The organism is Nonomuraea sp. NPDC050643 (genome assembly GCF_040654715.1).
Lineage (GTDB): Bacteria > Actinomycetota > Actinomycetes > Streptosporangiales > Streptosporangiaceae > Nonomuraea.
The window spans coordinates 60334-175676 of record NZ_JBFAIM010000015.1; the positions used below are offsets into that span (position 1 = coordinate 60334).

The 115343-nt window shown below is 69.1% G+C and carries 105 protein-coding genes and 2 pseudogenes (1 of these 107 running past the window's edge); 69 read left to right on the forward strand and 38 right to left on the reverse strand.

From position 1 onward, the window contains the following. Positions 1-49 precede the first annotated feature (49 nt). From AB0I15_RS21485 to AB0I15_RS21505, 5 genes are read left to right on the forward strand one after another with little or no spacing between them, the layout of a single operon-like run. Complete coding sequence (locus AB0I15_RS21485; RefSeq protein ID WP_358098029.1) at positions 50-3265, forward strand: amino acid adenylation domain-containing protein; 3216 nt, start codon at positions 50-52, stop codon at positions 3263-3265. Continuing rightward, positions 3265-6615, forward strand: coding sequence for an amino acid adenylation domain-containing protein (locus tag AB0I15_RS21490; RefSeq protein WP_358098032.1), 3351 nt, complete (start codon positions 3265-3267; stop codon positions 6613-6615). Before AB0I15_RS21485 ends, AB0I15_RS21490 begins: the two co-directional genes overlap by 1 nt. Positions 6616-6624: 9 nt before the next feature. After that, positions 6625-7842 (forward strand): cytochrome P450, encoded by a 1218-nt coding sequence (locus AB0I15_RS21495; protein WP_358098035.1) that lies wholly within the window; start codon positions 6625-6627, stop codon positions 7840-7842. A gap of 32 nt (positions 7843-7874) precedes the next feature. After that, positions 7875-8753: an SAM-dependent methyltransferase gene (locus AB0I15_RS21500; RefSeq protein WP_358098038.1), complete on the forward strand. Its 879-nt coding sequence runs from the start codon at positions 7875-7877 to the stop codon at positions 8751-8753. 8 nt (positions 8754-8761) lie between these two features. Continuing rightward, positions 8762-9799, forward strand: a complete 1038-nt coding sequence (locus tag AB0I15_RS21505; protein ID WP_358098041.1) for an alpha/beta fold hydrolase — start codon at positions 8762-8764, stop codon at positions 9797-9799. Between the two features lie 18 nt (positions 9800-9817). Here the strand turns inward: AB0I15_RS21505 and AB0I15_RS21510 are convergent, their stop codons facing one another. The 4 genes from AB0I15_RS21510 to AB0I15_RS21525 form a co-directional block, all read right to left on the reverse strand. After that, complete coding sequence (locus tag AB0I15_RS21510; RefSeq protein ID WP_358098044.1) at positions 9818-10180, reverse strand: acyl carrier protein; 363 nt, start codon at positions 10178-10180, stop codon at positions 9818-9820. A gap of 52 nt (positions 10181-10232) precedes the next feature. Next, on the reverse strand, positions 10233-12008 hold the full coding sequence (locus AB0I15_RS21515; RefSeq protein WP_358098045.1) for a condensation domain-containing protein: 1776 nt from the start codon (positions 12006-12008) through the stop codon (positions 10233-10235). Continuing rightward, positions 11995-12582, reverse strand: coding sequence for a DUF1062 domain-containing protein (locus AB0I15_RS21520; protein WP_358098048.1), 588 nt, complete (start codon positions 12580-12582; stop codon positions 11995-11997). Before AB0I15_RS21520 ends, AB0I15_RS21515 begins: the two co-directional genes overlap by 14 nt. A gap of 339 nt (positions 12583-12921) precedes the next feature. Continuing rightward, positions 12922-13086, reverse strand: a complete 165-nt coding sequence (locus tag AB0I15_RS21525) for a hypothetical protein (RefSeq protein WP_358098051.1) — start codon at positions 13084-13086, stop codon at positions 12922-12924. 72 nt (positions 13087-13158) lie between these two features. On the opposite strand from AB0I15_RS21525, the gene AB0I15_RS21530 reads away from it, so the two are divergent. After that, a complete protein-coding gene (locus tag AB0I15_RS21530) occupies positions 13159-14442 on the forward strand; it encodes an MFS transporter (RefSeq protein ID WP_358098054.1) in 1284 nt (427 codons plus the stop codon). Between the two features lie 83 nt (positions 14443-14525). Here the strand turns inward: AB0I15_RS21530 and AB0I15_RS21535 are convergent, their stop codons facing one another. The 4 genes and pseudogenes from AB0I15_RS21535 to AB0I15_RS21550 form a co-directional block, all read right to left on the reverse strand. After that, positions 14526-15857 (reverse strand): condensation domain-containing protein, encoded by a 1332-nt coding sequence (locus AB0I15_RS21535; protein WP_358098057.1) that lies wholly within the window; start codon positions 15855-15857, stop codon positions 14526-14528. A gap of 350 nt (positions 15858-16207) precedes the next feature. After that, positions 16208-16702 carry a hypothetical protein gene (locus AB0I15_RS21540; protein WP_358098435.1) on the reverse strand — a complete coding sequence of 165 codons (495 nt, stop codon included), beginning with the start codon at positions 16700-16702 and terminating at the stop codon, positions 16208-16210. A gap of 36 nt (positions 16703-16738) precedes the next feature. Then, a pseudogene (locus AB0I15_RS21545) lies at positions 16739-16825 on the reverse strand (IS5/IS1182 family transposase); the annotation flags it as partial. A gap of 86 nt (positions 16826-16911) precedes the next feature. Further along, positions 16912-17076 carry a hypothetical protein gene (locus AB0I15_RS21550; RefSeq protein ID WP_358098059.1) on the reverse strand — a complete coding sequence of 55 codons (165 nt, stop codon included), beginning with the start codon at positions 17074-17076 and terminating at the stop codon, positions 16912-16914. Here AB0I15_RS21550 and AB0I15_RS21555 point away from each other — a divergent pair. The 3 genes and pseudogenes from AB0I15_RS21555 to AB0I15_RS21565 all read left to right on the forward strand — a co-directional run. After that, positions 17066-17319 (forward strand): annotated as a pseudogene (locus tag AB0I15_RS21555) (transposase); the annotation flags it as partial. The gene AB0I15_RS21550 and the pseudogene AB0I15_RS21555 overlap by 11 nt on opposite strands. Positions 17320-17618: 299 nt before the next feature. Continuing rightward, positions 17619-17930: a PadR family transcriptional regulator gene (locus tag AB0I15_RS21560; RefSeq protein WP_358098062.1), complete on the forward strand. Its 312-nt coding sequence runs from the start codon at positions 17619-17621 to the stop codon at positions 17928-17930. Then, the gene (locus tag AB0I15_RS21565) at positions 17927-18955 is read left to right on the forward strand and encodes a hypothetical protein (protein ID WP_358098064.1); all 1029 of its coding nucleotides are present in this window, start codon (positions 17927-17929) and stop codon (positions 18953-18955) included. Before AB0I15_RS21560 ends, AB0I15_RS21565 begins: the two co-directional genes overlap by 4 nt. 121 nt (positions 18956-19076) lie before the next feature. Here the strand turns inward: AB0I15_RS21565 and AB0I15_RS21570 are convergent, their stop codons facing one another. After that, positions 19077-20435, reverse strand: coding sequence for an MFS transporter (locus tag AB0I15_RS21570; protein ID WP_358098066.1), 1359 nt, complete (start codon positions 20433-20435; stop codon positions 19077-19079). Positions 20436-20885: 450 nt separating this feature from the next. After that, positions 20886-21569, reverse strand: coding sequence for a helix-turn-helix domain-containing protein (locus tag AB0I15_RS21575; RefSeq protein ID WP_358098068.1), 684 nt, complete (start codon positions 21567-21569; stop codon positions 20886-20888). A 146-nt stretch (positions 21570-21715) separates the two neighbouring features. On the opposite strand from AB0I15_RS21575, the gene AB0I15_RS21580 reads away from it, so the two are divergent. The 6 genes from AB0I15_RS21580 to AB0I15_RS21605 all read left to right on the forward strand — a co-directional run bounded on the left by AB0I15_RS21580 (position 21716) and on the right by AB0I15_RS21605 (position 27707). Then, complete coding sequence (locus AB0I15_RS21580) at positions 21716-22924, forward strand: cytochrome P450 (protein ID WP_358098070.1); 1209 nt, start codon at positions 21716-21718, stop codon at positions 22922-22924. Continuing rightward, positions 22921-23874 carry an ATP-binding cassette domain-containing protein gene (locus tag AB0I15_RS21585; protein ID WP_358098071.1) on the forward strand — a complete coding sequence of 318 codons (954 nt, stop codon included), beginning with the start codon at positions 22921-22923 and terminating at the stop codon, positions 23872-23874. Before AB0I15_RS21580 ends, AB0I15_RS21585 begins: the two co-directional genes overlap by 4 nt. Beyond that, complete coding sequence (locus tag AB0I15_RS21590; protein ID WP_358098072.1) at positions 23871-24629, forward strand: ABC transporter permease; 759 nt, start codon at positions 23871-23873, stop codon at positions 24627-24629. Before AB0I15_RS21585 ends, AB0I15_RS21590 begins: the two co-directional genes overlap by 4 nt. 334 nt (positions 24630-24963) lie before the next feature. After that, positions 24964-26100: a sensor histidine kinase gene (locus AB0I15_RS21595; protein ID WP_358098074.1), complete on the forward strand. Its 1137-nt coding sequence runs from the start codon at positions 24964-24966 to the stop codon at positions 26098-26100. Further along, positions 26097-26690 (forward strand): response regulator transcription factor, encoded by a 594-nt coding sequence (locus AB0I15_RS21600; RefSeq protein ID WP_358098076.1) that lies wholly within the window; start codon positions 26097-26099, stop codon positions 26688-26690. Before AB0I15_RS21595 ends, AB0I15_RS21600 begins: the two co-directional genes overlap by 4 nt. Before the next feature lie 48 nt (positions 26691-26738). After that, on the forward strand, positions 26739-27707 hold the full coding sequence (locus AB0I15_RS21605) for a hypothetical protein (RefSeq protein ID WP_358098078.1): 969 nt from the start codon (positions 26739-26741) through the stop codon (positions 27705-27707). Positions 27708-27849: 142 nt separating this feature from the next. Here the strand turns inward: AB0I15_RS21605 and pstS are convergent, their stop codons facing one another. The 5 genes from pstS to AB0I15_RS21630 all read right to left on the reverse strand — a co-directional run bounded on the left by pstS (position 27850) and on the right by AB0I15_RS21630 (position 32835). Continuing rightward, a complete protein-coding gene (gene pstS / locus AB0I15_RS21610) occupies positions 27850-28929 on the reverse strand; it encodes a phosphate ABC transporter substrate-binding protein PstS (RefSeq protein ID WP_358098080.1) in 1080 nt (359 codons plus the stop codon). A gap of 213 nt (positions 28930-29142) precedes the next feature. Then, positions 29143-29349 (reverse strand): hypothetical protein, encoded by a 207-nt coding sequence (locus AB0I15_RS21615; protein WP_358098082.1) that lies wholly within the window; start codon positions 29347-29349, stop codon positions 29143-29145. A 740-nt stretch (positions 29350-30089) separates the two neighbouring features. Beyond that, positions 30090-30608, reverse strand: a complete 519-nt coding sequence (locus AB0I15_RS21620; RefSeq protein ID WP_358098084.1) for a hypothetical protein — start codon at positions 30606-30608, stop codon at positions 30090-30092. A 136-nt stretch (positions 30609-30744) separates the two neighbouring features. Beyond that, a complete protein-coding gene (locus AB0I15_RS21625) occupies positions 30745-31635 on the reverse strand; it encodes a helix-turn-helix domain-containing protein (RefSeq protein WP_358098086.1) in 891 nt (296 codons plus the stop codon). A 159-nt stretch (positions 31636-31794) separates the two neighbouring features. After that, positions 31795-32835 (reverse strand): NAD(P)-dependent alcohol dehydrogenase, encoded by a 1041-nt coding sequence (locus AB0I15_RS21630; RefSeq protein WP_358098089.1) that lies wholly within the window; start codon positions 32833-32835, stop codon positions 31795-31797. A 315-nt stretch (positions 32836-33150) separates the two neighbouring features. On the opposite strand from AB0I15_RS21630, the gene AB0I15_RS21635 reads away from it, so the two are divergent. From AB0I15_RS21635 to AB0I15_RS21695, 13 genes are all read left to right on the forward strand, one after another. Beyond that, a complete protein-coding gene (locus tag AB0I15_RS21635) occupies positions 33151-34020 on the forward strand; it encodes a branched-chain amino acid ABC transporter permease (protein ID WP_358098091.1) in 870 nt (289 codons plus the stop codon). Between the two features lie 11 nt (positions 34021-34031). Next, positions 34032-36587: an ATP-binding cassette domain-containing protein gene (locus AB0I15_RS21640; protein WP_358098094.1), complete on the forward strand. Its 2556-nt coding sequence runs from the start codon at positions 34032-34034 to the stop codon at positions 36585-36587. Further along, positions 36587-37717, forward strand: a complete 1131-nt coding sequence (locus AB0I15_RS21645) for an acyl-CoA dehydrogenase family protein (RefSeq protein ID WP_358098097.1) — start codon at positions 36587-36589, stop codon at positions 37715-37717. The genes AB0I15_RS21640 and AB0I15_RS21645 overlap by 1 nt, the downstream gene beginning before the upstream one ends. Positions 37718-37790: 73 nt before the next feature. Beyond that, positions 37791-38579 carry an enoyl-CoA hydratase/isomerase family protein gene (locus AB0I15_RS21650; RefSeq protein WP_358098100.1) on the forward strand — a complete coding sequence of 263 codons (789 nt, stop codon included), beginning with the start codon at positions 37791-37793 and terminating at the stop codon, positions 38577-38579. 3 nt (positions 38580-38582) lie between these two features. Beyond that, positions 38583-38951, forward strand: coding sequence for an OB-fold domain-containing protein (locus AB0I15_RS21655; protein WP_358098103.1), 369 nt, complete (start codon positions 38583-38585; stop codon positions 38949-38951). Beyond that, on the forward strand, positions 38948-40093 hold the full coding sequence (locus AB0I15_RS21660; protein ID WP_358098106.1) for a thiolase family protein: 1146 nt from the start codon (positions 38948-38950) through the stop codon (positions 40091-40093). Before AB0I15_RS21655 ends, AB0I15_RS21660 begins: the two co-directional genes overlap by 4 nt. A gap of 8 nt (positions 40094-40101) precedes the next feature. Then, the gene (locus tag AB0I15_RS21665) at positions 40102-41304 is read left to right on the forward strand and encodes an acyl-CoA dehydrogenase family protein (RefSeq protein ID WP_358098109.1); all 1203 of its coding nucleotides are present in this window, start codon (positions 40102-40104) and stop codon (positions 41302-41304) included. After that, a complete protein-coding gene (locus AB0I15_RS21670; protein WP_358098112.1) occupies positions 41301-42272 on the forward strand; it encodes a phosphotransferase family protein in 972 nt (323 codons plus the stop codon). Before AB0I15_RS21665 ends, AB0I15_RS21670 begins: the two co-directional genes overlap by 4 nt. Next, positions 42273-43490 (forward strand): acyl-CoA dehydrogenase family protein, encoded by a 1218-nt coding sequence (locus AB0I15_RS21675; protein WP_358098115.1) that lies wholly within the window; start codon positions 42273-42275, stop codon positions 43488-43490. It abuts the gene before it with no gap. Continuing rightward, positions 43487-44257 carry an SDR family oxidoreductase gene (locus AB0I15_RS21680; RefSeq protein ID WP_358098118.1) on the forward strand — a complete coding sequence of 257 codons (771 nt, stop codon included), beginning with the start codon at positions 43487-43489 and terminating at the stop codon, positions 44255-44257. Before AB0I15_RS21675 ends, AB0I15_RS21680 begins: the two co-directional genes overlap by 4 nt. After that, positions 44254-45012, forward strand: a complete 759-nt coding sequence (locus tag AB0I15_RS21685; RefSeq protein ID WP_358098121.1) for an SDR family oxidoreductase — start codon at positions 44254-44256, stop codon at positions 45010-45012. The genes AB0I15_RS21680 and AB0I15_RS21685 overlap by 4 nt, the downstream gene beginning before the upstream one ends. Continuing rightward, positions 45009-45812, forward strand: a complete 804-nt coding sequence (locus tag AB0I15_RS21690) for an enoyl-CoA hydratase/isomerase family protein (protein WP_358098124.1) — start codon at positions 45009-45011, stop codon at positions 45810-45812. The genes AB0I15_RS21685 and AB0I15_RS21690 overlap by 4 nt, the downstream gene beginning before the upstream one ends. A 12-nt stretch (positions 45813-45824) precedes the next feature. Beyond that, positions 45825-46973: an acetyl-CoA C-acetyltransferase gene (locus AB0I15_RS21695; protein WP_358098127.1), complete on the forward strand. Its 1149-nt coding sequence runs from the start codon at positions 45825-45827 to the stop codon at positions 46971-46973. 31 nt (positions 46974-47004) lie between these two features. Here the strand turns inward: AB0I15_RS21695 and AB0I15_RS21700 are convergent, their stop codons facing one another. Then, entirely contained in the window at positions 47005-47700 is a 696-nt protein-coding gene (locus tag AB0I15_RS21700) for an alpha/beta fold hydrolase (protein WP_358098130.1), read from the reverse strand. Positions 47701-48058: 358 nt separating this feature from the next. On the opposite strand from AB0I15_RS21700, the gene AB0I15_RS21705 reads away from it, so the two are divergent. From AB0I15_RS21705 to AB0I15_RS21735, 7 genes are all read left to right on the forward strand, one after another. Further along, positions 48059-49699, forward strand: coding sequence for a CocE/NonD family hydrolase (locus AB0I15_RS21705; protein WP_358098133.1), 1641 nt, complete (start codon positions 48059-48061; stop codon positions 49697-49699). A gap of 197 nt (positions 49700-49896) precedes the next feature. Continuing rightward, entirely contained in the window at positions 49897-50523 is a 627-nt protein-coding gene (locus AB0I15_RS21710; RefSeq protein ID WP_358098136.1) for a TetR family transcriptional regulator, read from the forward strand. A gap of 157 nt (positions 50524-50680) precedes the next feature. Further along, positions 50681-51865 (forward strand): ABC transporter substrate-binding protein, encoded by a 1185-nt coding sequence (locus tag AB0I15_RS21715; protein ID WP_358098138.1) that lies wholly within the window; start codon positions 50681-50683, stop codon positions 51863-51865. A 45-nt stretch (positions 51866-51910) separates the two neighbouring features. Next, positions 51911-52273, forward strand: a complete 363-nt coding sequence (locus AB0I15_RS21720) for a nuclear transport factor 2 family protein (protein WP_358098141.1) — start codon at positions 51911-51913, stop codon at positions 52271-52273. Between the two features lie 12 nt (positions 52274-52285). Further along, entirely contained in the window at positions 52286-52606 is a 321-nt protein-coding gene (locus tag AB0I15_RS21725) for an EthD family reductase (RefSeq protein WP_358098144.1), read from the forward strand. A gap of 44 nt (positions 52607-52650) precedes the next feature. Continuing rightward, the gene (locus AB0I15_RS21730; RefSeq protein WP_358098147.1) at positions 52651-54159 is read left to right on the forward strand and encodes a class I adenylate-forming enzyme family protein; all 1509 of its coding nucleotides are present in this window, start codon (positions 52651-52653) and stop codon (positions 54157-54159) included. Continuing rightward, complete coding sequence (locus tag AB0I15_RS21735) at positions 54156-55196, forward strand: MBL fold metallo-hydrolase (protein ID WP_358098150.1); 1041 nt, start codon at positions 54156-54158, stop codon at positions 55194-55196. The genes AB0I15_RS21730 and AB0I15_RS21735 overlap by 4 nt, the downstream gene beginning before the upstream one ends. A 33-nt stretch (positions 55197-55229) precedes the next feature. Here the strand turns inward: AB0I15_RS21735 and AB0I15_RS21740 are convergent, their stop codons facing one another. The 5 genes from AB0I15_RS21740 to AB0I15_RS21760 all read right to left on the reverse strand — a co-directional run bounded on the left by AB0I15_RS21740 (position 55230) and on the right by AB0I15_RS21760 (position 59439). Continuing rightward, positions 55230-55988, reverse strand: coding sequence for an SDR family NAD(P)-dependent oxidoreductase (locus AB0I15_RS21740; RefSeq protein ID WP_358098153.1), 759 nt, complete (start codon positions 55986-55988; stop codon positions 55230-55232). A gap of 112 nt (positions 55989-56100) precedes the next feature. Next, positions 56101-56898 (reverse strand): SDR family NAD(P)-dependent oxidoreductase, encoded by a 798-nt coding sequence (locus AB0I15_RS21745; protein ID WP_358098156.1) that lies wholly within the window; start codon positions 56896-56898, stop codon positions 56101-56103. Positions 56899-56937: 39 nt separating this feature from the next. Further along, positions 56938-57321, reverse strand: a complete 384-nt coding sequence (locus AB0I15_RS21750; protein ID WP_358098158.1) for a hypothetical protein — start codon at positions 57319-57321, stop codon at positions 56938-56940. 69 nt (positions 57322-57390) lie between these two features. After that, positions 57391-58743 (reverse strand): FAD-binding protein, encoded by a 1353-nt coding sequence (locus AB0I15_RS21755; RefSeq protein WP_358098160.1) that lies wholly within the window; start codon positions 58741-58743, stop codon positions 57391-57393. A 126-nt stretch (positions 58744-58869) separates the two neighbouring features. After that, on the reverse strand, positions 58870-59439 hold the full coding sequence (locus AB0I15_RS21760; protein WP_358098162.1) for a TetR/AcrR family transcriptional regulator: 570 nt from the start codon (positions 59437-59439) through the stop codon (positions 58870-58872). A 106-nt stretch (positions 59440-59545) separates the two neighbouring features. On the opposite strand from AB0I15_RS21760, the gene AB0I15_RS21765 reads away from it, so the two are divergent. Together AB0I15_RS21765 and AB0I15_RS21770 are read left to right on the forward strand one after the other, a co-directional pair. Continuing rightward, positions 59546-60739: an acyl-CoA dehydrogenase family protein gene (locus AB0I15_RS21765; protein ID WP_358098165.1), complete on the forward strand. Its 1194-nt coding sequence runs from the start codon at positions 59546-59548 to the stop codon at positions 60737-60739. Beyond that, positions 60736-61782, forward strand: coding sequence for a phosphotransferase family protein (locus tag AB0I15_RS21770; RefSeq protein ID WP_358098168.1), 1047 nt, complete (start codon positions 60736-60738; stop codon positions 61780-61782). Before AB0I15_RS21765 ends, AB0I15_RS21770 begins: the two co-directional genes overlap by 4 nt. Positions 61783-61814: 32 nt before the next feature. On the opposite strand, the gene AB0I15_RS21775 is transcribed toward AB0I15_RS21770, so the two are convergent. After that, positions 61815-62483 (reverse strand): GntR family transcriptional regulator, encoded by a 669-nt coding sequence (locus AB0I15_RS21775; protein ID WP_358098171.1) that lies wholly within the window; start codon positions 62481-62483, stop codon positions 61815-61817. A 122-nt stretch (positions 62484-62605) separates the two neighbouring features. On the opposite strand from AB0I15_RS21775, the gene AB0I15_RS21780 reads away from it, so the two are divergent. From AB0I15_RS21780 to AB0I15_RS21805, 6 genes are all read left to right on the forward strand, one after another. Then, a complete protein-coding gene (locus AB0I15_RS21780; protein WP_358098173.1) occupies positions 62606-63661 on the forward strand; it encodes a sugar ABC transporter substrate-binding protein in 1056 nt (351 codons plus the stop codon). A gap of 26 nt (positions 63662-63687) precedes the next feature. Further along, positions 63688-64773, forward strand: coding sequence for a mandelate racemase/muconate lactonizing enzyme family protein (locus AB0I15_RS21785; RefSeq protein WP_358098176.1), 1086 nt, complete (start codon positions 63688-63690; stop codon positions 64771-64773). Continuing rightward, a complete protein-coding gene (locus AB0I15_RS21790) occupies positions 64770-65834 on the forward strand; it encodes an ABC transporter permease (protein ID WP_358098179.1) in 1065 nt (354 codons plus the stop codon). The genes AB0I15_RS21785 and AB0I15_RS21790 overlap by 4 nt, the downstream gene beginning before the upstream one ends. Then, positions 65831-66829 carry an ABC transporter permease gene (locus AB0I15_RS21795; protein ID WP_358098182.1) on the forward strand — a complete coding sequence of 333 codons (999 nt, stop codon included), beginning with the start codon at positions 65831-65833 and terminating at the stop codon, positions 66827-66829. The genes AB0I15_RS21790 and AB0I15_RS21795 overlap by 4 nt, the downstream gene beginning before the upstream one ends. Continuing rightward, a complete protein-coding gene (locus AB0I15_RS21800; protein ID WP_358098185.1) occupies positions 66829-68355 on the forward strand; it encodes a sugar ABC transporter ATP-binding protein in 1527 nt (508 codons plus the stop codon). The genes AB0I15_RS21795 and AB0I15_RS21800 overlap by 1 nt, the downstream gene beginning before the upstream one ends. A gap of 284 nt (positions 68356-68639) precedes the next feature. After that, positions 68640-69914: a serine hydrolase domain-containing protein gene (locus AB0I15_RS21805; protein ID WP_358098188.1), complete on the forward strand. Its 1275-nt coding sequence runs from the start codon at positions 68640-68642 to the stop codon at positions 69912-69914. Positions 69915-70431: 517 nt separating this feature from the next. Here AB0I15_RS21805 and AB0I15_RS21810 read toward each other — a convergent pair. Then, positions 70432-70725: a hypothetical protein gene (locus AB0I15_RS21810; RefSeq protein WP_358098191.1), complete on the reverse strand. Its 294-nt coding sequence runs from the start codon at positions 70723-70725 to the stop codon at positions 70432-70434. Between the two features lie 553 nt (positions 70726-71278). Here AB0I15_RS21810 and AB0I15_RS21815 point away from each other — a divergent pair. After that, the gene (locus AB0I15_RS21815; RefSeq protein ID WP_358098193.1) at positions 71279-71512 is read left to right on the forward strand and encodes a hypothetical protein; all 234 of its coding nucleotides are present in this window, start codon (positions 71279-71281) and stop codon (positions 71510-71512) included. Between the two features lie 485 nt (positions 71513-71997). Here AB0I15_RS21815 and AB0I15_RS21820 read toward each other — a convergent pair whose 3' ends face one another. Together AB0I15_RS21820 and AB0I15_RS21825 are read right to left on the reverse strand one after the other, a co-directional pair. Continuing rightward, positions 71998-72492, reverse strand: a complete 495-nt coding sequence (locus AB0I15_RS21820; RefSeq protein WP_358098196.1) for a hypothetical protein — start codon at positions 72490-72492, stop codon at positions 71998-72000. Between the two features lie 367 nt (positions 72493-72859). After that, positions 72860-73162 (reverse strand): hypothetical protein, encoded by a 303-nt coding sequence (locus tag AB0I15_RS21825; protein WP_358098198.1) that lies wholly within the window; start codon positions 73160-73162, stop codon positions 72860-72862. A 268-nt stretch (positions 73163-73430) separates the two neighbouring features. On the opposite strand from AB0I15_RS21825, the gene AB0I15_RS21830 reads away from it, so the two are divergent. After that, on the forward strand, positions 73431-74753 hold the full coding sequence (locus tag AB0I15_RS21830) for a hypothetical protein (protein ID WP_358098201.1): 1323 nt from the start codon (positions 73431-73433) through the stop codon (positions 74751-74753). 169 nt (positions 74754-74922) lie between these two features. Beyond that, positions 74923-76170 (forward strand): hypothetical protein, encoded by a 1248-nt coding sequence (locus AB0I15_RS21835; RefSeq protein ID WP_358098203.1) that lies wholly within the window; start codon positions 74923-74925, stop codon positions 76168-76170. 530 nt (positions 76171-76700) lie between these two features. On the opposite strand, the gene AB0I15_RS21840 is transcribed toward AB0I15_RS21835, so the two are convergent. After that, positions 76701-77324, reverse strand: a complete 624-nt coding sequence (locus AB0I15_RS21840) for a LysE family translocator (RefSeq protein WP_358098205.1) — start codon at positions 77322-77324, stop codon at positions 76701-76703. Positions 77325-77433: 109 nt separating this feature from the next. Between AB0I15_RS21840 and AB0I15_RS21845 the strand changes: the two genes are divergently transcribed. After that, positions 77434-78408 (forward strand): LysR family transcriptional regulator, encoded by a 975-nt coding sequence (locus tag AB0I15_RS21845; RefSeq protein ID WP_358098207.1) that lies wholly within the window; start codon positions 77434-77436, stop codon positions 78406-78408. Positions 78409-78669: 261 nt separating this feature from the next. Then, positions 78670-80826: a hypothetical protein gene (locus AB0I15_RS21850; RefSeq protein ID WP_358098209.1), complete on the forward strand. Its 2157-nt coding sequence runs from the start codon at positions 78670-78672 to the stop codon at positions 80824-80826. Positions 80827-81079: 253 nt separating this feature from the next. Here AB0I15_RS21850 and AB0I15_RS21855 read toward each other — a convergent pair whose 3' ends face one another. After that, positions 81080-82027 carry an NAD(P)-dependent alcohol dehydrogenase gene (locus tag AB0I15_RS21855; protein ID WP_358098211.1) on the reverse strand — a complete coding sequence of 316 codons (948 nt, stop codon included), beginning with the start codon at positions 82025-82027 and terminating at the stop codon, positions 81080-81082. A 291-nt stretch (positions 82028-82318) separates the two neighbouring features. Continuing rightward, positions 82319-82810: a helix-turn-helix domain-containing protein gene (locus AB0I15_RS21860; protein WP_358098214.1), complete on the reverse strand. Its 492-nt coding sequence runs from the start codon at positions 82808-82810 to the stop codon at positions 82319-82321. A gap of 187 nt (positions 82811-82997) precedes the next feature. On the opposite strand from AB0I15_RS21860, the gene AB0I15_RS21865 reads away from it, so the two are divergent. Both AB0I15_RS21865 and AB0I15_RS21870 read left to right on the forward strand, forming a co-directional pair. Then, on the forward strand, positions 82998-83552 hold the full coding sequence (locus AB0I15_RS21865) for a DUF302 domain-containing protein (RefSeq protein ID WP_358098217.1): 555 nt from the start codon (positions 82998-83000) through the stop codon (positions 83550-83552). Between the two features lie 107 nt (positions 83553-83659). Beyond that, positions 83660-84259 carry a hypothetical protein gene (locus tag AB0I15_RS21870; protein ID WP_358098220.1) on the forward strand — a complete coding sequence of 200 codons (600 nt, stop codon included), beginning with the start codon at positions 83660-83662 and terminating at the stop codon, positions 84257-84259. Here AB0I15_RS21870 and AB0I15_RS21875 read toward each other — a convergent pair. Next, a complete protein-coding gene (locus tag AB0I15_RS21875; RefSeq protein WP_358098223.1) occupies positions 84237-84770 on the reverse strand; it encodes a helix-turn-helix domain-containing protein in 534 nt (177 codons plus the stop codon). The genes AB0I15_RS21870 and AB0I15_RS21875 overlap by 23 nt on opposite strands. A gap of 103 nt (positions 84771-84873) precedes the next feature. Between AB0I15_RS21875 and AB0I15_RS21880 the strand changes: the two genes are divergently transcribed. From AB0I15_RS21880 to AB0I15_RS21890, 3 genes are read left to right on the forward strand one after another with little or no spacing between them, the layout of a single operon-like run. Beyond that, entirely contained in the window at positions 84874-85173 is a 300-nt protein-coding gene (locus AB0I15_RS21880; protein WP_358098227.1) for a putative quinol monooxygenase, read from the forward strand. Between the two features lie 36 nt (positions 85174-85209). Beyond that, complete coding sequence (locus AB0I15_RS21885) at positions 85210-85548, forward strand: SDR family NAD(P)-dependent oxidoreductase (protein ID WP_358098230.1); 339 nt, start codon at positions 85210-85212, stop codon at positions 85546-85548. After that, the gene (locus tag AB0I15_RS21890) at positions 85442-85732 is read left to right on the forward strand and encodes a DUF6355 family natural product biosynthesis protein (RefSeq protein WP_358098232.1); all 291 of its coding nucleotides are present in this window, start codon (positions 85442-85444) and stop codon (positions 85730-85732) included. Before AB0I15_RS21885 ends, AB0I15_RS21890 begins: the two co-directional genes overlap by 107 nt. A 64-nt stretch (positions 85733-85796) precedes the next feature. Here the strand turns inward: AB0I15_RS21890 and AB0I15_RS21895 are convergent, their stop codons facing one another. Then, entirely contained in the window at positions 85797-87425 is a 1629-nt protein-coding gene (locus AB0I15_RS21895) for an FAD-dependent monooxygenase (protein WP_358098235.1), read from the reverse strand. A gap of 17 nt (positions 87426-87442) precedes the next feature. Next, on the reverse strand, positions 87443-88693 hold the full coding sequence (locus tag AB0I15_RS21900) for an FAD-dependent oxidoreductase (RefSeq protein ID WP_358098237.1): 1251 nt from the start codon (positions 88691-88693) through the stop codon (positions 87443-87445). Positions 88694-88790: 97 nt separating this feature from the next. Between AB0I15_RS21900 and AB0I15_RS21905 the strand changes: the two genes are divergently transcribed. Beyond that, complete coding sequence (locus AB0I15_RS21905) at positions 88791-89399, forward strand: TetR/AcrR family transcriptional regulator (protein ID WP_358098239.1); 609 nt, start codon at positions 88791-88793, stop codon at positions 89397-89399. Positions 89400-89503: 104 nt separating this feature from the next. Here the strand turns inward: AB0I15_RS21905 and AB0I15_RS21910 are convergent, their stop codons facing one another. Then, a complete protein-coding gene (locus AB0I15_RS21910) occupies positions 89504-92380 on the reverse strand; it encodes a tetratricopeptide repeat protein (protein ID WP_358098241.1) in 2877 nt (958 codons plus the stop codon). Positions 92381-92476: 96 nt separating this feature from the next. Here AB0I15_RS21910 and AB0I15_RS21915 point away from each other — a divergent pair, with 96 nt between their 5' ends. Then, the gene (locus tag AB0I15_RS21915) at positions 92477-93682 is read left to right on the forward strand and encodes a hypothetical protein (protein ID WP_358098244.1); all 1206 of its coding nucleotides are present in this window, start codon (positions 92477-92479) and stop codon (positions 93680-93682) included. Here AB0I15_RS21915 and AB0I15_RS21920 read toward each other — a convergent pair. Beyond that, complete coding sequence (locus tag AB0I15_RS21920; protein WP_358098247.1) at positions 93675-94145, reverse strand: hypothetical protein; 471 nt, start codon at positions 94143-94145, stop codon at positions 93675-93677. The genes AB0I15_RS21915 and AB0I15_RS21920 overlap by 8 nt on opposite strands. A 248-nt stretch (positions 94146-94393) precedes the next feature. On the opposite strand from AB0I15_RS21920, the gene AB0I15_RS21925 reads away from it, so the two are divergent. Genes AB0I15_RS21925 through AB0I15_RS21935 form a run of 3 tightly spaced genes read left to right on the forward strand, consistent with a single transcriptional unit; the run spans position 94394 to position 97291 of the window. Beyond that, positions 94394-95065 (forward strand): fumarylacetoacetate hydrolase family protein, encoded by a 672-nt coding sequence (locus tag AB0I15_RS21925; RefSeq protein ID WP_358098250.1) that lies wholly within the window; start codon positions 94394-94396, stop codon positions 95063-95065. A 43-nt stretch (positions 95066-95108) separates the two neighbouring features. Continuing rightward, positions 95109-96581 (forward strand): aldehyde dehydrogenase, encoded by a 1473-nt coding sequence (locus AB0I15_RS21930; RefSeq protein WP_358098253.1) that lies wholly within the window; start codon positions 95109-95111, stop codon positions 96579-96581. Next, entirely contained in the window at positions 96578-97291 is a 714-nt protein-coding gene (locus AB0I15_RS21935; RefSeq protein WP_358098255.1) for a gamma-glutamyl-gamma-aminobutyrate hydrolase family protein, read from the forward strand. The genes AB0I15_RS21930 and AB0I15_RS21935 overlap by 4 nt, the downstream gene beginning before the upstream one ends. Here the strand turns inward: AB0I15_RS21935 and AB0I15_RS21940 are convergent, their stop codons facing one another. After that, positions 97292-97876 carry a MarR family transcriptional regulator gene (locus AB0I15_RS21940; RefSeq protein ID WP_358098258.1) on the reverse strand — a complete coding sequence of 195 codons (585 nt, stop codon included), beginning with the start codon at positions 97874-97876 and terminating at the stop codon, positions 97292-97294. It lies immediately after the preceding gene. A gap of 195 nt (positions 97877-98071) precedes the next feature. Here AB0I15_RS21940 and AB0I15_RS21945 point away from each other — a divergent pair, with 195 nt between their 5' ends. Continuing rightward, positions 98072-98776, forward strand: coding sequence for a type 1 glutamine amidotransferase domain-containing protein (locus AB0I15_RS21945; RefSeq protein WP_358098261.1), 705 nt, complete (start codon positions 98072-98074; stop codon positions 98774-98776). On the opposite strand, the gene AB0I15_RS21950 is transcribed toward AB0I15_RS21945, so the two are convergent. Beyond that, positions 98773-99765, reverse strand: coding sequence for a phosphoglycerate dehydrogenase (locus tag AB0I15_RS21950; RefSeq protein WP_358098264.1), 993 nt, complete (start codon positions 99763-99765; stop codon positions 98773-98775). The genes AB0I15_RS21945 and AB0I15_RS21950 overlap by 4 nt on opposite strands. Before the next feature lie 214 nt (positions 99766-99979). Next, positions 99980-100879 (reverse strand): LysR family transcriptional regulator, encoded by a 900-nt coding sequence (locus AB0I15_RS21955; protein WP_358098267.1) that lies wholly within the window; start codon positions 100877-100879, stop codon positions 99980-99982. Between the two features lie 687 nt (positions 100880-101566). On the opposite strand from AB0I15_RS21955, the gene AB0I15_RS21960 reads away from it, so the two are divergent. The 10 genes from AB0I15_RS21960 (at position 101567) to AB0I15_RS22005 (ending at position 113408) form a co-directional block, all read left to right on the forward strand. Next, on the forward strand, positions 101567-102868 hold the full coding sequence (locus AB0I15_RS21960) for a citrate:proton symporter (protein ID WP_358098270.1): 1302 nt from the start codon (positions 101567-101569) through the stop codon (positions 102866-102868). A gap of 48 nt (positions 102869-102916) precedes the next feature. After that, a complete protein-coding gene (locus tag AB0I15_RS21965) occupies positions 102917-103771 on the forward strand; it encodes a fumarylacetoacetate hydrolase family protein (RefSeq protein ID WP_358098273.1) in 855 nt (284 codons plus the stop codon). A gap of 49 nt (positions 103772-103820) precedes the next feature. Continuing rightward, positions 103821-105212: an FAD-linked oxidase C-terminal domain-containing protein gene (locus tag AB0I15_RS21970; protein WP_358098276.1), complete on the forward strand. Its 1392-nt coding sequence runs from the start codon at positions 103821-103823 to the stop codon at positions 105210-105212. Next, positions 105209-106768: an acetolactate synthase large subunit gene (locus tag AB0I15_RS21975; protein ID WP_358098279.1), complete on the forward strand. Its 1560-nt coding sequence runs from the start codon at positions 105209-105211 to the stop codon at positions 106766-106768. Before AB0I15_RS21970 ends, AB0I15_RS21975 begins: the two co-directional genes overlap by 4 nt. A gap of 55 nt (positions 106769-106823) precedes the next feature. After that, a complete protein-coding gene (locus AB0I15_RS21980) occupies positions 106824-108020 on the forward strand; it encodes a carboxymuconolactone decarboxylase family protein (protein WP_358098282.1) in 1197 nt (398 codons plus the stop codon). Continuing rightward, complete coding sequence (locus AB0I15_RS21985; protein WP_358098285.1) at positions 108013-109728, forward strand: IlvD/Edd family dehydratase; 1716 nt, start codon at positions 108013-108015, stop codon at positions 109726-109728. The genes AB0I15_RS21980 and AB0I15_RS21985 overlap by 8 nt, the downstream gene beginning before the upstream one ends. A 143-nt stretch (positions 109729-109871) precedes the next feature. Further along, on the forward strand, positions 109872-111164 hold the full coding sequence (locus AB0I15_RS21990; protein ID WP_358098288.1) for an acyclic terpene utilization AtuA family protein: 1293 nt from the start codon (positions 109872-109874) through the stop codon (positions 111162-111164). Then, a complete protein-coding gene (locus tag AB0I15_RS21995) occupies positions 111157-111465 on the forward strand; it encodes a DUF4387 domain-containing protein (protein WP_358098291.1) in 309 nt (102 codons plus the stop codon). Before AB0I15_RS21990 ends, AB0I15_RS21995 begins: the two co-directional genes overlap by 8 nt. A 30-nt stretch (positions 111466-111495) precedes the next feature. Beyond that, positions 111496-112668, forward strand: coding sequence for an alpha-hydroxy-acid oxidizing protein (locus AB0I15_RS22000; protein WP_358098294.1), 1173 nt, complete (start codon positions 111496-111498; stop codon positions 112666-112668). After that, the gene (locus AB0I15_RS22005; RefSeq protein WP_358098297.1) at positions 112665-113408 is read left to right on the forward strand and encodes an SDR family oxidoreductase; all 744 of its coding nucleotides are present in this window, start codon (positions 112665-112667) and stop codon (positions 113406-113408) included. Before AB0I15_RS22000 ends, AB0I15_RS22005 begins: the two co-directional genes overlap by 4 nt. 157 nt (positions 113409-113565) lie before the next feature. Here the strand turns inward: AB0I15_RS22005 and AB0I15_RS22010 are convergent, their stop codons facing one another. Together AB0I15_RS22010 and AB0I15_RS22015 are read right to left on the reverse strand one after the other, a co-directional pair. Continuing rightward, positions 113566-114252 (reverse strand): response regulator transcription factor, encoded by a 687-nt coding sequence (locus AB0I15_RS22010; RefSeq protein ID WP_358098300.1) that lies wholly within the window; start codon positions 114250-114252, stop codon positions 113566-113568. Further along, positions 114249-115343, reverse strand: partial view of a histidine kinase gene (locus tag AB0I15_RS22015; protein ID WP_358098302.1) — the 3' portion only. It continues 150 nt past the right edge of the window; the window shows 1095 of its 1245 coding nt (coding positions 151-1245); its start codon lies beyond the right edge, outside the window; the stop codon is at positions 114249-114251. The genes AB0I15_RS22010 and AB0I15_RS22015 overlap by 4 nt, the downstream gene beginning before the upstream one ends.

A 115343-nucleotide genomic window follows, 5' to 3' on the forward strand; every position in this document is an offset into this window, starting at 1 on the left:
CAGGCTGTCGCAGCGGCTGCGCGCGGCGATCGGGGCCGAGGTGCCGGTGATGACCGTCTTCGACCACCCGATCCTGCGCGATCTCGCCGACGCGCTGACCGCCGAGGCTGGCACCCTGGACGGCACGATCATGCCGGTCGGGGAACGCCCGTTCTACCGCGCTTCCGCGTCCGAGGAGCGGATGTTCTTCCTCTGGGCCATGGAGCCGCAGGGCTGCCTGTACAACCTGCCGATGGCGCTCGTGGTCGATGACCTGCTCGACCGTGACCGGCTCACGCGCGCGGTCAACGCGGTGGCCGCCAAGCACGACATTCTTCGCACCGTCTTCGATGTCCGCGAGGGAGCCCTCGTCCAGCGGGTAAGCCCCGAGGTCACTCTCACCGTGGCCGACCTGGGCGAATCCGAGGAGGGCCTAGAGGAACTCGTAGCCCGTTGGGTCGAACCGCACGACCTGAGGACCGGTCCGCCGATCCGGCTGGGCCTTGCGGTTCGTCCCGGCGGTCGCGCGTCGGTTCTCCTCCTCGACACGCCGCACATCGTCCTCGACGAGGGCTCGATACCGGTGCTGTTCCGGGACCTGGCCGCCGCGTACCGAGGCGAGGCCCTGGACGAGGCGGCGCTGACCTACAAGGACTTCGCGGAGTGGGAGCACCTCTACCGCACCACGGACGCCTACCAGGAGGATCGCCGTTACTGGCTCGACCGGCTCGCCTCGCCCCCGGCCCCGCTGGACTTCCCCATGGGGGCGCGCCCGCCGGTGCTGACGACCCAGGGTGGACGGCGCTCGTTCTTCCTCACCGCCCGGCTGACCGAGAAGCTGAGGAGATACTGCCGGGAGAACCGGTTCACGCCGTACATGGTGCTGCTGTCGGTCTACAAGCTGATGCTGGCCAAGTACGCGGGACGTACGGACATCGTGGTCGGCACGCCGGTCGATGGCCGCTACCACCCTTCGTGCGCCGACGTGGTCGGGATGTTCGGCAACTCGCTGCCGATTCGCTCCGCGCCCATCGGCGCGAAAGCGTTCACCGACTTCGTCGCCGAAGTTCGGAGCGCCGTCGTGGAGGGGCTCCAGCGGCAGTCGTACCCGTTCGAGGAACTGGTCAGGGAACTGGAGCTGCCGCGCGATCCGAGCCGCAACCCGCTGTTCGACTTCATGTTCGTCTATACGGAGCTGGAGAACTACCGCTTCGACATGGGCGGCAGCGTGGGCACCGCGGTGCCCGTCACCATCGGCGTCGCCAAGCTCGACCTCACGCTCTCGGCCTTCGAACGCGACTCGGGGATCGAGCTCGTCCAGGAGTACTCGACCGGAGTCTTCGACCGGCTCGCCGTCGAATGTATGGGGATGCACTATACGAACCTGGTCGAACAGGTGCTGGACCAGCCGGAGCGAACGCTGGACGACTTCGTCCTGGATCCCCGCGAGCAGCCGGCCACCCGCCGCCCCGACCGGTCAGAGACCGCCTCGGAGGCGGCCGGGCTCGGCCTCCACCAGGTCTTCGAGACCGTGGCCGACCGGATGCCGGACCACCTCGCCGTGGTCAGCGGCCCTGTGCGGCTGACCTATCGAGAGCTGGACGAGCACGCCAACCGGCTCGCGCACCGGCTTCGGGCGGCGGGCGCCGGCGTCGGCACACCCGTCGGACTGCTCGTCCGGAACCCCCGCGACACGATCATCGGCATGCTGGGCGTCCTGAAGGCAGGAGGCTGTTACGTCCCGTTCGACGAGGCGACGCCGGTGGCCCGGGCACTCGCTCTGCTGGCCGGCTGCGGGGCGGTCTGCGTCGTCAGCGATCGGGTGACCGACGGTGAACTGCCGGCCGGCATGGGGCTGCTCGACCCCCGCGAGGAGGGGGCCGACCCGTCGCGGCCGGACGCTGTCGGTTCGGACCGCGACCTTGCTTACATCATGTTCACGTCGGGTTCCACAGGGAGCCCCAAGGGCGTGATGGTCGAACACGCCTCCGTACGTCGTCTGACCCACCGCCCCCTGTACCTTCCGATCTCCGGCGGAGAACGGGTGCTGCAGGCCACGAGCTGGGGCTTCGACGTCTCGGCGGCCGCCCTGTACACCGCGCTGCTCAACGGCGGGACCGCCGTATGCCCGCAACGCGGTGAGCTCGTGGACATCCACGCTCTGCGCGCCATCGTCGAGGCCGAGGACGTCAGCCTGGCCTTCCTCAGCACCGGGTTCTTCCACCTGCTCGTCGACCGGGCTCCCGAATGCCTCGACCCGATCGAAACGATCGTCGTGGCCGGCGAACGGCTCTCCGCCGACCACGCCCGCCGTACGGTGGCCCGCCTGGGCCCCGGACGGCTGGTCAACGCCTACGGCCCGACCGAAGGGACGATCTACGCGACCGCCCACGCGGTGGACGACATGGACGGCGTGGAGTCCGTGCCCATCGGGCGGCCGGTGGATGAGACCGAGGTCTACATCCTGCTGCCGAACGACGTGCCGGCCCCGATCGGCGTCGCGGGCGAGCTGTGCATCGGCGGGCGCGCCGTGGCCCGTGGGTACCTGCACGGCACGGACGGCGGCCCCTTCCAGCCCGACCCGTTCGCCGAAGGCGGCCGGCTGTACCGGACCGGAGACCTGGCCCGCCGGCTGCCCGACGGCACCGTCGAGTACCTGGGACGTCGCGACGGCCAGGTGAAGATCCGTGGGTTCCGGGTGGAGCTCGCCGAGGTCGAAGCCGAACTCCGGCGCTGCGACGGGGTCGTGGACGCGGCCGCGACGGTGGTGAGCGACGCGCAGGGCATGGCGGTGCTCTGGGCGTACCTCGTAGGACCGGACGAGGAGCGGCTGCCCTCGATCACCGCGGCGCTCAAGTCGGCCGTCCCGGACCACATGGTCCCGGTCCGCTTCTTCGTCCTCGATCGCCTGCCGCTCAACGCGAACGGCAAGGTGGACCGGCAGGCGCTGGACGAACGAGCCCGAAGCACGCTCGCAGGCGGACGGATCAGCGTCCAGAGGACCGGCACCGAAGAAGCCCTCATCGGCATCTACCGCGACAGGCTCGGGCTGGGCGACGTCGGCCCGGACGACGACTTCTTCGAGGTCGGCGGCCACTCGCTCAAGGTCGTGGTGCTGATCGCGGAGATCCGGGAGACGTTCGGAGTCGAGGTGCGGCTCATGGACTTCCTCCCGACGCCGAGGATCCGGGTCCTGGCCGAACACGTGGACAACCTCCGCTGGCTGACGCGGGCCGACACACCCCAAGACGGCCCCGGCGAAGATCTCGAGGAGTTCGTGCTCTGATGACGACAGCGACTGCGGCCGAGGTTCGCGAGCTGGCGGCGAGCCTGCGGCGCCTCGGTGTCCGGCTCCGTGTCGAGGCCGGGAACCTCCGGCTGGAGGCCCCCCAGGGGGTGGTCGGTCCCGACCTGCTGGCTCGGGTGAAGAAGCACAAGGACGCCATCGTGCGCATCCTCGCCACCGGCGAACCGGAGGGGGCAGCCGCGCAGCTCCGTCGCCTCGCCGAGGTGCCGCGCGACTCCTGGCCGCTCTCCGGGGTCCAGGAACGGCTGTTCTACCCGCAGTTCGCCGAGCCGGAAACGGTCGACTACCACATCACCGGCATGTACCGGATCGACGGGGAGCTCCACGCGGAGCGCCTGGAGGACGCGTTCCGTGCGGTGATCGATCGTCACGAGGGATTCCGGACCGGGTTCGGATGGGGGGACGGCGATCCGATCCAGGCCGTGCGGCCGAAGGTGGCTTTCGAGCTCGAACGGACCGGTCCCGGCCCGTTCGACCCCGATGAGCTCGGGGACTTCGTGCGACCGTTCGATCTGGCGCGGCCGCCGCTGCTCAGGGGACGGCTTCACACCGTTGGCCGCGATCGGCATGTCCTGCTCGTCGACACCCACCATCTGGTGTTCGACGCGGTGTCCTGGCCGGTGTTCCTGGCCGATCTGCGCAGGGCCTATGACGGGGACGACCTGCCGCCGCTGGTCCCGGCGGCCAAGGAGTACGCCCTGTGGCAGCGCGACCTGGCCGCGCCGTACATGGCGCGTCTCGGCCGCCACTGGGACGAGCTGCTCGCTCCGGCTCCGGTGTCGGACGGGACCGCCGTACCGATCCACCCGGCTCTGGAGCTCGGGGCGGGCGACGTACGGAGTGTGCGCCGGGCGCTCGACGCCGGCACGGTCGCGTCGGTCCGCCGGTACTGCCGGGAGAACGCCCTGACGCCCTCGATGTTCTATCTCGCGGCGTACACGCTCGCCCTGAAGGACATCGGCGGTCGCGCCGAGGCGGTCGTGGGGTTCCCTGTGGACGTGCGCGCGGACGCCGGGTTGTCCTCCGTGATCGGCCCACTGGTCAACACCGTGCTGATCCGGACGGCCACCGACGGCGCGCCCACGGTCCGGGACCATCTGGAGCGGATCCGCTCCCAGGTCACGTCGGCTGTCGAGCACGGCCACTATCCCTACGACGCGATGATCGAGCGTGCCGCCACGCGCCGGAACGTCCGCGAGGAACCGGTGGTGGACGGGTTCTTCAACTACACGAGCATCGACGCGCGCCGGACCAGCGATGATCTCTTCGTCCCGATGGCACCCGGCACCGCCGTCCTGCCGCTGCTGCCCTGCCTCAGCAGCCGGTACGCGGCGACGCTGATCGTGGTCGAGGAGCCCGGCCGGGTGTGGATCGAGGTCGAGCGAGACAGCACGCAGATCGACGAGCGGACCTGCCGCCACCTCGTCGACACGGTGACGTCCCTGATCACGGCACTGATCGACGACGCGGACCGGCCGCTCGGCAGGCTGTCGGCCGGCCTCGCCGTCGTGACCGGGGCGACGACGCAACCGGAGAGCCCGTGCCCGGCCGAGGGAGGCCGGATGCCGGGCCGGACTCTGATCGACCTGTTCGCCGACACGGTGGCCCGGTGCGGGCGGCGGCCGGCGGTGACCGATCGTTCGGCGACCCTGACGTACGCCCAGCTCGACGAGTCGTCGGACGCGGTCGCCGCGTGGCTGTCCGGCCACGGTGTCGGTCCAGGGGATGCCGTGGCGTTCCAGCTCGACCGCAGGGCCGGGCTCTTCGCGGTCCTGCTCGGCATCCTCAAGGCCGGTGCCGCCTACGTCGCCGTCGATCCGCGCCATCCACGGGCCCGGCGTGACGCGATGATCGCGGCTGCCGGGGCCAAGGTCCTCGTCCTCGAGGAGCCGGACGAGGATCAGGACGAGGATCAGGACGAGGATCCGGGAGGTCCGGGGACGACGGTGTTGCGGTTCGGCGCGGAGCTCGTGCCGGAGGGCGCAGGGGAGGCTCCCGCGAGCCGGCCCCATGCCGGGGACCTCGCGTGCGTCCTGTTCACCTCGGGCTCGTCCGGCGAGCCGAAGGCGGTCGCCCTGGAGCACGGGAACCTCGTCTTCTTCGCTGAGAACCCGTCGCTGCCCGCCCTCGGGCCGCACGACCGCGTGGGGCACATCTCCAACGTCTCCTTCGACGCGTTCCACTACGAGACCTGGTGCGCGTTCGCCGCCGGGGCCGAGATCGTGATCCTGGAGCCGCTGCCCGTGCTTCTCGGCCAGGATGTTCGCCGTGTCCTGCGCCGCCATCGGATAACGGCGATGCTGGTCCCGAGCATGGCGCTCAACCACGTCGTACGGGAGGACCGGGAGGCGTTCAACGACCTCCGCGTCCTGTGCACGGGCGGAGACGTGGTCCTGCCCGAGACGTGCGCGCAACTCGCCGAGGGCGGATTCGGGGGCGAGCTGTGGAACCTTTACGGACCCACCGAGGCGACCACGGCCTGCGTGGGCCACCGGGTCGCCGAAGCGGACGGCCGGGCCGCCTCGGTCCCGATCGGCGAACCGTTCGAGGGTGTGAGCGTGCGGATTCTCGACGGGTCGGGAGCCGAGCTTCCTCCCGGTGAGATCGGCGTCCTCCACGTGGGCGGGCCTGGTGTGGCTCGCGGCTACCTGGCCGCCGGCCCCGGCGATCCGTTCACGTCGGACGAGACGAGCGGCGAGCGCTGCTACGCGACCGGCGACCGTGTGCGCCGGCGCGAGGACGGGGTTCTCGAGTTCCACGGCCGCGCCGACAGCCAGGTCAAGATCCGCGGTTATCGGGTCGAGCCCGCCGAGGTCGAGCGCACGCTGGCCGGCTGCGAAGGGGTTCGGGCCGCCGCGGTCGTGCCGGTCGGCGTGGGCCAGGACCGCCTGCTCGCCGCCGTGGTCGTCGCGGACGCGACGGTCCGGCCGCAGGCACTGCGCGGCCACGCGGCGGCCGAGTTGCCGGAGTTCATGGTGCCGGCGGTGGTCGTCCGCGTCGACGCCCTGCCGATCAGCGAACACGGCAAACGCGACGAGAACGCCATCGCGGCGCTGGCGGCGACGGCGGCCCGGCGCGGCGTCGCCCGCGTGCCCCCGGGCGACGAGGTCGAGCGGTACCTGGCCGATCTCTGGGAGGATCTGCTGCTGGTGGAAGGGCCTGGCATGGAGGACGACTTCTTCGCGTTGGGCGGCAACTCGCTCCTGGCGTTCCGGATGATGCGGCGGCTCAAGGACCGGTTCGGTGTCACGCTCGACGCCCGGACGATATTGGGCCAGGCCACGCTGGGCGGCCTGGCCGCACTGGTCCGCGACGCGATGGCGGCTTGAGCCGTGGACATGACCATCGATCTCAACGACACCCGGCTGTTCACGGAGCAGCGGCACCACGAGGCCTTCGCCTGGCTTCGTGCGAACGACCCGGTCCATTGGAACGAGCCTTCGCACGGCATGCCCGGTCACTGGGCGTTGTGCCGCTACGGTGACGTCACGGCCGCGTACGCCGACACCGCCACCTTCAGCTCGGTCGGCGGCTCGGTGCACGGCGGTTCCTATCGTCAGGGCGGCGACAGCGCCGCGGGCCGGATGCTCAGCGCGTCGGACCCCCCGTATCACCGCCTCCTCCGCAGGCAACTGCGCGAACTCTTCGGCGCGGACATGACGGCGCGGGTCGCGGCTCGCGCCGCCCACCTTGCCGGGGCCGCGTTCGATCGGGCGCTGGCGGACGGCGGCTGCGACTTCGCCGCCGACATCGCCCCCGAACTCCCGGCCGCGACCATCATGGAACTCCTCGGCGTTTCCCGCTCCGCGGCCCACGACCTGGCCGCTCTGACCAGGCGGATCATCGGGTTCCGTGATCCGGCGTCCGGCGGCGGGGACGACGAGCGGGTCGGCCTGGCCGTCGCCCAGGCCGAGGTGTTCGAGTTCTTCTCCGAGCTGATCGCCGATCGGCGGACCAGCCCGGGCAAGGACCTGGTCAGCGTGCTGCTGGCGGCAAGGGTCAACGGACGTCCGCTCCGGGAGGAGGACGTGTACTACAACTGCCTCAACGTCGCGGTCGGAGGCAACGAGACCACGCCGTACACCGCGACGGCGGGCATCCGCGCCCTCGCCGAGAATCCGGACCAGCGCGCGGCCCTGGCCGCCGACCCGGACCTGGCCGAGCCGGCGGCCGGCGAGATCCTTCGCTGGACGTCCGTCAACGCCTACACCCGACGGATCGCCGCTGAGGACGTGGTGCTCGCACAGCGGAAGATCCGCCGCGGTGACTCCGTCACGTTGTGGAACGTCTCGGCCAACCGGGACGACGCGCAGTTCCCTGATGCGTCGCGGTTCATGGTCGGGCGCACCCCCAATCGACACCTCTCGTACGGATCCGGCGTCCACCGGTGCATCGGCGCCATCATGGCCCAGGCCGAACTGACGATGCTGTTGCGGCTCATGACGGAGCGGCGGCTGAGTGTCGAGGTGGTCGGCGAGCCGGTCCGGCTGCGTTCGAACTTCATCCAGGGCATCACCAGCCTTCCCGTGGTCGTGACTTCGGGAAGGTCCGCGTGAGCACGGCAGAGACCTCAAGGCACGGGAGCTCCATGATCGCGCACAACGCGCCCGACCCTGGACGGGTGTACAACTGCATCGTCGGAGGCGATGATCATCGCGAGGTGGACAAGGTCGCGGCCGCGTGGGTCAATGCGGCCGCCCCCGACCTCACCGCGATGCTTCGCGCGAACCGCGCCTTCCACCGGCGAGCCGTGCGATTCATGGCCGAACAGGGCGTCGATCAGTTCATGGATCTCGGCGCCGGATTTCCGATCTCACCCACCACTCATGAGATCGCGCGCTCGATCGACCCCGGTGCGGTCGTGCTCTACACCGATATCGACCCGGAGGTCGGCGCACGGCTAAAAGAGCTGCCCGAATCCCACGGTCCGACGGCTTTCGTGGCCGACGATGTGACGCAGCCGGGCTCTGTGCTCGACGACCCCGCGGTACGGTCGCTGATCGACTTCGGCCGGCCCGTGGGGGTGTTGCTCGTAGCCCTGCTGCATTTCGTCACCGACGAGCAAGATCCGATGAGGCTGGTCGCGGAGCTGCGCGCGGCCCTGCCCGAGGGGAGTTTTCTGGCCATCTCGCACGCGGCGTGCGACGTCGCCTGGAACGCGCGTAACTCCGGAAGCGTGTTGAAGGACGCCCTTGCCGATCTGACCCTGCGTACCCGGGAGCAGGTAACGGACTTCTTCGGAGATTTCGAGCTCATCGATCCGGGCGTGGTGACCGCCGCGCAGTGGCGGCCAGAGGAGGCTCTGGATCCGGCGGCGCCACCCCTGGGCATCCACTGCGGAGTCGCTCGAAAGACCAGGGCTTCGTCACCGACGGGCATGAGTTCGGCGCGGTCCACCGGCGAGCCGGTCCGGGCGCGGTCGGACCGTGGCCAGGCGGCTGTGGCGGACGCTGGGTGGAGGCGGTGAGCCTGCCGGTGGAATTCAGGGTCCTTCGCCGGGACGACGCGCAGGTGCGGCTGCTGATGTTCCATCACGCCGGCGGATCCTCCGCCTCCTACTACCGGTTGGCGAGCCAGATGCCGCTGTGGTGCGAGCCGTGCCTGTTCGAGCTTCCGGGGCGCGGGATCAGGAGTGGCGAGTCGTACGCGCCCGACTACATGACCGCGGCCGGCTCGGCCGTCGCCGCCGTCGCCTCCATGGCGGACCGGCCGACAGTGCTGTTCGGGCACAGCCTCGGCGCGCTGCTGGCGCACACCGTCGCCCGCGACGTCCCCGGGCCGGCCAGGAAGATGATCCGATCGGTCGTCTTCTCCGCCTGTCCGTCGCCGGGGTGGGTCGCCGGGCGGGCGCGGCACCCGAGCGGACCCTTCCTGCTGTGGCCGGCCGAAGCCCTCGATGCCGAGCTACGGCGCCGGGGCGGTTGCCCCGAGGAGGTGTTCGAGCACGCCGACCTCCTTCGCTACGCCCATACCGTCCTTGGCCAGGACATGCATCTCGTGGACACCTACCGGGCCCCCTCGGGAGGGCTCGCCGGTAGCGACCACCGTCTCTGGCTCGCCCGCGACGACCTCTCCCTGCCGCCCGACACGCCCCAGGGCTGGACCGGCGACCTCGGCTTCGCCCCCGTGACACGGTGGTTCGAGGGCGGGCACTTCTACCTCGACACTCATCGATCCGAGGTGGCGGCGGCGCTGGTGGACATCGTGGAACAGGCGCGGAACGTCCAGCGAGCCGATCACCAGGAGCGAGCGAACGTGCTCGGCGCGGGATCCTCCACCGTGGCGGAGCCCGAGATGCTGGCCATCGCGGCAGAGGCCTGGCGCGCCGTCCTGGGTGTGACGGACGTGTCGGCCGCCGATGACTTCTTCGCTCTCGGCGGTACGTCGATCCTGGCCACGAAAGCGGTCGTCCTCGTCCAACGGCGCGTCTCGCGCAGGATCCGCCTCCGAACACTGCTGGAGCACCCCCGTCTCGCCGACTTCGCAGCCGCTGTCGCCCAGGAGCACCCATGAGCTCGCCGTCGCCGCAGATCACCCTGGGTTCGTGGTGCCGGCCGTGCCCATGCTCCGCACGATCAGAGCGACCTGTTCGGACAGGGTCGGCGCGTCGAGGATCTCGTTGATCGGAACCTCGGTGTCGAATTCGTCGGCGATCATCATGACGAGCCTGATCACGGCCACGGAGCGGCCTCCGAGGTCGTAGAAATCATCATTTTCGCCAATTTCTCCGACCTGCAAGATCTCCTTCCATATGGCGATCATCCGCTCGATGAGGAAAACTCCCGCGCCGGGCGGTGGAGCGCTTTCCACGACTCCATCACCCTGCTCCATCGGGCGGTCCGCAACATGGTGCGCCGCGGGGGATCCGATCGGCTCGGCCGTGAACTCCGTCATCGCCTCAGCTCTTCCTGCTCACATTCACACGTCGGCGGGGCGTGCCTTCACATCACCGCGGTTCGGGCGTCCCCGTGCCGGGGGACACGCGCCCGGAGCCTTCCCTCAGGACGCTCCGCCGGCGCCAGCTCGCGAGTTGCTCCGTGTCGTCGGGTGCCGACGCGACCACGACATACCACTGGGGCGTCATCACACCGTGCTCTTCGGGACCGAGGCGCGCGACGCACGCCGCGTGCAGTTCGCCGAGGTCCACCTCGTCCTGCGACGTGAGGTAGGCGACGAGGGGCCGCCCGGCACCGTCCGGCACGGTGAACACCCGGGCGACGCCGTGACGGAGCTCGCCCGCGACGATCCGCTGCACGGCGGCCACGTCGATCCAGTTGCCGTCAATGCACGTCCACTCCGGTCCTCTCGCTACCGGACGGATGCGGGCAAGCGCCGCAAGGTCGGCAAGCAGGACGTCGCCGTCGGCCGCGGCCAGAAGGACGAGTTCGGCGCCGCGAAGGAGCTCTTCCATCGTCTCCCGCGGTATCAGCCGGGAGTCGCAGCTCAGGTCGACCTCCAGCCGAGAGGCCAGCCGTACGACGGTCAGCCGCACGGGCTCTGGGCGGAACGGCTCGGATGTGACCTCGATGCGGGAGCCCGCCGAGGTGTGGGGGTGAATCGTGTTGCCGGGAGCGTCGGTGATCGCGCTGACGTCGTTCACGACGACATCTCGATGGCTGTACATGCCTCGCTCATGCATCACCTCCTCGGTCGCCCGGATGAGGGGCGGCGCGTCGTAGTGCCCGTATCGGTACGCGGTCACAGCCGCTACGGTCATGTGCCGTACCAGGTCGTCGAACGCGTGATGATCGGCTGTGAACGGCACCAGCGTCTCCTGGGCAATGGTGCCGACGTAGTCGCGAGCGCCGAGTAAGAACCGATTGCTACAGGTCGCGTGGATTTTCAACGTACGGCTGTCCGTCCACCAGGCCAGCACCATGGCCAGGCAGGTGAGAACGACCGTCGAGCGGCTTGCCGAGGTGCGGGCCGCGATCTTGGTCAGCGCTTCGGCAGCGGCAGCAGAGGTCAGGGTGGCCTTCAGGTGGCCGGCATCGGCGTCCTGCCGCACGGGCAGTGCCATCACGCAGAGCGGAAGACGCCGTAGCTGCTCCGACCAGTACCGCAGCGTGGCTTCCAGACGGCGGGTGCCGCGGATCGACCGTTCGTCGCGAGCCTGGTCGACCGGTTGCCGCCGGGGCGGTCCCACCACGCGCGTCTCCGGATTCACCAGAAGGTCGAGCAGATCGCGCTCGATCAGCTCGGCTGCCGCCTGGTCCGCGGCGACGTGTGAGACATCCAGTCGCATCAAGGCCGGGCGCCCCTCGTCGAGGTAGACGGTGACACGCAGGGGCAACTCGGAGGCGTGGTCGAAGGGCTCCGCCTGCCACATCGCCTGGGTCGTCCGGTCCGGCGTCGTGCCGTCCAGGATCGGGAGAAAACGGACCGGCAGGAGGCCGGCGCCGAGTACCTGCTGGACCGGCTCGCCCTCGGTGGCGGGGAAGATCGTGCGCAGCGACTCGTGCCGGGAGACAAGCACCTCGAGCGCGGCGCGGATGTCGTCGACCGAAACACGCGGAGGCAGCTTGACGATGTCGCTGAGGACGGCGGACGTGGGATCGCCGGGCAGCCAGGCGAGGACGTTGGCCTGGGTGAACGTGGCGGGCCAGGTGCCGGCGCGGGCGCCGGTGAAGAAGACGTGCGATTCGTCCTGTCCGAAGTCGCTGTTCGCGTGGTCCGCCGTCGCCGCCTCGGGCAGCTCCTGTGTCCGCTCAGGCGCCGGCATCACGGCCTCCCGTCCCTGGCACGACGGGGAGCGCTGGCGCGATGCGGAACTCGAAGTCGCTGCTCGCCTTGGCGTTCACATCGATCGGCATCGTGATCAGGCCGGAGCCGACGGCCTCGACCACCTTGCCGCGGCTGAGCGCGAGCCCGCGCATGAGAATCTTCACCGGCCGTATCGGCACCGGCACCTCGAAGCGCACGAGGACGTGGCCGCCGCAGGAGGCGAGGGGCTGAACCTCCAGACACCAGGCGCCCTCCCAGTCGAGCCGGTAGTTGTTGCGCCGGGCGATGTTCTGGTCCATCAGCGCGGTCGCGATGGACGCGGAGTCGTTGGACTCGTAGCGGCGTATCCGCTCGTTGCCCAGGACGGCGACGGGGACACGCTCATGGATCGCGACCTTCGACGTCCTGCCGCACTTGGCGCAGAACACGAGCAACCAGACATCCAATAGTTTTCCATTGGCGTTCATGCGGAACTTCCCTGACGGGCGATGCAGTTTCGAGCTGCAGTCGACACACGGTTTCATGAGTTCGGGAAGCCTGGTCCCCCGTATTCTCCACTCAACAACATTCATGTCGGCTCGCAATCCGCGGTCGATAATCCCTACGGCGCGCTCCACCGCCGACCGTGGACTTTCCGAAGACCGGCGCACCGGGACCGCTGCCGCGGCATTCGGCAAAGGTCACGACCGGCCTTGGCATGAGAGAGGAGCACGGCCATTACATGCGGCCGCACACTGCCATATCGACCCCAGGGCTGTTAACCCGGACAGGCGGCACGTCGAACGCGCACGGAATAGCTGCGGTGTTTCTGGAACCGGCCATTATCACGCCCGATGTTCGTTCATCCAGAGCGTGCCCGAAGCGGCGCGTACGGATATCCGCGCCCGCCCGCCCGCGGAAATTTCAACTGCTCAGAACGATCGGTTGAACACCGTCGCGCCCGCGTGCGGGGCGGCACCGTCGTGACCAGGGTTGTCGCGCAGCCACGACATCATGTGAGAATGCGCCGGCGCCTGCGTGGCCTCGGCCGGGCCCGCGTCGTCCGCACCGGCGAGCCGCACATCCTGCCCGGTCATCGTCGTGCGAGTCCTGAGGATGGACAACCATGGGTCAATGTGTCAGCCTGCCCCAGATTCGAGCAGAATCTAATGAAGGGTTTCGTTGTGGCCGCTGACCGGGAAATGGCGTCGAGAGGCTTCTACTGGCTTTGGGGCGCTCAGACCGTCTCCATGGTCGGATCCATAACCACCGCATTCGCATTGCCGCTGATCGCGGCTCTCGTTTTGAACGCCAGCCCATGGTCGATGGGAATCCTGGCCGCCGCGGCCGAGGCCTCCGTCCTGGTCTTCGGTCTGTCCATCGGGGTATGGGCGGATCGATTCGAACATCTGCGGCTCATGCACATGGCGAATGTCGCCCGTTTCGTGCTGGTGCTGTGCGTCCCGATCCTGTACGTGCTCGACCACTTGAACATGGCGATTCTGATTGCGATAACGTTCCTCGTCGGCGCGTTGTCCATGCTCTACGACGCCGCGGTCGGGGCCTTCCTGCCGCGGCTGCTCGGCGGACGAGGCCTGGCGAAGGCCAACTCCTGGAACGAGGCGAGCGAGTCGACCGGGGACGTGGCAGGGCCGGGGTTCGCCGGACTGCTCGTCCAGATCGCCGGTGCGCCGATGGCGATGCTGCTGGACGCGGTCAGCTATGTGGTGAGCAGCGTGCTGCTCACCCGGCTGCCGGCGGTCCCGCCCAAAGAGGACGACCGGAAAGATGACGAGAAAGGGCATCTGGCCGCCGTCAGGAGCGGGCTTCGGGCGCTGCGGCGCTTTCCCTATCAGCTGCCCCTGCTCCTCGCCTCGACGCAGTTCAATTTCTTCGGGTCGATGTTCGGCGCGGTGATCATCCTGTTCTGCGTCAGGGACCTCGGGATGAACGCCGGAACCCTCGGGGCGCTGGCCATGCTGGGGGGCGTCGCCGGGCTGATCGCGGCGTGGATGGGGCAGCGGCTCACCGCGAAACTCGGCCTTGGACGTACGTTGATACTGTGCTACTTCGCCCCCGCCGTCACGGCGCTTCCCATCGGGTTCATGGGCGAAGCGCCATTCCCTCTCGCCATTGCGGCGATCGCGTTGTCACAGTTCTTCTGGCCGTTCTGGATCGTCATCATGCGCGTCAACTCCGTCACCCTCCGCCAGACCGTGGTGCCGAACCGGTATTTGGCCCGCGTGGGCACGTGCATGGGATTCTTCAGCACCGGGATCATGACGATCGGAGCGCTGATCGGCGGTGCGTTGGGATCGTCGCCTTTGGGCATGGGAGGGACGATCATCCTGAGCTCGGTGGGCCTGGGAACCGCAGCGGTGTGGCTGTGGTATTCCTCGGTGCGCGAGCTTGAGGTGATGCCGGCCGCCGACATGGCAGCCGAGCCGGCCTGACCCGCCCGCTCGCGGCCCACCTTGACGACGCACCGTGGTGGGCCCCGGCCGGTGCCGTTCCCAGGCCCACAGGCGCTCGAAACTCAGCAGGACTGCAATCCTTCGAGAAAGGATCGGGCGACGGACCTGGCCAGTTCTGGCGGGACCACGGCCGGATCCGCGAACATGCGTACCGCCAGATCATCCGCGACCGAGGCAATGACCACTCCGAACCTGGGGATGGTGTAATCGGCCGGGTTCCCCTCCTCGATGACGATCGACGAGGCCGGACGTCGGCTCTCTTCCAGCTCGATCGGATCAGGGTCGAGGCGCAGGTAGTTCACGAAATGCCCGACGGCGCCGAATCGCAGGTAGTCATCGTCGACACCGGCCTCGGCCAGAACGCCGCCCAGCTCATCCTGGTCATAGGCGGAATGCGCATATCCGGTCAGCAACGACCTCCACATCTGGGCCGCCGCTTCGGGCAGTGAGGCATTCGACACGTCGACGCCGATCACGCCGTTCTGAGCGAGCATGCCCACATACCCATCCGCTCCAGGCAGATGCCGGTTGGAACACGTCACCCCCATCGGGAACGAAGCGATTCCCGTCTGCGTGGCGAACGACCTGGCCAGCGCCGCCATGGCGACGGCGGCCTCCGACGTCCGCCAGCGCTCGGCGAGTTGCTCCACCTGCTTTCCCAGGCCGGGGCCGTGCCCCAGGACGACGGGAAAGCCGCCGGCCCCTGCGATCTCGGTGGTTCCGGAATACGCGGAGTTTCCACCGAACAGCCGGCCCGGATGTTTCTGGAGCACGTCACGCATGTACTCGGCACCACGGCGGCTGGTCTCGGCACCCTGCCGACCTTGCTCCTTGGCCGCCCACCGGACAGGCTGGCACGACGGTTCGGGAATGCTGGACGGCTCCGCCAGCAGCGCCATGAACTCACGCTGCAAGATCGCGCCAGAGGCCCCGTCCACGATCATGTGCGACGCCATCATGACGAGCCAGGCCGGAGTTCCGCCCGTGGTCAGGATCCCGAATCTCACCAGGAACTCTTCGTCCCACGTGAAGTCCCCGCCCGCCACCTCCTGCGCCACCTGGTAGAGGTCCTCTTCGCCGCATTCGCCGGTCCCTATGTCGCGGACCCGGACAGCGAACTCGCCGTCGGCGTACACGTGCTGAGCCAAACCGCCGCCTGCGGAATTCGGCAACCGCGTGCGAAGCGCCTCATGACGCTCCACGAGCGCCCGCAACGCGGACAGCACCTGCCGATCGCCGTTGCCGGGCGGAATGCGCCAGAGCTGGTAGAGATTGAACTGCTGCCGGTTCTCCGGGTGCGCATCCTGTATCGTCCGGATATGTCGCTGACCCCAGGTCAGCGGGCCGACCGCGGAGGCGAGCCCGCCGAACGAGATTTCATGAACCGTATCCACAAGGCCCCTCTCAGCATGTTGTCCATCTCGAATACGTCATGAGCACACCGCTTTCGCCGAGCTCATTTCCGGACTCGTAGACGTCCATGTTTATCGCACAAACCGTCACCGGCGGAAAGGCGCCTGCCCGAACGAATCACTCGAGCAATTCCGGGCTGTAGAATCCCTTAAGTCTTATGGGGCGACGGTGCCATTTGCGGCGGCCGTCGGTGACCGAGAGCACGGTCTACCGCCGGGCAGGGAGGAATGGCGGGCGTAGCGTGACAGGGCGTGTCGCACGAGTATTCGTCCGACGCGCAGGTCGGCTGATAGGGCACCGGGTGCTGCTGCCGGGCATCACGGGCGACCGCTCATAGGTCGCTGTCCCGCCACCAGGCGGTGGTGGGGTAGGGCAGGGGTGCGGTCCTGGTGTCCATCGGGCTGTCGGCCCAGGTGAGTGGCGCCTGGTTGGCGGGGCCTGGATCATCTCCCGTGCTGACGTACCGGGGCGCGCGCTGCCCCCACTCCGCGTTGCCCACGATTCCATAGCCGAGGCCGTCCAGGTAGGTGGTTCCGGCGGCGCTCAGCCGGGGACGGGTCTTGTCGGCGAGTCGCAGGAAGCGCAGCCGGATGCGGTCGCGCAGGCGCGTCGCCTCCCTGATCGCGTCGGGCATCGCCGTGCAGGCGTGGTGGCGCATGACCGTGTAGAGGTTCTGGCCGGTGTGTCCACGGTTGAGCTCTTTGGGCAGGGAGTAGCGGTCGTTGTCCAGGGAGGCGATCATGATGGCCATTTCGGTGAGGGCGCGCAAGGTGGGGGACTCCATCTCCGCAGCCGGCACTTCGCTCTCGTTGACGATCTCCCGCAGCGCATAGTTGCCTTCGTGGCCGCTGACCGAGGGGTGCGCGGCCTTCCATGCCGTGAGGACCGGTTCGATCAACGCCCACTCAGCGTCGGTTAAGTCGCTCGGGTACGGCTTGCGCTCAGTCACCGCGCCATCCCAGCACAACTGGACCCGCAGACTGGCGGTAACACTGCAAATCCACACGATCACATAACGACATCACGGATGGAGGCTCACGTAGGCACTCTCAGGGGCTCGAGGGCGGATAGGACGAGGTCGAGGCCGAAGGTGAACTCCTCCGCCGGGTCGTAGCCGGCAGCGGCGAGCACCGCGGCGGACTCGTTGAGGTAGGGGAACTCGTCAGGAGGAAGCTGGGGCAGGAAGACGTCCTCGGCCATCGAACACGGTGCCACATTAGGCATCGACGTCGAAGTCGTCTCCAGAAAGGCCGAAACTCGCGGCTTCCATGTCGTCAAACGGCGGTGGGTCGTCGAACGGAGCCTTGGCTGGCTCATGCTCTACCGCCGTTTAACCCGCGATTATGAGACCCTACCCGCCAGCTCCAAGCCGTGATCCACATCGCTTCGATCAACAACCTGACCAGGCGCATAACGGACGAGAGCACACCAACCTGGCGAGGATGGGCCCGGCACGGGCGGGCGCGACGCTGGCCTGCTTCACCACACCAGGTTGGGAGGGGTTCAAGGACAGCACAGCCGTCCGGGAGGGGCCCGAGGCCGGAAGTTCGGTGTGCACCGGCTCCGACCGTGCCGTCGCCGGACGGGAGAAGGGTGGGGGAGGGCCGGGCTGGAACGCGGGGCACAATCCGTGGCTGGAAGCACCAGACCGTGAGCCGTTTTCTGGTGCCGGTGTCCTCGCAGCATCTGTGACGATATCCTGCAAGACAGGATATCGTGGATGGGTGAACATAACAGAGCCCATGTTCCTTGCGATGACCGCGCTGGCGGATGAGCCCCGGCACGGCTACGGGATCGTCCAGGAGGTCGATCGGCTGTCCGAGGGGCACGTGCAACTCAAGATCGGCACCTTGTACGGCGTGCTCGACCGGCTCTCGGCCGCCGGCCTGATCGAACTCGACCGGGAAGAAGCCCAGCAGGGACGGCTGCGGCGTTACTACCGGCTGACCGATGATGGCGCCAAGACGCTCAGGGAAGAGGCCGCCAGGATGGCCGCCACCGCCAAGGCCGCCACCGCCCGCCTGCGGGCCAGGACGGCCGGAGGCGCCGCATGAGCCTGCTCGAACAGCGCTACCGCTCCGTCCTGCGCCTGCTGCCGGCCTCCTACCGCGCCGAGCGCGAGGAGGAGATGGTGGACGCGTTCATGGAGCTGTCGGGCGAGGTGCCCGACGAGACGAACTCGCGGCCTGGGTGGGGCGAGATCGCCAGCGTGCTTTCTCTTTCCTTGCGGGTGCGCCTCGGCGGCGCCGGCGCTCCTCCCCGCTTCGTCGCCTGGGGCGAGGCCGTCCGGCTCGTGGCCCTGCTCGGACTGGGCTACCAAGCCGTGGCCAGCGTCAACCAGCTCCTGCACTGGGGTCACACGCTGGCGTTCGGCCCGGACGTCGCGTGGACGGGCCCGCCGGGCTCCGTCGAACGGCTGGTGTCGATCGCCGTCTCCGCGGCGAACCTGTGCTCGGCCGTCGCGTTCGTGGCGATCATGCGCGGCCATGTCAGGACGGCGAAGGTCACGGCCGTGATCGGTGTGGCGGCCACACTGCTCTACACGCTGATCCCGATGATCCTGGCCGGGCCCCTGACCGACCGGCCGCTGTCGGAGGCCGCGACCCTGGTGTTCACAGCGGCACCGGTGATCGCGCTCCTGATGGGCTTCCACAGCGATATCACGCCGCGACGCCGGTCGTGGGCGGCCACCCTGACACCGGCGGCCGCCGGCCTGGCGGTGCTGGGCGGCACCTGGCTGGTCGTCGGGCTGCGACCGTACGACCTGGACTGGCTCTATCTGTGGCTGGGCCTCGGCACGGCGATCCTCGTGTGGGCGGCGGGTGCCGTGGTCGTCCTCGCCCGCCGAAGCTCCCCGCCGTGGGCGCTGGCCATGACGGCCACCGGGCTGCTCCTGCTGACGGTACGGCTGCCACTGCTCGCCAACCTTCCCGAAGGCGCCTCGTGGACGATGGTCTGCGCCCAGTGCGCGGTGCTCTGGGGTCTGTCCACCGCGCTCGCCTGGATGGGTGCGCGGGGCCTGCCGAGCGCATCCGCGACCGCACCTCTGACTTCCAAGGTCGGGAAAAGGCCGGGGTAGGCGGCAGGGCGAGCGGGTGGCTATGCCATCAAGCGTCTTCTCAACCCCGGCAGCTCGCGCGAGCCCGTCTGGAGGAAATGGACATCGCCCCGCGTCGGAGGCCACCCGCCCTGGCCTCTTGTCATGAACCAGTGGCTGCGTCGGTGTCGCGGAGCGCCGTCTCGTGGGCTTCAGGGCGGGCGGCCGCCGGCGGCGTGTCGTGCGCGGCTGGAAGCTCCCGTCCCAGGCGCGCCAGCGGCGACAAAGCCATCACCGCCGGTGACAGCATCATGCCTGCGGCCGTCACCAGGAGGCTGGTGTGCAGCCCCCACTCCATCGCGAGGAACCCGCCGAGCAGGGAGCCGAGGGGGGCCATCCCCATGCCGACGAACGTGATCGTCGCGGCCGCGCGGCCGTGCATCCCGTCCGGAGTGAGGGCCTGCCGCACCGCCATGACGGTGACATTCACCAACTGGCCGGCGGTCCCGAACACGAAGTTGATCGCCAGGAGCGCGCAAACCGTCACCGCGGAGGAGCCGTCCAGCGCGAGTACGCACAGGAACACGCCGTCGCCGAGTGCCGCCGCGGCCACGAGTACCGGGCCGTACCCGAACCGGTTCGGCAGGCGGGCGGCCAGCACGGAGCCCAGGAGCGCGCCCGGTCCCGTCGCCGCGAGTGTCAGCCCGACGGTGGTGCCGGAAAGGTGTAGTTCCCGCGGCAGGAAGAGCAGAAAGACGGTCATCATGGCCGCGAAGGAGAACTGGAAGGCGGCCGAGGCGAGGCACACGGTCCGCAGTGAGGTATCGGTGACGATGAAGCGGAGGCCCTCATGGATCCGTCGCCATACCCGAGGGGGACGTTCCGAGCGTTCCGGGATCGATTCGGTCCGCCGGATCCGCCGGATCGACAGGAACGACAGCGCGAAGAACACCGCGCCGGAGGCGGCGGCGATCGGCGCCGACAGCAGTGACACCAACGCACCGCCGAGGGCGGGCCCGCCGATCTGCGCCGCGGACCGGCTGCCCTCGAGTGCGCTGTTGCCCTGCAGCAACTGATCGCGTCTCACCAGTCGTACGAGAGACGCCTGATAGGCCACGTCGAAGAACACGGACAGCGCCCCGACGGCGAAGGCGACCACGAGCAACGCGGGCAGACCGAGCCAGCCGAGGAGACCGGCCACGGCGGCGGCGCCCAGCATCAGGGTCCGGCCGGCGTCCGTCACCACCATCACCGTGCGGGTCCGCCACCGGTCCACCCACGCGCCGACGAAGAGCGAGACCAACAGGAGCGGCGCCTGCCCCACCGCGCGGAGGACGCCCAACTCGCCGGGGTCGGCGTTGAGCGTCAGGACGGCGAAGAGCGGGAGAACGATCAGAATGGTGTGTTCGCCGAGTTGGGAGGCCGTCTGACCCACCCAGAGCCGGCGGAAGTCGCGATCCCGCCACAGACTTGGCGGAACAGATCTACTGGAATCGGATACAGCGGAGGAAGTGGACGGCACGAAGATCCCTTGGATTGCCGACGACGAGGCCCATCACCCGGCGCACACCAGGTGCGCCTGCGATTCAGGCAGGGGAAGGCTCGCTGTGCCGCAACATCAAGGGCGGCACGCGATGACAGGCCGATCATGGCCTACAACGTCAACGCGTGCTCGGGCGACCGACCATGTCTCAGCTCCTCGCGGGTGACTCGTTACGCCAAACCTTAGCCGTCAACACCGCTGCTGTGCAGCCGGTGACTGATCTTGGGTGCTTCCAGGAGTGCCAGCCGCAGGGTGTGGGTGACGCCGGCGATCAGGTGGAGCACCCGTCAGGGTGGGCGAGTTTTCGAGGATGAGGGGTCGGACGACGCCTGCGTGGCCGGGGCGGTCAAGCGGGTGGTGGGATTGGAGGTGGAGTAACTCCGTGCGACTGCCGTGACGCGCGTGGCCGGCAGAAATGCCGCGGTCTGATCACGGCTGGAGGTCGCGCCAGCGTTCGGCCGACGCCAGGACGTCCAGGCTGATCCGCTCCAGGAACGCACCGCCCTTGGCCAGGCGGCGTCCCATGGGCGTGTCGAGCCCGAGCTTCTGCCCCGCCTCCTTCGCGATCTGCGCCGCCGCGAGCGTCTGCCGCGAGCTGATCACCGTCGAGTGGTACCAGGCGTCGTCGTCGACCACGTAGATGTCGCGCCGCCGCCGCGGATCACGTTCGCGCCTGATCAGCCCCTGCCGGGTGAGGTAGCCCACCGCCATGGAGATCGAGGCGGGACTGACTTTCAGCCCGCGCGACAGCTCGGCCGCGGTGAGCCTGCCGTCCTCGCTCAGCCACAGGCCGATGTACACGCGCGCCATCATTTTCGGCAGGCCCATCCCGATCGCCAGCTCGACGGCCCCCTCTTCCACCTCGAAGACCTTGCGGTCCTGGGGTTCGGCCCCGGGCGAACGGGTCAGGGTGCCGCGCCGCGCCCGCCGCGCCGTCGCCTGGTGCGCCCGCTCGGGGCGGTAGTCGCCGGGACCGCCGTTGCGGCCGACCTCTCGGCTGATCGTCGAGGTCGGCCGGTTCAGCCGCCTGGCGATCTCGGCGTAGGAGCGGCCCTCGGCGAGGCCGGTCGCGATGCGCCGGCGGTCCTGCTGGGTCAACCGTCCTTCTGACATGACACCACTATTGCGTTCGACGCCACACAATGCAATGTTTCATTGCATTCAGCTTCAGCGTCAACGCATCATTTTAGACCCTTTGACCTGCGATTATGTGGGGCGATTGATTGACAGGATTTCTGAAAGCAACGTAGCTTTCAATCGTGACGAACACGTACTATCGCGACGAGCCGGTTGCTCCGTCCCTCGACCGCTCGCCCGCCTGCCCCTTTGATCCCGCCCCTTCGCTCACCGCCCTGCGCGCAGAGCAGCCGATCGCCCGCCTGGCCGCGCCCGAGGGCGCCCCCGGCGTCTGGATGATCACCGGATACGACCTGGTCCGCCAGATCCTCGCCGACCCGCGGTTCAGCTCCCGCTACGAAACCCACTACCACCCCCTCGCGGGCGGGCACCTGCCGCCCGCCCCCGTCGGCGACCTGACCGGCATGGACGCACCCCAGCACACCCGCTTCCGCAAGCTGCTGGCGGGCAAGTTCACCGTCCGCAGGATGAACCTGCTCACCGAGCGGGTCACCGAGATCGCCCGTGAGCGGCTCGACGCGATGGAGCGGCAGGGGCCGCCCGCCGACCTCGTCGAGGTCTTCGCGCAGCCGGTTCCCGCGCTGATGATCTGTGAGTTGCTCGGCGTGCCGTACGAGGACCGCGACCAGTTCCAGAGCTTCACCCGGGCCCTGTCGGAGGCCGGGGCCGCTGAGGCGCAGTACGCGGCCTTCGCCGGGCTCGGCACGTACCTGCGGGAGCTCGCGCTCGCCAAACGGGCCAAGCCGACCGACGACCTGCTCAGTGACCTGGCCACCGGCGGCGACCTGACCGACGAGGAGGTCGGCGGCGTGGCCGCGTTCCTGCTCGGCGCCGGGCTCGACACCACCGCCAACATGCTCGCGCTCGGCACCTTCGCCCTGCTGCGCGACCCGGCCCGGCTCACCGCCCTGCGCGACGACCCCGACCTGGCCGTCGGCGCCGTGGAGGAGCTGCTGCGTTACCTGTCCGTCGCCGCCACCGGTATGCGCGGCGTGCTGGAGGACGTGGAGCTCGGCGGCAGGCGGCTCAAGGCGGGCGACACGGTCGTCATCGCGATCAACGCCGCCAACAGGGACCCGGCCAGGTTCCCCGACCCCGACGTGCTCGATCTGCGCCGCTCGGCCGCCGGGCATCTGGCCTTCGGCCACGGCGTCCATCAGTGCCTCGGGCAGCAGCTTGCCCGCATCGAGATGCGTGTCGCGTTTCCCGCGCTGCTCGTCCGCTTCCCGACGCTGCGGCTCGCCGTACCGGCTGAAGAGCTGTCACTGCGCACCGACCCCTCGCAGGTCTACGGCGTGCACAGCCTGCCCGTCACCTGGGATCGGGGGTGAACGCGGTGCGAGCCTTCGTCTCGGTGACGGGGCTGCGTAAGTCGTACGGCGCCCACAGCGTCCTGGACGGCATCGACCTCACCATCCCGCAGGGCACCGTCTTCTCGCTGCTCGGCCCCAACGGCGCGGGCAAGACCACCGCGGTGCAGATCCTGTCCACCCTGATCAAGGCGGACGCGGGCGAGATCTGGGTCGCCGGGTACGACCTGGCCAAGGAACCCGACAAGGTGCGTGCCGCGATCGGGGTCACCGGCCAGTTCTCCGCGGTCGACGGCTTCCTGACCGGCGAGGAGAACCTGCGGCTCATGGCCGACCTGCTCCACCTCGGCCGCGCCAAGGGCCGCGGCCGCGTCCGCGAACTGCTGGAGCGCTTCGACCTCACCGACGCCGCGCGCAAGCCCGCGGTCACCTACTCGGGCGGCATGCGCCGCCGGCTCGACCTCGCCATGACCATGGTCGGTACGCCCGAGCTCATCTTCCTCGACGAACCGACCACGGGCCTGGACCCGCGCAGCCGCCGCACCATGTGGCAGATCGTCCGGGACCTCGTCCGGCAGGACGGCGTGACCATCTTCCTGACCACCCAATACCTGGAGGAGGCCGACGAACTCGCCGACCGCATCGCGCTGCTCAGCCAGGGCCGGCTGGTGGCCGAGGGCACCCCCGAGGAGCTCAAGCGAATGGTCCCCGGCGGCCACATCGTCGTACGCTTCGCCGACCCCGGCGGGTACCGCAGGGCGGCCGGTCACGTCGGCGCCACCTCCAGCGACGACGCGGCGCTCACCGTCCAGATCCCCGACTCCGGCGGAGTCCGGACGCTGAGAAAGCTCCTGGAATGGCTGGACACGCAGGCCATCGACGTCGCCGAGCTGTCGGTGCACACCCCCGACCTGGACGACGTCTTCCTCACCCTGACCAAGGAGCCCTCGACCAAGGAGCCCTCCCGATGAGAGCGATCACCGACTCGGCGACGATGCTGCGGCGCCAGGTCAAACACATCTGGCGCTACCCCACGCTGATCGTCACGTTCGCGTCCGTGCCCGTGGTGTTCCTGCTGCTGTTCGTCTACGTCTTCGGTGGCACCATGGGCGCGGGCATCGGCGCCGACCGCGCCGCCTACGTCGGTTACCTCATCCCCGGCATCATGATCACGACGATCGTGGGGGCCGCGCAGGGGACCGCGATCTCGGTGGCGACCGACATGACCGAGGGCATCATCGCCAGGTTCAAGACCATGGCCATCGCCCGCGTCTCGGTACTCACCGGGCACGTACTCGGGGCGATGGTGCAGACGTTCCTCGCGATCGCCATAGTGACCGTGGTGGCGCTGCTGATCGGGTTCCGCCCGTCCGCCTCGGTGCTGGACTGGCTCGGCGTGGTCGGCGTACTGGCCATGTTCACCTTCGCGATCACCTGGCTGTCGGTCGCACTCGGCATGGTCACCAAGAACGTGGCCACGGCCAGCAACCTGCCGATGCCGCTGATGCTGCTGCCGTTCCTCGGCAGCGGCTTCGTCCCGACCGAGTCGATGCCGACCGGTTTGCGCTGGTTCGCCGAGCACCAGCCGGCCACTCCTGTCATCGAGGCGCTGCGCGCGCTGCTGGCCGGGCGTCCGGCCGGCTTCAGCTTCCTGGAGGCGGCCGTGTGGAGCGCGGGCATCGCCCTGGTCAGTTATCTGTGGGCACGCAGGCTCTACAATCGGTGAGGTTCACTGGATTCGGTCCAGGAACGGACAGGTCACCGTAGGCCGCCTCCCGCTCGGCGCGAATGCGGTGTCAAGGCGCACCCGCGGGCCAGGTCGTGGTCCTGGTGACGGCCGCCGGCGAACCGGATCGCGCATGCGCCCGCGATCTGCCGGCCAGACTGCGGCCTGGGCCGGGCACCGCTTACGGAGGCGCGCTGGTGGATGGATCGCTGAGATGGGCACGGCGTGCCTGTCGCGACCACGAGCGGCTGGAGCAGCACGCTGAAGCGCGCCTGACGTTCGCGGCGATCACGCTGATGACCCGGCGCCCCACCAGGACGAAGAGGTCGACATCATGGCCGAGACCGCGCAGCGACGACCAGAGGCATGGTTGACGTTCCGCGCCCGCCCGGCGCCGTCTCCGTCACGAGGCACGACACCCCATGTCAGGGGAGGGCGGTTCTGGAGCAGCGTCTATCTGCTGTTCATCTGGTTTCCGCTGCTGCCGTTCCTCGATACCGAGCCACCTGTCGGCCGGGTGCTCTTGGCGGTCGGCGGCCTGGTCGGCTTCGTCGCCTGCTATCTGCGGGTGGCGTGGACGGCGCTCGGACGTCCCAGGAGAAACGCGACGCCGTGGGCGCTTGGGCTGCTGTACGTGCTGTGGATCGCGCTGGTGCCCGCGCTTGGCGATCAGTGGCTGCTCATGTCGTCGTACTTCACCGTGGCCGCGCTGGTCGCCTCAGTTCCGCGCCGGGCCATGGTCGCGGGCATGGCGGTCATCGTGACGGGCTCCATCGGCGGGCTGCTCTACCTGGGCCTGCCGATCTCCGGCACCTGGTGGATCCCGCTGCAGTCCGTGTTGTTCGCCGGTCTGATCGACATGTTCCAGCGGTTTCGTGAGGAGCGGGCCAAGGCCGAACGACTGGCCGTCGAGAACGAACGGCTCCGCTTCTCCCGGGACATGCACGACATCATCGGACACAGCCTGTCGGTGATGACGTTGAAGACCCGGCTCGCCGATCGGCTGATCGAGCGGGATCCCGTACGGGCTCGCGAGGAGATCAGGCAGCTCGAGGAGCTGTCCAGGCAGGCGCTGGAGGATGTGCGCGAGGCGGTCAACGGCTATCGGGCGCTGTCGCTCCACGGGGAGCTCACGCGGGCGCGCGAGGCGCTGACCGCTGCCGGGATCCACGTCGCGGTGGTGGCCGACGACGTGCCGGCGGACGCGGAGTCGCTGCTCGCGTGGGTGGTACGTGAGGGCACCACCAATGTCGTCCGGCACAGCCGCGCCGGCCACTGCCAGATCAAGGTCTTCACCGATGGCGATCACGTCGTGGCCGAGGTGGCCGACGACGGCCTCGGCGGCGGCAAGGCGCTCGGCGATGGCAACGGGCTGCGCGGCCTGTCCGAGCGGCTCGACGCGTTCGGCGGCACCCTTGAGCGTTCGGCCACCGATGAGGGCTTCGTCCTGGTGGCCAGGCTGCCCGCGTGATCGGAGTCCTGCTGGCTGACGACCAGCATCTGGTACGGCAGGCGATGGCCGCCCTGCTCAGCTTCGAAGACGACATCACGGTGGTCGGCGAAGTCGGCACCGGCGACGAGGTGGCGGACGCGGTCACTCGACTTCGACCGGACGTGGTGCTGCTCGACATCGAGATGCCCGGCAAGGACGGCCTCACCGTCGCGGCCGAGCTGTCCGGCGTTCGCGTGATCATCCTGACCACGTTCGGCCGTCCCGGCTATCTGAGCAGGGCCGTCGACGCCGGTGTGGCGGGTTACGTCCTCAAGGACGCGCGAGCCGAGGAACTGGCCGACGCCATCAGGAAGGTGGCGGGCGGACGGAGGGTGATCGACCGCAAGCTGGCCGCCGCCAGCCGGTCCGCGGGGGCCAATCCCCTCACCGACCGGGAGCGGGACGTGCTGCGGGCCGCGGCGGACGGCGCGACGATCGCCGAGATCGCGCAGCGGCTGTTCCTGTCGGCGGGCACCGCGCGCAACTATCTGTCGAGCGCCGGCCAGAAGATGGGGGCGCGGAACCGGGCGGAAGCCGTGCGCGTCGCCGAGGACAAAGGCTGGCTTTAGGACGTTTGTCACTACTGACTTCGCCGCGCCGTCGGCACGCTGACAGACGTGTTCAAACGCATTCTTCCAGCACTCGGCCTGCTGGTTCTCGCGCCGCTGGTCGGCGAGTATCTCCTTGGCAACATCGCCATCGACGCCCTACCGATGATCATCGGGCTGATTCCGCTCTATGGCGGCGGCGCGCTGCTGATCCGTGAGGTCGCCCGCCGGTGGCGGCTGGGGTGGCCGGGGATCATCCTGCTCGGGCTCGCCTATGCCGTGATCGAGGAGGGTCTGCTGACCCGATCGCTGTTCGACCCCGACTATGTCGGGTTGCGGTTGCTCGACTACGGGTTCATTCCGGAGCTGGGCATCGGCGCCTACTGGACCGTGTTCGTCCTGGCCATCCATGGGGTGTGGAGCATCGCGGTGCCGATCTCGATCGTAGAGGCGGGCTCACGCCGGCCGGACACGCCCTGGCTCGGCAAGGTCGGCCTCACCGTGTCAGCCGTCCTGTTCCTGCTGGGCGGCGCGGTCCCGATCGCGCTGGCGGGTCCGGCCATCTACCCGCTGTCGGCCGCTCAGACCACGTGGACGCTGATCACGGCCGTCGCCCTGATCACCACCGCGTTCCTGTCCGTTCGATTCCGCCGTCCCCTCCTCCAGGTCACGCCGGCCGGCCCGTGGACCGTCTTCGCGACCACCATCGCGGCCGGGCTGGCGTTCTGGCTCCCCACCATGTCGGGCAGGCTGCCGTCCACCGTGCCCGCGTGGATCACGGTCGGCTTCTACCTCGCGCTCTACGCCACGATGACGCTGCTCATCCTGCGCTGGTCCCGGCGCATGGGCTGGGGTCCCTGGCACAGGTTCGCCCTGAGCGCCGCCGGTCTGGTCACCTACGCGTGGCACGGCTTCCCTCAGCCGCCGAGTTTCCCAGCGCCCGCGAATGTGGACCTCATCGGCAACACGGTCTTCGCACTGGCCGCCCTCGGGCTGCTCGCCTTTGTGGCGGTACGGCTCCGCCGGCTTGATCTTTAACCACGCCCGCCAAGAACTCTCCGGCCATCCCACGACGATCGCCTGAACGTCATGCGTTCCGGGCCCCGTCTTCTCTTCGGGCAGCCCCGCATGAGCGGACCGAGAGGTCGGCGCGCGTCCGTATCTTTGGTCGCCCCGATGCTCAGCTTGTGACGCCGAGCAGGGCACGTACATGGATGAGAAGGTCCTGTGGGAGTGGGGCATAGCCGTGCAGGGGGAGGTAGGACTGGCCCGCGTCGCTTGCGGTGTAACTCAGGAAGGTCCTTACCAGCGGGTCGGTGTTGTTCGAGCAGGTGATTTCGTAGGTGACCAGGATGATGGGGTAGGCGCCCTTGGCTTTGGTCAGGTAGTCGAACTCCACCACCAGATCATCGTTCTCGCCGACCATCCGGGCACCTTCGAGCGCCTCGGTGGCGCTCTGGGGTGAGAGCGCGATGAACCGGCCGGCGGCGTTGCGCACCTTGGCGGTGCGAAGGCGGGCGTTGCCGGCGAACCCGTACTCCACGTATCCGATGGACCCCTCGACGTACTGGACGAGGTGGGTGACCCCTGTGGAACCGGCCACGCCACGCCCGGCGCCGGTCCATTTTCTGGATGGCGGGTGCGGCCAGCGGCCTGTCGCCTGGAGATAGGAGGTGAGGTTGTGGGTGGTGCCCGAGCCGTCGGAGCGGTGGATGGGCCGGATGCGGGTGTGCGGCAGCCGCACGCCGACGTTGTCAGCGGCGATCTCCCGGGCGTCCCATCTGCTGATCCGCCCGGTGAAGATGGAGGTGAGGGTGGCGGGTGAGAGTCTCAGATCCGGTACGGACGGCAGGTTGTAGGGCAGCGCGATGGGGCCGACCACCATGGGCAGATGGACCGCCTTGGCGCCGCAGCGCCGGTCCGCCAGCACCTGTTCCCGTGGTTGCATCGCGACGTCGGAGCCGGCGAACTCGGTGGTGCCGGCGATGAAATCGCGGATACCGGCTTCTGACCCGTTCGCCTGGTAGTCCACGCGAAGATCGGGATGGATCCGATGAAACTCGGCACGCCACGCGTCCATCGCGCCCTTCTGCGCGGTCGAACCCGAGCCGGAGATCGACGCGGAGATCCGGGTGCCCCCAGGCACGTCGTCCACATCGTCGGGCGTCATTATCTCCATCCCGCCCAAGCCAACGAGGCAGGCGGCCACGATGAGGGCGACGAGCAGGGCCGGCCAGGCGGCCCATCTCAGGTTTGCCATCTCATCCAGACTATGGAGAGGCCATTTCTGTTCACGTTGATCAACCGTCTAGCTACGGACATCAATGAGTCATCAAGCCCCCGGTTCGGTTCTGCTTCCGCAGACGAACCGAACCGGCCTTCCCGGACGACACGACGGGCAGCACATCGAAGGCGGGGGCGAGCTCGCTGGTCGGCGGCACTCTACGTGGTCCGCACCGGCGGCCGAGAGGGCTCAAGGCCCTGGGGGGTTCTGAGGGCGGAGAGAGGGCGCGGGGAGCGGGTCCTTGCGCAGGCGGGCACTGATCTCGTCGCCGAGCACGGTGGTGAGCGGGCCGGACGCCGGTATGCCGAGATGCTCAGCGAGCAGGGTGCCGTAGAGGTCGGCGGCGGTCTCGACCAGTTCGCACACGGTGGCGGTGGCCGTGCTCGCCCGGACCATGCCGGTGGCGAACAGTATCGCGCCGATCAGATTCAGACGGGATTCATGACGGTGGCCGGTTCGGGGATCTTCACGGTGCCGGCGGAGACTTTCGTGCAGTAGACCGGGCAGGGCGTCAAATTCTGCGGCGAGGGGGCGACCTCAACGTCGACTACGACTTCTTCCAAAACCGCTGGTCCAGAATCATCCACCGCACTACTCCGCTCGCCGAGCGCACCGCCGCGTCGAACGAGGTATTTCCCAACGGGCTGCGCACCTGCCAGCGAGGCCGTGGTCTGGAGAACATACCGCGGATATACCGGACTCTGATTGATTATCGCTGTCCAAGCACCCGTTCCTCACCCGGGACCAAGGAACACTCATGAGAAAAATCGCAGCCGTCATGGTTATCGCCGCAGGCGCATTCGTCCTGATCAACCCTGGGGCGGCGCACGCGGCGCCCACCGTGTGCAAATCGGGCGTCAATCGCTACATGCCCAGCGCTCCCGACAAGGGAAGCGCCCTGTGCACGTCCGGAAGCGGACGCTTCCGCCTCCACCTGACGTGCTCGACCAAAAGCTCCGGTGGCTCGACCAGGCTCTTCAGCGGTCCATGGCGGTCGGTGGGCACACCGGGCACCAAATCATCAGCGGCGACGTGCCCGTTGACCCGTCCGTGGGGCGTAGGCACGTCCGTGGACTTCGAATGACGGCGAGCCGGGTCTAGTCGGATCAACCCTCGATCCAAGAAGTATTCCTTGGCTATGCTGCGCGTTCGCCGTCCGCTTCGCGGGCTCGCCACTCTCCATTGTCGGCGACTGTCACTCTCCGGCCTGTCGCTGGCATCGCGGTGCCGAGGTCGGTGAAGTGGCCGGCGTCGGTGAAGACACCTTTGTGGGTCAGGTACGTCAGCAGTCCGCGCCGGTCGGCAATGCCCAGCGAAGAGTGCAGGGCGATCGCCTCCCACACCCGGTCGACGTCCGCCGCGGCGATGCCGTGCTCGGTCAGTACGGTTGCCGCCAGATCGGCGCCCTCCACTTCGAACCGGGCCTGACCGGCCGCGAGGGTGCCCAGCCCCGGATCGTGCATCACGCAGGCGGCGAAGAGCAGGTTCTCGTCGTAAGCCGCGTCGTTCAGGCAGCCTTCCGGCTCGGCCAGCAGGCGGGCGAACAGGAAGCCGCGGATGCCGTGGCCGGCGATCGGCGTGCTCTCCGACTTCTGTACGAGGGCGAGGCTCGCCTCGGCCGGCAGCCCCGTGGGCAGGGTGGCTATCTCGTTCATGCCCCGACGGTATGAGGGCGGAGCAGGAACCGAGAAGAGGCCCGAGTACCGTGCATCGCCAGGATCAGGGTCATGGTTTCGACGAACGGACAGCACCAGGTGGCGGCCCTCGTCCTGCCCGGGGTGCCGGCGATTCTCAGTGAGGGTCTGGCGGCTTCAGCGGGTGGTACCGGCTGCGGAAGGTGGCTGGTGTGGTGCCGGCGCGCTGGACGAAGTATTTGACGAAGTTGCTGGTGTCGAGGAAGCCGAGGTGGGTCCCGACGGCCGCGACGGGTTGGTCGCCGTGGGCGAGAAGGCGTTTGGCCTCCAGTACGACGCGACGGTCGATGAACTCCTTGGCGCCGACGCCGGCCGCGGCGAGCGCGGCGAGCGCGGCCCGGGTCAAGGTGCGCGGCGAGTATCCGAGGGCGCGTGCGTAGTGTCCGACGTCGCGGGCCCGGGTGAAGTCGGTTTCGACGGCGGCGCGGAAGCGCTGGAAGGTCTCCGCGTGCTCGGCGGGCAGGGTGCCCACGGGTGCGGTCGCCTGGGTCAGGCGCAGCAGGAGCACGGCGAGCAGCCGCTGGAGGATGGCCGAGCGGGTGGGGGCCGGCATGGGGGTGGTGCCGTATTCGTGGGCGAGGTGGTCGAGGGCGCGGTGCAGGGCGGCGGCGTCCTCTCCGGTGATCTGCCACAGGGTGCGTCCGAAGGGGTCGTCGAGGCGGACGTCGGCGGCGGTGGCGGGGTCGAGGAAGTCGGGCTGGAACAGCACCAGAGTGCCGATGGCCGCGCCGAGGTCGCCGAAGCGCTCTACCTGGCCGGGGCGGACCCACAGCAAGGTGCTGTCGGTGACGGCGTAGTCGGCGAAGTCGACCATGTGCCACAGCAGCCCCTGTTCCACCATGAGGAGCAGGTGGAAGTCCGGGCGCTGCGCGCGGCCGGCTCCCTCGGCGTCCCGGGCGCCGTCCGCCCCGCCGTGGCGGTGCAGGCGGCGGCGCAGTTCGGCGATCGGCATCACCTCGACACCGACCGCGCCGGCCGCCGGTGGCACGTACTGGATCTCCGGGATCGTCCCCTCAGGAATACCGGAGCCTGTTCCGCCACCAGGACGAGCTGGTGGACGCATGACCGCATCGCCGATGTGGTGCAGGCGGAGGCGATGGTGGCGCGGTGCCCGCCCCGCCCCGCCCCAGAACCGGCGTTGAGCGTGTCAATCGGGCACTATGACGGCTCGTCCCTTCAGCCGTCCGGTGCGCAGCCGGGCCACCGCCTCAAGGGCGGCGGAGAGCGGGAACCGTTCGACCTCGACGTGGAGCGCGCCGGAACGGCCGAGCGAGATCACCTCGGTGAGTTCGGGGCGGGTGCCCCAGAACGGCAGTGAGATCCGAGCGCCCTGGGGGAGCGGGCCTGGTTTCCGGATGCTCAGCCGTCCGCCCCCGCTGCCGACCACCACGAGTTCCCCGCCGGCGCGCAGGCTCGCGGCGGCCAGATCAAGCGTTGAGTCGGCGCCCACGAAGTCGAGCACGACATCGACGCCGTGACCGCCGTTCGCGGTCCGCAGAACCCGGCCGGTGTCTGCCGACATGCCGGTGCTCAGGTGGGCTCCGCATCTGTCGGCGAGGGCCAGAGCCTCGTCGCGCACGTCGACGGCGAATATCCGGCTCGGTGTCATCGCACGGAGCATCTGGATGGCCAGGTGTCCCAGGCCGCCGACGCCGATGACGGCGACCGTCGAGCCCTCGCCCAGCGCCGGCCGGCATCGCTGGATGGCGTGGTAGGGCGTCAGGGCGGCATCCGTCATCGGCGCGGCCTGCAGGGGATCCAGGTCGCCGATCGGCTCGAGGTGGCGGGCCGATGGCACGAGGACGTACTCGGCCATCCCGCCGTCGCGGCCGAGCCCGGCCCCGGCCCACGGCAGCTCCGCCCTGCGGTCGCAATAGTTGTCCTGACCGGCCGAACAGCGCGGGCACTCACCGCAGCCCCATGGGCCGTAGACCGCGACGGGATCGCCGAGGGCGACGCCGGTGACGGCCGGGCCCACGGCCGCGACACGGCCGGCGATCTCGTGGCCGAGGGTGAACGGCGCCGGAAAGGACATGCCCGCCGGACCCGCGTCGAGGACATGCAGGTCGGAGTGGCACAGACCCGCCGCCTCCACCCGCAGCAGGACCTCGCCGTCTCGGGGGGACGGCCGCTCGACGTCGGTGAGGACGGCCGGCAGGCCCCAGCCCGGAAGCCTGAGCGCTCTCACCGCGCCACCCGGCTCGCCGTGGTACGGGGTGCGGCCACCGTTCGGCCGCCGATGATCGACGTCAGCACGCCTCCCACATTAGTAAACTGAAGTCGGTTCACCAAAATCCGACGGCTCCGGTGAGGATCCCTCACGTGCCGCCGATCCGCCACCGCTGTGAAGAGCGGGGCGATTCGACGGGTGGGCAGGACGCGGACGGCCGGTCGCCTATTGCTGGTCGCCCGTTCCTCATCTAGAGTTCTCGAACTGAGTTCAATTTTGGTTCGGGGGTGCCTGCCGGAGTCAAGCCGCCCCGCCAAGAAGGTGACGGTCGGAGTGGATCAGTTTCTGCTTGTGCTGGTGAGCGGTATCGCCAGTGGCGCGATCTACGGCTTGATGGGCCTGGGCCTGGTGATCATCTACCGGGCGACGGACGTGGTGAACTTCGCCCTCGCCAGCCTGGCCACGCTGGGCCTGTACGTGGCGATCACGTTCCGAGACATCGGTGTCGCGATGCTGGTGGGGGTGTTCGCCGCGATCCTGGTGACCGCGGTGGTCGGGGTGATCGTCCGGGAGGTGGTGATCCGGCCGCTCGGCCAGGGGCAGTTGTTCTCCGCGCTCGTGGTGACGATGGGTGTCTCGCTCATCGTCGAGAGCGTGGTGGACTCGATCTGGGGCACCCAGCCGAAGACCTTTCCCAGCCTGGTGGACGGCACCATCCGATGGGGTGACGCGGCGCTGCCGACGCAGAGCCTGGTGACCATCGGCATCGCGGCGGCGGCGATGGCGGCCGTGGCCTTCCTGTTCGGGCGCACCACCCTAGGGTCGGCCATGCGGGCCGTCGCCGAGTCCGCGGACACCGCCCAGCTCATCGGCATCAGCGCCCAGCGCGTCGCGCGGATCGCGTGGGCGCTCGGCCTGGCCCTGGCGGCTCTGGCCGCCTGCCTGTACGCGCCCCGATCGGGGCTGGTGCCCACCGTGCTGGCCGCGCCGCTCTTCCGGGCGTTCGCCGGAATCTTCCTCGGCGGTCTCACGAGCATGTACGGAGCCGTCATCGGCGGGCTGACCGTCGGGGTGCTGGAGAACATCGCGGCCAGCTACGTCTCGGCCAGCTTCCGCGACACCTTCGTGTTCTCGTTCACCATCCTGGTGCTGCTGATCCGCCCGCAGGGCCTGTTCGGCACACGCACCTTCCAGCGGGTCTGAGGAGCAGACACATGGTATTCACCCGCTCGAATCTCGCGTGGGCCGCGCTCGGCCCGGTCGCCGGGCTGGCGCTCATCGCGCTGATGCAGGCTGAGGCGATCCCGGCCTACCAGGCCTATTCGGTCGCCCTCGCCGCGGTCTACGCCATCGTGGTCCTCTCGGTCGGCCTCCTGGCCGGCTGGTCGGGGGTGTGGTCCGTGGGCCACCCCGCGTTCGTCGCCGTGGGCGCCTATTTCGCGGCGTTCGGTGGCGCGCATCAGTGGCCGCTGGAGTGGGTGCTCGCGGGGGCGATCGGGTCGTGCGCGCTGATGGGCGCCTTCCTCGGGTACGCCGGGGCCAGATTCTCGGTGCTCTACATCGCCCTGCTGACGTTGGCGTTCAGCCTGGTGTCCCTGGAGGTGATCAACCGGTGGACCAGTGTGACCGGCGGCGATCAGGGCGTGGCGGTGTCCCCCTTGAGCAGTGCGCTCGGCCTGGGCTCGGTCCCGGGCGGCGGGAGCGAGGCCCAGCATGTCGCGGTCCTCGTGGCGGGCCTGGTGTTCGCGATCGCGGTCTTCGCCAGGTCGAGCGCGCTGCGCATGCGACTGGTCGCCGCGAAGGCACACCCGCTGGTCGCCCGTTCCGTGGGCATCGTGCCCGAGGCGCAGACCGCACTGTCGTTCGCGGTCAGCGCGGCGTTCACCGGCCTGGCCGGCGTGCTGCTGGGCCTGATCACCGGCTTCGTCAGCCCTGACACGTTCTCCCTGAACTTCGGGGTCACCATCATCGCGGCCTGCGTGCTCGGCGGCGTCGGCTCGGTGTTCGGCGCCGTGGTGGGCGGCGTCTACCTGGCTTGGGCCCCGACGGTGGCCGACGCCGTGTCGGTGCCGCAGCCGGTGGCGCAGGGCGTCCTGCTGATCGCCGCGCTGATCTTCCTCCCCGGTGGAGTGGTCCCGTTCCTGGGCTCGCTGCAACGAAGGGCGCTGGGCAGGCGAGGCCCCGGCCTCCTCGACGGCGAGCATCACGTCAGCGCGGCGCCCGCCGAGAGCGGGGACGGCGTTCCCGCCACCCCGGCGAAGGACCGGCCGGCCGTGGACGACGTGGCACCGTTGCTGGTCGTCGATGGCCTGTCCGTGCGATTCGGGGGTCTGAACGCCCTGGAGAGCGCGTCGCTCGACGTACGGCCCGGCGAGGTGCTCGCCATCATCGGCCCGAACGGCGCCGGCAAGACCACGCTGCTCAACGCCGTCTCCGGGCTCATCGGCGGCGCGCGGATCAGCGGCACGGTCGACTACGCGGGTGTGAAACTGATGGGGAAGAGGGCCACCGCACGGCGCGGGCTGGGCCTCGCCCGCACCTTCCAGCACGCGGAGACCTTCTCGGAGCTCACGGTCGCGGAGAACGTGCTGTGCACGAAGCGCTGGCCCGGCGCGGCGGACCGCACCCGGGCCGAAGAACTGCTCGCCCTCACCGGGCTCGCCGACGTGGCCGACCGCTATCCGGCCGAGCTGCCCTTCGGGCTGCAGAAGCGCCTGGACCTCGCCCGGGCGATCGCCGAGGAGCCCAAGCTGCTGATCCTGGACGAACCGTTCGGCGGCCTGGACGCCACAGAGCGCCAACTGGCCGCCCAGCAGATCATCCGCCTGCGTGCGCAGGGCGCCGCCGTCGTGATCATCGATCACGTTCTGGACGACCTCTTCGCCGTCGCCGACCGGGTGGTCGCCTTCGACTTCGGCAAGCCGATCGGCTCCGGCGCGCCGGGCACCATCCTGAACGACCCACAGGTGCGGTCGTCGTACCTCGGCCTGATCGCCACACGCGCCGAGCTGCCGGCTCGCGCCGGCGATACCGCCGCCATCTCCCTGCGCGACGTCAGCCACCACTACGGTGGTGTCGCCGCCCTGCACGACGTCTGCCTGGACATCGGCAAGGGCGCGGTCATCGGCGTCGTCGGAGCGAACGGCGCGGGCAAGAGCACGCTCGGCAGGATCATCCACGGCTCGCTGCGCCCGTCGTCGGGGCAGGTACGGATCGGCGACCCCGGCGCGCGCCCGATCCGCAGCAGCCTGGTCCCCGAAGGTCGTGCCCTCTTCAAGACGCTGTCGTTGCGGGAGAACCTCGAAGTGGCCGGTTACGCCGTGGGCGTGCAGGGCTCGGCCCTGCGCGCCCGCCTCGACGAGACCGCCGCATGGCTGCCGGAGCGGCTGCGCGGCCGCCTCTCGATGGCCGCGGCCGGGCTGAGCGGCGGAGAGCAGCAGATCCTGGCCATCGCACGGGCCCTGATGGCCCGGCCGGATGTGCTGATCCTCGACGAGCCCGCGCTAGGGCTGGCGCCGGCCCTGGTCGACGAGGTCTACGCCCGGATCAACCGGCTCGCCCGCGACGGGATGACGATCGTGCTCCTGGAGCAACTGCTCAGCCGGGCGCTCACCTCCTGCCACGAGGTGGTGGTGCTGCACGAGGGGAGGGTGGCCGCCCGCGGCGACGCGTCGGACCCTTCGTTCGCCGAGACCGCTGAACTGGCCTATTTCGGTGGAGAGGCCGCGACCATGCTCACGCTACGCGACGTGAACGAACTGGAGGCTTGATGCTCGACGTCGATCCGGCGCTGCTCGGCGACACCGATGAACGCAGGCAACTACGGGAGGTCCTGCGCGACTTCTTCACCGAAGCCTCCGCGTCGGCAGGCATACGCGAGCACGTGGCGACCGGCCACGGACACGACGCGGCACTGTGGGCGCGGATGGCCGCGGAGCTCGGCGTGCAGGGCCTGGCGATACCGGAGGACTACGGCGGGTCGGGCTTCTCGTTCGCGGAGCTCGCGGTGGTCTTCGAGGAGGCCGGGCGGGCGCTGCTGTGCGCCCCCTTGCTGTCGACCACCGTCGCGACCTACACCCTGCTGCTCAGCGGAGATCACCAGGCGTGCGCCCGCTATCTTCCCCGGATCGCCGAGGGCACTCTCACCGCGACGGTCGCGGGCTTCGACGACGACCGCGGTGGTGACGGCGGGCTGCGAGCCAGGCAGGGGAAGGATGGGTGGGTCGGAAGCGGAGCGGCCGACTTCGTGCTCGACGGGTGCGGCGCCGGCCTGATCCTCCTCGCGGCGCGGACCGCCGATGGGCCAGGTCTCTTCGCGTGCGAGCGTGACGCGGGAGGTCTCACCCGGACGGCCCGGACGGTCTTGGACGGCACCCGTCCCCAGGCCTTGGTCACCTTCGCGAACACCCCGCTCGTACGGATCGGGCCGCAGGGGAGCGCCGCCGCGATCACCGGGCGGGTACTCGACATCGGGCGGGCCGCGCTGGCCGCCGAGCAGGTCGGCGGGAGCGCGCACGCGCTCGACGCGACCGTGTCGTACGTGTTGCAACGCCGCCAGTTCGGCCGGCAGATCGGCTCCTTTCAGGCGGTCAAGCATCGGCTGGCCGACCTGCTGGTCGAGATCGAGGCGGCGCGTTCGGCCGCGGTCTACGCGGTGGCGTGCGTCACGGCCTCGTCCGAGGATCTGCCCATGGCGGCGAGCACGGCGAAGGTGGTCTGCTCCGGCGCCTACCGCCGGGCGACCGCCGAGTACGTGCAACTGCACGGCGGCATCGGCTTCACCTGGGAGCACCCCGCCCACCTGTATCTCCGCCGCGCCCGTGCGGCGGAGATCCTGTTCGGCACGGCCGACGACCACCGGGCACGCCTGAGTGACCTGCTCGGGTTCAACGCGGCCTGACATGCGTAAGACCGGCCCTTGACAGGGCCGCACCGGCCCTTGAAACTGTACTGAATTCAGTTTAGGAGGAACAGTGGCGGTAGAAGACGAGATCCAGTTCGAGCGGGATGGGAACGTCGCGCGAGTGTGGCTCAACCGGCCATGGAAGAAGAACTGTGTGACCCTGCCGATTCTCAAGCGGCTCGACGAGATCATCACCGAGGTCGACGCCGATCCCGACCTGCGCGTCCTGGTGCTGCGCGGCCGGGGCGGCACGTTCTGCTCGGGCTTCGATCTCGACGAGCTGCAGGCCGACTACATCGGCAGCAGCACGGCCATGGACGTGGCGGTCATATCGGCGAAGGTCTGCGACCGGCTGTACTCGATGAGCACCCCCTCCGTGGCGGTGCTTGAGGGACACGTCACGGCCGGCGGCTTCGAGCTGATGATCTCCTGTGACTTCGCGATCGCCGCGGACGATGCCAAGATCGGTGACTTCCACATCCGCCGGGCCCTGTTCGGCGGGGCGGGGCCGATCTACCGGGTGCCTCGCATGATCGGCATCCGCAAGACCAAGGAGCTGATGCTCACCGGCAAGCTGCTGTCCGGCGTCGAGGCGGTCGACTTCGACCTGATCAACAAGTCGGCGCCGGCGGAGGAACTCGATGCCACGGTCGAGGAGTTCATCAGCCACCTGACCGACAAGAGCCCCTTCCAGATGCGGATCACGAAGATGACCATCGACCGCAGCCTGGAGGCCGACATCCAGTCGCTGATGGTGATGGAGCACCTGGCCGTCGGTGTGACGCTCAACTCCCAGGACGCCGCCGAGGGCGTGGCCGCGTTCCTGGAGAAGCGCGAGCCGAAGTGGAAGGGCCGCTGACCGGTGCCGCCGATCGCGCATGAAGCAGCCAAGCTGCGGGGCTCCCGGTGCGGGGAGTGCGCCGTGACGGTCTACCCGGCTGACGACGTCTGTCCGCGCTGCGGGCAGGCGGCCTCTCCGGTGACGCTGTCCTCGGCCGGGGAGCTGTGGACCTGGACGGTTCAGCGGTTCGCTCCGAAATCACCCCCGTTCGTGTCGCCGCCGGACGGCTTCCGGCCGTTCGCGCTGGGTTACGTGGAGCTGCCGGAGGGCGTCCGCGTCGCGGCGGTGCTCGACATCGACGACCTCGACCTGATCCGGATCGGCATGCCGCTGCGGATCGAGGCGACCACCGGAGTCCCACGTGCGAAGGCGATCGAAGGGGTCCGATGACCGACGTACTGATCGCCGGCGCCGGCCTGTCGCCGTTCGGGCGCACCGAGCACACGACCGGGCGCCGGCACGCCGTGTACGCGGTGAAGGCCGCGCTCGCCGATGCCGGGATCACGTGGCCTCAGGTGGACGCGGCGTTCGGCGGCAGCGATGCCGCGGGGCTGGCCGACACCCTGGTGACGCAGCTCGGCCTCACCGGCCTGCCGTTCGTCAACGTCAAGAACGGCTGCGCGACGGGTGGCAGCGCTCTGGTGTCGGCGGTGAACGCCATCCGCGGTGGCATGGCCGAGGTGGTGGTGGCCGTCGGGTTCGACAAGCATCCGCGGGGTGCCTTCGACCCGCTGCCGGCGGACTGGGGGCTCGACGAGGCCTACGGGCGTGACGGCCTGATGGTCACCACCCAGTTCTTCGGCATGAAGATCCGGCGTTACATGTACGACCACGGGATCAGCTCCCGGACACTCGCACTGGTGGCGGAGAAGGCGTACCGCAACGGTGCCCTCAATCCGAACGCGTGGCGGCGTACCCCGATGGACGCCGACCAGATCCTCGCGTCGGGCATGGTCAGCGACCCGCTGACCCGCTACATGTTCTGCTCCCCAGGAGAAGGAGCGGCCGCGCTGGTGCTGTGCGCCGCCTCGGCGGCCAGGAAACCGACGAGCGTCCCGGTGACCCTGCGGTCGGCGGTCGTGCGGTCGCGCCGCTTCGGCTCCTTCGAGGTCTTCAGCCCGTGGATCACCGGCGGAGAGCTGAGCAGCGTGACCCGCGACGCCGCCGCGGCGGCGTTCGAAGCGGCCGGTGTCGCCCCCGGCGACGTCGAGGTGTGCCAGCTCCAGGACACCGAGAGCGGCGCCGAGGTGATGCACATGGCCGAGTGCGGGTTCTGCGAAGACGGTGAGCAGGAGAAGCTGATCGCCTCGCGCGCCACCGAGATCGGCGGCTCGCTGCCGGTCAACACCGACGGCGGCTGCATCGCCAACGGTGAGCCCATCGGCGCGTCCGGCCTGCGGCAGATCTGCGAAGTGGTGCGGCAACTGCGCGGACAAGCCGGCGACCGGCAGGTGCCCGGCCGGCCCAGAGTCGGATTCACCCACGTGTACGGCGCCCCGGGCGTGAGCGCCTGCACGGTGCTGACCCGATAGAGGAACTGATGAGCGACATTCCAGCACCGGAGAAGTTCAGGGCGGAGGCCGCCGGCTGGCTCGCGTCGGCCGCCCCGCCGCGGCAGGCTGACGGCGCCTGGGGCACCGGAGACGACTCGGTCGCGGTCTTCGAGAACTGGTCGGAAGAGGAGGAACGCGAGCACACCGAACGAGCCCGGGCCTGGGAGGCGACCCGGTACGACGCGGGCTGGGGCGCGCTGAGCTGGCCGGAGGAGTACGGCGGACGCGGCCTGCCCGCGTTCTACGAGCAGCTCTACCGCCAAGAGGAAGCCGCCTTCGACGTCCCCCGCCGCACCGAGATCTTCCCGGTCACCCAGCAGTTGGTCGCCCCGGCCATCCGGATCTGGGGCACGCCCGAGCAGCGGGAACGCTGGATCCGGCCCATGCTGCGTACGGATCGGCTGGCCTGCCAGTTGTTCTCCGAAACGGAGGCCGGTTCCGACCTGGCCGCGGTCCGTACCCGGGCGGTGCGCGACGGCGACACCTGGGTGCTCGACGGGCACAAGGTGTGGACCTCGGGGGCGACGGTCGCGTCCTGGGGTGTCGCCGTGTGCCGCACCGACCCGGACGTGCGCAAGCACGCGGGCATCACCGTGTTCATGGTCCCGATGGACGCCCCAGGCGTCACCATCCGCCCCATCCGCCAGATGACCGGCGGGTCCAGCTTCAATGAGGTCTACCTCGACGGTGTCGTGGTACCCGACACCGATCGGCTGGGCCCCGTCGGCGAGGGCTGGCGGGTCACCCTGACGGTGCTGGCCGCCGAACGGCTGGACTCCGGCTCCCTCGGCCTGGACAACGCCGACCGCGCCATCGAACTGGCCCGGCACCTGCCACGGCCACTCACCGGCCACGAGCAGAACCGCGCGGCGGACCTGTACGTGCGCACGCTCGTCCAGCGCATCATCGGACTTCGCGTGACCGCGGCACTGGTCTCCGGCCGCGAACCGGGCGCCGAGGCGTCGGTGGGCAAGCTCTACGCCACCGGGACCATGCGCCGCACCAGCGACCTGGTCCTGCAACTCCTCGGGCCGTGCCTGGCCGCCGACACGGGGGAGTGGGGCACCTTCGCCTGGACCGAACAGCTCCTGGGCGCGCCCGGCTACAGCATCGCCGGCGGCACGGACGAGATCCAGCGCACCATCCTGTCCGAGCGGGTGCTCGGCCTGCCCAAGGAGCCGGCACGATGACCGCCGACGTCGCCTCGCCGGATCTGGCCGACCGGGTCGTCAGCGCGTTCCCCGGCCGGCGGGTGGGCCCACTGGAGACACTCGCCGGCGGCCACTCCGGACTCACCTACGTGGTCAGGGTGGAGGAGCGCAAGTACGTCGTCAAAGCGGTCCCACAGGCGGAGCGGCCGGTGGGCCGCAACGACATGCTCCGCCAGGCGCGCGTGCTCCAGGCGCTGGCCGGTACGGCGGTGCCCGTCCCCGAGGTCGTGGCCGTCGACGAGCGGCAACCGGCCTGGTTCGCCATGGAGTTCGTCTCCGGCGAGGCCGTGGAACCGGTGCTCGACGAGCACGATCTCGACCCGGGCCTCGCCCGGGCCCGCATGCTGGAGGCGGCCCGCGTCCTGCGCCGGTTGCACGACGTCGACGTCTCCTCCCTGCCGCTGGACGCGCCGCCGCCCCGCGAGGCGACCGCCGAGCTCGAACAGTGGAGCCGCACGATGCGCGCGGTCCCCGCCGAGCTCCGTCCCGGGGGCGAGGACCTGCTCCATCGGCTCGCGCGGGCAGTGCCCGACGACCTGCCGCCGGTCCTGGTGCACGGGGACTTCCGGCTGGGCAACATCCTGTGCCGGGAACGGGCGCCAGAAGCGGCGGCCGTCGTCGACTGGGAGATCTGGAGTGTCGGCGACCCGCGAGCGGATTTCGGCTGGTTCCTGCTGTTCGCCGACCACCGCAACTTCCCCGCCCTCGGCAGGGAGTTCCCCGGGCTGCCGGCCGAGACGGAGCTGCTGGACGCCTACCTCGCCGGCGCCGTCCCGCTGCCCGACCTCGACTGGTTCCGCGCGCTCACCCGGATGAAGATGGCCGCGATCATGGGCCACAACCTGCGCCGTCACCGCGAAGGCCGGATCCACGACCCGGACCAGGAGCGGCTGCCGCCGACGATCGAGGCCATGATCCGCACCGCGCACGACATTCTAGGGACATAAGTGGACTTCGCATTCTCTCCCCGCGCACGCGAGCTGCAGAGCCGGCTGCGATCGTTCATGGAGCAGCACGTCTACCCCGCCGAAGCGGTGTACGACCGTCAGCTCGCCGGCGCCGACGACCCGCACGCCCTTCCCCCGGTGATGCTCGAACTCAAGGAGAAGGCCCGCGCCGAGGGCCTGTGGAACCTGTTCATGTCCCACGGCGACTGGGGCGCGGGGCTGACCAACCTCGAGTACGCGCCGCTCGCCGAACTCGCCGGCCGCTCCATCATCGGCCCCGAGGTGTTCAACTGCTCCGCCCCGGACACCGGGAACGTGGAGTTGCTCGCGCTGTTCGGCACCCCCGGGCAGCAGGAGCGGTGGTTGCGCCCGCTGCTGGAGGCCGAGATCCGGTCGTGCTTCGCCATGACCGAGCCCGACGTGGCCAGTTCCGACCCGCGCAACCTCCGCACCAGGATCACCCGCGACGGCGACAGCTACCTGGTCAACGGCCACAAGTGGTACACCTCGGGCATCCTTGATCCGGACTGCCGGCTGATCATCCTCATGGGGGTGACCGACCCGGAGGCGCCGACCTACCGCCAGCAGAGCATGCTGCTCATCCCCCGGGACACCCCCGGTATCACGGTGCTGCGCGACCTGCCCATGTTCGGCTACACCGACCGGCTCGGACACGGTGACGTGCTCTTCGAGGACGTACGCGTGCCCGCCACGAACCTGCTCGGCGGCGAAGGCGACGGCTTCGCGCTCGCCCAGGGACGGCTCGGGCCCGGCCGGATGCACTACGCCATGCGCGCGGTCGGGTTCGCCGAACGCGCTCTGGAGCTCATGTGCCGGCGGGTGCTCGACCGCGAGGCGTTCGGCGGGCCGCTGGCCGACCAGGGCGTGGTGCGGGAATGGATCGCGCGCAGCCGGATCGAGATCGAGCAGGTGCGGCTTCTGGTGCTCAAGTCGGCCTGGCTGATGGACACCATCGGCAACGCCGCGGCCCGCATGGAGGTCGCGGCGATCAAGGTGGCGGCGCTGGAGGTGGCCCACCGGGTGGTCGACCGGGCCGTCCAGGCGTTCGGCGCGGCCGGGGTCAGCGACGACACCGTCCTGGCCCGGTTGTTCGCGATCACCAGGGCGTTGCGCATCGCCGACGGGCCCGACGAGGTCCACCTGCGCACCGTGGCCCGCCAGGAGCTGGCCAAGTACACCAAGAAGGGGGCGGCATGAACGTGCTCGACGGCCGGGTGGCAGTGATCACCGGCGGGTCCCGCGGCATCGGGCTGGCGATCGCGCGGGCTTACCGGGGAGCCGGCGCGCACGTGGTCATCGCCGCGCGGAAACCAGAGGGGCTGGCCGCCGCCCGTACCGAACTGCTGCGCCTCGAGGCGAGCGGGGACGTGCACACGGTCGTCGCCAACGCCGGCGAGCCGGACCAGGCGCAGCGCTGCGTCGACCAGACGATGGAGCGGTTCGGCCGGCTCGACATCCTGGTCAACAACGCCGCCACCAACCCCTACCACGGCGACCTGCTCGACCTCGACCTGCCCCGCGCGGAGAAGACGGTGCGGGTCAACCAGTACGGGATGATCGCGTGGACGAGCTGCGCCTGGAAGGCCGCGATGGCCGAGCACGGCGGTGCCGTCATCAACATCGCGTCGGTGGGCGGGCTGATCGTCGACCCGCACATCGGCTACTACAACGCCACCAAGGCCGCGATGATGCACATGACACGCCAGCTCGCCTATGAGCTCGGCCCCAAGGCGCGCGTCAACGCCATCGCGCCGGGCCTGATCAAGACCGAGCTGGCGCGTGCCGTCTGGGAGGCGCGCGAGTCCATTCTCACCGCGAAGCTTCCGTTGCGCAGGCTGGGCATCCCCGAGGACGTGGCCAACGCGGCGCTCTTCCTGGCCTCGGACGCTTCGTCCTGGATCACCGGCCAGACCCTCGTCATCGACGGCGGTGCCACGGTCCTGCCGATCGGGGTCGAGGAGTGATCGACGACCTGTTCTCCCTGCGCGGGCGGACGGCCGTGGTCACCGGTGCCTCCTCCGGGCTGGGCGCCCGCTTCGCCACCGTACTCGCCGCCGCCGGAGCGACCGTGTTCGCGGCGGCCCGGCGGATCGAGCGGCTGGCGGAGCTGGCGGCCGGTGACTCCCGGATCCACCCGGTGGCCTGCGACGTCAGCCGTGCGGAGGACCGCGAACGGCTGGTCGCGACGGCCATGGCGCAGACCGGCCGCTTCGACGTCCTGATCAACAACGCCGGCGTCTCGGGCGAGTCGCGCGCGGAGGACGAGAGCGCGCAGGACTTCGCGGACGTCCTCGCGGTGAACCTGGTGGCGCCGTTCCACCTCGCCCGCCTCATGACGCGCTGCGAAGCACCCGGCGCCGGGCGCAGCATCGTGAACGTGGCGTCGATCCTGGGCCTGGTGTCCACGGCCCCGATGGGCGGCGCGAGCTATTCGGCCTCCAAGGCGGGGCTGCTCGGGCTCACCCGCGAGCTGGCCGGCCAGTGGGGTCAGGCGGGCGTCCGCGTCAACGCGCTGGCGCCGGGCTGGTTCAGGTCCGAGATGACCGAGGGACTGTTCTCCGACGCCCGGTCCAGCCGGTGGGTCGAGAAGAACACGATGCTGGGCCGCGGCGGGGACACCGGCGAACTCGACGGCGCCCTGCTGTTCCTCGCGTCCGACGCCTCGTCGTATTGCACCGGCCAGGTTCTGGTCGTCGACGGTGGCTGGACGGCCCGATGAGCGCTCCCCCTGCCGTCACGGTCGAGGTCCTGGACGGAGTGGCGGACATCGTCATGCGCCGCGGCGCCCGCGGCAACGCCGTCGATCTGGACCTGGCCCGCGGGCTGCTCGACGCCGCCCGGGTCTGCCTGGAGGAGGACGTCCGGGCCGTCCTGCTGCGTGGTGAGGGGCGATCCTTCTGCGTCGGCGGCGACCTGCGCGAGTTCTCCGCGTTGCGGGGCGAAGCGCTCAAGGAGCACCTCATCGAGGTGACCGGCGCGCTGCACGGAGCACTGCGGATCTTCGCCCAGATGGACGCACCGCTCGTCGCGCAGGTCCAGGGAGCGGTGGCCGGCGCCGGCGTGGGCCTGGCCGCCGCCGCCGACCTCACCGTCGCAGCGGACGACGCGACGTTCGTGCTCGCCTACACGGGCATCGGCTACTCACCGGACGCCGGGGTGACCTGGTCGCTGCCCCGGCTGGTCGGCCCCAAGCGGGCCTTGGAACTGCTGCTCACCAATCGCCGGATATCCGCGCAGGAGGCGGCCGACATGGGGCTCGTGACGTCCGTGGTGGCCGCCGAACGGTTGCCGGAGGAAGCGCGACGGCTGACCACCGCGCTCGCCCTGGGCGCGACCAAGGCCATCGGCGCGACCAGGAGGCTCGTTTCCGCCGCCCTGGCCGGCGACCTCGATCCACACCTGGACCGTGAGTCCCGTTCCCTTGCCGAGGCGGCGGCGTCCGCCGAGGGTGTCGAAGGCGTCGCCGCCTTTCTGGGCAAACGTCCTGCCCGGTTCTCTGCCGCCCACCCCACCGAATGACCGGAGAAGACCGTGACCGAAGCTTTCATCGTCGATGCCGTCCGTACCCCTGTCGGCCGCCGCAAGGGGGCGCTCAGCCAGATCCACCCCGCCGACCTGGGCGCCCACGTCCTGCGGGCCCTCGTCACCCGCACCGCGATCGACCCCGGGGCCGTCGATGACGTCTACTTCGGCTGCGTCAGCCAGATGGGGGCGCAGACGGGGAACATCGCCCGTACGTCATGGCTGGCCGCGGGCCTTCCCCAGCACGTGCCCGGCACGACCATCGACCGGCAGTGCGGCTCGTCGCAGCAGGCCGTGCACTTCGCCGCCCAGGCGGTCATGTCCGGCACCGCCGACCTTGTCATCGCGGGCGGCGTCGAGGTCATGAGCCTGGTGCCCATCGCGAGCCCGGCCATCGTGGGCGAACGCGAGGGCATGGGGACGCCGTACGACGGGGAGGGCTGGCGGACCCACTTCGGTGGGGAGGAGGTGTCGCAGTTCCGCGGCGCCGAGCGGATCGCGCGCAAGTGGGCCGTCTCGCGGGAGGACATGGAGCGATTCGCCATGGACAGTCACCAGCGCGCGGTCGCCGCCTGGGCGGACGGGGTCTTCGCCGACGAGGTCGTGCCGGCCTTCGGCCTGAAGGCCGACGAGGGGCCGCGGGCCGACACCACTCTGGAGAAGATGGCGGGGCTCAGGACCCTCAGCGAGGGCGGCCGGCTCACCGCCGCGGTGTCCAGCCAGATCTCGGACGGCGCCGCCGCACTGCTCGTCGCCTCGGAGGAGGCGGTACACCGCCACGGGCTCTCGCCGCTGGCCCGGGTCCACAGCATGGCCGTGGTGGGCTCGGACCCGATCGACATGCTCACCGGGCCCATTCCCGCCACCGAGAAGATTCTGGACCGCTCCGGGCTGTCCATCGACGGCATGGACCTGATCGAGATCAACGAGGCGTTCGCCTCGGTGGTGCTGGCCTGGCAGAAGGAGACGGGCGCGTCCCCCGAACGGACCAACCCGTTCGGGGGAGCGATCGCGCTCGGCCATCCGCTGGGCGCCACGGGAGCGCGGCTGATGACGACCTTGGTGCACCAGCTTCGCCGCACCGGCGGACGCTACGGACTGCAGACGATGTGCGAGGGGGGTGGGATGGCGAACGCCACGATCGTCGAGCGGGTGTGAGAGCCGGCATCCCGGCGGGCCGGCCCGCAGGTCAGCCGTGGATGCCGTTGAGGATGGTGGCGAGCCTTCCGGGCGCGCTGATCATCGCCAGGTGGCCGGTGTCGAGGTCGACGACGTCCGGCCGGAGCAGCGCGATGGATCGCTGCTGGAGCTCCTCGACGTAGCACAGGTCCCGCGTGAGGTGCAGGTACGTCCGCGGGATCTCGCGCCGGTAGCCGCTCAGGTCGACGGGTTCGCTCAGCAGGGCGGCCGAGTCGTCGATCAGCCGGTCCAGCGTGGACGCGGTGGTCGCGTCGTCCATGTCCTCGCACAAGATCGCGGCGGCGCCCTCGCGGGTCTGGTGGTAGACGCCGCCGGCGATGGACCGCTCGACCAGATCCCGTACGCCGGGGTCGATCTGGTCGAGCACCCGGGATCCGTCGGGAGGCACCACAGCCGAGACGAGAACGACATGCCGGATCCGGTCCGGTATGAGGTCCAGGACGCGGGGCACGGTGACTCCCGCGAAGGAGTGACCGACCAGCACCACGTCCCGCAGGTCCTTCGCCTCGACATCCTCCCGGACCGCGTCGGCGCAGTCCGCGAGGGTGACCGTGTCCAGGGCGACTCCGGCCCTCGTCCCGCGGCCGGGGAGGTCGACTGCCAGCGCCTCCGCGTTCAGGTGGGGGATCAGCTCGTCCCAGCAGTTCGCGCCGAAGCCGGCGCCGTGGATGAGAACGAACGGCATGGGTGCCTCCTCATTCGCAATATCGACGAACCTTAACTGAATTCAATTTCGCTGTATAGGCCTTCGCCATGCCGGGCCCAGACCTGGTCGCAGGCCTATGCCATGCCTGGTGCCCGTTGCTAGCCTAAGTGAGTTCAGTTCGGGAAAGACTGATCGAGGATGGTGCATGATGGGTGCTTCGTGGCACCGGCGGGCGTGGTCCGCTCTGCTCACAGGCATACTCGCCACGGGAATGCTCACCGGGGGCTGGGCTTCCGCGCGGGCCGACCGCCAACCGCCGACCCCATGGCCGGGCGGCCGATGGGAGCCGGGACCTGCCCGCTACGGAACGACGATCGTACCGGACGTCCCGGTGCGAATGGACGACGGTGTGACGCTCACGGCCACGGTGGCCTACCCGACCGACCCCGCCACCGGCCGGCGTGCCGCCGGCCGGTTTCCGGTGATCCTGCAACAGACGCCGTACACGGATGAGGTCAATTCCTTTTTCGTCCCGTACGGCTACATCTTCGCCACCGTTCGATCGCGAGGCACCGGGACGTCCGGCGGCGAGTTCGGATACGTGTCGGCACGAGATCACCGAGACGGTGTGCTGGCCGTCGACTGGGCGGCCCACGAACTGGACGGCTCCAACGGCATCGTCGGGGGATATGGCTGCTCCTATGCCGGGGAGACCCAGCTCTACACCGCCGCCAACGTCGGCCGCGGCTCACCCCTCAAAGCGATCATTCCCACATGTACCGCGCAGGACTACCTTCGGGAGACCTTCCTGGTGGACGGCATCCTGACCGGAGACTTCCCGTTCCTGAGCCGCGCGGCCGCCTCCGTGGGCGACACGCCCTCGGCGAAGGCCTTCTTCGCCGATCTGGTCGAGAACATCCTGAGCGGTGGTGACGCCGCCTACAACCGGGACTTCTGGCGGGCCCGCCAGCCCATCACCTTCGCCCAGGGCATCGTCGACAACGACATCCCCGCCCTGCTCTGGAGCGGATGGGACGACGTCGTCATCCGGGGCGCGACAGAGTTCTACGCGGCGCTGCAGAACGCCTATCACGACCGCCCCATCCAGGCCCCGATGGATCCCCGGCAGCCGACGACCGGTCGCTACCAGATCATCGTCGGCCCCTGGGGGCACGGTCAGGGCCTCGACAACACCATCATGCTCGAGTGGTACGACACGTGGCTGAAGCGCAAGAACACCGGCATCGAGCGCACCGGCACCCCGATGCACCTGTACGAACTACGCACGAACCGCTGGATCAACGCCGGTCACTACCCGATGGTCCCGGACTACACCACCTACCATCTCCACGCGAACGGGGCGCTCAAGCCGTCCCGGTCGTCACGTGGCAGCGACCCGATCGCGTGGGCCCAGCCGAGCGTGGCGGGCAGCACGCTCACGTACTCGACACCTCCCCTCGCTGACGGCGCCACACTGGCGGGACCCGTCAGCGCGGCCGTGTACGCGAGCTCCAGCAACACCAACCTCCAGCTGATCGCCGGCCTCGCCGACGTCGCGCCCGACGGGACCGTGGTGCCCATCACGTTCGGGGCGGTCCTCGGCAGTCAGCGCGCCCTGGATCCCGCCAGGAGCTGGCGCGACCGGAACGGGACGATCATCCGCCCCTTCACCCGGCAGACCGGCGACGACTACCTCACGCCCAGCGTGACACGCTTCGACATCGCGCTCCACCCCCGTCTGTGGGCGGTGCTCCCGGGACATTCACTCCGTCTCACGCTCACGACCCAGACACCCGAGGCCGCCTGCGCGGGCTTCAACATCCTTCCGTGTGCTCTCACCGCTCCCTCGCAGGCCAGCGTGGCCGGTGGCGTCTACCGGATCCAACGCGGCCCGGCGTGGCCGTCCTCGGTGAGCCTGCCGCTCCTGAGAGCCGGCTGCTTCCGTACGGCGGCCGGCGCGGTCACACCCACGAGCGGCGGCCTCTCCCAGCCCATGGACTGGTCCGTCGGAGGGACTGGCCGGCCCTGCAGGCGGTAGCGCGCGTCCGGCGTGCGGCCGCGCGCCATCGGGAGCTGCTGTGATCTTGCCGGCCCCGCCGCGAGAATCCGGGCTCGACCAGGGCGGGCACGAGTATGATGACCTGGAATGAGAGTAGAACCGAGTTCAAATCAGATCGACCAGAGGGTTTTGTCCGGTCTGCGACATTTCTCGGCGCGAATGTCGGGGGTGGGGTGATGAAGACGGCGAAGATCACGGAGCCGGACGAAGGTCCCCGTTCCAAACGGAAGGCCATCCTGGCGGCTGCGATCAAGAATTTCGGCAAGAACGGCTACGACGCCACCAAGTGGTCGGTGGTTGCTGATCAAGTAGGAATCGGGCAGACCGCCCTTTATCACTACTTCGAGTCGAAGGCTCACTGCCTGCTCACGATCATGCGGCTTGAGCTCCAGCGTTCGCTGGAGATGTTCGTGAAGGCGACCGACGGCCGGCCTGACCCGATGGAGGCGCTGCGAGAGGCGGTGCGCTCGGCGTACACGGTGTCCGAGCGCGATGTGCCGCAGATGCGGATCCTGCAGAACAACCTGGCGATCCTCGCGGTGCCGCGTAGCTCGAAGAAGGAGGAGGCCGAACGGCTCGCGGCCCGCGAGCTGGTCCATCGCATCGAGGACGCCTGGACCGAACTGCTCCAGCGGGGGATGGACGAGGGCGCCTTCGCCCACCGTGACGCGCACACGCTGGCCCTGAACATGCTCGGCATGATCGTGAGCGTCTGGCGGTGGTATCGCCCCAGGGGCTCGGTGACGCTGGCCAACGTGAGCGAGCTGACCGAAGACTGCTGCGTGCGGATGGTCGCCCCGTAACCGTCGGTTCGACGACCGGCACAACCCGCGGAAGGTTGTGCCGGTCGCTTTGTGGCGGGATGAAAGCACCGTGTTCGGCTCATCAGGCTATTGCCGGAGTGTGAGTGCGACGGTAGAGTCCCGTAAACTGAACTGAACTCAGTTGTGGGAGAACGTCATGCGCCTCCATTCAACGCCCCTTCTCACCGCCTGCGTCGCGGCCCTCGTCCTCGCCACGGGCGCCTGCGGTGGTGGTTCCTCCACCGCCGCCGGCGACAAAGAGATAAAGATCGGCGCCTGGTATCCGCTCACGGGCCCTGTGGCCGCCTCCGGCGTCCCGCAGCGTGCCGGTGCCGACGCCTACTTCAAGATGATCAACGACAAGGGTGGTATCAACGGGCGCAAGATCAACTGGATCGTCAAGGACAACGCCTTCGACCCCCAGCAGACCGTGCAGATCGCCAGGGAGCTGATCGGCCAGGACGACGTCGTGGCCATCGTCGCCGCCAACGGCACCGCGCAGGGCGAGGCGAGCTTCCCCTTCGTCCTGCAGCAGTCGAAGATTCCGATCCTCAACGAGCTGGGTGGCGCCGCCACCTGGTACACCCCGCCCCGTCCGGGCTTGTTCGGAATCCAGACCCTCTATGAGGACCAGGCGGCAGCGCTGGCGGCCTGGGCGGCGGAGGACGGCGCGAAGAAGGTGCTGGTCGTGCACAGCGACCCGGCCGCGTTCGTCAACGTGGCCAAGCAGGTAGGGCCCGTCCTGCAGAAGGTCAGCCCGGGCAGCGGCGCCGAACTGCTGTCGGTGAAGTTCCAGTCCACCGACTGGAGCCCGACGATCACGCAGGTGAAGGCGAAGAAGCCCGACGCGCTGATCCTGATTCTCGCGTCGCCGGAGGCCGCGGCCTTCCTCAAGGAGGCCAAGCTGCAGGGCTTGTCCGTGCCCGCCTACGGCTACGCCCCCACCGCGGCGGCCTCCACGCTCACCCTCGCCGGTGACGCCGCGGAAGGCTTCAAGGCGGTACAACTGGTCAAGGCGCCGAGCGACAGCGACCCGTCGGTCAAGGAGTTCCGCGACGCGATGGCCAAGTACGAGCCGAAGCAGCCGGCCGACTTCATCGCCCTGTGGGGGTGGGCCTCGGCCAAGGTCTTCGTCCAGATCGCGCAGACCATACAGGGCCCGATCACCTCGCAGTCGCTCGTCCAGGCGTACGAGAAGGCGGGCAAGATCGACCCCGGTGTCGCGCCGGTGATGACCTTCAGCGCGACCGACCACCTCGGAACCCGCGACGTGCAGAAGGTGGTCGTGAAGGGCGGCCAGTTCGTGGCGGAAGGCGACTTCTTCACACCCCCTGACCGGTGACACCGGCCCACCTGGTTTCCTAGGCGTTGAGGAGGATCGACGATCATGGTGTTGCGCGAGTACATGGCCTGCATGGACAGCCAGAACCCGGAGAAGGCGCTCGAGTACGTGGAGCCGGACTTCCGGTTCCTGCTCGCTCTCCCCGGCGGCCAGGTGAGCGGACGGTCCAAAGAGGACTTCGCCCGGTACATCTCCGGCCGCAACGCGGTCGAGCGGGTGCACAAGGTCCTGCGCTCGGCGGTCGACCGGAACCTCGAGATGGTCTACGGGATGGTCGTCGAGTCGGGCAGGCCCACCGGAGCGTTCCACTCCGCGGCCGTCGTGTCGGCCAACGGGAAGATGCTCCGCTACCAGTCCTTCTTCACGGCCTCGTTCGAGCTGCTGGACTGGCCGGCCGCTGATCAGTAGAGGAGAGAGCCCATGTACAACCTCGTGCTGCTGGCCGCGCGGCCGCCGGACTGGACCCACGAGCGGTTCATCACATGGTGGCGGACCGACCACGCGGAGCTCACCTGCCGGCTGCCAGGCCTGCGGGCGTGGCGGCACACCGAGATAGAGGCGGCGTTCGACACCCGTTCCGAGGGCTGGGACGGGGTGTCGGTGCTCAGCTTCGACAGCGCGGAGGCCCTCCGCAAAGCGCTGGACAGTCCCGAATGGGCTGCGGCGGTCGCCCAGGTCGGCGACATGAGGGGCCGGCGGCTCGCCGTGATGGGAACCGAGAAGGAAATGTTCACAGGCTGACCGGAATGAGCCGGCCGGCCCGTGAGTGAGGCGAGGAAAGCGGTATGCGACAGGTAGTCAGTGAGTTCCGGCGGCGGGCCGAGGAATCGGATGCCGTGGCCGTCATCGACGATTCGGGTGGTCACACCGCGCGCGAGTTGCTCACTCACGCGGCCGGGCTCGCCGCCGCCGTGGCCGGCCCCGGCGGCGCCGGAACCGTGCTGGTGCAGGCCGACAACTCGTGGCGGACCGTCGCGGCGAGCCTGGCCGTGGGGATGAGCGGCGGCGTGCTGGCGGTGGTCAACCGGCACACGACCGGCGCCGAGTTCGCCGCGGCCTTCGAGGACATCCGGCCCGACACCGTGCTCGCCGAGCCCGCCGCCCTTGAGGAGTGGGCCGTGCCCGCCCTGATGGCCGGTGCGGGCCGGCACGATGCGCTGGACGGCTGGGCGGCCTGGTCGGGCGACGGGCCGCGGGACGTTTCGCGGTGGTCCGGCGGCTCACTGATCGGGCTGACCTCCGGGTCGACGGGGCGGCCCAAGGGGGTGGTGCAGTCCGAGGACGCCTTGCGCTACGCCTGCTCGCACACCATCGCCATCAACGGCCTGCGGCAAGGGGACGCGATCGCGGCGATCGTGCCGCTGTCGTCCACCGCGGCGTACTGTTTCGGGGTCTTCCTGGCCCTGTCGCTGGGAGGCCCGCTGGTCCTGTGGCGCAAGTGGGACCCCGCCGCCGTCCTGGCCCGGATGGCCGAGACACGAACGCGGTGGACCATGTGCGTGCCGACCATGTCGCTCCAGCTTGGCGCCGCCGCTTCCGGGTCACGGGTGCTCCAGGGGCTGCGCTCGATCACCGTCGGGGGTGGTCCGATGGACGTGGCGGCCATGACCCGGGCCGAGGAATCGCTGGGCACCAGGATCCTGCGGGTGTTCGGGATGTCGGAGTGCCTGGGCCACACCTCGCCGTCGCCGGAGGAACCGGTGGAGATCCGGCTCGGCCGTGACGGCCGTCCGTTCCCCGGCACCGAGCTTCGGGTGATCGGCCCCGATGGTCGTGAGGTGCGGCGGGGTGCGGTCGGCCGGGCCCAGGTGCGCGGCCCGTCGCTGTTCCTCGGGTACGCGCACCAGGGCAGGCTGGAGCCTCCGGAACTGACCGCGGACGGGTTCTTCCCGACCGGTGATCTCATGATGACCAACGAGGACGGGACCGTCAGTGTCATGGGCCGGGAGAAGGATGTGATCATCCGCGGCGGCCGCAACATCGACGTCACCGAGGTTGAGCGCGCCGTCGCCTCCCATCCGGAGGTCTTCCAGGCCTGTGTGGTGCCGGTCCCCGACGAGATTCTCGGCGAACGGGTGGCCGCGCTGGTGACCACCGCCGACCGGGGCGGGATCGGGCTCGATGAGATCACCCGGCACCTGCGCGAAGTGGGGCTCTCCAAGGCCAAGTGGCCCGAGTTCGTGTTCGCCGTCGACGAGTTGCCGCAGACCACGGTCGGCAAGGTCTCCCGTACCGGCGCCCGCGATCTCGCGCGTGACCTGCTCATCGGCCGGACCGGCGAGGCGGAGAAGTGACGACACCCGCTCGGCGGGGCGGATGGTCCGAGCCGGGAGCGGAGCTGATCCAGCCCGGCGTGCACCGCGTCCCGCTGCCACTTCCGGGCGACGGGCTGCGTGCCGTCAACGTCTACCTGCTGGAAGAGGACGACGGCATCGTCATGATCGACGGCGGCTGGGCGTTGCCCCAGTCCCGCCGTGCCCTCGAGGAGGCCATGGCGTCGGTGGGGCACGACCTCGGCCAGATCACGAAGATCTTCGTCACCCACGTCCACCGCGATCACTACACGCAGGCCGTGGAGCTGCGCCGGCTGCTGGGGTCGCGGGTCTATCTCGGGGCCGGCGAGCGGGAGGGCCTGGAGCTGCTGGGCGAGGTGCGCAGCGACGTGCCGGTCACCTCGCTGCGCGTGCTCCGCCGTGGCGGCGCCGGTGACCTCGCCGACCGGCTGCAGGGCGTGGACCACGGCGGCTTCACCGCGAGCGACTGGGAGGAACCGGACGGCTGGCTCGGCGCGGGCGTACTCGAGTTCGGCCGGCGGGCCCTGCGTGTCGTTCCCACGCCCGGCCATACCAAGGGACACGTGGTCTACCTGGACGAAGAGGCGGGACTGCTGTTCGCCGGTGACCACGTCCTGCCGCACATCACCCCGTCCATCGGCTTCGAGCTCGGCGAGTCCGAGCGCCCCCTGGGGGACTATCTCGATTCGCTGCGGCTGATGACCCGCTTCGCCGACGCGAGACTGCTGCCCGCCCACGGCCCGGTCACCGGGAGCGCCCATGCCCGCGTCGCCGAGCTGCTGGCCCATCACGAGGTACGGCTGGCGCAGGCACTACGCGCTCTCGGCACGCGGACCCTCGACGGGTACGCGGTCGCGCGGCGACTGACCTGGACCCGGCGAGAGGTGCCGTTCGCCGGCCTGGACGACTTCAACCAGATGCTCGCGGTCAACGAGACGGTCGCCCACCTCGACGTCCTCGTGGCGCGCGGGCAGGTGATCGTGGCCTTTGACGGCGAGGTGGGCGGGTACACACGGGCGGACGGCGGCGCGGAGTGATCGGCACCGGGTCCGCGCCGCCGTGACCTGGCCTCAGCGGGCGGTGTAGCCGCCGTCGACGTACAGCTCGGAACCGGTGATGAAGCTCGCCTCGTCGGAGGCGAGGAAGAGCGCGGCATGGGCGACCTCGTCGGTGCTGCCCAGCCGTCCCATCGGCGTGTTGCCCACCATCAGGTCGAGACGGGGTGTGCCCTGCCAGAGCTTGCGTGACAGGGGGGTCTCGATGAACCCCGGGTGCAGCGAGTTGACCCTGACCCCGCGCGTCGCCCAGTAGAGCGCCGCGTTCTTCGTCATCAGCCGGACCGCGCCCTTCGCGGCGTGGTAGGAGAACTGCCCGCCGAATCCGCCGACCGTACCGAAGATCGACGAGACGTTGACGATCGAGCCGCCGCCGGAACGCTCGATCACCGGGCCGGCGTGTTTCATCCCGAGCCAGACCCCGCGCTGGGTCACCGCGACGACCGCCTCCCAGCTCTCCAGCGTCTCCGTCTCCACGTTCGTCATCTTGGCGATGCCGGCGTTGTTGACCAGCACGGAGATGCCGCCGAACCGTTCGTTCACCTCGTTCACCACCGCCTCCCAGGCCTGCTCGTCGGTGACGTCGAGGCCCAGGCCGAGGGCGCGTCCACCGGTCGCCGTGAACTGCTCGGCGGCCTCCGCGCAGCGTTCCGCGTCCACGTCGGTGATCACGACGGCCGCGTCCTCCTCGGCGAACCGGCGGACGATGGCCGCGCCGATTCCGCCGGTCGCGCCGGTGATCAGGGCTGTGCGTCCGGACAGTCGAGCTTTCACGGCGATCTCCCTTTCGGCCGGCCCTCGGCGGGCCGGCCGTTCCTGCTTTACTGGATTGAATTCACTTCAAAATAGTTGATGTACGCCCAGGTGGCCAAGGGTCGAGGGGGCTTCAGACCGTGAACCGTCCGCCGTTGCTCAGCAGGACGGCGCCCACCACGTTCGAGGCGTCGGGGGAGGCGAGGTAGAGGATGTTGTCCGCGAGCTCCTCCGGGGAGGCGTACCCGACCGGTCCCGACGCTTCCATCGCCTGCCTGACGGCCGCGGGGGTTCGGGCCGCCATGGGGGTGTCCACGGGACCGGGCGCGACGACGTTGACCCGTACGCCGAACGCCGCCGCCTCCTTGGCCACCGACTGCGCGAGCGCGTGGACGCCCGCCTTGGACGCCGCGTAGTGGGCGTAGCCCGCCAGCGTGTCGAAGGCCGCCGACGATCCGACCAGGACGACGGCGCCGCGGCCCGCCGGGATCATCGCACGCACCGCGGCACGCAGGACGTGGAACGACCCGTCGAGGTTGACCGCCATGACCCGGCGCCACTGTTCGTCCTTGAGATGCCGGAACACGTCGAGGGGCTCGCCGGACTGCTGGGCGGCCAGGATCCGCTCCTTGGCACGCGGGTCGTCGACCCCCGCGGTGTTCACCACGACATCGAGCCGGCCGTGTGTTTCGACGATCCGTCCGACCTGCGCTTCGACGGCGCCGGCGACGGTGACGTCCAGGGCGGCCGGGCGGCCGGACCTGGTCGCCGCGGCCACCGTCCGCGCGCCGACCTCGTTGACGTCGGCCACATAGATCGCCGCGCACCGCTCGCGATCGAGCTGCCGGACGACGGCGGAGCCGATCCCGGAGCCGCCTCCGGTGACCAGCGCGATCATCCCCTCGAATCGGCCGTTGGTGGTTGCGGTCATGCCGTCGTACCCTTCGCTCACTGGTCGCTCACTGGTCGCTCACTGGTCGCTCAGGGGGAAGGCGATCTCAGGAGTGCGGCAGATCAGCAGTCGCCGGCACCGGCCGGACGCGGGATCCACGAGCGCGGTCACGTTGAACGACGCCTCGAACAGGCCGTCCCGTGTCACCAGGCCGAACCCCAGCTCGACGTCGCCGACGGCCGCGGCCCGGACCAGGTGATGGACGAGCGTGTTCTTCTCGCGTTGCTCAAGGTAGCCGACCAGGCCCGCGCGGTCGCCGCAGAACTCGGCGGTCTGGGCGTCACCCTTGGAGAACACCACCGACATCTGGAAGTCATCAGCGATCTTCTCGAGCACGTGTTCCGGCTCGTCGGAGTCCATCGTGGCGAACCACGCGTTGAGCAGGGGGGTTTCGGTGGTCATGGGTGGCTCCTTGTCGATGACCATAAGTCTTGCCGGTGGGTGATTCCGTACGCACGGGGCCATGGTTGCTCACGGGGACTCCCGCGCCGCTGCCGCCGCCTTCGCGGCGGTGCCGGCCGCGGTGAGCCCGAAGACGAGAGCCGCGGCGATGCCGCCGGCGTAGGCGCGGTGCCACAGGCCGCCGACGTCCGACCCCGCCGCGAGGAGTCCGCCGAGCGGTTCGCCGTCCCCGCGCAGAACACGGGCGTGGTCGTCGACGCGGACGCCGTGGAAGGGAAAGGTGATGGCCGGTACCGTCTCGATGACGTAGTAGGGCGCCTCGTCGAGCGGGAGGCGGTCCAGCTCCCGGCCGGGCCGCAGCTCCAGGCCCGCCGATGCGCGCTCGTTGAACGCCTCGACGCCGTCGCGGACGGCCTTGCCGTGGTAACCCCATTCCTCGGGCAGGAAGGCCAGCTCGTCCAGATCCTCGGCGAATCCGACGCGGCCGCCTCGCCTGCTCGCCAGGGCGAACTTGTCGACGGCGACGGCTCCCTCGACGTAGGAACCGAGGATCCAGTCGCGGAACACCCGGGCGTCGGCGACGAGGAGGCCGCGACTCCCGGGCTGCTCCAGCAACGCCATGGTCGTGAGGTGGTCGCCCTGCGTCTCGTCCACGAACCGCTCGTTGTCCAGGTTGAACAGGAGCGCGTGCTCGCTGTAGTACAGCGACATGTTCACGAAATCCGACGGATCGGCGAAGGACAGGCCGCTGGGGACGAGGTGGCCGTAGAAGCCGGCGTCCTCATGGCCGGTGGCCGCGCCGACCTGGGTGGCCAGACGGTAGCCGCCGCCGCGGCTGTGGGGATTCGAACGCAGCTCCATGCGGTCGGCGTGCGGGTGCACGTGAGCCGTTCGGAGCTCGAGGTCGCCCTGGAATCCGCCGGTCGCGATGAGCGTCGAGCGAGCCCGTACCTCTCTCGCCGTGCCGTCGGCCGACCTCAGCCGCGCTCCGACCACGGCCCCCTGCTCCGTCACCAGTTGTTCGGTGCCGGTGTTGAGCAGCAGTTCGCCACCGCCCTGGAGGATGAGCCGGCGGCAGGTGTCGATGTAGTGGCCGGTGTCGAACCGGTGCCCGCGGCCGAAGCTGAGGACACGCTGCGCGTCCTTGGCCTCGACGCCGATGGAGCGGATCCACGCGATGCCGTCGGCGAACCGGTCCACCAGGGCGCGCTTCAGTGAGACGTCTCCGTGGGGATTGTGCTGATCCATGACATCGTGGCTCGGGGCGGTCCAGGCGTACCCGGCGAGGCGGGCGGATCCGCCGACGTCGTCGCTGATCTCGACGATCACCACGGACAGCCCATCGCGTGCCGCGCGGGCACCCGCGGTCAGTCCCGCCATGCCCGCGCCGATGATCAGCAGATCGGTCTCCTCTGCGCTCACGCGGCTCTCCTCTGTTCGGATCGGCTGGTCGGCGGGGGTGGTCGTCATCCGCGTGCCACGATAGACCAAACTCAATTCAATTCAAGTACCGGCTCCTGATCCGTGCCGCGGCCGTCGGCGGGCCGATCAGCCTCCTGAGCCCACGATGCGCAGCGCGAACTCGCTGTACTGCCACACGACGGCGTCCTCACTGTGCTCGCCGTCCTCGCGGTACCAGGCCGCCAGGCCCATGCCGAGGTCGAGGATCGCGTAGGACGCGAGCCGCTCCGAGGTCACGGAGAACACGCCCGCGGCGATCCCCGCCCGTACGAGGTCGCGAAAGCAGGTCTCATACTCGGCGCGCAGTTCGAGCACGCGGCCCCGATGAGGCTCGACGAGACTGCGAATCTCCCGGTTGCCGACGAACGCCTCACGCCGGTGCCGGGCGTGATAACGGACGTGGGCCTCGGTCGCCCGCCGCAGGCGCTCGACGGGGTCGGCCGTGGTCGCGACCGCCGCGCGGCCGGCGGCGAGCAGTTCCCGCATCGTCACGGTCATGATCTCGGCGAGCAGATCCTGCTTGGAGGTGACGTGCTTGTACAGGCTGGGCGCGCGCATCCCCACCACGGCGCCGATGTCGGCCATCGTGGTCGCTTCGTACCCCTTGCCGGCGAACAACTCCAGCGCCACGGCACGGATGTGATCGAGCCTGTCCACGTCGCCTCCCGAAGCCTCAGCTAACGTATGTTAGCTTGCCAGGGATCCTGGTCGACTGTTGCGCCCGACAGCTCGGCTAACGATGATTAGCTACATGGGAGGCTCCATGGCCATCGACCTTGCCCCCAGCCCGGATGTCGCCGAGGTCGCACGGCGTACCGCGACGTTCGTCCGCGAGGTGGTGATACCCGTTGAGGAGCGGCATCGTGGCGTCGTCCGGTCGGAGGACGTGCGCCGGCGGTTGCAGCAGGCCGCGAAGCAGGCCGGGATCTTCGCTCCGCACGTCGCGCGGGAGTACGGCGGGCTCGGGCTGGACATGCTGGGCCGGGCGGCGGTGTTCGAGGAGGCCGGCTACTCCCTCCTGGGACCGCTCGCGCTCAACATCGCGGCGCCCGACGAAGGCAACATGCACCTGCTCGAAGCCGTCGCCACCGGCGAGCAGAAGGAACGCTACCTGCGGCCCCTCGCCGCGGGCGAGGTCCGCTCCTGCTTCGCGATGACCGAGCCGGCCCCCGGCGCGGGCTCGGATCCCAGCGCGCTCTCCACCTGCGCCACGCGAGTGGACGGGGGGTGGCGCATCGACGGCCGCAAGTGGTTCATCACCGGCGCGGACGGCGCGGGGTTCGCGATCTGCATGGCGAGAACCTCGGGGCGGCAGGGCGAGGCGGGCGGCGCGACGATGTTCCTCGTCGATGCCGGCAACCCCGGCATGAAGACGGTCCGGCACATCGACACCCTCGACGAAAGCCTGTACGGAGGGCACGTCGAGCTGGTCTTCGACAACTGCGTGGTCGGTGCGGACGCGGTGCTCGGTCAGGTCGACCAGGGTTTCCGCCACGCCCAGGTCAGGCTGGGTCCCGCCCGGATGACCCATTGCATGCGCTGGCTGGGCATCGCACGGCGGGCGCAGGACATCGCCGTGGCGCGGGCGGCGGAGCGGCGGCTGTTCGGGTCGCGGCTCGGCGAACTCGGCATGGTCCAGCAGATGATCGCCGACAACGAGATCGACATCGCCGCGTCCCGTGGCCTGATCCTGCGGGCGTGCTGGGAGCTCGACCGGAAGGAATCCGCGTCGCAGTCCACCGCGATCGCCAAGACCTTCTGCGCGGAGGCGATCTGGCGCGTCGTCGATCGTGCCGTGCAGATCTGCGGCGCCCTCGGCATCTCCGGCGACGTCCTGCTGAGCCGCTACCTGCGAGAGGTCCGCCCGTTCAGGATCTATGACGGACCATCGGAGACCCACCGCTGGGCCATCGCCAGGCGGGTGCTGCGCCGGCATGACGCGGAGGCGGCAGGATGACCGGCGAGATGACCGGCACGGCCCGGTCGGCGGACGACGGCCTGGATCTTCCCGCTCTCGAACGGTTCTTCGCCGAGCGCGTGCCCGGGTTCACCGGCCGTCTCACCGCCGAGTTGCTCCAAGGGGGCCGGTCGAATCTGACGTATCTGCTCACGGACGGGCGGCACCAGTGGGTGCTGCGCCGTCCGCCGCTGGGCGGGCTCACCCCGTCGGCGCACGACATGGGCCGCGAGTACCAGGTCGTGGCGGCCCTCGCCGGCAGCCGGGTGCCGGTCGCGCGCGCGGTCGTCCTGGCCGGCGCGGAGGTGCTGGGCGTGCCGTTCTCGGTGGTCGAGTACGTCGAGGGCGTCGTGTTGCGGACCGAGGACCACCTGGTCGCGCTGTCCGACGAGGACCTCGCCCGCTGCACGTACGGCCTGGTCGATGTGCTGGCCGAGCTGCACACGGTCGATCCCGGCGCGGTCGGGCTGAGGGATTTCGGCCGTCCCGTGGGCTACCTGGCCAGGCAGGTCGGGCGCTGGCACGACCAATGGCGACGGGTGCGGACCCGCCCGCTGGCCGACATCGAGCGGCTGCACGCCCGACTGGCGGAGCTGTGCCCTGGTGAGAGTGGCGCCTCGATCGTGCACGGCGACTATCGCATCGACAACGCCATCCTCGCCCAGCACGACCCCGCCGAGGTTCGCGCGGTGGTGGACTGGGAGATGGCCACACTGGGCGATCCGCTGGCCGACCTGGGGCTGCATCTCGTCTACTCGGACCCGGAGTTCGCCCCCGTGCTCGGCGGCAGGGCCGCCTCCACCAGTGACCGCCTGCCCGCGCCCGCCGACCTCGCGCAGCGCTACGCCGAGGTCAGTGGCCGCGACCTGGGCCGGCTCGACTTCTATCTTGGGCTCGGCTACTTCAAGATCGCCGTGATCGCAGAGGGCATCCACGCCCGCTTCCAGCAGGGCATGACGCGAGGCTCCGGGTTCGAGTCGGTCGGCCAGGCGGTCGCGCCGCTGGCCGCCGCCGGCCTCCGCGCCTTGGAGAAGACCATCTGAAAGACAACGCGCAGGCCGGCCGGCGGCGGGCGTCAGTCGAATGCCGTCAGTTGCCGCTCGCGCGCCGCGCTCAGGTGTTCTCGCATCGCCGCCTCGGCGGCGTCCGGGTCGCGGGCCCCGATGGCCGCCGCGATGCGTTGATGCTCCGCGATCGTCGTGCCGGCGTGGGCGTAGGGAAAGTATCTCCGGTGCAGGTGAAGGTGGACATGCAGGCGCTCGAGGCCGTCGCGGAGCAAGGGATTGCCCGACGCGTCGGCGATGAGGTCGTGGAAGCCGGCGTCGTGGGTGGTGAAGGCCGCATGCCAGCCGCCGGGGTCGTCCGGCGCCTGCGCGATCACCGCGGCGGCCTCCGCGGTGATCGCCTCGCGTTGCGCTGAGGTGGCCCGTTCGGCGGCCCATCGCGCGGTGGCGCACTCCAGCAGCAGCCGCATCTCGAACAGGTGGTGGTATTCGGCGCGGGTGAGCAGCGGGCTGACCGTGTAGCCCACGAGCGGGCGTTTGCGGACCAGCCCGTCGGACTCCAGGCGGGCCAGGGCCTCGCGAATCGGTGTCTGTGACACCTCGAGATCGCGGGCCAGCGCGTCGATGTTGACGCGGTCGTCCGGCCGCATGCTGTGCTCGAGGATGCGCGCCCTGAGCACGTCGTAGACGTCGTCGCCGAGCGTCGACCGCCTGAACCGGATCGGGTCGGTGGATGCCATCGGGCCAATCCTCCCACGGAGTCGGCGGGCCATCGGAAATCAGGTCTTGACGTCCTGACAGGCAGGCACTATACCTCCATAAAACATCCTATAGGATCTATGATCCTGTGAAAGGTGCGGTCATGAATCAACGATCATGGGTCCGGTTCGGCGGGCTGGCCGCCGCCCTGCTGCTCGCCGTCACCGCCACCGGGTGCACGAAAAAGAGCGAGGGCACCGCCCCGGCCGGCGCGCCCGCCCGGACGCCCGGCCAGGTCAAAATCGCCCTGGTCCCCGGCGGGGCGCACCCGTACTTCCAGCCGTGGAAGGACGCCGCCGCCACGGCGAAGACGGACCTCGGCGTCGCCGACGTCACCTTCAACGAGACCGCCGACTGGGACCAGACCAAGCAGAACGACGTGCTGAAGTCCCTGGCCGCGCAGGGCTACAACGCCTTCGGCGTCTTCGGCGTCTCCCCGGAGAACATCAACGCCACCTTCGAGGACCTCAAGCGGCAGGGCTTCCCGGTCGCCTCGCTGGCATCCTGCCCGGCCGGCGACGTCGACAAGGCGGACTTCTGCCTGTCCACCGACGTGCGCCTGGCCGCCTACAAGGCGGCGCAGGCCGCGATCGAGGCCATCGGTGGTCAGGGCGCCCTCGTGCACCTGACCGGCAACAAGGTGGACTCCAACACCCAGCGCCGCATCGCGGGGGTGCAGCAGGCGGTCGAGGAGTCCGGCGGGAAGGTCGAACTCCTGCAGACCGTGACCGACGTGGACAAGGACCTGCAGACGGCGCAGAAGGCGGTCGCCGACCTTCTCGCCGCCAAGGGCGAGCAGATCCAGGGCATCGTCAACACCGCCTACAACCCCGCGGTGGCCGCCGCGGAGGGTGTCGAGCGGTCCAAGCTGCCGATCAAGGTCGTCGCGATCGACGACGACAAGACCATCCTCGCCGGTCTCAAGGACGGCTCGGTCGCCGCGACCGTGCTGCAGAACCCGGTCGGCCAGGCGTCCGTCGGGTCGTACGCGCTGACGAAGCTCGCGGGCGGCTGCACCATGAGCCGGCCGGGAGTGATCATCGACTCCGGTTCCTTTGTGGTGACCAAGGACGCCATCGACACCTACGACACCGACCGCCAGGCGAAGACGGACGAGCTGAAGAAGGCGTTCGACAGCCGGTACCTGTCCTGCAAGTAGTTCCACCAGCCCAGAAAGAGCTCCTCTTGCCCGCGATCATCCACGCCGAGGCGTACCTCGTCGACCTTGAGGTCGAGACCGTCCGCACGGACGCCGTCCAGTCGTTCATCAAACAGGAGACCGTCTTCGTCGAGATCCGGACCGACGACGGCGGCACCGGCACCGGCTACACCTACACGATCGGCACCGGCGGCACCGCCGTGCTCGCCCTGCTGCGCGACTACCTGCTGCCCCGGCTCGCGGGCGCGGACGCCCGCCGGGTGGAGGCGGTGTGGCACGACCTGTTCGCCGCGACCCGGGCCACCACGGTCGGCGCGATCACCTCCCTGGCCCTGGCCGCCGTGGACACGGCCCTGTGGGACTGGCGCTGCCGCGACGCGGGCCAGCCGTTGTGGATCCTCGCGGGTGGCGCGAAGGACCGCATCCCGCTGTACGACACCGAGGGCGGCTGGCTGCATCTCACCACCGAGGAGCTCATCGCCGGCGCCAAGGCCGGCCAGGCCGCGGGCTGGCCCGGCGTGAAGCTCAAGATCGGCCGCTCGCCCGCGCAGGACGCGGAACGGCTGGCCGCGGTCCGTGCCGCGGTCGGGCCCGACTTCGACCTGATGCTCGACGCCAACCAGTCGCTCACCCCCGCGGAGGCCGTCAGGCGGGCCCGGCTCCTGGAGCCGTCCGACCCCTACTGGTTCGAAGAACCGCTGCCCGGCGATGACGTCGCCGGGCACCAGGCGCTGGCCGCGGCCGCCTCGATCCCCGTCGCGGTCGGTGAGTCGCTCTACTCCGTGGCGCAGTTCCGCGAGTATCTGCACCGGCAGGCCGCCGGCATCGTCCAGGTGGACGTGGCACGCATCGGCGGCATCACGCCCTGGCTCAAGGTCGCGCACCTGGCCGAGGCGTACAACGTGCCGGTGTGCCCGCATTTCCTCATGGAGCTGCACGTGAGCCTGTGCTGCGCGGTGCCCAACAGCCGCTACCTGGAGCACATTCCCCAGCTCCGGGCGATCACGCGGCGGGAGATCGAGATCGTCGACGGGCACGCCCTGGCGCCGGCGTCCCCCGGGCTCGGCATCGAGTGGGACCGCGACGCGATCGACGATCGGAGAGTCGGGTGAGCACGCGGACCGCGACGCCGCCGGAGACGCCCGCGGCCGATCCACCGCCGGCGCGCCCGGGGATGCCGCTCTGGGCCAACCCGCGCCTCGGGCTGCTCATCCTGCTGATCGCCCTGATCGCGCTCTTCACCGTGCTGCGGCCGGCCTTCATGGACACCGCGCTCACGCTGGTGCCGCTGCAGGCCGACATCAGCGTGTACGCGGTGGTCGGGCTCGCCCAACTGGCGGTCCTGTCGCTGGGGCACATGAACATGGCCATCGGCCGGATGGCGGCGATGAGCGCGTTCGCCATGGGCCTCGCCTACGACCGGCTCGGCGTGCCGCTGGTGGCCGGCCTGGTGATCGGGCTGATCGTGGGCGCGCTGCTCGGCGCGCTGGCCGGGCTGATCATCTCGCGTACCGGCGTCAACTCGTTCGTGGTCACCCTGGCGATGGACTTCGCCCTGGTGGGGCTCATCACGATCCTCTACACCACGTTCACCGACGGGGTCGCCTTCACCAGCCGGCCCGCCGGCATGGACGCGCTGCGCAACGACACCTTCGCCGACTACTGCATGGGCGACCTGTGCGGTCCGCACATCCCCCTCGTCGCGCCACTCACCCTCGTCGCGGTGGTGGCGGCGGGACTGCTGTTCCGCTTCAGCAGACTGGGGCGGGAGATCCTGATGACCGGAGCCAACGAGAAGGCGGCCGAGCTGTCCGGCATCCCCGTCCGGAGCCGGGTGGTGCAGGCCCACGCGCTCAGCGGGCTGCTGGCCGGGCTGGCAGGCTTCCTGCTCGCCGCCAACAACGGCGCCTTCTCCGCGCGCATCGGCGACGCGTTCCTGCTGCCGTCGTTCCTCGGCCCGGTACTCGGCGGCACACTGCTGGCCGGCGGCGCCGTCAGCGTGCTCGGCACGGTGCTGGGCGCGATGCTCACCCAGGTCATCTACAAGGGCCTGAACCTGCTGCAGTTCCAGCTTGACCAGCTCAATCTCTACATCGGCCTCGTGCTGCTCGGCGCGCTGTCGCTCGATCGGGTGCGCCACGTCGTCGCCGAACGAAGGGGGACGCGGGCATGAACCCCGCCACCACGACGGCCGGCCCCGCCGGGCCCGGCGGCAGGCTCAAGGACGTCACCACCCGGCCGGAGTTCACCCTCGCGGTGCTCGCCGCCGCCGGTTTCCTCACGCTCGCCGTCGCCACGGACGGCAACCTGCTCTCCCGCGGGACGCTGGAGGCGTTCTTCCGCTTCCTCGCCGTCCCGATCGTCATCGGCCTGTCCCAGATGGTCGTGCTGGCCGTCGGCCAGATGAACCTGTCGGTCGGCACGCTCACGGGCCTGTCCGCCATGGTCGCGGCCTGGCTCATGCTCGAAGGCGGCCTGCCCGCCCCGCTGGCCGTACTGGGCGCGCTCGGGGTCGGCCTCGCCGCCGGCCTGGCCAACGGGCTGCTCGTCGTGTTCACCCGGATCAACGGCTTCATCGTGACCCTCGCCACCATGACGATCTTCGAAGGGCTCCGGTACGGCGTCAACGGCCCCGACACCTTCCAGGGGTACTCGCCAGGGCTACGCGACGTGGGCGCCGCCTCGGTGCTCGGCCTGCCGGTCGTCCTCGTCCTCGCCCTGGTGGTGGCCGCCCTGGTGGCCCTGTTCTTCGGCCGCGCGGTCGTGGGCCGGCAACTGCTGGCGACCGGCGGCAGCCCGTTCGCCGCGCGGCTGTCGGGCGTCTCCAACGACCGCTCGATCGTCATCGCGCACGGGCTCAGCGGCCTGCTCGCCGGGGTCGCCGCCGTCATCACGGTCGCCGCCTCCGGCTCCGTCAACTCCAGCATCGGCGACGACCTGCTGCTGCCCAGCTTCGCCGCGCCCATCATCGGCGGGGTGGCGCTGGCCGGTGGGGTGGTCAGCGTCGCCGGCACCTGCCTCGCGGCGTTCCTGATCCGGCTGGTGGACGTCATGCAGGCACAGTTCGGCATCAACCCGCGCTGGATCGACCTGATCGTCGGCGCGGTCGTCCTCGGTGCGGTGCTGCTGGGCACCATGCGCCAGAAGCTGTCGAAAGGGTCGCCGTGATGCTCACCGCCGAGAACCTGGTCAAAACCTTCCCGGGAGTCCGCGCGCTGGACGGAGCCTCCCTGCGGCTCGCCGCGGGAAGCGTGCACGCCCTGCTGGGCGAGAACGGCGCGGGCAAGAGCACCCTCATCAAGATCCTGACCGGTGTGCACCAGCCGGACGGCGGACGGGTCGCGCTCGGCGACACCGGCCTGCACCTCAACGGACCGCTCGCCGCCCAGCGGGCGGGCATCGGCGTCGTGCACCAGGAACGCAACCTGATCCCCGCCTTCACCGTCGCCGAGAACATCCTGCTGCACCACCTGCCACGGCGCTTCGGCCTCGTCGACCGGGCGCGGATGCACGCCGAAGCCCGCCGCTGCCTCGGCCTTCTCGATCTGCACCTCGACCCGGACACCCCGGTCTCCCGGCTCTCCGTGGCGCAGGCGCAACTGGTCGAGATCGCCAAGGCACTGAGCGTCGACAGCAAAGTGCTGCTGCTCGACGAGCCGACCGCGTCGCTCACCGCCGACGAGGCCGACCGGCTCTACGCGATCGTCCGCAAGCTGCGCGACAGCGGACACGCCATCGTGCTCGTCAGCCACAAGCTGGAGGAGGTGTTCGCGATCGCGGACACGGTCACCGTGCTGCGCGACGGGCGCAGCGTGGCCGAGGCCGAGCCGCTCGCCGACCACAGCCAGGACCAGATCGTCGACCTCATGGTCGGGCGGGCGTACTCCTCGGCCCGCCTCGCCGAACGGCGCGTCGACCCGGCGACACCGCCACTCCTGCGGCTGGACAAGCTGAGCACCGCACGGGGCCACCACGACATCTCCCTGTCCGTGCGCCCGGGAGAAATCCTCGGACTGTACGGCCTGGTCGGGGCCGGCCGCAGCGAACTCGCCAAGGCGCTTGTCGGGCTCGACCGGATCACCTCGGGAACGATGGAGGTGCGAGGCCGCCCGGTGCGCATCCGCGACGTCGGTGACGCGCTCCGCGGCCACCGCATCGGCTACGTGAGCGAGAACCGCAAGGAAGAGGGCCTCTTCCTGGACCAGACGGTCGCCCGCAACGTCGCCGTCACCGTATGGCGGCGCCTGGCCAAGGCCGGGCTGGTGACCGACCGGGCGGAACGCCGCCTGATGACCCGCTACGTCGATCGGCTGGGCATCCGGATCTCCTCACCGTCCCAGCTCGCGGGCCAGCTCTCCGGCGGCAACCAGCAGAAGGTCAGCCTCGCGAAGTGGCTCGCCGCCGAATGCGAGATCCTGATCGTGGACGAGCCGACCGTCGGCATCGACGTACGCACCAAGGCGGCGTTCCACGAGCTGATCGCCGAGCTCGCCGAAGCCGGGCTGGCGTTGCTGCTGATCTCCTCGGACCTGCCGGAGATCGTCACCCTCGCCGACCGGATCGCGGTGATGAACGACTTCAGCCTGCGCGGCGAGCTGGACAACGACCACGACTACGCCCGGATGAGCCAGGCGATCATCCGGCTGATCCACGATGACCGGGCACTCGGGGGGCAGGTGCACCCCGCTTTGTAGGACGACGCCCTTGACCCTGTTCAACCTGCGGCCTCCCACTGACGCGGGTGAGCGTCGACGCTCGACGCCGGAGGCTGATGTCAACGCTCCGCGGCCGCATTCCGCCGGCACCTGTTGTCGCGGGGTCGCGGTCGAGATCGGAGGGTTGTCGAGAAACGGTCGCATCACGCGTGCGGGCCGGTGACATTCGCGACGAAGTATCGCAGCCATGACCAACAGCGCGCAGGACCATCGTGTCCCTCGACGAGCACTCGTCTCCTCCCTCGCGCGGGGAGGGCGATGACATGGACTCGGATTCCGTACGTGGGGTCGAGCGGCGGCGGCTGCTCGGATGGGGCGCCGGTGTCGTGGCGGCCGGCATGCCGCTGGCAGGTGCCGGGCTCGTCCACGCCGACGCGTCCGGGCCGGGCTGGATCCCGCCGGACACCCTGCCCGGCGGGGCCTACGACCGGTTCGTGGCGAAGCTGGCCGCACAGGACAGGTTCTCCGGCGTGGTGCTGCTGTCGTACCGGGGCCGGACGGTGCTGTCGCGCAGCTACGGCATGGCCGACAGGGAACGAGGGATCCGCAACCACGAGAACGTCGCATTCAACCTCTCCTCGGCGGGCGGGCCGTTCCTCCCTGTGGCCGTCCTGCAACTGGTGCAGCGCGGCGAGGTGAAGCTGTCGGACACGGTGGGCACCCACCTGGACGGCCTCGCCACGGATATCGCCGAGCAGGTGACCATCCACCACCTGATCGTCGGCATGTCCGGGATGGACGCGCCGCCGCCGGACCTGCAACGCGTCTTCAACAGCCGGGAAGAGGTGCACGAGTACAACCAGCGGTGGGCCCGGCAGGCGACGCTGGTGAGCGTCCCCGGCGCGGGCTCCAGCGGCCACACCGCCGGCGGCGCCGTCGCCTCCGCCATCGCCGCGCAGATCGTGGAGGCCGTGACCGGCACGACGTACTGGGACTACATGCGCGAGCACGTCTTCGGACGCGCCGGCATGCGCGGCTCGGCGTACTACACCAGGACGCAGTGGCTCACCGACGAGCACATCGCGCACCCGTACATGCGGCAGCCCGACGGCAGCCGGGTGGACGCCGTCCGCAACCTGGACAAGGACAGCCTGAGCCAGCAGGGACCGAACGAGAACCCGGGCCGCGGCTTCATCGGCAATGTCTTCGCCACCGCGCCGGACCTGGCCCGGTTCGCGCACGCGCTGAGCGACGGCACGGTGCTGGACCGGCCCTACGCCGACCTGTACACCGGGGCCAAGCTCCCCGGCCCCGGTGACCGACTCGGCACCCCGGCGTTCAGGGCGTACGTGGGTCCGGTCCACCTCCGCGACGGCCAGTGGGTGTTCAACCGCGGCGGCGGCAGCGGCGGTATCAGCGCCAGCTGGACCATCTACCTGGACTCCGGTTGGGCCGGCGTCGTCCTCAGCAACTACGACGACCTCCAGGAGTTCGGGGAGATCCTCCAGCGGCAGGATCAGGCCATCACCGGCCGGCCAATCCTCCCGATCGGCCCGTACCCGCCGGCGAAGGTCAACGGCATGGAATCGACGAGGTAGCTCAGCACGTCGTTCCCTGGTTGTAGGGGAGTGGCGTGATGGCGTCGAGCCGTTTGATCGTCTGGGCTGGGGGAGCGGCAGCCGGGTAACCACCGGTTTGGCAGTCCGCAGAGAGCCAGCGGCTGAATGAGTGCTGTGGATCCGCTGTTTGAAATCTACAACGTAAAGGCGATGGCTTGGAATTGATTGTATTCACAACAGAACAACACGGGCTCCGCCCGTACACCAACCACCCAGCAGCGCTTGGAGACCCCGAGCGGAGTCGCGAAGTGCTGTGGGGCCTGCCGTGCCCGCAATGCCGTGAACCCCAGCACGCCGCCCTCCGACCGCCAGGATGGGCGCGCATTCCACGCCGTTTCCAGTCGCGCATCAGGCCGGCCCACAGCGCCCGCTCGTCGCGCTCGACGGCGAGCCGGGCGATGTGGGCGTCCCCTTCGGCTCGGCCAGAGGCTCCAATGGGCCCCCGATTTGCGTGCTGTCGTGGTGATGTGAGCCAACCGACCTTCGGTTACGGACCTCAGGCGGTCGCGAGGGTACCGTCATAGGCGAAGTAGTTGACTGGACATATCGCGATCGAATCCGGATAGGGGATGATGTTCACCCACGGGCCATAGGCCGTCCGGGTGCTCCCGTTTTCCCGTATGCAGTAGGCGATGGCGCGGTATTTGTCGGTGCCGGGCCGGGTAGACCCGGCGCATCCGCCGTACCAGCCGGCCCCGCTATTCCACTGCCGGTTCCAGCAATCAATCAGTGCGGCCTGGGCGGTAGTCGCGGGCAACGCCGTCAGCACGAGCAGGACAACGGTGAGCACGATCTGGACAGGGCGGCTGAAGACTCGATGGGCCGCGCGTGTAGGACGTGCGCTTAACCTTCGTTCCGTATTGTGGACGCGGCTCATATTTCTCCTTTGCGGGTGGGTAGCCGTAGGCGGTAATGCGAGATCGACGTGCTGCTCGCGCGACCTGGGCCTGTTGGACCTGTTGTAGGGCGGCAGGAGTTGTCCGGCAACCCCGGGTGGGGGAGATGAACAACCCCTGACAACCGGACAACAATGCGCCTGCATAGGGAGGGTCCGGCATTCGAAGCGGTGACGGTGCTGAGCAACGACATCGGCGTGTGGTCGATTTCAGGGGGGCGGTAGGCATGCCACGTTCCGAGCGTGTGGTCGATCCGGCCGACGGGGGTGGTGCAACGCGTCGCGGTCGAGCTCGCCGCACGGCGGGTAATCCCGGCTATCGGGAACTGGCCCGGCGGCCCATTGTTTCTCCAGGGAGCCCATCGGCCTCGGCGCGAGGTCGCCGCCCATCTGTCGGCGCATCCCACCGCGTCGGCTGCCGGCACGCGTTTGCGAACTGGAGCAGGTCGTGGCCGCCACACAGGGCAAGGTCCTGTGGTGCGCCACCACAGGACGCAGGCGGCGCAGCTTCTGCGTGTCCATCGTGGCCCGGATCACGAACGTCTCCCACGACGAGTTCGACTGGCTCGGCCTGGAGTTCCGCGACCTGTGGGGACGGTGGCCCACGCTGATCGACTGGCAGAACGTCTTCTTCCCGGTCGAGGCGGGGACACCCACAGGCCGATGTGCCCGGCGTGGGTGATGACGAGCACCGGGGTGGGGTCCGGCGTCCGGGCGGCGAACCAGTCCCGTTCGGCGAGTCAGGCGTGGAGGTGCCGGGCCCCTGTGTCCGGGTCGGTTGATCCGGCTGAACGCGCCAGCGGACCGATCAGGAACCAGCACTGTTCCTCGGCGTCCATCGTCGCCTCCCGCAACGACGTGCCCGGGTTCCCGCGATCTCGACCGGCAACACGATCCGCACCGGGTCCGTCTCATCCAGCCCCGGCGGCCATCGCACCACCGCCGCCGCTGCTGGCGGGCCCGCCAGCCCTTTCCCATGCCCTCGGTCCCCTCCGCTCCTACGAGTCGAGGTGCCCGAAGGAAGACCCAGCATCGCGCCATGGGCCGCGCGAGCGGTGCACCGCTCGCGCGGGGCGGCCACCTGTTTGGTCAAAGCCGATGTCGGCGCGCAGCCGGGGCGCCTGGTCCCCGCGGGCCGACCCCCTCAGCCGAGGTAAAAGGCGTACGTCAACATACGTCAATGTAGTAGATGGGATCCCAATCGACGCGCTCTATACTGCCCGCGTTGATGGTCCTTACAGGTTTCTTGTCCTTATCCTTTAAGACGACTTTCGCACTGTTGATCTGGTTGTTCGCGACGGCACCATCGCCGATGAAGTTGGAGACCCAACGATCGTCGGGAGTACAGTAGGTCAGCTCGAACAGGGTGTGTTCGCCGTCGCCCTCGCCGGCCGCAAGGCACGCGTACTTGCTGGCGCAGTTATGGAGCATGGTGTCGCGGAGTAACGTGGACGCGTCGGGGGTCACAGTCTCATGCGGACCGAAAAACTGCATCCATGGCTCCCAGGCTGCCATTTCGACGTCGGCCGTGCTCGGGCGTCCCTCGTCTTTCGGTTCCATTGCCCGCGCCGCCGGCGCGCCTGCGGACAGCGCCGTCCCGAGAGCGAGAGCGATTACAGAAGCCAACGCGACGCCGGGCCGTGGCTTTATGGATCTACGCATGATCGAATCCTTTCTCTGTGTTCGGGTGAGACTAGTCAAGCAGCGACCTGATTCAAATCGGCTTCATCCCGTCAAGGCCTGATCGATCACACCGCGAATGGACCGCAACCGCTGGTCTCGCATCACCCGGGTGGGGGCCTCGATTCTCATCCGTGATCAACCCCGCCAAGATCACTAACTTTGGCCAAACTCATCCATTAATGGCGCTACTTTCCGGGATCTAGGGGCTGTCTCAAAGGCGGGTGAGCCAGTCGTTGATGGCGGCCACATGGACGGTGGCTTCGTAGCTCGTCCAGCGCTCCCACGCTCAGGCTGTCCGGCCGGGCGGCGGCATCCAGACGGGTGATGACGAATCGGCGGACGGCGCTCATCGCACCTGGTGAGTCCAGCCGGCGCGGTTCAACAACCGCTGGGTGGCATCGTGGCCGCGGTCGCCCATCCACTCGTCGATCATCCAGCCGTTGCGCTTGGGCGGGCCGGACATCACCGTCGCTGTACCCGTGGCCTCTACGATGAGGTCTGCAGCCGCTCTCGATTTGGTTCTCTCCACACAGGCATGATCACGAGCGGCCCGCTCTCGTTGTGCAGGATCGCCATTGCGAAAATCTTCCATGCGCAGATCAAGTGCGGCGCGGCTGCTTGTAGGCGGCGGGTCGTACCAAATTTTCATTGGCTGCGAAGCTCGCGGAGCATGGCGGGGCGGACGAATTGCGTTGTCCCGCTCAAGAATAGAATTATGCTCTGACCCTGACTGCTGACTCAAACGGCACGGCTGTACTCGCTGATGCGGCCCCATCCACCACCAACGCCAGCAGATCATGCTTGACCCAGATTTGCCGCGAGCCTGGGCATTCCAGGAGATGGGAGGGTATGGGGAGGGAAGTACCGACCAGGAGGCCGGGCATGCCTCGGCCTCAATTCGCCGAGGGGGGATCGGCGTGGAGCATGGAGTACTGCAGAAAGCTGATACGGCGAATGCCGGCAGACAGCGCAAAGTCCTAGCCACCGTCATGGGCCTCGGCCTGCTGGCGAGTGCGGGCCTGTTCGGCTGGATCGGGGCAGCAGACCTCAGCGGCGCGATGTCCTTCACCGGGCGGGTGACCGGAGTGCTGCTCGTCCTGGTCGCATTGGCAATGCTTCTCGCCGCGTTGGCCGTGTGCGACTATCAGGGCAAACGGCGGCTCGAATACTCAGGCGCCCTGGGGATGTTCGGCTATGTCCTCGTGTTCATCGCGAACGCCCTGATGCTCATCATGCAGCGTCAGGGCGGCGACTTCACGCTTTTTCTACCGGTGTGGATCGCCCTTCTGGTGTGGAGTGTCTGGGCGCTCTGGAAACTCTATCGCCAGGGCGCCTGGAACGGCCTGCTGCACCCGCAGAGATTTGCGGCCGGCGTCACCGTGACCGCGGTTCTGGCGGCCGGCAACTTCGCATACACTCAAATGTACATGCCTTACATGAGCCCGATGAAAATAGAGTTCAACACACGCCTCGACAAGCCAGTGGCACATCCAAGCGGCAATCCAATCTACCTGCCGTTGACTATTAGCATCAGAAACGACGGCGCCAGTGAAATTTACGTCGTGGGCGTGTTGTATTGGATATGGGGAATTATCCAGGAATACACTCCGCAACCGCGCACCGTCATGCACTGGGTTAATGACTTGAGAAAGTTCAGTGATCAGCATCTGTACAGATTCGCTGACGTAAGGAAATCGGAACTCCTCGTCACGGGCATAAATCACGTTCCCCCAGGACGGCAGTTGAGTCCAGGCACAGGCATGGCCCTAGAGAAGATAGTAATGCTGCCCAGGGACCGACGATACGACATAGTGGAGGCCCAGGCACAACTCATCTTCGCCCGTAAAGACAAACTGGGGATTGACGTGCCCTCACAAATCTCATACGCCACCTCCAGCACGGACAGCGGACGAGAAAGACCCCCTTCCTGGGTCCTCAAAGGCTGGCAAAAGAACGCCCAGTTCACAAAATACAGCCTGCATATCAGGCAGCCCAACAAGTTGCTCGAACTAACGCGTGCCCAGAAACGAATCACAGTGTGGGTGATGATCGGATCAAGAAAAGAAGATCCCGCCTCCCCTTATGTCACGATCGACTGGATGATCGTTACGAACGGCGAGGAGTCGCACGAGCCCTCCGAGGCGGAAAAGTCCCGGCAAATCGATCAGTACGGCCTTACATATATTGGCGCCACCTCATCCGCGACGTCCCTCGCGACGGAGACCACCCAGCACGATTGAAGCAGCTCCCATGTGACCTTGACGCGACCGGAAGGAGGTCTGGCCAGGTCAATCTCTCGATCTTGCCTGTGTGTCCCGGTACGACTCCCTCTCGCCGAGGTTTGAGTGGTGGATCCGGTCTACGCGTGGGGGACACTCTCACGTTGCAGCGCGCGTAAGGTGTTGCGTGATGATCACACGACCACATGAGCCGCCTTACATCACGGCCTTGCGGCCCAAGTTAGCGACAACGTCGGAAGCGCGGGCATGGCAAGCCGTACGAGAGCTGGCCCGGTATCCGGCGCCCGCCGGTCAGGCGCGTACGGCGCTGACTCTGGCCGGCCAGTTCGCGGCCAAGCTGACCTCGCCACACACTGACAAGCTGCTGAAGCTGTGGCCGGAGTCGACCGATCCCGAGGTATTCGCGGAGTTGGTGCTGGCGCCCGCGTTCGTGCGGGAAGGGCGTACTGAGCTGACGTTGATCAAGGTTGCTTCCGTCCCGGGCCTGCGCCACTTGACCGCTCTGCGCTCCCTGCGCTTCGAACGCTGCCGGAACCTGTCCGACCTCTCCGAGCTCGCCGGGCTGACTGGCCTGACGGTACTCGACATGAGCGGCTGCGTGTCGGTCGCCGACGTAGGGCCGCTGGCCGGTCTGACCGCATTGAGCAGCCTCGACCTGCAAGGCTGCTTCCTGGTGTCGGACATCTCCCCGCTGATGAGGCTGCACGAGCTGCGTACCCTCAGCCTCATGGGAACCTCGGTGGCGAGCCTCGACGGCATCGCGGAGGGCCTGCCCCGCTTGGAGGACCTCAACCTGCAGTCCTGCCGCGCTCTCCGGGACATCGCACCCTTGTCGGGTCTGCGGCATCTGACCGCGTTGTGGCTCAGCGGCAGCCCGAACTTGAACGGTCTCGAGGGCTTGGGCCACCATCCGCATTTGACCTCGCTCGGCGCACCGACCTGCCCGCTCACCGATCTGGGCGCGTTGTCCCGCCTGCCTGCGCTAACCGAGATCACCATCTTCAAGCATAACCGGCTCACCTCGCTGAACGGGCTCGAAGGGCATCCGTCGATCAGAGAGGTCCATCTGGTCGAGACCGAACGTCTTAAGGATCATTCCGCCCTGGCCGCCATGCCCGCCCTTCGCGAGCTGAGCCTCCACCGGCTGCATCACCTGGCTGATTTGTCCGCCTTCAGCGGCCTGGCGCACCTGGAGCGGCTCAGTATCTACCAGAGCCGGCGGCTGCGCAGCCTGGGCGCAATCGAGCTTCCGGCGCTGCGCTCCTTGAGCCTGTACGACTGCGAGCCCTTGACGGATCTCGGCGACTTGTCTGGACTGCCGGCGCTGTCCAAGGTCTTGATCCAGGGCTGTCCGAAGCTACCCGCCACCACAGCTGCCGACCTCATCGCCTCGGGCATCGAGGCGCGCCAGCGCTGAGCGGGAAGCCGCTACCCAGGCCGAGACCGACCGGCTGCTCGAGCAGATCGCCGAGCTGTCGAGCCGTCGCACCCAGACGCTCGCCGCTCAAGCTGAGACCGGACGAAAGCTAGCGTCGCCGCGGCGAAGATCGCGCCGACCGTCTGGAACCGCCGAGGCGCCCAGAGCGCGAGGAACGCCAGCACGAGAGGCAGCAGCAAAGAGGCGTATCCGGCGGTCCACCAGACGGCGATCTCCAGTGGGGCCGGCTCCATGACTTTGTAGGCGAACCAGCCGCAGCTTTCGAGCATGAAGATGGATAAGAACTGCGGTGCGGTGGCGGCCACGATGGCCAGGGCACGAACCGCATCTCACCAGTGGTGGTTGTCGGCCTGGCCCGCCGGCGGGATCACAGGCAGAGCACCTGCGCGGCCCCGGGCCTGAGCGGACGGCGAAGCCGGGCGGTTGTTTCGGTGTGCTTCGTCGCCACCGGTCGCACAGGGGCAACCTCCTGGTGCGGTCGGGCGCTGGAAGAAGTGCCGGCCCGGCTCTCAGACGCCTGCTATCACCGCGGCGCCCAGCCCCAGCAGGACGACGCCGGTGGTCACGCTGAGTCCCCGCAGGATGGCCGGCTGCGATATCAGGGCGCGCCCTCGGCTGACGGCCCAGGTGAGCAGCATGTACCAGGAGGCGCTGACGAGCGCCCACAGGGCTCCCAGGGCGACGGTCGACAGGAACACCGGGCCTTTCGCGGTCACGAACTGGGGCAGCACCGAGATGGCGAACACGCCTGCTTTGGGGTTGCCGAGGTTGGTGATCAGGCCGGTGAGATATCCGCCCGCGAAGCCGGTCCGGCGCCCGTCCTCGCGGGACGGGCTGGTGGAGGCGGTGGTGAGCGCGGTCCGTAGCGTCTTGGCCCCGAGGATCATCAGCACGATGCCGCCTGCGATCCGGAGCGCCGTGTACGCGGTGGGGCTGGCCAGCAGGACGGCGGACAGCCCGGCCGCGGCGGCGGTGGACCACAGCAGGAAGCCGCTGGCATTGCCCGCGAGCGTGCCTTGGAGTGTGCGTTGGCCGCCTTCCAGAACCTGCCGGATCATCAGGGCTTGACTCGCGCCTGGCAGCATCGCCAGCAGCAACGTGGTGGCGATGAAAACGGGCACATGCGTGGGCATGGGAAAGAACCCCTTCCGGGGATGGCGGCCAATGGGTGCACCACCAGGCTTCCTGTCTCGCGCCCTTAAGAGAAGTTAAAAGAGAAGGGTGCAGCGTTAGGATTAGTGAATGCTCGTGGATCCGGGACAGCTGCGGCTTCTCGCGTTGATCGAGCGGCACGGCTCTCTGACGGCGGCGGCTCACGCACTCCACCTCACGCCCGCCGCGGTCACCCAGCAGGTGGTCAAGGCCGAGCGCGACTGGCAGGTGCCCCTGGTCGTCCGTGGTCCTCGCGGAGCGACGCTCACCGCGGCCGGTGCGCTGCTCGCCTCCCACGGTCGAACCGTGGAGGAGGCATCGGACAGGGCCGAGGCGGAACTGGCCGCACTGCTCGGCCGCCTCTCGCTCCGTCTGCGGATCGGGACGTTCCAGGCGGCTGCCCTGCACCTGCTGCCACCGGCCCTGACGGCGCTGCGGCACCGCCATTCGGACGCCGACGTCTCGGTCGTGGACGTGGTGTCCGGACGCGGAGCGGACGAGATCAGCGCGGGACGCCTGGACGTGGCCATCGTCGCGTCCTGGGGCACACCCCTTGCGCCGCCCCCACACCTACGGGCCCATTCGCTCCTGGTGGACCCGATGGTCGTGGTTCTCCCCGATGACCATCCACTGGCCACCGGGCAGCCCGCGGACAGCGAACTTCATCTGGAACAACTGCGTGACGAATCGTGGGTTTCCATCCTGGCCGGCCACGCCGCCCGCGAACAGTTCCACGACGCCGCCCGCGAGGCCGGCTTCACTCCCACCGTGCGGTTCGAGACCGAGTCCTACGATGTCGCCCAGGCGCTCGTCGGCACAGGCATCGCAGTGGCCCTGGTCTCGCGCCTGGCCCTGACCCACGCGCCGGGCACCACCCATCGCGAACTGGCCCACCCCAGGCCCTACCGCCGGCTCTATGCCGTGACCAAAACCGACGCCGGCCTCACCCCACTCGCGGACATGCTCATCGACCTCCTACGTGACGTCGCCCGCGACATCACCGCCACCTGGGAGGCTCCCCTGCAAGAGGAACAACGCTCATCGAACTCGCCGCCCGGAGCCTGACCTCCTTTTCTGACAACACGAACGCCTCGGCTCATTCGCGGGGGCGCCTCGCCCGGCCTCGGGGAACAGCGGACCAATCAGTGGCGACTAGCGCCGATCATGGTCAGGGCCGGCTGCCATCCGGACAGACATCGGGCAGATGATCGGCGAAAACGTGGAAGTTCGCGCTGTCAGTCCGGGCTCGTCTCGCAGGCTGGAGCCAGAGGATGAGGCCGTTGGACATCTCCTCCGCCAGGGGTTGCCGGTCTTCATCTCGGCAATATGCGCCGCATTCGGCAAGAACGTCTTCATAATGATCACGCCGTTGAGGTTCGGCGGCGTACCTCAATGACAAGCCGAGGGAGTGCCACAGTGATGACCGAAGGTTGGGCGCGGATCGGTGCGGCGTACCCGCCGCGTCCCAGCGCGTCTTTGGTGGTGGAAACGCCCGCTGACGGTGCGCACTGTCTGGCGCTGCTGCCAGACGGCGACACCTGTGTGGTCGGCGCCGACAACGATGGTGAGCTCTACGTCGCCTCGCTGCGGGAGGGGCGTGTGACGCGGACGCTGCGGGCACATACGGCGGCCGTGAACGCCGTCGCGCCGGCCGACGGCGGCCGGCTTCTGCTGTCGGGGTCGCAGGACGGTACGGTGCGCGTGTGGGACACCGCCACCTGGACGGTGCAAACGGTGCTGGACCACCCTGGGGATGTGTGGTCGGTGGCCGCCGCCGGTCTGACGGCGGTGTGCGGCACCAGCGGGTATGACGACGGTGTTGCACTGGTGTGGGATTTGGTGACGGGTGAGTGCCGGGCGGTGCTTGCCGACCATCCGCAAGGGATCGCATCGGTGGCGATCGACCCTGGAGGCCGCCGGGCGGCGACGATAGGCGAGTACGGTGATGTACTGCTGTGGGACATCGCCGAGCCCGTACTGGATCCCGGGACGTACAGGGTCTTGATGAAGGAATTCGAGCCCGCACAGGCGCGTGATTTCGCCGAAGCAGTCCTTCTCGAGAATGGGCGGACCAGCGCCGGGACCGGCCACATCGCAGAGCCCACCACCGCGGCGTTCGACGGCGAGGGAAGGTTGTACACCGCCGCGGGTGAAGTCATCGGCTGGGATGTGGCCGGTGGGACCGAACTCGTCCGCTATCCGTGGCTCGGAACGGGCATCGAGGCCCTGGTGGTCCATCCGACGTTGCCGATGATCGCCGCGGCCAAGTACTGGACCGCCCAGGTCTACCACGTGGACGGCACCCCGCTGGCGACCTGGCACGCGAGCTGGGGCGACGCCGAAATGATGATCGACCTCGCGTTCGCCGACGATGGACGGCTGGTGACCCTCGACAAGGCCGGCACGTTACGTGTGTGGCCGGTCCCGTCCACCGAGGGCCTGGCCGGCGAACAGGCCGATCAGCGCCACCCGTCACGGGTGGACCAGGTCCGGATCGACCCGACAGGCCGGTACGCGCTCAGCACCAGCCCGCATGACGACGTCGCGATCTGGGACCTGGCCGGCGGTGACCGGACCGCCGTCATGCACGGGGTCCACGACCCGATCTTCACCGCCGACGGCGACCATGTCGTGGCGCGGGCCGACCTGGCGAAGCTCCGCATCCAACCGACCATGGGCGGCACACCATGGACCGAAGCCGCCATGGACGAGTCCGCCGACGATGACGAGGACGAGTGGGAGCCGAGCCCGCACATCGTGGGGATCACCGCCGTGGACGGCGATCGCGTGCTCGTCACCGATCACCAGTTGGCACCGGAGATCTGGAGTCTCAGTACCGATGAGCGGCGCGGGATGCGCGGCGACCAGGCGGGTGACAGCTCATCGGCCGCGGTGATGGCCGGCCGTTACGCGCTCATCGCGACCAGTCGCCACACCGAGGACATCACGGCCGTCCAATGCTGGAACCTCGACAGAGGCGAGTTGCTCTGGACCCGATCGGAGACCGGGGCCGCGTGGCCGAGCCACGGCTGGGTCGCGGTGCTCGACGAGACGATGGCAGTGCTGCCCACCGGACACGGAGATGACCTCGCCCTGCTGGTCATCGACGTACCCGGCAACAGGGTCCTGCGCCGGGTACCCGCACCGGATGTCAAGGACGTCTACACCGGGTTGGGGGACGGCACCGCGATCGTCCGGCAGTGGAGCGAAGCCGAGTGCGCACTGGCGCTGCTGGCACCGGGAGCCGACCGGCTGCGCCCGTTCCTGACGGTCGAGCCGGGGACCGAGGTTTGCCCGCTTCCCGGCACCGACCGGGTGCTCCTGCTGTCCGGCACCACACTGCGTACCTGCCGGCTGACCGGAGCCGAGATCGGCCGCATCAACCTGACGGTGCCCGCCCGCGCACTGGCGGCCGGCCCGGACGGCGCCACCATCGTGATCGGCGACGAAGAGGGCGGCGTACACGTCTTCCGGGCGGTGTGAGACGGGTCGGTAACCGACCCGAACAGCAGCACGACGCCCCTCACGCGTGTGGGCACGATCCGTCTTCGGCCCGGGAGAGGGCGGGCCCCATGCGTACGGGCTCCTGGACGGCACCCAAGCGTGGCCCTCGGCGCCGAGAGGCTGCTCGCCGCCCAGCACGTCCCGTCGTCGCGCGTCGTCGACTTCTGGCATCGCGCGAACGGCCTCTTCCGCCGATGAGCGGGCCTTGTTCTGGGGCCGGTGGGGCGGCGGGTCACACGACCTGGACGACATGCTTTCCGCGGACGCCGCCGGCCTCCAGGGCCCGGTGCGCGGCGGCAATGGAAGCGAGGGGGTGGACGGTGTCCACGACGGGACGAATGTCGCCGTTCTGTGCGTACCGGGTCAGTTCGGCGAGCAGTTCGGGCCAAGGAATGCGGCTGGAGAAACGAACCCGCCGGGAGCCGTGCACGGTAGAGCCGAGGATGTAGGAGAGGCTGGTGAGGACGTTCTCGACGTCGAAGGCGATGGCCACCATACGTCCGCCCGGAGCCAGCAGCCGGCGGTAAGCGGCGTGCTGCGTCCCGACGGTGTCCATGATGACGTCGAAGGCTCCCTGTCCGGGCAGATGGGTCGTCTTGTAGTCGAATGCCTCGTCCGCGCCCAGACCGCGGACGAAGTCGAGGTTCTTCGCGCCCGCGAGTGCGGTGACGTGCGCGCCGAAGAGCTTGCCGATCTGTACGGCGACGCTGCCGACGCCGCCACTGGCGCCGCGTACCAGGAGGCGTTCGCCGGGTTTGAGATGGGCCTTGTCGCGCAGGGCGGTGATCGAGGTCGTTCCGCCCACCACCAGGGAGATGGCCTGCACCGGACTGAGGTCGGCCGGGGCCGGAGCGATGCGCCGGGGGCGGACGGCCACGTACTCCGCCGCGCTGCCGAACCTCCGTCCCAAGATCCCCCAGATCCGCTCTCCCTCCCGAATCCCGGTCACCGAGGGGCCGACCTCGACGACGTCGCCGACGAAGTCGACCCCGGTGCGCTGGGGGAAGCGGCACCCCGTCACCAGGCGCGCCTTCCCGGCCCGACCGGGCAGTTCGCCGCCGTTGACGCTGACCGCGAGAACACGGACCAGCACCTCGCCGGGCTTGACGTCCGGTACGGGCACCGTGCCCTCGTAGAGTACCTCTGGAGGACCGAATCGGTCGTAGAGGACTGCGCGCATTTCGTCCACGGTGTCGTCCTGTCTCTGCCTCGGCAACCGCGACCGGAAGAGATCCTTCCGCTTGCGCACCCACGCTAACGCCGTAAACGGGCGACACCCTCCACTTACGTGGAAGTGAGAGACATGCCTGCTCAGCCCTCTCGGAAACCAGGCCGGCCGTCGGCGTACGCGGACAGATTGGTGAAGGTGCAGATCCGAGAGCGAGCCGGCCGGTGCCGGGATCACGGCCGAGATCGACTACCTGCCGGCAGGTCCGGGGCCGGCGAGCGGCCGCTGCTTGGCGGCTCGGGGTCAGGTGGTGACCGGGCTGGCCAGAGTGATCGGGTCGGGGGAGAACCAGGGGCGTACCCACGCCTCCTCCTCGCGCCGGACGATCTCGCCGCAGCCGTCACACACCATGCCCGGGGTCGTGACCTGGCCGCACCGCCGGTGGATCACCTGCATCGAGCCGGTCGGCTCGGCCGGCTCGGTGTGCTCCTCGCCCCAGACGGCCAGAGCGTGCAGCACCGGCAGCACTTCGGCCCCCGCGGTCGTGAGCCGGTATTCCTGCCGGGTGCGCCCCCGGTCGCGGTAGGGCACGCGCATGAGCACACCGGCCTCGACCAGCCGGGCGAGCCGGTTGGACAGGATGTTGTCGGCGATGCCGAGCTCCGCGCGGAAGGCGTCGAAGCGGGTGGTGCCCAGGTTGGCGTTGCGCAGGATGAGCAACGTCCACCGCTCGCCCAGCAGGCCGACGGCGCGGCCGATCGGGCAGGGAACGGGCACCTGTGGCGCTGTTGTCACATCAGCCTCCCTTCGCGTCCAACAAGCGTAACGTCGCAGGTAGAGAGACTTTCGTTTTGAAAGTCATGTCGGCCGGCAGTCCTGTCCTGGAGTAGACGCCGGGAACCACGCCCTGCCGTACGGCGACGCCGGCTCCGCCCACAAGCGGGCCGCCACATCCGCCCGCACTGGTGAAGGGGGAATCACCATGACGGCCATCCAGACCCACCCTGTCCAGGACGTCGCGCACGAAGTCCACCGGCTGACCGTGGACACGGGCATGCCGTTCGTGGCCTTCCGGGACAGCTACGAACGGGCGGTGCCACCGCTCGACAGGGCAGAGTACGAACGCCTCCGCCTCTCCGGCGCCGACTGGGACGCCGTCCTGCGAACCGTCGCGGAGAACGCGCCCCACGGCTTCATGATCTTCTGGAGCCTCGACAACACGGCGATCATGCAGGCTTCCGGCGACCGGTGGCACAGCGTGCAGTACCTGATGGGCAACCACACCATCGCCCAGCGGATGTTCCACCACGACCCCGGTGTCCTGCTCTACGCGCCGCTGCGCACCACGATCTACGAGGACGCCCGTGGGGTGACGCGCTTCTCCTTCGACCAGCCGAGCGCGCAGTTCGCCTCCTTCGGCGATCCCGAGATAGCGGCCGTCGGCGTCGAACTCGACCAGAAGGTCGCCGCCCTCCTCGACCACCTCGGCGTGCCCGTGCCGGAACGGCTCGTTTCGGCGGGCGCCCGTACGAGGTAGAGAGGGGTGGCGGACATGAACCAGACATTTCTCGGCGTCGGCTACACGAGGGACCGCGCCGGGCTGTCACTCGAGGCGGTACGCGCTCCCGTCCCGCGGCCGACCAGGTGCTGATCCACGTCGCCGCTTCGTCGCTCAACCCGCTGGAGTACAAGCCGGCCGACCTCAACTTCATGGGACGGACACCTCCCGTGGCGCTCGGCTTCGACCTCGCCGGCGTGGTGGCCGGCGTAGGCCGGGACGTGGAGGGCGTGACCGTCGGTAGTGAGCAGGGCTTCGCCGAGACCGCGAAGACCGTCCGGCGGGGTGGTAACTGGATCGTGCTCGGTGTCGGCCCCGGCAGGACGACCCGCCTGGCCGAGACGCACAGCCCGGTGGACGCCATCCTGACCGGGCGCGGAGCCAGGCACGGCAACATCGACCTGCTGCGCTACTTCGCCGAACCCCCCACGCTCGACGGCGAGGCGCGTGACCTCCTCCAGCGCGGGATGGACCTGGCGATGGAGTGGGCGGCGAAGGGGTTCGTGGTCCCGCACGTCAGCCAGACGGTCGACGGCACCGTCGAGGCGATCAACACCGGCCTGCGATCGCTGAAGGAGGGCGGCGGAGCGCTGGGCAAGATCGCGGTGATCGTGGATCGCGACCTGGCCGCGAGCCGGTCACTTCAGGTGTGGCGGAACGATTTCACCTCGCGTGCGGTGTCGTGATCGGTTCGAGAAGCCGTCGTGGGGTGTTGATCGCGTCGGACACGGGATCGCGGTCGAAGTCGTCCGGATCGAACCCGGGTCCGGGCTCGATCCGGATCTCTGGGACCGGGACGACCGAACCGCAGTCCTGACAGCGTCCCTCGTGGTCGAGGAGGCCTCCGTCCCGGTCGTGGCGCTCGGCGCGCTTCACCCCGGACGGCGAGTAGAACGTGTCCCCCCAGCCCATCAGGGCACGCACGACCGGCCACAGCTCGACGCCCTTGGCGGTCAGCCGGTACTCGACGCTTCCTGCCGCATCGTCGTCACGCGTGAGCACGCCTTCCCGCACGAGGAGCTTCAGCCTGCTGGTCAAGACCGCGCGGGGGATCTTCAGCTGGGTGGCGAAGTCTCCGAACCGGCGCACTCCGAAGAACGCGTCGCGGATGATCATGAGTGTCCACCGCTCTCCGACGATCTCCAGTGCTCGGGCCAGCGAGCAGTTGCGGTCGGCGTAGGTGCTCGGGAGTGTCATGCCGCGATCCTACCCGCGCCGGTTCACTCAGTGAACTGCTGCGTGCTAGGGTCTCCACCAGCAGCAGTTCAGTCAGTGAACCAAGACTTGAGGGGACCGTCCCATGTACCAATTCCTCGTCTCCTTCACCGTGCAGCCGGAGCATCGCGACGACTTCGTCCAGGCGGCCCGGAAGACCGCGCATGACTCCCTCGCGAACGAGCCCGGCTCCCACCGCTTCGAGGTCATAGCGGACGAAAAGGACCCGGATCTCTTCTACCTGAACGAGGTCTATGCGGACCTCGACGCGTTCAACGCGCACGCCGTCGGCCCGTACTTCAGCGCGTTCTTCGCCGAGGCCGGCGCCTACGCCGAAGGCCCGACGTGGCTCATGAGAGGAAACGTCATCGACAGCGCCGCCTGAGCCATAAGCGGCTCCTTCGCAAGGCGGAGATCCGTCATGTCCGCCGTGCTCATCACCGGCGCCTCAAAGGGCATCGGCCGGGCCGTCGCCGTCGAGCTGTCAAGCCGGGGCCACCGGGTGATCGCCACCGCCCGCCACAACGAGGCGACAGAAAGAAGACAGGTTCGTGAAAGTCCGATAGTGCAGCATCAATGTGGAAGCTATTCATTGGCTGGGCGAATGAGAAAGGATCCGTATGTCCGGACGGGTTTTGAAGACTTTGGCCGCTGTGGCAATCGCCGCCGGCACGCTCACCATCACGGGTGCTCCCGCACAGGCCGCCACCTCATCAACCGCAGCTTCTTCGTCTCTTCAGGCGTGCGGCTACGACCCTGACGGATCGTGGGCTTACTACAACCACTGTGATAGCAGGACTTCGGTCGTTATCCGGGTGGAGGTGGTATTCGGGGATGATTACGACCGGTGCGTCGGCCCCGGACGCACCAGCCTCGGCGCTCGTAGTCTCGGAGGCATCACCCCCGGCGTCACCTACGCCTACTACGTCGGCAGGACATGCTGAGCAAGCCGCCGACGCTGACCCTATTCGACGTCGTCGGCCAAGCCTTCACCCGCAAGGCAGATGATCAATCAGGCGGCGGCTCGCCGTGGCTGTCAGAGCTCCGGGCCGTATGAAGGCGGTCCAGGTAGGCGGTGAAACGGGGGATCTCATCGGGAGATCCTGTGTACGCCAGATGGCCGTCCGGCCGGATCAGGAACAGGCGGGGTCCGCGTACGGCGTAGCGCGCGTGCAGCGTCTTCTCCGCGGCGGGCAGGGCGTGGACGCGTACGTCCATCGCATAGCGGCGGAGCAGGTCCTGAACCTGCCTGCGGTGGGTGGCGTCGCTTTCGAACAACAGCACATGGTGGCGGGTGCCGCCGATGAGGTCGAACAGGTCGCACGCCTTCGTCTCCAGGTGGCCGTACGGCGCGCGGTCGCCGGGACGCGGCCCCCCGTGGTCGCCGGACCCGGTGGCGACGGCCGGACTGTGCCGGTAGCCGATCCAGGTCTGTGAGAACAGCCGGAAGACACCGGCACGGACCACCGGCAGTCGCGTCAGCGGTCCGAGAAGGCGGCCGGCGATGTGTGACCTGGCCCACCGTGCGATCGGGTGCCGCAGGGTTTCGAGCGCGAAGGCGCGGTCGGTGCCGCGCAGCATCGCCTCGGCGACCGGGCGGCGCTCGGCCTCATAGGAGTCGAGCAGCCGCCCATGCGCCTGCTCGTTCGCCACCAGGGCGAGCTTCCACCCGAGGTTAAACGCGTCGCCGATGGCCAGGTTCATGCCCTGCCCGCCGGCCGGGCTGTGGATGTGCGCGGCGTCGCCGACGAGGAAGACGTTGCCGGCCCGGAACCGCTCGGCGATCCTGCTGTGAATCCGGAACAGGGCTGTCCAGGTGGCGGCGGTGAGCCGGGCGTCGACGCGGAAGTAGGTGTCGAACCATTCCTGGATCCGGGCGACAGGCACGCCCGCGTAGGGCTCGTGCGAGACCTCCTCCCGGGCGCTGGGCGGGGTGAAGCCGGGCGGGACCGCGCCGAAGAGCCGGTACCGGCCACCTGTCAGGCGGAACATGCCGACGAAGCCGTCACGGGTGAGGTTGAGCCGCAGCGCGCCCGCACGCGGGCCGGAGCCGGCGGGGAAGTGAATGTCCACGTCGGCGAGCAGGCCGGTCTGGTCGTAGGCGCGACCTGTGAAGCCGACACCGAGACCGTGCCGGACCGCGCTTCGCGCGCCGTCCGCGCCCACCACCCACCGGGCCGAGACGGTCTCCTGTACGCCGTTCGGCCGACGTATCACCGCTTCTGCCTCGTCCGGGCCGTCGGCCAGCGCCAGTAACTCGGTGTTCCACTCGACCGTGTGGCCGCGTTCGGCCAGCCAGTCGACCAGCAGCCGTTCGGTGCGATCCTGTTCCAGCCCCAGCGCGTACGGGAACGGCGTACCGGCCGCCGGCCCGGCGAGAGGAAGGCTTCCCACCCGTCGTCCTCGTTCGAAGAGTTCGACACCGGTCATCGGCACGCCCTGCGCCACCGCCTTGCGGGCGAGCCCGAGCCGGTCCAGCAGTTCCAGGGTCCGGACGTGCAGGATGGCAGCGCGCGACTCGGCGACCGGCCCGGGTTTGGCGTCCACGATGACGAGGTCCACGCCGTGGTCGGCGAGCAGCGCGGCCAGCACCAGCCCGGCCGGCCCGGCGCCGACGACGAGCACCTGCGTACGCACGGCAGAGTGATCGCCCATCATCGGCCCTGACCGCGCGGCGGTGCCGCCGGGACGCGCACGTGCTCGGGCCGGACGCCCACGCCGAGCAGGCGGCTCATCAGCGTCCGCACGAACGGCAGCTTCGCGATCGCGCTGTAGTCGGGCGCGGCCTGCCCGCGGAGCGCGCGGTCGATGCCGAACCGCTGGGCGGTCCGCTGCAGCCCCTGGGTGGCCACGGTGGGCACCCATCTGCGCCTTCGCACGGCGGCGGTCACGCGCCCGGGAATCGGCTCGCCGGTGTCCTGCGTCCGTCGCAGGCGCTCGGTGAGGAGGTTCGCGGCGGCGACCGCGTCCTGCACCGCGAGGTTGATGCCCACGCCGGCGATCGGCGACATGGCGTGGGCGGCGTCGCCTATGGCCAGCAGGCCCGGAGCGTGCCAGCGGCGCAGCCGGTCGAGCCGGACCTCCAGGAACCTGGTGTCGTCGAAGCCGGTGAGCTCGCCGACCCGGTCGGAGAGGAAGCCGACCAGGCCCGCGACATCGTCGCGCAGCGGTTGGATCCCGGCCCGGCGCAGGTCGTCGTAGCCACCCTTGCGGATCATGTAGGCGATGTTCCAGTACGAGCCCCGGTTGATCACCGCGACGGATCTTCCGCCGGCCATGCGCAGGTGGTAGCCCTCGTCCGGGTCGGTGTCGCGGCGGGAGATCCGAAACTGCAGCACATCCATCGGCGCCCCGAACTCGCGCGGACGCAGGCCGGCCGCCCGGCGCACGGCGGAGTGCCGGCCGTCGGCGGCCACCGTCAGGTGCGCCCGCACCTGCTGCTCGCCGTCCGGCGTGCGGAACCGCACGCCGGTGATGCGGCCGTCCTCTCGCAGCAGCTCGTACGCCTCGGCCTGCAGGAGCAGGCGGAAGTTCGGATGGCGGGCGGCTTCCGAGACCAGCAGATGGAGCAGGTCCCACTGCGGGACGAACGCGATGTAGGGATATTTCAGGCCAAGGGCGGAGAAGTCCGCCACGTCCAGCCGCCGGCCGTCGCGGACGAACCCGACCGTCGAGACCTTGTGGTGCGGCAGCTCCAGGAACCGGCCGGCCAGCCCGAGCTCGTCCAGCACCTCGAGGGTGGACGGATGCACGGTGTCGCCGCGGAAGTCACGCAGGAAGTCGGCGTGCTTCTCCAGCACCACCACCTCGATGCCCGCCCGGGCCAGCAGCAGGCCCAGGACCGCGCCGGCCGGGCCGCATCCGGCCACGCACACGGTCGCCGTCGTTGTCGTCGAGCCGCTCACTCGGCATCACCCATCATTAGTAGACGTACGCGTTCCTTATGTTGGGAGCAGAGTAGCCGCCATGCAATTAGAGACGCAAGCGTCTACTATGGCGGGCATGATGGCCAGCGAAAGCCGGGAGCCGGCAGTGGCACAGAGCCGACGGCGTGGAGCGGCGCTGGAGCAGGCGCTCTACCAGGCGACCTTGGAGGAACTCGCCGCCATCGGCTACAACGGCATGACGATGGAGGGGGTGGCGCGACGCGCGCAGACCGGCAAGGCCGCTCTCTACCGGCGCTGGCCGTCCAAGAAGGATCTCGTCCTCGACGCCCTGCTCCACGCGCTGCCCGAACCACGCGAGATCGCCTCGTCCGGCTCCGTCCGCGACGATCTGCTCGCCGCACTCACGACCATGGCCGGAGCCCTCGCCGGGGAGGCGGCCCATCCCGGTCTCGGCGTCATGATCGAAGTGCTTCGCGACACGGAGCTCAGGCAGGCGTTCGGAGCCAGGGTGGTCGAACCCCGGCTGAGCCTCCTCGAAGCCGTCCTGCACCGAGCCGCCGCCCGCGGTGAGACCAGCGACAACGCGGTGGTTCCGCTGATCGCCCGGACCGGTCCCGCCCTGGTCATCCAGACGTTCCTGCTCACCGGCGAGCCCCCCGAGACCCCGGAGCTGGCCCAGATCGTCGACACCATCCTCATGCCCCTGCTCACCGGCCCGACCTGATCCAGCGGGCCGAGGCGGATCTGCAGGTCAGGGCGTGTCACCCCAACGGGCCGTGGCGAACGTTCCGGTGGCCCAGGGGACATCGGCGGCCGGCCTCGCGGTCGTCAGCCGAGGCTTTCAAGCGCGGCCGCGGCACGGCCGCGCTCGTCCTCATCGCCGGTCTCGGCGGCGATCGCCAGCGCCAGCCGGTGCCGCTGCGCCGCCTCGCCGTCACGGCCCATGGTGCGCAACGCCTCACCGATCGCGTTGAGGACGCTCGCCTCACCGTACCGGTGCTTGGTCGACTGGAAGATCTCCAGCGCCTGCTCCAGGTGCCACAGAGACTCGTCGAATTTCGCCTGACGGCACAGGGCGGTGCCGAGGTTGCTCAGCGCGGTCGCCTCCCCGTCACGGTGCTCGATCTCGCGGAACAGGCTCAGCGCCTCGCGCAGTTTCGCGACGGCGAGCGTGTCCTCGCCCAGCGAGCTGTGGATCTGGCCGAGGTTGGACAGGGCGATGGCCTGCCCGGCACGCTCGCCGAGCGCGGCGAAGATGTCGTGCGCGGCCAGGAAGTGCCGCGCCGCCTCGATGTGCTCGCCGATCGACTCCTCGAGGTTGCCCAGGTTGGTCAGCGCCGCCGCCTGGCCGAAGGGGTCGTCGATCTCGCGGTAGAGCGCGATGGCCTCGCTGTGCCGGGCGGCCGAGGAGGCGAACTCGCCGAGGCGTTCCTCGATGATGCCCAGATTGGACAGCGAGCGGGCCTGGCCGTGGCGGTTGCCGATGCGCCGGCACAGCTCCAGCGCCTCGCTCAGTTCCTCGACGGCCGACGCGTAGCGGCCGAGCAGCCGCAGGATGACCCCGGTGTTGGTCCGCAGATGTGCCTCGCCCTCCGGGTCTCCCGTTCTCCGCGCAGCGTCGACGGCGCACTCGTAGATCGACAGGGCCTCGGTGCCGTGCCCCGCCTCCAGGTAGCGGTGTAACGCGGCGGCGAGGGTGACCGCCCGCGCCGGTCGTCCCTGCCTGACCGCGAACTGGCAGATCGTGCCGAACGACGCCAGTTCGCCGTCGAACCACGACAGTGCCGCGCCCGGCGAGAGGGTGACACCGCTGGGCTTGAGGGCGAGCCCGGCGTGCCGCCGGCTCCCGCTCCACCCGGGGTAGAGGGTGTCGCTCGCCTCGACGGCGGTCCCGCAGTAGTGCTCCAGCAGTCTGTCCATGGCCGCCTGCCGCTCGGCCTCGCCGTCCATGGCAAGGCTCAGCTCGGTGGCGTACGCACGCAGAAGGTCGTGAAACCCGTAGCGCCCCAGGGCGTCGCATCGCAGCAGGTGCGCCGAGGCGAGCCGGTGCAGGAGCCGGGCCGCGCCGATCTCGTCGACGTCCGCCAGCGCCGCCACGCAGGCCGGCGTGGAGTGCGGCGCCGGGTTCAGGCTCAGCAACCGGAACAGGCGCTGCGCCTCGGAGTCGAGCAGCCGGTACGAGCAGCCGAAGACGTGCCGGATCGCCGCCCCGTCGCCCGCGTCGAGCAGATCCAGCGGACCGGCCCGGTGCAGCCGCGTCACCACCCCGGCCAGCGGCAGATGCGCCTGCGCCCCGGCGTACTCGGCGGCCAGGCGTAGCGCCAGCGGCAGGCGGGCGCAGATGGTGGCAAGCGAGTCGACGCTGCCGGGATCGGTGCCCGCCCGCTCGTCCAGCAGCCGGCGCAGCAGGTGGACGGCGTCGACGCGGGGCAGCAGGTCCAGTTCGATGCGGTGCGCGCCGTGCAGGGCGACCAGGGTGGCCAGCCTGTCCCGGCTGGTGATCACCATGAGGGTGTCGTGCGTGCCGGGGAGCAGTGGTCGTACCTGCTCGGCCGAGGCCGCGTTGTCGAGCAGCACGAGCAGCCTGCGGCCGTCGGTCTCGGTGCGCCAGCGCGCGGCCCGTGACTGGGTGTCGGCTGGAATGTCCTGATCGGACACGCCGACGGCGGTCAGCAGGCGGCCCAGCGCGTCGTGCGGGGACAGCGCGTGTTCGGCGTCGTCACCGCGCAGGTCGAGGTGGATGCGCCCGTCGGGGAACAGCTCGCGGTTGTGGTGACCCCAGTGGACGGCGAGCGCCGTCTTGCCCACGCCCGCGGTGCCGCAGACGACCGCGATCCCCGGTGGACGGCGGGCGTTCGCGGCGTCGAGCAGGGCCAGCTCGTCGGCGCGGCCGGTGAAGTCCGGCACCGGCGCCGGGAGCTGCCGCGGAATCCGTGGCACACCACGGCTTTCCTGCTCCTCGAGCAGGTGCCGGTACGCCCGTTCGAGCTCCCCGCTCGGTTCCACGCCCAGCTCCTCGGCCAGCACGAGGCGGGTGGCCTCGTACCGCTCGAAGGCGATCGTCCGCTGGCCCGTCGCCTCGTACGCGCGGATCAGCGTGGCCTGCACCGCCTCGTCGAGCGGGTTAGCCGCGCCCTGCACCGCCAGCGCGGCGATGACCTCGGCGGCGTTGCCCGCCCGCAGCATCAGGTCCCAGTAGGACAGTTGCGCGCGGCGGCGCTCGGCCTTGAGGCCCCACACCTTGGGATGGCCTTCGAGCGCCGGCACGTCGCACAGGGGGTCGTCGTCCTCCCACAGCCGCAGCGCCTCACGGAAGAGCGCGGCCGCTCGCGCCGGGGCTCCGTCGCCTGCGGCCCGCTGCGCGGCTGCCACCGTACGCCGGAAGCGCAGCAGGTCGAGGGCGCCCTCCGGCAGGCGCAGCAGGTAGCCGTCGCCGACGGTGGAGAGCACGCCGCCCTGGTCGCGCGGGCTGTGCCGCGGGTCGAGCAGGCGGCGCAGGTGTTTGGTGTGGGTCTGCAGCACGTTGACCGCGCTTGACGGTGGCCGTTCGCCCCACAGCGACTCGATCAGCTCCCGGCGGGTGGTCAGCCGCCCGGCGTTGAGCGCCAGGACCCCCAGCATCAGACGGCGGGCGGGCGGGCCGGCATCGATCTCGCGATCATCGTGCCACACCCGAAGGCGGCCGAGCACCTGGATGACCAGCACCGTCACAGTCTAGTGATGATGTTCAGTAAACATCCAGAGCCTGTCCAGAGGCCGGCGGTTCCCTTCGCCCAACGTCCTTCCACGAAGGGAGCACCCGTGGCCAGATGGAAAGCAGGGATCGCGAGCGTCGCTTTAGGACTGTTAGCCCTGCTCGTCCCCACCACGCCGGTAGCGGCGGAACCGGACGAGCCAGCACCGAAACCCGCCGTCGCCCAGGAGTGCGGCACCGACCTCAAAGAATACGCGGCGACGCTCGCCGCGACCGGCAAGTCCGGGACCGCCACCTGTATCCGCAAGCAGGCGAGGAAGGCCGACCGGAGCACGACCGGCGCCGAGGTCGCCGCCGACATCTGCGGTGGGCGCCCCACGCAGACCCGGACGGCCGCATGCGTGATCGAGGACGGCATCCTGCTCATCTTCACGGTGCCCAACGGGGTCGTCATCGGCTCGATCCAGTTCACCGTCTCCAGCCTGACGACCCTCGACTACGGTTCGCTGCGCTGGACCCAGTCGTGGCACTACCAGGCCAACTCCGTCGCCGGCCCGGCGATCCCGGCGGTGCTCGACACCTTCCTCTACGCCGAGCCGGAATGCCTCGCCAGTTGCACGGTGTCCAGCAGCAGCCTGGTCGGCGGGTCAGCGCTGCCGGGCCGCGTCCACTCGATGACCACGTACTTCAACAGCCCCCTCAGCGGCTACAGGTGGGGTGCGCACGGTGGGATAAGGTACTGGTTCGCCAACGCGGCGTGGGTCAACCCGACGACGAACGCCTCGATCACGACCCCGGCCGTGCATCGCTGCGACGACGCGCTCACCGGCTACCCCGCGGGCTGCGTCTACGACTCGGTACGCCCGCTGCACGACGTCCTGTCGTCGCGCTATCCGGCGTATGCCCACCACCTCCGGCTCGCCATCAACCATTTCAAGATGACGGACGTCCTGACCAGGACCCAGAACGAGACCATCATCGACAGGAACTACAACACGGCGTGCCCGCCGGGGCACCCCAAACCCACGACTCCCGGGGTCTGGTCCTGTGACGAGTACCCCTTCAAGTCCACCTACAACGGCGCGTACTCCCAGCCGTACGGCCGGAACATCATGATCATCAACTGGAACACCGGGTACGGTTTCAACTGCAACGCGTCGTGGCTGACGGTTCGCAGCCCCACCGACTCCGGTGGCTACAGCGTCTGCATGATTCCCCTGGCGGAGAACACTCTCGGCGGCTCCGACCTGGGCGCCTTCTACTACAAGTCCCGAGTCCTGGACGGGGACCAGTTCCAGGTCCGCGTCATCTGACCGAGATCGGACAACTTGCCTGGCAACACACCGCTCCACCGGGCTGCGGGAGCGCGACTTGCCAGGCAAGCCGCACTGAGGTGCCCAGCAGGTTCCGGACAGCCGCTTCGCGTGGCCGGTCCAGGGCGTGGTGGAGCGTACGGTCACCGGTGAGCCTGCGTTCGATGAGCGGATATGCCGCCAGGACGGTGAAGAAGGCGCCCGGCACGATGAGAGCGGGGATGAGGATCGACAAGGTCAGCGGGTGGCCGGAGACGACGGGTTCCCAGGCGCGGCTGACCGGCACACCGCGTATCGGCCTGTAGACGCCGTCGTAGATCACCCGGGTCGCATCGGGGTCGTAGAAGAAGGTCAGGAAGATCCCGGTGACGATCAGCACGATCAGGCTGTGGATCGCGATCTGGCCGAACAGGAACGACCAGTGGTCCGTCCGGCCGCCCGGCCGGACAAGCAGGCCCTTCATGCGCGGACCCGTGGCCGCGGTCGGGCGCACTGCTCCGCGCCAGGTTCGATGATGTCGCCGCCGCCGAGGTCACGGCGAAGGGTGTCAAATGTCGATTTCATGCCGCCAATCGTGGGATTCCGCGGCCGTGAGGATCAACGATGGATCACGTCATGCTCCGGTAAGCCGGCCTTACCGCCGAGAGCCGGGCTCTGCTCCATCAGCTCCTGAGACTCCCGAGGTCCTGTGCGACCCGTGCGAGGGACCTGATGAGTTCGTTGTCGGTCTCGCTGCTGCTGTCCTCCTGCCAATCCGGGCCCGCCGAGGTTCTCGTAGTGAGTGCGGCGGGTCTCGGAGTGCGGGCGGTCGGCCGGGGTGAAGGTGGCCGGCCGCCCGAGGTGGCCATCGTCATCGGCCGCACCTGCCGCAACGTCTCACCGGCGGACGCGGGGGAGTACATCGCCGGATACACCGTGGCCAACGACTTCGGCCTGCACGACTTCCGCGACACCGACGCGGGGTCCATGCTGCGGGTCAAAGGCTCCGACACCTTGTGCCCGCTCGGCCCCGGCCTGGTCACCGGGTGGGACTTCCGCGGCAAGTACCTGCGCACCTACGTCAACGGCACCCTGGCCCAGGACGGCTCCACCGACGAGATGGAGTGGGACATGCACTACCTCGTCGCCGACATCGCCCGCACCATCACCCTCTGTCCTGGCGACGTGCTGCTGTCCGGCACCCCCGCCAACTCCCGCCCCGTGCGACCGGGCGACCTGGTCGAGGTCGAGGGCCTGGGACGGCTCGCCAGCCGCGTCGTCAGCGGCCCGACCGCGATCCGCACCGACCTCGGCGCCCAGCCCACCGAGTCGGAGGAGGTGCTGTCCACGGCCCTCGGCGGCGACTGGGAGTTCCGCGGCATCCGCTCGCCCAGGCGCCGCTGATGCCCCGTCATCCTCGTCGCCACGGAGCAGGAAGGGCCATGCAATGATCTCCGAGGACTGGGGCGCCCGCGCCGAGCGGTTGACCCTGCCCATCCATCACCACATCGACGGCGGCGACGAACCCGGCGCAGGCGCGACCTTCACGGTCATCTCCCCCCGCGACGGGCGCGTCCTGACCGAGGTCGCCGACGCCGGGCAGGCCGAGGTCGACGCCGCCGTCGCGGCCGCGCGCCGCGCCTTCGACCAGGGGCCGTGGCCGCGTCTGGCACCCGCGGAACGTGGTCGCGCGCTGCTCAGGCTCGCCGACCTGATCGAGGAACGACGTGCGGACCTGGCACTGACCGTCAGCCTGGAGATGGGCAAACCCATCAAGGACGCCTATGACATCGAGCTGCTCGCCGCCCTCTCCACCTTCCGCTGGTACGGCCAGCTCGCCGACAAGCTCACCGATGAGTCCCCGCACACGGCTCCCGACGCCCTGGCACTCGTCACCCGAGAGCCCGCGGGTGTGGTGGGCGCCGTCGTGCCCTGGAACTTCCCGCTCACCATCGCCTCGTGGAAGGTCGCCCCTGCCCTGGCGGCCGGTTGCACGGTCGTGCTCAAACCGTCGGAGTGCTCGCCGCTTTCGGCGCTGACGCTCGGACGGCTGGCCACCGAGGCCGGCCTGCCGCCCGGCGTGCTCAACGTCGTCGCCGCGGGCGGCCCGGCCGCCGGACGGGCGCTCGGCCTGCACCCCGACGTGGACGTGCTCGCGTTCACGGGCTCCACGGCCGTCGGTCGTCACTTCATGCGCTATTCCGCCGACTCCAACCTCAAACGGGTCTGGCTGGAGCTCGGCGGCAAATCCCCGAACATCATCCTGCCCGACGCCCCCGACCTGGACCGGGCCGCGGCCACCGCCGCCTGGGGCATCTTCTTCAACCAGGGCGAGATGTGCACGGCGCCCTCCCGCCTGCTCGTCCACTCCGCCATCGCCGACCGCGTGACCGAGGCCATCGTCACGCGGGCCCGCGAGCTGCGCGTGGGCGACCCGCTGGATCCCGCGACCGAGATGGGACCGCTGGTCGGTGAGGCCCACCTCGGACGGGTACTCGGCCACGTCAGGTCCGGCATCGAGGAGGGAGCCCGGCTGCTGGCCGGTGGATCGCGCCGGCGGACCGGCAGCTACCTGGAGCCCACCGTGTTCGATCGCGTCACCTCCGGCATGCGGTTGGCCCGCGAGGAGATCTTCGGGCCCGTGCTGTCCGTGCTCACCTTCGATGACCTGGACGAGGCCGTCGCGCTCGCCAATGCCAGCGACTACGGCCTGGCCGCCGGACTGTGGACGGCGGACCTGTCCACCGCCCACCAGGTCTCCCGAGCCCTGCGCGCAGGGACGGTCTGGGTGAACTGTTACGAGGAAGGTGACCTGACCGTGCCGTTCGGCGGTGTGAAACAGTCCGGCAGCGGCCGGGACAAGTCCAGCCACGCTCTGGAGAAGTACACCGAGCTCAAGACCACGTGGATCCGGCTGTGAGACCGCTGATCGCCATTTCCGCCCGATTCTCCGTCTCGGCCTCGGCGCTGCGCCACCACGCGGAGGTGAACGCCCGCGCGCTGGTCGAGGCCGTGTGGAGAGCGGGAGGCGAGCCCGTCTCGCTGCACCCGCACGCCCCCGGCGGCGTCGCCGACCCCGACGAGGTGGTCGGCCGCCTGGCCCGCTTCGACGCCGTCCTCCTGCCCGGAGGCGGCGACATCGCCCCCCACCGTTACGGTGCGCGTACAGTCCACCGGAGCGTCTACGACGTGGACGACGAGCAGGACGGCTTCGACCTGGAGGTGGCCCGCCAGGCCCTGGCCGCGGGGCTGCCGCTGCTGGCCGTCTGCCGCGGCCTGCACGTCCTCAACACGGTGCTCGGCGGCACCCTGGAGCAGGACATGGGCGGCACCGACCTGGACCATCGCCACGTGGTGCACCCTGTTGCCGTGCTGCCCGGATCGCTCCTGGAGCGGACGACGGGAGCGCAGAAGATGAGCGTGTCCTGCTACCACCACCAGCGGGTGTCGCAGGTGGGAGAGGGACTGGTCGTCACGGCCGAGGCCGCAGACGGGACGGTCGAGGCGCTCGAAGGCCCCGACCTGGCCTCCTGGTCCGTCGCCGTGCAGTGGCATCCGGAGGACAGTGCCCGCGAGGCGGAGACGCAGCAAGCGATCTTCGACGCCTTCGTCCGCGCGGCCTGCTCCTGATCAGCCCTCCCGCGGGGCCTGCCGGCGGCGTCCGCTGCGACGGGGGGCGGGCTTGGCGCCGTCCAGCAACGCCAGCCGGCGCTCCTCGCCCTTCTCCTCCACCTGCAGGACGACCTGGCGCAGCCCGGTCGCCAGGGCGCGGCAGGCGTCGTCGTCGAGGCGGGAGGTGACGAACGACTCCTCCGCGTTGAAGTCGGGAAACACTCGTCTCATGAGCTCCTCGCCCTCGCCGGTGAGGCTGAGGAGCAGCAGTCTGCCATCAGAGGGATGTTCGGAGCGCCGGACCAGCCCACGCGACTCCAGCGTGCGGATCACACCGGTCAGCGTGCCCTTGGAGATGCCGGCCTCCTCGGCAACGTGACGGCTCTCCGACTCGCCCCAGATCCAGATCACCCACAGCACCACGAAGGCGGTCCACGTGAGGTCGCTGCTCCTCAGGACCGCGTTCTCCAGGTGCTGACGGACCGCCGCGGCGGCGCGGTAGATGTTGGCCACCACCGCCATGCGCTCGTGACTGACCGGCGTACCGCCGAGCTTCGCCTCGACCAGCTTCTCCGCCTCGGTGATGGACCGTTGCCCGGGCACGTGCGACCCTCCCTACGCCAGGAAACCGAAAAACCGTTCGGGCTCAAAGTATAGGTCCAGGTCGCCGGTCTGCCGCGAACTAGGAGTTGACCGCATTTTTGCAGTGGGCCGCGGATCGCTCTGGGCCGCCGGCTCCTCGCGCACAGCGATAGTCTGAAAGGTGAACGCATTGCGCCGTTGCATCGGGGGCGAACAATGGCTGCGACGAAGAAAATCCTGATCATCGTCACCAACGTCGGCGAGTACGAAAAGGTCGGCCTGCGGACCGGCCTGTGGCTCGGGGAGTTGACGCATTTCTGGGACGTCGCCGAGCAGGCGGGGCTGTCCATGGAGATCGCGAGTCCGCTCGGCGGGAAGATCCCGCTGGACCCGGAGAGCCTGTCCCACGAGGTCCTGGCCGAGCTGGGCACCGAACAGCGCTACCGGGACCGGAGATACATGGACCTGCTGGAGGACACCAAGAAGATCTCAGAGGTGAGCCTCGACGACTACGACGCCATCTATCTCACCGGGGGCCACGGGGTCATGTTCGACTTTCCGCAGAGTCGGGATCTGGAAGATCTGATGGCCCGCTTCTACGAGACGGACAAAATCGTCTCCACCGTCTGCCACGGTGGCACCGGCCTGCTCCAGGTGAGACTCGGCAATGGTGACCCCCTGGTCAGAGGAAAGCGGGTCACCGGATTCTCCTGGTCAGAAGAAGAGCTGGCCGACCGGGCGGATGCCGTCCCCTACAACCTGCAGGAGGAGTTGGAGAAGCTCGGGGCCGACTACAGCACGGCCGGCAAGCCGTTCGAGCCGTACGTGGTCGAGGACGGACACCTGATCACTGGACAGAATCCGGGAAGCGCCAGGGGCGTGGCCCAGGCGGTGGTCAAGCAACTGACCGCCGTGGGTTAGCCCCGATGCCGGAGGGTCACGCGGAACTGGTGCACCGAGGGATCGTTGACGCGGAATGCCGGCCTGCCGGAAAGAGCGTTGACGAGCTCGACGGCGGCCTCTCGCCCGGCGGCCGCACGCGCCTCCACCGTCTGGCCGGCCATGTGCGAGTACACCGTGATGCCCTCGATGCCGCGCAGCACGCTGCCCTCCGGTAGCGGCTCGACCTCGCATACGTCGAGGGCGGCACCGGCGATGGTCCCGTCGCGGACGGCCGCGGCCAGGGCGTTCTCGTCGACGATCGCACCGCGTGCGGTGTTGACGAGCAGCGCGGTCGGCTTCATCAGGCTCAGTGCCCGGGCATCGATCAGGTGGCGGGTGGCGGGAGTCAGAGCGGTGTGGACGGACACGACGTCCGAGCGGGAGAGCAGGGTGTCGAGGTCGACGAACTCCACGTCAGGTGCTGGTGAGCCGTGGTCCGGTTCGATCGCGGTGCGGCACAGCACGGTCATCCCGAACGCGCGTGCCAGCGGCACCACGGCGCGTGCTGCCGCGCCGAACCCGACGAGGCCGAGAGTCGATCCCCGCAGCTCGTGTCCGTCCGTACGGGGCCATCTGCCTTCGGCGACGCCCACGGCCAGCTCGACCAGACGCCGTGATGCCGCCAGGATCGCACCCATCGTGAACTCCGCGACGGCATTCGCGTTGACGCCCGGCAGGTTGCTGACCAGGATCCCCAGCTTTGAGGCAGCGGCGACGTCGACCGAGTCGTAGCCCACACCCGACCGCACGACGGCCTTCAAGGTCGGCGCCGAGGCGAGGACGTCAGCCGTCATGGGCTCGTTGGCGATGAGCGCGCCGTCGACACCGTCAAGCAGACCGGCCAGCTCGTCGCGATCGCGACGCCCACGCAGCGGCGCGTGCACCGTCTCGTGACCATGTTCTCTCAAGTACACGTCGACCGGATCGCCCGGTTCGAGGTAGTCGGTGGTGATGAGGATGCGGGGCATCGGTCGAGCACTCACTTTCGGCGGAGACAGAGGCTGCGCTCGCCGGCACGGCGGCCGGAGCCGACCTCGCGGCGAGGCGGGCTTTCCGCGACGCGGTGGGACCCGGTGCCCGACGGGACGGACGCAGCCGTGGCGGCACTCGCAGAAACCTAATGGCGGGACCTCGGCGGGATAAACCCCCGCCGGCGAAAGGTCACCTTTCACCCCATCGGGTTCAGCCCAGTCGCTCAGGCAGTCGTTCGCTCATGAAGTCCAGGACCGCCGTCACCCGTGCGGGGACATGATCGGTGTCGGCGTGGAGCGCATACACGTCCGCGGCAGGTGTGGGAACGTCCGCCAGCACCTGCACGAGCCGCCCGTCCTTCAGCAAGGGGGCCACCTGCCAGGTGGAGCGCATGATGAGGCCGTGGCCCTCGAGCGCCCATCCGGTCACGATGTCGCCGTCGTCGCTGGACAATGTGCCATCGACCCGGACCCGGAACTCATCCGGACCGTGCCCGAAGCGCCACAACGTGTAGTCGCCGGAGTTCTCGCGAAGCAGGATGCAGTTGTGGTCGGCGAGTTCGTCCACCGTTCTGGGCTCACCGTGCTCATGCACGTACGCCGGGGACGCGCACACCACGCGGCGATTCTCCGCGAGCCGCCTTATCCGCAGTGTCGAGTCGTGCAGCGGGCCCACGTGAATCGCCACGTCGAACTCCCGCCTATGAGGACTGACGGGAAGGGGCGTCGTGGTCAGCTGAACGTCGAGACTCGGATGACGCGCTCCGAACTCGCCCAGCAGCGGGCCGACATGCGCCCGTCCGATGCCGAGAGTCGACTCCACGACCAACGACCCCCGGAGGTCCGCGGAGCCGCCGGAGATCTCCTCCTCCAGCCGTTGGACGTCCGTGAGGATCGGGCCGATCCCCTTCGCGAGAACGGCTCCTTCGGACGTGAGCACGAGTTTCCGGGTTCCCCGATGAACGAGTTGCACACCGAGGCGCTGCTCCATCGCCGCGAGACGTTTGCTCACCACCGGAAGGGAACGCCCCAGTCCGCGTGCGGCCGCCGTCAGCGTCTCACTCGCGGCGATGACCGTGAAGAATCTCAGGTCGTCGACAGACTCTGGCACAGCCGACCTCCGCCACGCGCCTTACCTGCTGCGAAAGCCTACCTTGCTCGAAGAAGCCTAGGTCCCGGGTGGCGACCTGCGTACGTTGATGATCCCGGCCGGTCGATCTACGGTTTCACCGTCGCGACCGAGCGGTTCGACTTCGCCAGCGCCGCCTGCTTCACGGGGTGCTCGGTCCGTTGCCGGATCTCGACCTCGATGCCCTACTGGGACTCGTCCTGCACCCCGACCTGTTCGACGTCGTCGTGGCCGGCGATCTGTTCGGCGGCGAAGACACCGGACCTCGGTGGCGTCGCCACCACCGTCCGACTGGGAACCGCGATCGCGGAACGGCTCCAGGCCCCGGAGGTCGTCGGGTGACGGCCTGTGCGTGTGGACGGCCAGGTCTGCGGCGTCGTCTATCACCGCTGCGCCCGCCTGCGAGTCCCCCGATCAGGGGACGGGTCTCCCCGGTTGGTGTGATGAGCGCCACTCGGCTGAGCCCTAGCGTGAGACGAGGCGAAAGCCCATCGCGGTCCGTTCGAGACATCGAGTCGGCGACATTCAGGGCGGCCAGGGCCCGAGCGGAGATCGCCGAATGGAATTCGTACTCAACCGTGCTCATGGAACCGGTCCCGGAATCCTCTTGAGCCTCGGTTGACCGGTCGCGAAGCCGAGCGGCTCCGTCAAAGCTGGGAGGAAGCGTACATGCTGGCTGCGTTGGGCTTTGGGTCCATCGGTGTCTTCACCGTATTAGTGATGACCAAGAGGATCTCCGCCGTTGCGGGTCTGATCCTCATCCCCACGGTGTTCGGCCTGCTCGGGGGGTTTGGCGGGGATCTGGGGGACATGATGGTGTCCGGGGTCGTCGACACCGCGCCCACGGCGGTGCTGCTGACCTTCGCCCTCCTCTACTTCCTCGTGATGACCGAGTGCGGCCTGTTCGAGCCGCTCATTCGCAAGATCCTTTCGATCGTCGGCGAAGATCCCGTCAGGATCGTGGTGGGGACCGCGATCCTCATCATCTGCATCGGCCTGGATGGTGACGGCTCCACGGCGGCCTTCGTCGTCATCACGTCGATGTATCCGATCTACCGTCAGGTCGGGATCAATCCGCTGATCATCGCGATGCTGCTCGCCATCATCTGTCCGACCCTCAACTGGATGCCGTGGGGCGGCCCGGCCGCGCGGATGGCCGTCTCGCTCGACATCGAGGTCGCCGACGTGGTTCTCCCGATGTTGCCGGCGCTCGTCCTCACCCTCGCGGCCGCCCTCGTCTTCGCGTATTTCGTGGGACGCGGCGAACGGCGCAAGCTCAGCGCCCGCAAGGCCCAGGCCACCCTTGCGGACGAGGGCGGGGAGGCGGGCATCGGTGAGCCTCGTACGCCGATTCCGACGAAGAATGTCTGGTTCAACCTCGCGCTGACGATCGCCTTCATCGTCAGCATGGGCATCGAACTGTTGCCCCTGCCGGCGCTGGCCATGATCGCGTTCTCCATCGCGGTCACGGTCAACTGGCCCGACCTGCGCGTGCAGAACGAGAAGCTGAAGCCTCACGCCGGGACCGTGGTCATGGTGATCTCGCTCATCCTCGCGGCAGGCGCCTTTTCGGGCATCCTCAACGACAGCGGGATGGTCAAGGCCATGTCCGACGCCCTTGTCGCCCATCTGCCGGAGGCCTGGGGCGGTGGTTTCGCCTTCGTCACCGCCCTGGTCTCGGGGCCGCTGCTGTTCATCCTGTCCAACGACAGCTTCTACTTCGGCGTTGTCCCCGTCCTCGCGAAGACGGGTTCGGCGTACGGCATTCCGCCCGAGGTGATTGCTCATTCCGTGCTCCCCGGAATCTACCTTCACACGCTGAGCCCGCTGAGCGCGCCGATCTACCTCGTTGCCTCGCTCTTGCGCACGGATTTCGGGTCCTTGCAGCGCTTCGCCCTCCGGTGGGCCATCGGCATCACTCTGACGGCGATCGCCGCGGCCACGATTACCGGCGCGATCTATGCCATCTGAGCCCGCGCCCACGGATGTCATCAACCAGTCGGATTCCAGGAGTAGACAATGCGCTTCATCAGTTACGCCGGCGGAGACGGGCAGGGCGTCGGGATCAAGTCCGAAGGGGGGTATCGAGGACTCCCGATCTCTGAGCTCGGTGGCGATCTTCAGTCGTTCCTCGGCAAGGAGTCCGGTCTCGCGGACCTGGCGGGGCTTCTCCGTGGTGCACCTGAGTTCGCACTGTCGGACGTGACCCTGCTGCCGCCGATCCTGCGGCCCGAAAAGATCTTGTGCATCGGACTGAACTACCGATCGCACTCGGAGGAGAGCGGATTCGAAGTCCCGGAATATCCGGCCGTGTTCGCCAGGTTCGCGAACGGCCTCGTCGCGCATGGTGCCCCGTTGGTTCGACCCAGCGCATCCGACCTACTCGACTATGAGTGCGAGCTCGCCGTGGTGATCGGCAAGGGCGGACGTCATATCGCCGAGCACGAGGCGCTCGACCACATCGCCGGCTATTCCGTCTTCAACGACGGGTCGGTCAGAGACTTCCAGGTGAAGTCGCAGCAATGGACGATGGGCAAGGCGTTCGACGCCACCGGCGCGTTCGGGCCCGAGTTGGTGACCGGCGACGAACTGCCTGACGGCTGCGCCGGACTGCGCATCCGGACCATCCTCAACGGCGAGGTCCTGCAGGACGCCAACACCGAAGACATGATCTTCGACGTGCCCACGTTGGTCGCCATCCTCTCTGAGGCGATGACCTTGGCGCCGGGTGACGTCATCGTCACCGGCACCCCCAACGGCATCGGTGCCTTCCGAGACCCGCAGGTCTGGTTGCGGCCGGGCGACGAATGCACGATCGAGATCGAGCAGATCGGGACCCTGACCAATCCGGTCGTCCAGGAGCCGACGAGGTGAGGCACAGATTCGACAGCCACAGAGAAGCCACAGAGAGGAAAGGCCGTTGATGAGCGCCGTCGCCGAGCGGTTCGCAGAGATCGTGGGGAACGCGAATCTCCTCGCAGGCGAGATGATTTCGCAGGATTACACGCATGACGAAGCCCTGACCGCCGTCCCGCAGCGGCCCGCCTTCGTGGCGCGGCCGAAGAGCGCGGAGGAGGTCGCGGCTCTGCTCCTGAGCGCGGGGGAGCACGGCGTTCCGGTCACCGCACGGGGCTCGGCCACGGGCCTTTCGGGCGCGGCGCGGCCACGGCCGGGCGGGTTGGTGATCTCCTTCGAGCGCATGAACGCCGTACTGGAGATCGACACCGAGAACCACGTCGCGGTGGTACAGCCGGGCATCACCCTCGCCGACCTGGACGAGCGGACCGCCGCGGCCGGACTCGCCTACACCGTGTATCCGGGCGAGTTGAGCGCGACCGTCGGCGGAAACGTCGGGACGAACGCGGGCGGGATGCGGGCCGTCAAGTACGGGGTGACGCGGCACAACGTCGTGGGACTGCAGGCGGTGCTGCCGACCGGCGAGATCATCCGGACCGGTGGCAAGATCGCGAAGATCTCGTCCGGGTACGACCTGACCCAGTTGATCGTCGGCTCCGAGGGCAGTCTCGCCATCGTCACCGAGGTCACCGTGAAGCTCCACCCGCGACTGCCACACGGAGCGACGGTGCTGGCCCCCTTCACGACCGTGGACGAGGTGCTGAAGGGCGTCACCACGATCATCGCCAGCGGAATCGCCCCGCACATCCTCGAGTACATCGACGAGCGGACCCTTGGCGCGATCAGCGACCATCTGAACCTCGACCTCGGCATTCAGGCCGCGGTCCGGGCTTCCGCGGCGGCCTACCTGATGGTGGCGCTGGAGAGCCGCGACAAGGACCGCCTGCAGGCCGACGTCATGGAGCTCGGTGGCCTGCTGCTCGATCTCGGCGCGATGGACGCGTACGTGCTCGAGGGTGCCGCCGCCGGCAAGCTCGTCGAGGCACGCGAGAAATCCTTCTGGACGGCCAAGGCGATCGGCGTCGACGACATCATTGATGTCGTGGTCCCGCGGGCTGCGATGCCGGAGTTCCTGCGCCGGACCGAAGACCTCGTGCTCTCGCACGACGCCGCCGTGGCCGGATGCGGTCACGCCGGGGACGGCAACGTCCACCTCGGCCTCTTCTGCCCGGACGCCGAGAAGCGGAAGAGGCTCCTGACCAGGATCTTCGCGCTGGGCATGGAGCTGGGAGGAGCGATCTCCGGTGAGCACGGCATCGGACAGACCAGGTCCGAGTACTTCCTCGAGCTTGAGGACCCAGCGAAGATCGCGCTGATGCGTCGGATCAAGGCGAGCTTCGACCCCGCCGGAATCCTCAACCCGGGCATTCTGCCGGTTGCGGAGGTGCGGCAGCGATGAGGATCAACGGTGCGCGGTCGCTGATCCGCACGCTCGTCGACGCCGGGGTGGACGTCTGCTTCGCCAACCCGGGCACGTCGGAGATGCACTTCGTGGCCGCGCTCGACGGCGTTCCCGAGATGCGGGCCGTGCTCGGACTGTTCGAAGGGGTCGCCACCGGCGCCGCGGACGGCTATGCCAGGATCGCGGGCAAGCCGGCCGCGACGCTCCTGCACCTCGGACCGGGTCTCGGGAACGGGCTGGCCAACCTGCACAACGCGCGTCGCGCGCACTCGGCGATCGTCAACGTGATCGGCGACCACGCGACCTATCACCAACAGTACGACGCCCCGCTCGAGTCGGACATCGAAGCCGTCGCCGGCACCCTCAACGGCTGGCTCCGCCGCTCCGAGCGCACCCAGGACGTCGGCGCCGACACCGCCGGCGCGGTCGCGGCCTCCCAGGACCCACCCGGCCAGATCGCGACACTGATCCTGCCGGCCGACGCCTCCTGGGGCGAAGGCGGCGAGCCCGCCGCACCCCTCCCGCTTCGGGAGCCTCAGCCCGTCGGCGCGGCCACCATTCGGCGGATCGCCGACGTGCTGACCGGCGGTGAGCCGGCGGCCCTGCTCATCGGAGGCAGCGCCTGCCGCGAGGCCGGTCTCCGCGCGACCAGCCGGATCGCCGCCGCGACCGGGGCGAAGACGTTCGTCGAGACGTTCCCCGCGCGCCTCGAACGCGGTGCCGGCCTGCCGGCCGTGGAGCGGCTCGCCTACCTCACCGAATCGGTCGTCCAGCAGCTCGACGGGATCAGGCACCTGATCATCGCCGGAACGAGACTGCCGGTGTCGTTCTTCGCCTACCCGGACAGGCCGAGCGACCTGGTTCCCGAGGGCGCCCAGGTCCACTTCCTGGCCGACGGTGGACACGACGTCCCGCGAGCGCTGCGAGACCTGGCGGACCTGGTCGCGGCGGAGACTCGGCCGGTGCTCCAAGAAGCCATCCGGCCCGATCTACCGTCCGGGCCACTGACCCTGCAGAGCTGGGCCGACGTGATCGGCGCGCTGCTGCCCGACCGCGCGATCATCGCGGACGAGTCGAACACCTCCGGTCTGCTGCTGCCGCGCGCCACCGCCGGTGCTCCACGGCACGATCTGCTGACCCTGACCGGTGGTGCGATCGGCTACGGCATGCCGGTGGCCACCGGTGCCGCCGTCGCCGCACCGGACCGGCCGGTCATCAACCTCCAGTCCGACGGCAGCGCGCTGTACACGATCTCGGCGCTGTGGACGCAAGCCCGGGAGAACCTCGACGTCACCACGGTGCTGCTGAACAACCGTGCCTACGCGATCCTGCGCCTGGAGCTGCAGCGCGTCGGCGTCCAGGGGCGTGGCCCCAAGGCCAACGAACTGCTCGACCTCTCCCGGCCCGACATCGACTTCGTCAAGATCGCCGAAGGAATGGGCGTTCCCGCGAGCCGAGCGACGACCGCCGAGGAGCTGGCAGCACAGTTCCGGCTCGCACTGGCCGAGCCCGGCCCGCACCTGATCGATGCGATCGTGCCGCCCCTGATGTAGGGCCGGATGGACCGAGACGCAAAACCGTTGATTCACCCTAGGAGACCAACAGACCATGCAGTACCCGACGCGTGTGCGCCCGGTGGATTTCGCAAGCCTCTCCGAAAGGCAGGAAGCGGTCCGGATCAAGATGGGTCCGTACGGCGAGGAGGGCGCCTCCGCCATGATGAAGACCTTTCTCAACTACCCCGAATTCGCCCGCTCCATCGGCAGGATCGGCACCAGGGTCACGTTGACCAGTGACCTTCCGAGACGTCTGGCCGTCATGGCGTCGTTGCGCACGGCCTGGCTGTGCGGTTGCGAATATCTCTGGGCGCATATTCGCGAGGAGGGCGTCGCGATCGGGATCACCGAATCCGAAGCCCGAGCGATCGCCACGGGTGAATATCGGGACGCGCTGAACAGCCTCGAAGAACACGTCGTCGAAGCAGTGGACGAGATGCACGACACGCATTATCTGAGCGAAGAAAAGTGGTACCGGATTGGCCGGCTCGGCCCGAATGCGGTCATGGACATCATGACGACCTACGGCTTCTTCGTCACACTCTCGGCCGCGGTCAACAGCATGGGCGTCGAGTTGGAGGACGGCCTCGCCGGGTGGGGAATGCCCAGGGACACGACCGTCACGGCCGGCACGGGCCTGACGGCTCTGCGCCGGATGCCCAAACGCGTCTTCGAAGCCGACTACGCGCTTCTGAGCCCTCAGCAGGTCGAGCAGGTGAACCGGCTGGGACGGCGCGGCAAGCCGACCACCTCGAAACTCCAGAAGGCCATGATCAACTACCCCGAGTTCCTCAAGTCGATCGCACCCTTCGGCAAACGCGCGATCGACGACACGTGCCTGCCCTCCCGGGTGTGGCAGCTCGCGGCCATGCGTACGGTCTGGCTGTGCGACAGCGAGTATCTGTGGTCACAGCACCGTAAGGCGTGCCTGGCGTTGGGCGTGACCGACGAGGACCTCGCCGGTGTGGCCGAGGGCCCGCGGAGCGCGTCGCTGAAGGGCTTCGACCGGGTCGTCGTCAGCGCCGTGGACGAGATGTACCACCACAACCGCGTCTCCGATGAGAACTGGAACGAGTTCGACCAGTTCGGCTCGGAGGGAATCACCGACTTGATGCTGGTCCACGGACTCTACGTCCTTCAGTCCTGTCTCGCGCGTAACTTCGGGACGACCCTGGAGGAGAACACGATCGGTTACCTGCCCGAGCTCGAGCAGTTCCGTGAGGGTCAGCAGAGGGGGAACCGTGCCTGATCTCCGATCACAGGATTGGTTCGGCGGCGAGGGGGCCAAGGGCTTCACCCACCGGAGCTGGGTGCGGAGCCGTGGCGTGCCGAAAGACCATTTGGACGGTCGCCCGGTCATCGGCATCTGCAACACCTGGTCCGACCTCACCTCGTGCAACTCGCATTTCCGCGAGCTGGCTCAGCACGTTCGCGAGGGCATCTTGGAGGCCGGCGGCGTCCCCATGGAATTCCCCGTCATCTCGACAGGAGAGACGCTGACCCGTCCCACGGCCATGTTGCTGCGCAACCTTGCCAGCATGGACGTCGAGGAGACGTTGCGAGCCAATCCGCTTGACGGCGTGGTGCTGATGATGGGCTGCGACAAGACCACGCCCGGGCTGCTGATGGGCGCCGCCAGCGTGAACCTCCCGACGATCGGCCTGTCGGCCGGCCCGATGCTCAACGGGAGTTTCCGCGGCCGGCCCTTCGGCATCAAGGACGCCTGGAACCTTGCCGCGGACCTGCGTGCCGGCCGCGCGAGCATCGACGACGTGGAAGAAGCGGAGTCCTGCCTCAACCGCACCGTCGGCGTCTGCAACGTGATGGGCACGGGCTCGACCATGGCGGCGATGGTGGAGGCGATGGGCGTCGGACTTCCCGACAACGCGGCGATCCCCGCGGTCGACGCGCGCCGCCGGGTACTCGCACGGATGGTGGGACGCCGCATCGTCGACATGGTGCGCGAGGACCTCACGCTGGACAAGGTGCTGACCCGGGAGGCCTTCGAGAACGCGATCAAGGTCAACGCGGCGATCGGTGGATCCACCAATGCCGTGATCCATCTGACCGCGATCGCACGGCGCATGGAAGTCCCGCTGGTCATCGAGGACTGGCACGCGATCGGCCAGGACATCCCGACGCTGGTCAATGTCCAGCCATCCGGCACGTACCTGATGCAGGACTTCCACGAGGCCGGGGGACTACCGGCGGTCATTCGGCAGATGTGCGAAGGTGGGCTGCTCAACGGTGACGCCTTGACCGTGACCGGCAAGAGTCTTGCGGAGAACAACGACCAGGCGAAGTGCCACAACCGCGACGTCATCTTCACGCTCGACGACCCTTTCAAGGCGCATTCGGGGATTGCGGTCCTGCGCGGAAACCTCTGCCGGGAGGGTGCGGTCATCAAGCCATCCGCAGCGGAGCCGCGCCTGCTCGAGCACCGTGGCAAGGCCGTCGTGTTCGAAGACCAAGACGATCTCAACGCCCGCATCGACCACCCTGACCTCGAGGTCGATGCCGACTCGGTCCTGGTCCTCAAGAACTGCGGGCCCAGAGGCTTCCCTGGCATGCCCGAGCTGGGCATGATCCCGATTCCGGCCAAGCTCCTGGCTCAGGGGGTCAGGGACATGGTCCGGATCTCCGATGCGCGCATGAGTGGCACCGCCTTCGGTGCGGTCGTCCTCCACGTTTCCCCGGAAGCGGCGGCCGGCGGGCTGCTGGGCGTCGTACGTGACGGCGACGTCATCGAACTCGATGTCGCCCGTCGCCGGCTCGAACTCCTGGTCTCCGGCGAGGAACTGGCGCGGCGCTTCGGCGAACGGTCTGCTGCTGAGCCGAAGGCGACGCGCGGCTACGCGAAGCTCTACATCGACACCGTCAACCAGGCCCACGACGGCTGCGATCTCGACTTCCTGGTCGGCAAGACCGGCAGCGACGTCCCACCCAATCAGCACTGAACCGCCGCGGCGGTACGAAGGGAACGGCATTGAACGCGACAATCCCTGACCGGGAATCGATCAGGATCTACGTGCCCCAAGGCTCCCTCGGTGTCGGGCTCTTCCCGGAGGAGATCGACTACGGGTTGGCACGCGAGCCCCATGTGATCGCCCTGGACGCCGGCTCGACCGACAGCGGTGCGGCCTACCTGGCCACCGGGACGTCCAAGAACGACCGGGGCTCGGTCAAGAAGGACCTCGAACTGTTGATGGGTGCCCGGCAGAAAGCGAACATTCCGCTCCTCATCGGCACGTCCGGCCAGGCCGGAGGCGATCTGAACGTCAACTGGACCCGCGACATCGTCCTGGAGATCGCCCGTGAGAAGGGACACACGCCGAAGATCGCGCTGCTCTACTCCGAGCAGGAACCGAAACTGATCAAGCAGAAGCTCACCGAGGGCGGGATCTCCAACCTCCCTCCGCTGGGCGACCTCGATGAAGCCACCATCGATCGGTGCCTTCACATCGTCGCGCTGATGGGGCCGGAGCCCTACTTCGCGGCGCTGGAGGCGGGCGCCGACATCATCATCGGAGGTCGGTCCTCCGATCCGGCGGTGATCGGGGCGTTCGCGCTGTGGAAGGGCGCGCCGGCCGGGCCGAGCTGGCACGCGGGCAAGATCGCCGAGTGCGGTGGCCAGGCAACGACGGCCAACACCGGACAGCGTGGGGTGCTTCTCGAGATCGACGCCGACGGGTTCGAGGTCGAGCCGGTCGATCCGCGGTTCAAGGCGACGGTCGAGGGCATCTCGGGACACCTCCTGTACGAGAACAAGAACCCGTGGCTGCTGACCGAGCCGGGGGGCGAACTCGATGTCACCGAGTGTGAATATGTCCAGTTGACCGAGTCGAAGGTGCGGGTGACGGGATCGACGTGGGTTCCGCGGCCCTACACGATGAAGCTGGAAGGCGCCTCCGGAGACCTGTTCCAGACGATCATGATCGTCGGGATCGTCGACCCCGACGTGCTCGCCGAGCCTGCGGCGTTCCACGACATGATGCTGGCGACGCTGACCGAGCGTGCCATTTCGGCCACGGGCCTGGGTAGGGACGACTTCGGCATCTCGCTGCGCATGTACGGCTGGAACGGGGTGAGCGGAATGGCGCCGCCTCCCGGTTCGGTCCCGCTCGAGATCGGCATGATGTGCGTCATCACCGCCAGGACCCAGGAGCTGGCAAGCCACATCGCCAAGGCCTGCAACCCGTACTTCTTCCACATGCCGCTGCGCCTGGGCATGGAGTTGCCCAGCTACGGCTGGCCGTTCACGCCGGGCGAGATCGATCGCGGGCGCGTCTTCCAGTTCGTGCTCAACCACGTGGTCAGCGTCGATGACCCCCTGGAACTGGTTCGAATCGAGATGCTCGATGAGCTGAAAGTGAAGGTGGCAGCCGATGCCTAAGGTCAGTGAGGTCTGTCATCACGTCAGGTCGAAGGTGGCGGGCCCGTTCTGGGTCACCATCGACCTGATGTTCGACGGCCAGGAGAACTACGATCGCTACGCCCAGAGCCCTTCGCTGAGCGCCGACTCGATCGCGGCGATCTATGGGATCGACCCGGGCACGATCTCTCTCTACCCGATTCCGCAGATGAAGGTCTTGAAGATCTCCTACCCCAGGCGATCGCCTCAGGGTGGTGTCGAGGAGCGGGACCTGCACTCCGGGCAGCAGTACGCCTACCTCCTCGATGTCGAGCTCACGTGATGTGCCGACGACTGGGGGAGGGGGAATGGCATGACTCAGGCATTCGGTGACTATCAGCTGGAGATCTACTTCAACGCTCTGAGCGGGCGCGTCTCCGATTTCCCGATGGACTACGCGACCCTCGAAAGCCGAGCGGTCGCCGCGCTCGACCCGTCGTTGCGGTCCTACATCGCCGGCGGCGCAGGGGATGAGGCGACCCAACGTCGCAATGCCGACGCCTTCGCTCAGTGGGGGGTGGTGCCCCGGATGCTGGTCGGTGCCATCGACCGGGATCTGTCGGTGACGGCCTGGGGACATACCTTCCCCACACCGGTCTTCATGGCGCCGGTCGGTGTGATCGGCCTGGTGCCCCCTGACCGGCACGGTGATGTCGCCGTCGCCCAGGCGGCGGCCGCCACCGGTGTGCCGGCGATGTTCTCCACGCTCATGGAGGATCCGCTGGAGGACGTCATCCCGCATGCCGGCGAAACTCCGAGCTTCTTCCAGCTCTACACGCCCAAGGATCGTGATCTCGCGGCCAGCCTGATCGAGCGCGCGGTTCAGGCCGGCTATCGCGGGATCACCGTGACACTTGACACGTGGATCCCCGGCTGGCGGCCGAGAGACCTGGCTTCGGGCAACTTCCCGCAACTACGCGGGCACGTGCTGAAGAACTACACCAGCGATCCCGTCTTCCGCCGGCTCGTCGGTTCCAGCCAGGAGCCGCAGGCGATCGTGAGCACGTGGGCACGGATCTTCGGCAACCCACTGACCTGGGCCGACCTCGAATGGCTGCGCTCCCTGACCGATCTGCCGCTCATCCTCAAGGGCATCGCGCACCCGGACGACGCTCGTCGCGCCATCGACGCCGGCGTGGACGGCATCTACTGCTCCAACCACGGTGGCCGCCAGGCCAACGGCGGCCTCAGCGCCCTGGAGCTCCTGCCGGCGGTCGCCGCGGCCTGCGATGGCCGGGTCCCGGTTCTGTTCGACTCCGGGGTGCGCAGCGGGACCGACGTGGTCAAGGCACTCGGCCTTGGCGCCACCATGGTGGGCATAGGTCGCCCCTACGTCTACGGGCTTGCGCTCGGTGGCGTGCCCGGACTGATCCACCTGCTCCGGATGTTCCTGGCCGAGGCAGACCTGCTGATGGCCGTGAACGGCTACCCGAATCTCGCCGAAGTGCGGGCGAACATCCAGCGCGCGTCGGCGGCACAAGCATGACCACCACCGACATCGCCCTGGTCACGGGCGCGAACAAGGGCCTGGGCCACGAGATCGCGCGGCAACTCGCGGACCGCGGTATGCGGGTCTACCTCGGTGCCCGGGACGAGACCCGTGGCCTGGAGGCGGCCGATGATCTGGCCGCCGGCGGCGGCGATGTTCGATTCGTCCAGCTCGATGTCACCGACGCGGACTCGGTCACCGCCGCGGTCGCGACGATCGACGCCGAGTCCGGCCGCCTCGACGTCCTGGTCAACAACGCGGGCATCTCGAGCGAGATCGGCACCGCGGTCCCCGCCATCACCGCGGACCAGATGCGCGCCACCTTCGAGGTCAACGTCTTCGGCGTCGTCACCGTGACCTCGGCCTGCATCCCGCTGCTGCGCAAGTCGGCGAACGGGCGGATCGTCAACATGTCCAGTCGCCTGGGGTCGCTGACCGCCTTGAGCACCCCGGACAGCCGGCAGCGCAAGATCGGAGCACTCGCCTACAGCTCCTCCAAGGCCGCGCTCAACGTGCTCACGCTCCTGTACGCCGAGGCACTGCGAGCCGACGGCATCCAGGTCAACTCCGTCACTCCCGGCCGGGTACCGACCGACATCAATGCGTCCACCGACCGGCGCGGTGAACGCAGGCTGGCCGACGGTGCGGCGACTCCGGTCCACCTGGCCACGCTCCCCGCCGGGACCATGACGGGAACGTTTCGCGGGTCCGCGATCGACGAGTCGCCCGGGTGGTGACCGACCAAGCTCGGCGTCTTCCCTGACAAGGGCCGGACCGCCTCGTGCCGTGCTCACTCACCGGCCGGCCGCAGCCAGCCGCGCGACGCCCGCCAGGTCCCACGGCAAGTGGGACCTGGCGGTTCGACTCGACCTGGCGAACTCCAGGCGGATGACACTATTCGTCCAGTTCGTCAGTGACCCGGACGATGCCGTACCGGTAGGCGTAACGCACGGCGTGCACCCGATCGCGCAGCTTCAGTTTCGTGAGGATCCGTGACACGTGGGTCTTGACCGTTTCGTCGCCGATGTAGAGGGTCGCGGCGATCTCCTGATTGGTGAACCCCTCGGCGAGCAGCAGGAACACCTCGTGTTCGCGCGCGGTCAGCCGGGCCATCCCCGGTGGCAGCGTCTGGGTCGGCTGCGCGACCGGAGCGATCGCGTCGGCGATGCGTGGCGTGAGCCGCCGGACGACGGACGGGTCCACGTAGGAGTCGCCCCGAGCCGCGGCCCTGACCGCGGCGATGAGTTCCTCGGCGGGCAGGCTCTTGAGCACGAAGCCCTGCACTCCCGCGGTCAGGGCGCGATGCAGGTATTCGTCGCTGTCGTAGGTGGTGAGCATGAGGATTCGGACGCTGGTCAGTCCCGACGCCCTGATCTCGGCTGCTGCCGCGAGGCCGTCGAACTTGGGCATCCGGACGTCGAGGATCGCCAGGTCCGGGCGCAGCCGGAGCGTTTCTGAGACCGCGGCGCGCCCGTCTGCGACCTCGGCCACGCACTCCAGGTCCGGCTGGGTACTGAGGATGGCGCGCAACCCGGAGCGGAAGGCCGCGTGATCGTCGGCGATGAGTATGCGAGATGTCACTGGGCCTCTCCTGACGATGACGCGTCGAAGCATACGCTCACCCTGGTCTCCCAGGTCCTTCCGCTGCCGTCGGGTCCGTATGAGACGGTGCCGCCGAACAGGGCCACCCGGCTTCGGATCCCCACCAGCCCACGCCCGGCCGAGGGACGGTCGGCGCGCTCTGGCCGTGGTCCGATGCCGTTGCGCACGCTCAGCACCACGCAGTCCTCGCCGAAGTCGAGATCGACGTCCACCGTAGTCCCGTCTCCGTAGCGCAGCGCGTTGGTCAGCATCTCTTGGGCGATCCGGTACAGCGCGATGTCGACAGAACCGGACAACCTGCGCGGCATCCCGGCCACCTGGAACCGGATGGCCAGGCCCGACCGCCGGACACCGTCGAGCAGCTCGTCCAGATGGCCGAGGCCGACCTGGCTGGTCGAATCGGAGGTCCTGTGCAGGATGTCGAGCACCCGGCGGAGGTCGAGCATCGCCGATCGGCTGGACGCCTCGACGGCCGTGAGCGAGTCGATGATGTCCGGATCGGCGAACTCGGGCCGAGCGGAGAGCTTGAGACGAGCCGCACCCGTGTGCACACCGATCGCGCTCACGTGGTGGGAGATGACATCGTGCAGGTCACGCGCGATCGACGTCCTCAATCTCTCCGCGGCCCTCTCCATCTCGGCGGTGGCATCGCGCAACTCCATCTCGCGGCTGTGGTGCAGCTCCGCGAGGTAGCCACGGCGCGCTGAGGTGTACCGGCCGACCAGCCAAGGAATGAACGCGTCCTTCATGATCCCTGTGACGGCCGCGAGCATGTCGCCGGGACCGGCCACTGACTCCGCGATCGCCATTCCCGCCGCCAGCATGATGACGGCGCCGATGCTCGACCTGTCACGCAGCCAGGCACCCGTGCGGTACGCGGCGATCACGCCGCCGATCAGATCCCAGTCCGCGCCGGGAGTCGTCTGGAGCAGAACGGCCAAGCCGACAGCGGCGACCGCGTGCGCGGCGGCCACCTGCCCCGAGTATCGGGGAGGGAGCGCAAGCGCGGCATCCACGCACACAATGGCGACCAGCCCGCCGACCCGGAGCACGCCGGGCAGGGTGGGCGT

What these genes read in the sequence shown, in the direction of transcription:
- AB0I15_RS21485 (WP_358098029.1), top strand. Translation starts at nt 50, where the DNA reads ATGACCGTCTTCGACCACCCGATCCTGCGCGATCTCGCCGACGCGCTG.
- AB0I15_RS21490 (WP_358098032.1), top strand. Translation starts at nt 3,265, where the DNA reads ATGACGACAGCGACTGCGGCCGAGGTTCGCGAGCTGGCGGCGAGCCTG.
- AB0I15_RS21495 (WP_358098035.1), top strand. Translation starts at nt 6,625, where the DNA reads ATGACCATCGATCTCAACGACACCCGGCTGTTCACGGAGCAGCGGCAC.
- AB0I15_RS21500 (WP_358098038.1), top strand. Translation starts at nt 7,875, where the DNA reads ATGATCGCGCACAACGCGCCCGACCCTGGACGGGTGTACAACTGCATC.
- AB0I15_RS21510 (WP_358098044.1), bottom strand. Translation starts at nt 10,180, where the DNA reads ATGACGGAGTTCACGGCCGAGCCGATCGGATCCCCCGCGGCGCACCAT.
- AB0I15_RS21515 (WP_358098045.1), bottom strand. Translation starts at nt 12,008, where the DNA reads ATGCCGGCGCCTGAGCGGACACAGGAGCTGCCCGAGGCGGCGACGGCG.
- AB0I15_RS21520 (WP_358098048.1), bottom strand. Translation starts at nt 12,582, where the DNA reads ATGAATGTTGTTGAGTGGAGAATACGGGGGACCAGGCTTCCCGAACTC.
- AB0I15_RS21525 (WP_358098051.1), bottom strand. Translation starts at nt 13,086, where the DNA reads ATGACCGGGCAGGATGTGCGGCTCGCCGGTGCGGACGACGCGGGCCCG.
- AB0I15_RS21530 (WP_358098054.1), top strand. Translation starts at nt 13,159, where the DNA reads ATGAAGGGTTTCGTTGTGGCCGCTGACCGGGAAATGGCGTCGAGAGGC.
- AB0I15_RS21550 (WP_358098059.1), bottom strand. Translation starts at nt 17,076, where the DNA reads ATGGCCGAGGACGTCTTCCTGCCCCAGCTTCCTCCTGACGAGTTCCCC.
- AB0I15_RS21560 (WP_358098062.1), top strand. Translation starts at nt 17,619, where the DNA reads ATGTTCCTTGCGATGACCGCGCTGGCGGATGAGCCCCGGCACGGCTAC.
- AB0I15_RS21565 (WP_358098064.1), top strand. Translation starts at nt 17,927, where the DNA reads ATGAGCCTGCTCGAACAGCGCTACCGCTCCGTCCTGCGCCTGCTGCCG.
- AB0I15_RS21575 (WP_358098068.1), bottom strand. Translation starts at nt 21,569, where the DNA reads ATGTCAGAAGGACGGTTGACCCAGCAGGACCGCCGGCGCATCGCGACC.
- AB0I15_RS21590 (WP_358098072.1), top strand. Translation starts at nt 23,871, where the DNA reads ATGAGAGCGATCACCGACTCGGCGACGATGCTGCGGCGCCAGGTCAAA.
- AB0I15_RS21595 (WP_358098074.1), top strand. Translation starts at nt 24,964, where the DNA reads ATGGCCGAGACCGCGCAGCGACGACCAGAGGCATGGTTGACGTTCCGC.
- pstS (WP_358098080.1), bottom strand. Translation starts at nt 28,929, where the DNA reads ATGGCAAACCTGAGATGGGCCGCCTGGCCGGCCCTGCTCGTCGCCCTC.
- AB0I15_RS21615 (WP_358098082.1), bottom strand. Translation starts at nt 29,349, where the DNA reads ATGGTCCGGGCGAGCACGGCCACCGCCACCGTGTGCGAACTGGTCGAG.
- AB0I15_RS21620 (WP_358098084.1), bottom strand. Translation starts at nt 30,608, where the DNA reads ATGAACGAGATAGCCACCCTGCCCACGGGGCTGCCGGCCGAGGCGAGC.
- AB0I15_RS21640 (WP_358098094.1), top strand. Translation starts at nt 34,032, where the DNA reads ATGGTATTCACCCGCTCGAATCTCGCGTGGGCCGCGCTCGGCCCGGTC.
- AB0I15_RS21645 (WP_358098097.1), top strand. Translation starts at nt 36,587, where the DNA reads ATGCTCGACGTCGATCCGGCGCTGCTCGGCGACACCGATGAACGCAGG.
- AB0I15_RS21660 (WP_358098106.1), top strand. Translation starts at nt 38,948, where the DNA reads ATGACCGACGTACTGATCGCCGGCGCCGGCCTGTCGCCGTTCGGGCGC.
- AB0I15_RS21665 (WP_358098109.1), top strand. Translation starts at nt 40,102, where the DNA reads ATGAGCGACATTCCAGCACCGGAGAAGTTCAGGGCGGAGGCCGCCGGC.
- AB0I15_RS21670 (WP_358098112.1), top strand. Translation starts at nt 41,301, where the DNA reads ATGACCGCCGACGTCGCCTCGCCGGATCTGGCCGACCGGGTCGTCAGC.
- AB0I15_RS21680 (WP_358098118.1), top strand. Translation starts at nt 43,487, where the DNA reads ATGAACGTGCTCGACGGCCGGGTGGCAGTGATCACCGGCGGGTCCCGC.
- AB0I15_RS21690 (WP_358098124.1), top strand. Translation starts at nt 45,009, where the DNA reads ATGAGCGCTCCCCCTGCCGTCACGGTCGAGGTCCTGGACGGAGTGGCG.
- AB0I15_RS21700 (WP_358098130.1), bottom strand. Translation starts at nt 47,700, where the DNA reads ATGCCGTTCGTTCTCATCCACGGCGCCGGCTTCGGCGCGAACTGCTGG.
- AB0I15_RS21705 (WP_358098133.1), top strand. Translation starts at nt 48,059, where the DNA reads ATGGACGACGGTGTGACGCTCACGGCCACGGTGGCCTACCCGACCGAC.
- AB0I15_RS21710 (WP_358098136.1), top strand. Translation starts at nt 49,897, where the DNA reads ATGAAGACGGCGAAGATCACGGAGCCGGACGAAGGTCCCCGTTCCAAA.
- AB0I15_RS21715 (WP_358098138.1), top strand. Translation starts at nt 50,681, where the DNA reads ATGCGCCTCCATTCAACGCCCCTTCTCACCGCCTGCGTCGCGGCCCTC.
- AB0I15_RS21720 (WP_358098141.1), top strand. Translation starts at nt 51,911, where the DNA reads ATGGTGTTGCGCGAGTACATGGCCTGCATGGACAGCCAGAACCCGGAG.
- AB0I15_RS21725 (WP_358098144.1), top strand. Translation starts at nt 52,286, where the DNA reads ATGTACAACCTCGTGCTGCTGGCCGCGCGGCCGCCGGACTGGACCCAC.
- AB0I15_RS21730 (WP_358098147.1), top strand. Translation starts at nt 52,651, where the DNA reads ATGCGACAGGTAGTCAGTGAGTTCCGGCGGCGGGCCGAGGAATCGGAT.
- AB0I15_RS21745 (WP_358098156.1), bottom strand. Translation starts at nt 56,898, where the DNA reads ATGACCGCAACCACCAACGGCCGATTCGAGGGGATGATCGCGCTGGTC.
- AB0I15_RS21750 (WP_358098158.1), bottom strand. Translation starts at nt 57,321, where the DNA reads ATGACCACCGAAACCCCCCTGCTCAACGCGTGGTTCGCCACGATGGAC.
- AB0I15_RS21765 (WP_358098165.1), top strand. Translation starts at nt 59,546, where the DNA reads ATGGCCATCGACCTTGCCCCCAGCCCGGATGTCGCCGAGGTCGCACGG.
- AB0I15_RS21770 (WP_358098168.1), top strand. Translation starts at nt 60,736, where the DNA reads ATGACCGGCGAGATGACCGGCACGGCCCGGTCGGCGGACGACGGCCTG.
- AB0I15_RS21775 (WP_358098171.1), bottom strand. Translation starts at nt 62,483, where the DNA reads ATGGCATCCACCGACCCGATCCGGTTCAGGCGGTCGACGCTCGGCGAC.
- AB0I15_RS21780 (WP_358098173.1), top strand. Translation starts at nt 62,606, where the DNA reads ATGAATCAACGATCATGGGTCCGGTTCGGCGGGCTGGCCGCCGCCCTG.
- AB0I15_RS21795 (WP_358098182.1), top strand. Translation starts at nt 65,831, where the DNA reads ATGAACCCCGCCACCACGACGGCCGGCCCCGCCGGGCCCGGCGGCAGG.
- AB0I15_RS21800 (WP_358098185.1), top strand. Translation starts at nt 66,829, where the DNA reads ATGCTCACCGCCGAGAACCTGGTCAAAACCTTCCCGGGAGTCCGCGCG.
- AB0I15_RS21805 (WP_358098188.1), top strand. Translation starts at nt 68,640, where the DNA reads ATGGACTCGGATTCCGTACGTGGGGTCGAGCGGCGGCGGCTGCTCGGA.
- AB0I15_RS21820 (WP_358098196.1), bottom strand. Translation starts at nt 72,492, where the DNA reads ATGCGTAGATCCATAAAGCCACGGCCCGGCGTCGCGTTGGCTTCTGTA.
- AB0I15_RS21825 (WP_358098198.1), bottom strand. Translation starts at nt 73,162, where the DNA reads ATGAAAATTTGGTACGACCCGCCGCCTACAAGCAGCCGCGCCGCACTT.
- AB0I15_RS21835 (WP_358098203.1), top strand. Translation starts at nt 74,923, where the DNA reads ATGATCACACGACCACATGAGCCGCCTTACATCACGGCCTTGCGGCCC.
- AB0I15_RS21840 (WP_358098205.1), bottom strand. Translation starts at nt 77,324, where the DNA reads ATGCCCACGCATGTGCCCGTTTTCATCGCCACCACGTTGCTGCTGGCG.
- AB0I15_RS21845 (WP_358098207.1), top strand. Translation starts at nt 77,434, where the DNA reads ATGCTCGTGGATCCGGGACAGCTGCGGCTTCTCGCGTTGATCGAGCGG.
- AB0I15_RS21850 (WP_358098209.1), top strand. Translation starts at nt 78,670, where the DNA reads ATGCGCCGCATTCGGCAAGAACGTCTTCATAATGATCACGCCGTTGAG.
- AB0I15_RS21855 (WP_358098211.1), bottom strand. Translation starts at nt 82,027, where the DNA reads ATGCGCGCAGTCCTCTACGACCGATTCGGTCCTCCAGAGGTACTCTAC.
- AB0I15_RS21865 (WP_358098217.1), top strand. Translation starts at nt 82,998, where the DNA reads ATGACGGCCATCCAGACCCACCCTGTCCAGGACGTCGCGCACGAAGTC.
- AB0I15_RS21875 (WP_358098223.1), bottom strand. Translation starts at nt 84,770, where the DNA reads ATGACACTCCCGAGCACCTACGCCGACCGCAACTGCTCGCTGGCCCGA.
- AB0I15_RS21880 (WP_358098227.1), top strand. Translation starts at nt 84,874, where the DNA reads ATGTACCAATTCCTCGTCTCCTTCACCGTGCAGCCGGAGCATCGCGAC.
- AB0I15_RS21885 (WP_358098230.1), top strand. Translation starts at nt 85,210, where the DNA reads ATGTCCGCCGTGCTCATCACCGGCGCCTCAAAGGGCATCGGCCGGGCC.
- AB0I15_RS21905 (WP_358098239.1), top strand. Translation starts at nt 88,791, where the DNA reads ATGATGGCCAGCGAAAGCCGGGAGCCGGCAGTGGCACAGAGCCGACGG.
- AB0I15_RS21920 (WP_358098247.1), bottom strand. Translation starts at nt 94,145, where the DNA reads ATGAAGGGCCTGCTTGTCCGGCCGGGCGGCCGGACGGACCACTGGTCG.
- AB0I15_RS21925 (WP_358098250.1), top strand. Translation starts at nt 94,394, where the DNA reads ATGAGTTCGTTGTCGGTCTCGCTGCTGCTGTCCTCCTGCCAATCCGGG.
- AB0I15_RS21930 (WP_358098253.1), top strand. Translation starts at nt 95,109, where the DNA reads ATGATCTCCGAGGACTGGGGCGCCCGCGCCGAGCGGTTGACCCTGCCC.
- AB0I15_RS21945 (WP_358098261.1), top strand. Translation starts at nt 98,072, where the DNA reads ATGGCTGCGACGAAGAAAATCCTGATCATCGTCACCAACGTCGGCGAG.
- AB0I15_RS21950 (WP_358098264.1), bottom strand. Translation starts at nt 99,765, where the DNA reads ATGCCCCGCATCCTCATCACCACCGACTACCTCGAACCGGGCGATCCG.
- AB0I15_RS21960 (WP_358098270.1), top strand. Translation starts at nt 101,567, where the DNA reads ATGCTGGCTGCGTTGGGCTTTGGGTCCATCGGTGTCTTCACCGTATTA.
- AB0I15_RS21965 (WP_358098273.1), top strand. Translation starts at nt 102,917, where the DNA reads ATGCGCTTCATCAGTTACGCCGGCGGAGACGGGCAGGGCGTCGGGATC.
- AB0I15_RS21970 (WP_358098276.1), top strand. Translation starts at nt 103,821, where the DNA reads ATGAGCGCCGTCGCCGAGCGGTTCGCAGAGATCGTGGGGAACGCGAAT.
- AB0I15_RS21975 (WP_358098279.1), top strand. Translation starts at nt 105,209, where the DNA reads ATGAGGATCAACGGTGCGCGGTCGCTGATCCGCACGCTCGTCGACGCC.
- AB0I15_RS21980 (WP_358098282.1), top strand. Translation starts at nt 106,824, where the DNA reads ATGCAGTACCCGACGCGTGTGCGCCCGGTGGATTTCGCAAGCCTCTCC.
- AB0I15_RS21995 (WP_358098291.1), top strand. Translation starts at nt 111,157, where the DNA reads ATGCCTAAGGTCAGTGAGGTCTGTCATCACGTCAGGTCGAAGGTGGCG.
- AB0I15_RS22000 (WP_358098294.1), top strand. Translation starts at nt 111,496, where the DNA reads ATGACTCAGGCATTCGGTGACTATCAGCTGGAGATCTACTTCAACGCT.
- AB0I15_RS22005 (WP_358098297.1), top strand. Translation starts at nt 112,665, where the DNA reads ATGACCACCACCGACATCGCCCTGGTCACGGGCGCGAACAAGGGCCTG.